Source organism: Clostridium sp. UBA7791, from assembly GCF_002480755.1.
Lineage (GTDB): Bacteria > Bacillota > Clostridia > Clostridiales > Clostridiaceae > Clostridium_J > Clostridium_J sulfidigenes.
Genome location: NZ_DLCT01000005.1, coordinates 238,339 through 326,677 on the forward strand (window position 1 = coordinate 238,339; position 88,339 = coordinate 326,677).

Here is an 88,339-nt window from a genome sequence, read left to right on the forward strand (position 1 = left end):
CTATTTTCATACAGTTCTTTTAATAATGGTTCTGTTGAAAACTATAGTGATAGAATATACAATCTATAACATGTTGACGGATTATTTTTACATAGTCCAACTATATATTTAATCTATCCCCTAAATTAAACTAAACTGTTTTAATGTGAATATCCACAGGAATACTGTAAGTATACAAAAGGCTGAAGTAAATACTACTATTTGGGCAGCTAATTCACTATCACCATCCATTTTTTGAGCCATAGTGAAGGAAGAAATAGCAGTAGGGGATGCAAAGATAAGCATTAACGCTATAAGTTCTATATCTCTAAAACCTAACCATATACTTATAGGCATAAGAATACTAGGAACTACAATAAGTCTACCAGTTACACCTATAATAGTTTGTTTCAAGTGAGCTTTTACATCGGTGAAAGAAAAGGAACCACCAAGTAAAATAAGGGAAAGAGGTGTAGCAATTCGTGATATGTCACTTATGGATTTTTCAATAGCTGTTGGAAGTTTTATTCCAAAGATAAGAAATAATAGTCCAATTGCTGATGTTATAATTAAAGGATTAGTAATAATTCCTTTTAGAGTATTTTTAATATCTAGCTTTCCGCATCTAAAAATTTCTAAGGATATCACTGCTAACATATTAAAAAAAGGAACAACAGTGGCTATTAGTATAGCTACAACACCAACTTTGTCCTCACTAAATAGGGAACATGCTACAGGTAGACCAAATATTATAAAGTTGCTACGAAATATACCTTGTATCAAAACACCACGTTTTTTATTATCCTTTTCAATAAGGGGAATGAGAATGCATAGTACTATAAAGGTAAGGGTAACACTTATAAGTGCAAAGCAAATAAGTTTCGGATTTATAGCTCCTTTTAAATCTGTTTTATATATATTATAAAATAACAATAGAGGCAAAAAAGCCTTAAAGGTGATACTATTCATAACCTTTAGAGTATTGTCATCAAACATTTTCAATCGCTTTAATACATATCCTAAAGCCATGGTAAGAAACAGTGGTAAAACTACATTAATTGATAAAATCAAATTTCCCATAATTAATATCCTTTCTAGTATTTTGTTAATCTATTTCTCATATTTTATATGGTTGTCCCAATTAATTGTATACAAAGTTAAAGTGTTTTTCAATGTATAAGTAATAATTGATAATATTTGTAATAGGTGTTAAAATAAAAATGTAGTCTTACTCTAAGGAAGTATCCAAGGAGGAAGAGTAATAGATTTAAATCGTTCTGAATTACATGAGGGTTAGCCCAAATGATAAGGCGGTGTCATAGGATAGCGATATACTATCTCTGCTCTCTATTGGGACGCAGAGAGTATTTTTTTGAGGGGAGCTTAAGCTTTGGAAACAAGAATCGCATTGATTGGAATTATAGTAGAGGATACTACAGCTACAGAAAAATTAAATAATATTTTACATGACTATGGACAATATATTGTTGGGAGAATGGGGGTACCATATCGCGACAAGGAGGTGTGTGTTATCAGCGTAATTATAGATGCAACTAATGATATTATTAGTTCATTATCTGGTAAGTTGGGTATGCTCGATGGTATTACTGTAAAAACGATCTATTCAAAGAAGTAGAGTAAATATATAAAATCAGAACGAATTAGGTATATATTAGAATAAAGCACTTAAAATCTTATTAAGAAAGAAGAGTAGATGTATGTATAATGTAAAATCTAAGGTAGCAACTGAATTTATTGAAGATGGAGAAATATTATCAACCCTTGAATATGCTAAGAAAAATAAAAATAATAAAGAGTTAATAAATAGTATTATAGAGAAGGCTAGAGAATGTAAAGGTTTAAACCACCAAGAAGCAGCAGTGCTATTAGAATGTGATTTAGAAGAAGAAAATAAAAAGATAGAAGAGCTAGCTATGGAGATAAAGAATAAATTTTATGGTAATCGTATAGTTATGTTTGCTCCATTATACCTTTCTAATTACTGTGTTAATGGATGTATATATTGTCCGTATCACCATGGAAACAAACATATAGCTAGAAAGAAACTTACTCAAGAAGAGATTAAAAAGGAAGTAATTGCATTACAGGATCTTGGACATAAAAGACTTGCACTAGAAACAGGTGAAGATCCTATAAATTCTCCTATAGAATATGTATTAGAAAGTATAAAGACTATATATAGCATAAAACATAAAAATGGTGCTATAAGAAGAGTAAATGTAAATATTGCTGCTACTACTGTTGAGAATTATAGAAAATTAAAAGAGGCTGGAATAGGAACATATATATTATTCCAAGAAACTTATAATAAAAAATTATATGAAGAATTACATCCAACAGGACCAAAGCATGATTATAATTATCACACTGAAGCTATGGATAGAGCTATGGAGGGTGGTATAGATGACGTTGGTATAGGAGTTTTATTTGGATTAAACATGTATAAGTATGATTTTGTTGGATTACTTATGCATGCAGAGCATTTAGAAGCATCCATGGGAGTAGGACCACATACTATCAGTGTACCTAGAATTTGTCCTGCTGATGAAGTAAATCCAGAAGATTTTACTAATGGAATTTCTGATGATATATTTGCAAAGATTGTTGCAATCTTACGTATTTCAGTACCTTATACAGGAATTATTGTATCTACAAGGGAATCTCAAAAATCTAGAGAAAGAGTGCTTCATCTTGGAGTTTCTCAAATTAGTGGAGCTTCATGTACAAGTGTTGGAGGATATGCTCAGAAGGAAAAAGAAGAAGAAAATTCAGCACAATTTGATATCAGTGATACAAGAACTCTAGATGAAATTGTAAATTGGTTACTTGGCATGGGATATATTCCTAGTTTTTGTACTGCTTGTTATCGTGAAGGTAGAACAGGAGACAGATTTATGCAGTTAGTAAAATCAGGTCAAATTTCTAACTGTTGTTTACCTAACGCCCTAATGACTTTAAAAGAGTATCTAGAGGATTATGCATCTGAAGATACAAAAGCTAAAGGCGAAGAAGTCATAAAAAATGAAGCTATGAAAATTCCTAATCCTAAAGTTAAGGGTATTGTAGAGGAACACCTAAAAGAACTTAATGAAGGAAAACGTGATTTTAGATTCTAGATATAATAAAAATAGAGGGTTAGCCCTCTATTTTTTCATATCTTTAATTATACAAATTCCTTGAGTCATGGTACCCATTGGACAATAAACACACCAAGAACGTGGTTTATAAAGGGCCATGGTAATTATACCTAGGAAAGTTGAAGTTAACATTAAGCTATAGAAGCCAAAACTAAATTGAACTATCCAAGGAGAAACATAGGATAAATCTGTGAAGTTCCAAGGTAATTTAAAGGTCCAAAGTATAGTAAGAACTTCTTTTAGAGTATTTGTCCCTTGGAAAACTAAATATGTGTTAAATACCATACTAATGAACATAGTTAAAAAGAAAATTAAAAATCCGTATCTAAAATATTTAGATTTTAAAAATTTAGGCATAGGCTTATTTCTTGATAATTTTAATTTATTTCCTAATAAATCTAATAGTTGTCCTCTACCACAGTATTTATTGCAATAGCCTTTATTTCCTTTAACTATTGAAATTAATAAAGGTACGATAAAGCAAATTAATCCTAGCCAAGCAAAGAGTATATTAAATAACCCTAAAATTAAATATAGGGATGATAATATCCAAAGATATTCATAAAGATGCTTTTTCTTCTTTTTCATTAGTTGCCTCCTAGTTGTTTAATTTCTATAGTAGATGCAGGGCAAGCTTTAACACATTTTCCACATCCAACACACTTATCATAATCAACCTTTGAAAAAATACCCTTGTTAATAGCAATGGCTCCAAGGGGACAGACTTTTTCACAAGCACCACAGGCTACACAGTAGCTAGTATCCACATAAGCCCTCCTTTTAACAATTTTCTTTTCCATAAATTTATATCCTCCTGTTTTATAAATGTTGTAGTAAGCATATTATAACTGTATAATTAAAGAAAATATGTGATATAGTCACACAAGCAATTTTTTAGGAGGATAATATGTTAAATAGTTTAGATGTATTTAATAAAAGACTTGAAGCTTTGTATGATGCTTATCCTGTATTAAAAGAAATAGATGATAGCCATGAAATTATAAGAAAAAATGTAATTTTTAAAAGTCTATTAAGTGAGGAGTATTTAAAAACAGATAGTGGAAACTGTATAGGTATGTTATTTGTTATAAGTGGAATTATAAAGGTTCAAAAAGTAACAGAAGAGGGAAATGAAACTAATTTGTACAATGTAGAGCGTGGTGAGCTATGTCATGAAGCATTAAGCTGCTTTGTAAATTGTCAATCATTAAATATTGAAGGCATAGCCATGCAAGATTCTTTAATTGCTATTTTACCATCAGATATAGTGAAGGCCTATTTATTAAGTGATTTTAGATTTATGCAAGTTATATATAAAGATTTATATGCAAAATTTAGAGGGGTTATAGAAAACAAAGAAGCTAGAATTCATGAATCTTTAGAAAGTAGATTGGTTAAATTATTACTTAGTAAGAATACTAAAATAATTTATACAACCCATGGGGAACTTGCTTTTGAATTAGATTCTTCAAGAGAAGTAATAAGCAGAAAGCTTAAGGAACTAGAGAAAAAAGGGTATTTATTAATATCAAGAGGAAAAATTCAATTACTAAAAGATTTAGAAGAACTATATAATTAGTAAAGAAATTATAATACAAAGATAACTACATAAACAAAAGAAAGGGTGAATTTATATATGAAAGACAAAAGTTTAAGTAATGGTTTTTTAAATATAGTAAAAAAAATGAATAATGAAATAATAGGGCAAGGAGAATTTATTCATAAATTGTGCAATTATTTTAAAGAAAAGTTTGAAGAAGATAAGAAAGGCATATTACTTTTAGCCGGTAAACGAGGAACTTTTAAAAAAGCTAGTGTAAGGCTATTATTTGAAAAACTTAACGAGGAAGGAATAACTGAAGATTATCATATAGATGAAATAGATTTAGCCTCTTACAATTTTAATTTAGGATATAATGCTTTTTTAAGTGACTTATATGAAAAACTAAATAGTAGTTCACAGGTAATAATGTTCAAAAATACTGAAAAAGCTTCAGAAAATATTTTAAAGGTATTATCAGAAATATATCCTAATACTTGTTTAAAGTTAAAAGATAACTATATTATGAAAAATAAGTTTCTTATTGAAGCAAAGAGTAAGGATAAAGACAATATAGGAGAATTCATCTGTCATAATAAGTTTTTCATATTTATTTATAATAGTGATGATAATGTAATAGAAGATGGAATTTTAGATAATAGGGAAGAGGTATTATATACTGAAAGCCTTACAGAAGATGAACAAAATAAAGTAATTAGAAGAGAAGTGTTAAGGTCAATAGATGGTATACAAAAGCATATGCAAGGAAATATAGTTCTTGGAATAGAAAATAAAGATGAAGAGGAAGATAACTTTGGAATTTGTAGTTTTCTACAAGAAAACTTCATAGAAGATAGCAATTTTGGAATCAGTGAATATATATCCTATAAAATTTATAAACCAATTATGAACCTAATACAAAAGGAAGGACTTTATAGTGAAAGTCAGATTTTAATATATGTAGATAAGAATGAGATATATTGCAAATCAGATGATGAAATATACAAGTTAGAAAACTATCTAGTACCTACCCTTGAAGAAGTAAAATATAAATTGGATTCTATAATAGGTATAGAAGAACTGAAAAATTTTATAATAAATGTTGAAAATAATTGGAAAGTACAAAAAATAAGAAAAAGACTTGGACTAAAAACTTCAAAGATATCTATGAATATGATATTCACAGGAAATGCAGGTACAGGAAAGACTAATGCAGCTAGGGTTACCTTTGAATATTTAAACGCCTTGGGTATATTAACTAAAGGTGTATTTGTAGAGGTGAGTAAAGCAGATTTTGTTACAGAGAACATTAATGATACATCTAAGAGAACAAATGATGTAATTAATTCTGCCTTAGGAGGAGTACTATTTATAGATGAAGCATATTCCTTATGTGAAAGTGAAGAAGATAAGGTAGGTAGGGAAATAGTAGATGCATTACTTAAGGGCATTGAGGACAATAGAGATAATTTAATAGTCATATTAGCTGGTTATGAAAAGGATATGGAAAGATTTCTAACTATAAATCAAGGTCTAAAATCTAGATTTTCAAATACTATACACTTTAAAGATTACAACCCAGTAGAAATGTATGAAATAGCAGTTAACATAGCTAAATCAAAGGGGTATAGAATAGCCAAAAATGTAAAAGCAGGGTTAATAGATTTATTTACAAGAAACCAAATTATAGGCAAAAATGATTTAGGTAATGCTAGGTTTGTAAGAAATATAGTGGAAAATGCAATAATTGATGCTTCTAAAAAATATCTAACTAATAGTGATAAGGAAATTGATTTATTAGATAGAGATAACTTTAACTTTAGAGCAAATGCAAAGTTTGATTTAGAAGAAAAATTAAATGAAATAATAGGACTTGATGACGTTAAAAAACTATTAAGAAGTCAATATAAGCTTATAGTTGCTCAGGAAAAAAGGAAATCTGTTGGAGTAAATACTAAGATAGAGCAAAACTTAAATATGGTATTTACAGGGAATCCAGGTACAGGTAAAACAAGCATAGCAAGATTAGTAGCTGAAATGCTAAATAGTATGGGATTATTAAAGGTAGGTCAACTAGTAGAAACAGATAGATCAAGTTTTGTATCAGAAGTTCCAGGGGAAACCCCAAAGAAAACAGAAGAGAAGTTTAAAGAAGCTTTAGGCGGAGTATTATTTATAGATGAAGCATATACCCTTGCAAATGACTCATTAGGAATTGAGGCTATAGAAACTCTGTTAAAGTTAATTGAAGATTATTCTAAAGAAGTAATAGTGATATTAGCTGGTTATGAAGAAGAAATGGAAGAATTCTTTGATGTAAACATAGGTTTAAGGTCAAGATTTCCATTATGGACTAATTTTGCAGATTATAATCCTAATGAACTTTTTGAAATGGCTGTAAAACTTGTTGAAGCAAAGGGATTTAAGTTATCTAAGAATGGATATATAGCTTTAAAGAAAAGCTTTGTTGAAATCTACAATAACTCAGATGCACAATCAGGAAATGGAAGGATGGTTAGAAATTACGTAGAAAAACTAATTAGAAATCAAAGCATAAGAATTGTAGAAGAGGATATCAGCGTTTATGAGATGAATCTTATAACTGCTAAGGATGTAGAAAATATAAATGTTATTGACGATGATAACATCTTTAATCTAGATAGTAAATTAGAGCTATTAGTTGGTAATGAAGATGCAAAGGAATTTTTAAAAAATCAATATAAGCTTTTAAAGGTTAGAGAAAGAAGAAAAAAATTAGGATTAGGATCAGATATCAATAGATATATGAATATAATATTTACAGGGGAAAATGGAACAGGGAAGAAAACTGTAGCTAATATTCTCTCAGAAATGTATTATAGTATGGGAATAGTTAAAGCTAAAAACATTGTAGAAATGGATAAATATGAATTCATGGCAATGATTAATAAGGGAATAAAAATTGAAGATATATTTAGTAAATTTTCAGGGAAAATGCTATTTCTAAATAGGGTAGACCTTCTCCTAGAGGAACAGCAATATAATAAAATAGTATCAGATTTCATTAAATTCTTAGATAAAAATAATAAGGTTATATTAATCCTTTCAGGAGAAAAAGAAGGGATGAAAAAACTAGTATTATCTAATCCAGCCTTTAACTATAGATTTCCAACTTGGTTTGATTTTGAAGATTATGATTATATGGGACTATGTAATATAGCATTAAGTATATTAAGTAAAAAGGGATATTCTTTATCGAAGGATGCAGAAGAGGAAATTAATAAAACTATAATAGACATATACGGTAATCCAAATTTAGTAATAAAAAATGGATTAATGATAAAACAGTATTTAGATAATCTTATAAGAACTCAGAGTATTAGAATATGTGATGAAGAATTTAGTAGAGATAGTATAAATTTTATAACCTTAGATGATATTATAAACAGTAAGAAAGAATTTTTAAAAAGAAATATTGTAAAGTAGTAAAATAAAGTAGTAAAGAACTATATCAAGATATGTTTTGATATAGTTCTTTACTTTAGTATAAAATTTATAAGCTTGATATATAGAATTTGTATTAACAATTAATAAGTATTAACAGTATCTAAGTAGGCATTATTATTCCACAAGCTAATCGTTTCCCAGAATTACCAGCAGGTTGACTAGTAAAGTCATCAGCATTTTCATGGATTATGATAGCTTTTCCAACAATATCTTTTATAGAAAATCTGCTTAAATAAACATCCATTGCAGCAATACCATTTGATGACATTAGTGGTGGAAGATCTCCATAATGATAAGGGTGAGGTTCATTTGTTGGATTCCAATGTCCACCAGTAGTTTTAAAAGGATCACTTGGATCACCTATATTACAACTTTCAAACTCATGAATATGAAATCCATGGAAAAGTGAAGGTTTTCCTTCAGAGTTGTATCTTGGAATACCAGTAATATATACTCTAAGAATTATCCCATCATCTAAACAGCAAAATAATGCTCTGCCACGTAGTTCAGGAGCTAAAGGTCCACCTTCAATTACTGCATAAGCTGTTGGTTCAGGCATACCATGATTCATAATTATATCGTTAATACTAAATTTATCATTAGCCATTCTCATATTAATACACTCCATTTTATTGATACAATATAATTTATAATATGTTGTAGTAAGTTGGTGTGTGAACGCAAAATATAAATATTTTATGCACTTTGTTAAATTTAGTTTAATTAAATAAAATTTATGTAAATTTGATTTTAATCAACCGAAAATATATAATAGATATATAAGGAAGAGGAGGGATATAAATGGAAGTTCTTATATTTGTATTAAATGACCCAAGAGATTTAGAGGAAATAATGGTTGAATTCACTAACATAGGTATAAGTGGGTCTACAATTATTGATACTGTAGGGATGGCTAATATTTTATCTAGTTGTGAAGATGCAAGTATGTTTTCTTCACTTCAATTGTTATTAAACAAAGGAAGGTCATCTAATAAAACAGTATTTACCGTTTTAAAGAAAGAAAGAATAGAACAAGCACTAGAGATTATTAACAAAGTAACTGGAGGATTAAATGGTCCAGGTAATGGAATAGCATTTACAATTCCGGTTAATAGAGTAATTGGAGGTAGCTTTCAACAAAAATAGGAGGGACTGAAGTTAAAGATGAATTGGTTATATGTACTAGGGATAGTAATACTTGCAGGTATATTTTTAGGATTACTAGTAAGTTATATTAAACTACCAAAGGTAACAGGATACTTAGTAGCAGGGATAATAATAGGACCTTTTGTTTTAAAGATTGTACCTACTGAAGCTATCCATGGATTAACAGTTATTTCAGAGGCAGCCTTAGGGTTTATTGCTTATAGTATAGGTAGTTCTCTTAATTTTAAGGATTTAAAGAAAATTGGTTCTGGAATTATAATTATAGCTTTATTTGAAGCACTTATGGCAGTAGTAGTTGTAACTTTAGTTATGATAACAGTATTTAAGCAACCATTAGCTTTTAGTTTATCTTTAGGCGCAATAGCTTCAGCAACAGCACCTGCAGCTACAATTATGGTTCTAAAGCAATATAGAGCTAAGGGACCCTTAGTAAATACTCTTATACCAGTAGTTGCTATAGATGATGCCATTGCAGTTATAGCCTTTGGAATAGCTTTATCTATTGCAAAAGCTTTAACAAATGGTACAGGAGCTTTGACAGTGATGTCAATAATGAATCCTTTTATAGAGATTATAGGATCTGCTGTTTTAGGAATAATACTAGGATTTGTGTTAGCATTTATTAATAGGTTATCTAACAGTAGAGAGCAAACTATGAGCATGGCTATAGGTGTAATTTTATTAGCTATAGGCCTAGCTAACAAATTACATTTGTCTGGATTATTAACTTGTATGGTTATGGGTGGAACCATTAGTAACATTACCGATGGTAAAACTAAATTACTTACTGTATTAGATGAATTTACTAATCCAATATTTATAGCATTCTTTACCATATCAGGATTAGAACTAGATATGTCAGTTTTGAAGACTGTAGGTATAATTGGGGCAGGTTATATAATAGCTAGAGTTATTGGTAAAGTTTTAGGAGCTTATTTAGGAGCTAAGATAGCTAAATCAGAACCTATAGTTCAAAAATATTTAGGATTAACTTTAGTACCACAGGCAGGAGTAGCTATTGGACTAGCACTTATAGTTCAAAATGAATTACCAGCTTATGGTACCCAAATTAGAACTATAATATTGGCAGGAACTGTTATATATGAGTTAATAGGCCCACTATGTACTAAAATTGCAATATTTAAAGCAGGTGAAGCAAATAAAGCTTAATAATAAATATGGTTCATGTATAACATCATTGATTTGGCTTTAAATTCACTATAAACAATGATATAATGAATGTATAAAATTAAATATATTTTATGGTTTTAAAGTTTATTCTTTAAATTAAAAGGGAAGTTGGTGAAAATCCAACACGAACCCGTCACTGTAACAAGGAGTGTATTCTAGATAAGCCACTGTTAACTTAGTTAATGGGAAGGTTAGAATACATGTTGATATGAAGTCAGGAGACCTGCCATAGGATATAGACCAAAAAACCCACGGGGAAACTGGGAGGTGTCTAACATGAAAGATGTATTTAGTGCTTTTCATAAGAGAAACTACTTTTGTAAATCTTTTAATTGTTATACTAGACATCCCGTATAGGATGTCTTTTTTCATGTATAAAAACATAAGTTTATATACATGAAATGCAGGGGAGTGATTAATCTTAAGGTCATTAATAATATTAGCTAAGACAAGGAGATTACAATGAGTAGTATATATGTAACTAAACAATTTATCTCTGATAGTAATATCAAAGAAAAACTAGGTCAAGTATCATTAATTCTTTTAGGAAGTTTAATTTATTCTTTAAGTGTAAATATGTTTATAGTTCCACATAAGTTTTTAAGTGGGGGAGTAGCTGGGATAGCATTACTTTTACAATATGTAACAGATATTCCTTCAGGGTATTTTACATTGTTTATCAATATACCTATATTTTGTTTTGGAATTAAGGTAATTAATAAGGAATTTGGGTTTTTAAGTTTTATTGGTATGATATCAATGTCCATATTTTTAATATTAACTGAAGATATAACTAGATTTATTAAAGTAGATGATTTATTAATATCATGCATAAGTGGAGGAGTTTTATGTGGTTTTGGTATGGCCATAATATTTTTAAATAAGGCTTCAGAAGGTGGAACGGATATAATAGCTATTGCTTTAAAGAAAAAGTATGGTGTTAATTTAGCTTCTATGACATTTATATTAAATGGAGTCATTGTTTTTACAGGGTTAATTTTAAATGATCTAACTATAACTATCTATACGTTAATATCTCTATTTATAAGAGCCTATATTCTAGATAAGGCTATTACTATGACTAATGAGAGAAAATTAATTATAGTGATAAGTAATAATCCAGAGGAAATAAAAAATTCTATCTTGGAACTTTTGGGAAGAGGTGTTACCTTTCTTCATGGAGAAGGTGCTTTTACAGGAGAGAAAAAGAAAGTTATATATTCTATAATGAGTTCTAAACAAGTGGAAAAGGCCAAGAAAGCTATACTAGATATTGATGCTAATGCAGTGATATCCATAATGAATGTGAATGAAGCTCATGGAAAGGGATTTAAACAGTTATCTTTTTAAGACGTAATTTAAATAAATATAAGAAAAAAGTGCTAGTCTTTTATAAGATCAGCACTTTTTTAAATTTAAATTTCATTTTGCATTAGCCATTTACTACAGCTAAGATAGTGTCCTCAGGAGTAAGAAGGGTTACTTCACTTGGAATATTAATATCTTTAGCTAGTAGTTTATCATTAAATTGCATATTAGCTACATTAACTTCAATATATTCTGGAATCTTTTCTACATTTCCTTGAAAATCAAGATATGGTCTAAAGGTTTCTAAAACTAGTCTTTTAGATTCCAAATTTTCTTGACCAATATAATTTATAGGAATAGTTAGTTTAATTACTTCATTTGGTTTAACATATTGTAAATCAAAATGTATAATTTCGTGTAGATTGTTTTTTTGAATATCTTTAACTACACAGTTTAGAGTTTTTCCCTCTAAATCAATAGGTATGATAGAACCACTAAAACTGCCTTTTAACATTTTTAACAGTTCAGTTTTATTCATCTTAGCAGAGATAGGTTCTTCTAAAAATTCACCATAGATTACGCAAGGTACTTCTCCCAAATTTCTAAGCTTCTTTAAATTCTCCTTTGAGCTTCTTTCATATACTTTAAATGTTGTACTTTTCATAATAAATCCCTCACTTATTTTTAATAATTTTTTGTTGATTTATTAAGCTCAGTATATAAATGAATCTAAGCACTATTAATTACACACAGAGCTTATACAAAGCCCACATATGCATCAACCTCCTTAAATATACTTATACCATGATAACATATATTAAGGAAAAAGCAAAATTCATAAAATATTAGAATAGATAATACTTTACAATGTAAATATATACATATATAATTATACATAGATATACTATGTATAGTAAACCGAGGTAAGGGGTGGAATTATGAAAATAAATAAAGAACTTTTGAAAGGAAGCACGACAATACTTATATTAAGTCTACTTAATCGAAAAAATATGTACGGATATGAAATGATTAAGGAGATAGAAGAAAGGTCTAAGGGTATTTTCTCTTTTAAAGAGGGAACGCTATATCCTATTCTTCATAGTTTAGAAAATGAAAATTTTATAGAAGCTTACTGGGATGAAGGCGAAGGAAAGCGTAAGAGAAAATATTACAAGATAACGGAAAATGGTAACAAAATTCTCAAAGAAAAAGAAGCAGAATGGAAATTGTTTAGTTCTACAGTTAATGAAGTATTAGGGGAGGGAGATTTATGTCTACAGTAAACCATCCGAAGGTAGAAAAGTATATAGAAGAAGTATGTGGATTAGTTAAAAATAAAAGAGTTCATAAAAATATAAAAGAGGAACTTATAGATCACATAGAAGAGATTATACAAGAGTACAGAGATGTTGGAATAACGGAGGAGGAAGCTATAGATAAAGCTATTATGCAAATGGGTTCATACGAAGTTATAGGAAGGGATTTGAATATGGTTCATAAAGCATCTCCTGATTGGATGCTTTTAGGTATAACCGCTATATTTATATTAGTTAGCATATTTACTTTAGGCTTCATTCAGAAGAATAATGCATTGACACACAGTTCATATGCTAATTTTTTAGGTAAGACTATAATTTATGCATCAGGAGGAATTATATTAACAGCAGTTTTACTTAAAATTGATTATAGAAAATTAAAAAAGTACTCTAAATATGTTTATAGTGGAGTAATAATTCTGTTAATATCCCAAATCTTTATAAATACAGGCTATATAAATGGAGAAATGGGCTGGATAGTTATTGGGCCAATTAGTTTTAATGCTTTTAATATAGCACCTTTTTTTCTAATCATTGCTTTAGCTGGAATGCTTGATAAGTGGAATTGGAATGAGATTAAAAGTATATTAAAAGGGATTTTTATTGCTTTTGTACCAATAATATTTTTTATTATTGGAAATGCTTCAGTTAGCATTATTATATATGCCATATCAGCTATTACTTTGATGATTATATCAGGTGTGAAATTAAAACATATTATAACTTCCTTTGGAGCTATGGGGGTTATCTTTTTATCTTGTATGGTTAGTGAACCTTACAGAATAAAAAGATTTCATGTGATTTTTAATCCTTCATTAGATGTAGATGGAATGGGATGGATTTATAATCAACTAGTTAAATTAAGGGAATCGGCGGGATTGTTTGGACAGGGAGCAAATTTTATACCAAATATGTTGCCAGAAATTCATACAGACTTTATATTTACCTATATAGTTTATTCTTTTGGATGGATTGCTGGAATAATACTAATTTCTTTAATTTTAGCATTCATAATAAGAATGGGTATAATAGGAAAAAGTACTAAAGAAACCTATGGTAAATTACTAGTAAGTGGATTTTGTGCATTATTTATAGTGCAGTTTTTACTAAGTATTTCTGTTAGCTTGACATTAGCACCTACAGTTTCAGTAAGCATGCCATTTATTAGTTATGGTGGAAGCCAACTTTTAATTAATATTTTAGCTATAGGTTTAGTATCTAATGTATGCAAGTGGAGAAATACGCCATATGATGCAGAAGTTAATTAGGTTTTTAATAAAATAAAAATTATGATTTACTATTATTATATAATAAAAGTATTAAGAAAATTTGTTGACATACATATATAATGATGGTAGTATTTAATAAAATATAACACTTAGGAGAATTAAAATGAGTAGAGAAATTAACTTTAAATCAACAAAAGTTAATATGGCATATTATCTTAGCTATTATAGATAGGGTTTGTATTTATAAACAATTATAGATGCAAGCCAGTTTAACAAATTTGGTTTGTGTCTATGATGGTTAGGAAGATTTGCTATACTCAAATGTTTAGTGATTAGACCACATAGATATATCTATGTGGTTTTTATATTTGATGCCTTCTTATTTAAACCACATGGAATCAATCTATGTGGTTTTATTTATTTTAGGAAGGAGATTAGAACATGAAAAACAGAGAGAACTTTACAAGTAGAGCAGGATTTGTGATATCTTGTATTGGAGCAGCAGTAGGACTTGGAAATATATGGATGTTTCCTTACAGGTTAGGTCAAAATGGGGGAGCTGTATTTTTAATACCATACTTTATTTTTGTACTTATACTAGGATCAACAGGGTTAATTACAGAGTTTGCCTTTGGAAGAGGTGCTGAGGGAGGAGCTTTAACAGGAATTAAAAAAGGATTTAAGAATAAAGGTTTAAAGGGAGGAACTCTCTTTGGATTTATACCAGCCATAGGACTTGCAGGAGTGTTTATGTTTTATAATGTGGTAGTAGGTTGGATAATTAAGTATTTAGGACTTAGCCTTAGTGGAAATATAAAAAATATTGATATACCTAAGTACTTTGAAAGTTTTGCAGGAAGCACCCAAACTATACCATGGAATTTACTAGCAATAGTACTAGCCTTGATAATTGTATGTATGGGTATATCTAAGGGAATTGAAAAAATAAATAAAATTATAATGCCTATGCTTTTTGGAATTTTTATATTGTTAGCTATTAGATCATTAACTTTACCTGGGGCGATAGATGGGGTGAAGTACCTATTAACACCACAATGGTCATACCTATTTAAAATAAATACATGGGTAATGGCACTTGGTCAAGCCTTCTTCACAGTATCTTTAAATGGATGCGGAATGGTGGTATATGGTAGTTACATAGAGAAGGATTTAGACATTCCAAGGTCTGCAGTGAGTACTGCTGTACTTGATACTATTGCGGCATTATTAGCATCCTTTGTTATTATGCCAGCAGTATTTGCCTTTGGCTTAGATCCAGCAGCAGGTCCACCTCTATTATTTATAACAATACCAACTATATTTAAAGCTATCCCTGGTGGACAAATACTTATGATACTATTCTTTTTAAGTGTATTATTTGCAGCAATTAGTTCTTCAATAAATATGCTAGAAGGGCCAGTAGAATCTTTTATGGCACAAACAAAATTAAGCAGAAAAACAGCTACTATTTTAATAGCTGTAGTGTCATTTGTATTATCAATACCTTTAAATTTAAATATGAATTTGTTTAGCAACTTTGCAGATGTAATTACTATAGTAATATCACCATTAGCTGCACTGTTAGTATTTATAGTATTTTACTTTATGTACAACAAAGAACAGGTGTTAGAAGAAATAAATAGAGGTGCTAAGAGAAAGTTAGGAAATAAATTTTTTATGTTTTCAAAATATGGGTTTACCCTTATAACAGTATTGGTAATAATACTAGGAATAATTTATGGTGGGATATAAGTCTGTTTATACTAATTTTAGATGTGGATTTTCCTATTTTAAAGAGGGTAATAACTATATATTCTAAATAGTAAATTCTCTGAAACCCGCATGAACAGAAGAACTAGTTAACTATTTTCATAGTTAACTAGTTTTATATATTAATATTTATATAGTTTTATAGGTTTATAGGTAAATATTTAAATAGTTTTATTAATATACTTTTATGAAATGCTAAAGAATTTTTTTATTTCATCAATTCTTTCTAAAGCTATATTATATCCGTGGTTATAGGCGTGTTTAATTTTATTAAGATCTTTTTCAAAGCTATCAATACCATCTTCTGCAGTAGGTCTTAAAATTATAGCTTTGCCATCTCTTTCAAGTTGTTCACAATACTTAACTCTATCATTGTAAAGCTCATGACGTGTAAGAAGAGGCTTTACTAAATTAGGATATTTCTTTTTTAAAACTTTAGCAGCAAAAATATTGCCTTTACCTAATTCTTTAATATACCCCTTAGGTCTAGTTAGAATAATTAGATGCTTTTCATTTCCATCTTCCATGGCTTTTAATACAGGAATAGGATCACAGATGCCTCCATCAAAATATTCATTATCACTAATTATAGCTGGAGGAAAGAAAAGAGGTATAGCACAACTAGCTCTTAACATATTGCATTTTTCATCTAAATCTTTACCATTTAAATATTCGGTAACTCCAGTTTTAGCATTAGTCACACCAACTAAAATTTTACCTTCATAGCTTTTAAAGGTATCCATATCAAAAGGATAAATCTTATTAGGTAACTCATCAAAAGCAAAATCTAAACCAAATAAGCTTTTACATTTAAAAAAGTTTCTAAAGCCTATATATCTTTTATCATGTCTATGGTTAATTAGAATATCATAGTTTCTTTTCTTTTGTTTTGATATATATGAAAAGCCGTTGGTAATACCTGCTGAAACGCCAATGCAATAAGGAAACATAATATCATTATCTAAAAGGGCATCCATTATACCAGCGCTAAAAATAGGTCTAAAGGTTCCACCTTCAAGAATTAAACTACTCATGATGTCAACTCCTTAAAATTAAATTTGTTAGATTGTTTTCTTACATAATTAAATTAAGATATTATTTTAATTATGATTCTTTAGAATAAACTCCATATTTTATTATACCTATATCTCCATAGAAAGTTAAGATATATTAATTTGAAAATAAGCTATGATATAATTATATCTATAAATTACTAATAGGTATTGTAGTATAAGTTATAGATAAAAAACAAAGGAGGACTATATATGTATTTAGTAAGTTCATGTTTAGCAGGAGTCAATTGTAGATATAATGGAAGTAATAGTGAGAATAAATATGTAGCCGAATTAGTAAAAGCAGGAAAAGCTATAGCGATATGTCCAGAACAATTAGCTGGTTTGCCCACTCCAAGGGCGTGTTGTGAGATTTTTATAGATGAAAATTCTAATAAAAGAGTAATTAGTAAGGACGGTATAGATTTAACCGAAAGTTTTTTAAAGGGAGCAGAGAAAACTTTAGGAATTATTAAAGCTGCTGGTATAAAGAAGGCAATACTACAGTCTAGAAGTCCTTCATGTGGGTACGGTATGGTATATGATGGAACATTTTCAGGAAAACTAATAGAAGGCAATGGATTAGTAGCAGAATTATTAATGAAAAATGGGATTGAAGTCTATACAGAAAATGATTTAGATAAAATATAATGTTATTATTTTAATTATTGATATGAAAGGTATGAAGATAAACTTTATTTTAAAAGTTTATATTTAAGTTAGGGGGTGATTAGCATAGAATACATAAAAGCAAAAAAATTAATATCTCAATATATACCTAATAATTCATGGTTTGATATCAATTATAATATGAATATCTATAAAGGATGTTGCCATGGATGTATTTATTGTGACTCCAGAAGTGAATGTTATCAAATAGAAGATTTTGATAGAGTTAGAGCAAAAGAAAAAGCTGTAGAAGCTATAGGAAAAGAACTTAAAGGGAAAAGGAAAAAAGGTGTAATAGGAACAGGCGCTATGAGTGATCCTTACAATCCATTTGAAAAAGAATATGAGCTAACAAGGGAAGCTTTGAAGGAGATTACTAGGTATAATTTTGGAGTTTCCATTGCCACCAAGAGCCCTTTAATTACTAGAGATATTGATATATTAAAGGAGATTTCAAGGCGCTCTCCTGTGTTAATAAAAATAACTGTAACTACCTTTGATGATGATTTATGTAAAAGGATAGAACCTAATGTGGCACCTAGTAGCCAAAGGTTTAAGGCTATAAAACAGCTTAGTGATAGTGGGATATATACAGGAATATTGCTTATGCCAATTCTTCCTTTTATTAATGATTCAGAAGATAATATAAGAAATATAGTTAGAGAAGCTCATAATTCAGGAGCTAAATTTATATTTGCTTATGGAATGGGGCTTACCCTTAGAGGGAATCAAAGGGCTTATTACTATGAACAATTAAGTAGACTATTTCAAAGGGAGAACTTAGTTAGAAAATATATTCATACCTATGGTGATAGATATGAATGTGAATCTTCTAATGGAAAGAAGCTTTGGAAGACCTTCACTGAAGAATGTAATAAATATGGAATTATATACAAAATGAAGGATATAATCAAGGATTATAGAAAGAATTATGAAGAGGAACAGCTGAGCTTATTTTAAGACTATTAAGATAAAATATTAGATTTACCTTACTTAATCTATGTTTCAATATATGATAAAATGTATATAGTATTTAATTAAAAGGGGGAAATGGTTTGTCTTATGTATGTTAAGGCAAAATCTATATAGTTAAAATGAAGGATATTAAATCAATATTCTATTGGATAATAGGATTTTTACTTGCGGATGGCTTTAGATATTTACTTAGGGATGTAGATATTCCAGAGATTTTTAAATGGGCATTAGGAATAGTTATAATTCTTGGAGGCTATATCCTTATAAATAAATTATTTATAAAAGATAGAAGCAAAGAAGAAATATAAACTAAAGGAAAAAATTTATTTTAAGGGGATGAAGATATGCACTTTGATGAGGAGTCAAAAAAATGGGATACAGAATGTAGGGTTCAAAGAGCAAAGAAAATTAGTACTGAAATAGAAAACTATTTGGATAAAGATAACAATTTAAGAGCCTTAGAATTTGGATGTGGTACAGGGCTTATATCAGAAAATTTAACTTATAGATTTTCTGATATATTGATGATGGATTTATCTGAAGGAATGATAGAACAGTTAAAATTAAAAATAGAAAAAAACAAAATAAAAAATATGAAAACTTGGTGTGGGGATTTATTTCAATTTAACGATAATAAAAAGTTTGATGTGATTTATACATCTATGGTTTTTCACCATATAGAAGATCTACCAAAGGTAATAAAGAAGCTATATGATTTGCTAAATAAAGAGGGCAAATTAATAGTTGTAGATCTATGTCCTGATAATGGTGGTTTCCATGATGAAGTACAGGATTTTAGTGGACATAATGGATTTAAGCTTACAGAAATGGAAGGCTTAATAGAAGAAGCTGGGCTTGAAGTCATAGGTTCAAAAATATTTTATTCAGGAATGAAGAAAAGTGAAGGTAAGGAGCAACCATATCAGTTATTTAGTATGTGTGGTATAAGAAAGTAAATATATGTTACGAAGTTTTCTCAATTATAGATTAGATTTTAGAGTATATGCAATATTTCTTTTCTGTTGAAACTACATTATTATTTATTGACTTAATTTCAAATATTTGCTATAGTGATTTTATCAAATATAGGAGGTACAACAATGAAATTGTGTAATTGCTAATTAATTTTCATAATTGAAAATTGATGAAAGAAAGAATAAAATGCCTAATCATTAGGTTTTTTTGTGTACTTCTTTTAAATTGGCAATTAAAAGACATACCTCTTATAGAACTAAAATTGTATTTATGTTTTATATAGACGTTAAGTTTATTAGGACAGGAGCTATAGTAATTGGAGATTGTATATATTTATTTTTATTGCATTAAATATATAGTTCTTATTAGATAAACTTATTTAAGTATAAAATTGATTACAGATTTTTAGGCTACAAGAAAGCAGTGCTTTTTTGTAGCCTTTTGTTTTATATTTAATAAATCAATGGTTAGGCCTCAAAACTTATTTTAAGGAGGCTATATCAATGGATAAAACATTGAAGTTTGCACATGAAGAAGATGTAATTTGTGCAATGGAGTTAGTTTATGAACATGAAATCAGAAATATGTTAATTTCAAATATATTTGGGTTAAATAAAGCCTTATCATTTATTAATTTTGCTTGTATTAATGATACTGATAATGTAATTACAATAGGCTCACATTTAGAGATTACCACATTACTAATATCATATATCTATGCACCACAAAAGTTAGTGACACAGATTTCAGATATAAGTTGTGGTATTGATAATGGAGTATTTAAAAATATCAATGAACTTTTATCAGGTTATAAATATACAGAAATTATTAGCTCTAATTTTGATATAGGACTTGTAGAATATGAGAAGGAATCTTTTGACGTAGCAATTTGGGGTTTTGCTAATTTAATTAATATCTCAGAAGAAGTACAGATAAACAGGTTTAGTCTTGAAACTGGAATAGAATATGAGATGTTTGAAAGGTTATTAGCAAAGTCCAGTAAGTTGTTAAAAAAAGATGGAAGATTAGTAGTACTTACGAAACCAGGATGGATATTAAAGTTATGGAGTTTAATTCATGACCTTGGTTTACAATTAGAATATGATAGCTATAGTCTATACGTTGATAGTAATAGACATCCTAATGGATTTATTTGGTTAAGGTTCATTAAAAGAGATATAAATTTTAATCTGGAATTGCATAAGAGGAATATACTATCTTTAATGCATGATAACAACATTGATAGACTGTATGCTCATAGGAATAATTTAATATTTCCATATGTGGAGCTCTCCTATAGTAATTCTGAAGCCTATGTTAAATTAAATCAGAATTTAGAGTATATGCAATATTTCTTTTCCGTTGAAACTACAGCAAATCTAGCGGAATTGTGTGAAGGATATACAGCATGTCTGGTTACTCCATCCGTAGCACAGTATGCATATAAGATAAATAAAAACATAGTCCTTTTTGAACGAGATAACAGATTTAGAGAAAATGGTGGTCTAAAATTTGTAAAATTTGATTTGAATATTGGTTTAACAAAATTTTTACAGAATAAATATTTAAAAAAATTTGATAGAGTTATATGTGATCCACCATTCGATATCAAATTGGATGTTTTAGCAAATGATATTGTTGAATTGTTAAAGCAAGATAGAAAAAGTGTTGCTTATATAATATTTCCTAATAACAGAAAGAGTAGTTTAATCAATGCTATGAAGGTTAGAGGGTTATTATTAGAAGAGGAAACTCAAAAAATAAGTATAGAGTATTCTAGGCCACCTAAGATAGTTAGGGTTAATGGTAAAGATGCCATTCAATTATATAAGTTTATTTATGTAATTTAAAACATTTTTATGGAAGATGGAGCAGTTAAGGTTAAAAATAGATAAGAATAAATGTCTATTAATAATTATCAGTAAATTTAAACTTAAAATTTAATTGAAGGTCTTTAAAAAATTTAATAATTTATATTATTGACCACGTGGTTTGTTTTTGATAATATATAATAGACCGTGTGGTCAATATTTATATTTGGAGGGTATTATGAATCAAAAAGAGAAAAGTCAGATAAGTAAAGATAAAATATTAAATGCTGCCATAGCGGAGTTTGGAACAAAGACATATGAAAATGCTTCGCTGAATAATATATGCAACGATAACAAAATTTCAAAGGGACTTATCTATCACTATTTTAAAAATAAAGATGAGTTATTTTTAAAATGTGTTAAGGTTTGCTTTGATGAGCTTGTAGATTATCTTAGTAAAGAAGAATTTGACCAATTGGATTTTCAGAAGTACATGCAAAATTATTTTGATTTAAGGTATCGTTTTTTTAAAGAGAATAATTATTACAGTCATATATTCTTTCATGCAATTTTACAACCACCTGTACATTTGAAAGAACAAATCAAAGACTTAAGAGCTAATTTTGACACACTTAATATAAGTCACTATCGCATGGCCTTAAGTAATGTAACACTACGAGATAATATTACAGAAGAAGAAGCAATGGAATACTTCTTTGTTTTTCAAGAAATGTTCAATGGTTATTTTCAAAGTAAAGCTTATGAAAATCTGGACTTTAATTCACTAATAGAAATGCACGAACTGAAACTGTCAAAAATACTAAATATTATGCTTTATGGTATTTCAAAGGAGGAGTAGAAATAATGATATTATTAATTTTAAGGATTTTAGTGGCAATTGCAATTGCTTTTATTGTAGGTAAGCTTGTTTCAAAGATAAAGTTGCCTGCTATTCTAGGATGGTTACTTACAGGTATGATACTTGGACCACATGCATTTGGAGTTGTAAATGATGCAGTTTTAAATGCTCATTGGTATGAACCAATTATGCATATTTTAGAATGTGTAGTGGGACTTTTAATAGGCACGGAGCTTGTTTGGAAGAAAATTAAAAAATCGGGCAAGCAAATTATCATAACAACATTAACCCAATCATTAGGAACATTTTTTGTTGTGAGCTTGGTATTTGGGGTTGTATTTTATTTTGTAGGATTTCCTATTTATCTTGCATTTATATTTGGAGGTATTGCTCTTGCAACTGCACCAGCACCAGCACTTTCTATTGTGCGTGAGTTTAAAACAGACGGACCTGTAACTAAAACATTAATTCCTATGGCAGCCCTTGACGATATGGTAGGAGTAATTGTATTTTTTTCAACTATTTCTATTATATCTGCCAATCTATCTGAGCAAAAACTACCGGCTTATATGATATTACTTGTAGTTTTATTACCAATTATTATTGGGATTGTTGTAGGATTGCTTGCAGGAGTTGTACTGAAAAGAGAACGTTCAACAAAAGTAACTGTATTGCTACTGAGTGCAACCATACTAATATCAGCAGGTGTTGGTTTTATATTTAATGATTTAGTTTTACCAAAGCCTGTACTTAACTTTATGCTTATTGGTATGGCTTTCTCGGCAACGTTTTCTAATATGATTTCAGAAGAACGTCTAGAGCGGATTATGAACTCATTTAATCCTATTCTTGGTATTTCTATGATTGTAGTTATCTTAAATCTGGGAACACCGCTTGACTATCATCTGATTTTAGGTGCCGGACTATTTACTGCAATTTATATCATCTCAAGAGCTGTAGGTAAATATGGTGGAGCATTATTCGGAGCTGTTATAACAGATTCACCAGAAACCGTAAAAAAATATTTAGGACTCACATTGCTTCCTCATTCAGGTGTATCTCTCGTATTTACAGGTATAGCTGTTTCTGTTCTATCAGGACCAGCACCAGAATACGCTAAGGTCATCCAAGGAACAATTGCGGCGGCAGCGGTTATTAACGAGGTTATCGCAGTTATAGCATCTAAAAAGGCTTTTGAGTGGGCAGGAGAATTTAATAAAAAAGAGGAAATTAGCAATGAATGAGATAATATATAGAGAAATCAAAAAAGATGATTATGAAACCGTTAAATCTATAATAAATGAGAGTTTTGGACTTTATAGGTATATTGATAATGAAAAGGTATTAAAAAATCTTTTAAAATTATACTTACAAAGCTGTTTAGCAGAGAAAACCTTTAGCTGTGTTGCAGAAAAAGACGGAAATATTGTTGGTGTGATTTTAGGAAAGTCTAAAAATGATTATAAAATATTGACTCATTTAAAAAATATTTTAGGAGTAGTATTGTATAATTCAATAACGACATTAAAAGCTATACAATATAAAAGTAATATAAGTGATTATAGAAATATGCATCACATTTATCATAAGCTTCTTGCTGGTAGAGAGGCGGAGTTTGATGGAGTATTGACACTATTTGCCGTTACAGAAGACTGTAGAGGATTGGGTGTAGGTAAGAAACTACTTTCAAATCTTTGTGATTATTTACGAAATCACAACACAAAACATATTTATTTATACACAGACTCAACCTGTAATTATGGTTTTTATGATAGTCAAGGGTTTGAACGTTTAGCTGAAAAAAGTTTTGAAACAACCTGTGAGAGTAAACTTGTTACAATGAATGTTTTTTTATATGGATACAAAGTTGAATAAATAAATTAAGCCACTTAATATGAAGAAATTCAAATTGAGTGATTTTTTGTAATAGGGATTTTAATTATTATAACAATATTAGATTGTTATAATATATCTACTAGTAAAAAGTTATTTATATAAATAAAGTTTTAGGGGAAGTTGCATTTATAACTGAAACATAAAAGAATATTGTGGTAAAATAAATCTAATGATATTGTACAATAAAGGGGAAGTTTATAGTGAAAAAAACCATAGGGATTTTTGCTCATGTTGATGCAGGTAAAACTACATTTTCTGAGCAATTACTTTATCATACAAAGAGTATAAAAACTAGAGGAAGAGTTGACCACAAAGAAGCTTTTCTAGATAGTCATAATATAGAAAGAGAAAGGGGTATTACAGTTTTTTCTGATATTGGAATTTTTAATTATGAAGATTCAGAATATTATTTAATAGATACTCCAGGACATATAGATTTTTCGCCAGAGATGGAGAGAGCTATGGGGGTTCTAGATTATGCTATCCTTTTAATAAGTGCAGTAGAGGGAGTGCAAGGTCACACAGAGACAGTATGGCAGCTACTAAGAAAAAATAATATACCTACTTTTATATTTATAAATAAAACAGATAGAGAAGGTGCTGACTTACAAAAGGTTATCCATGAGATAAGAAATAACTTAAGTAGTGAAGTTTGTTTAGTTGAAGAAGATTTATATAATTTAAGTAATGAAAATATAGAATTTATAGCTGAAAGAAATGAGGAATTACTGGAAACCTATCTAGGTAAAGGCTATGACAACTACTTATGGGTAGATAAATTAAAGGAGCTTATTAAGTCAGAAAAAATATTTATAGTTTTAAAAGGGTCAGCTTTATTAGATGAAGGTGTAAAAGAGTTTTTAGAGAACTTTAATAGTCTTAGTTATACTAACTATGAAGAGATAAAAGATAATAAATGCTTCAAAGGTAGAGTATTCAAGATTAAATATGATGAAAAGGTAATAGAATTACCTTTATAAAAGCATTACAGGGTGAGTTAAAGGTAAAGGATGAAATTATATATAGTACAAATGGAGAAGAGATAAGAGAAAAAATAAATGAAATTAGAAGTTATAATGGAAATAAATTTGAGAGTAAAGATAAAATTGTTTCAGGTGAAATTTTTGGAATTATAGGCATAAGCTCTTTAAGAGCTGGTATGGGCATAGGAGTTTTAGATTTAAATGAGTTTTTTATGATTCCAACCTTAAGAGCAAAGGTAGAGTTTGATAAAAGTATAAACCCTAGAGAAGTGTTAGGATGCTTTAAAATTTTAGAAAGTGAAGAAAATAGTCTGAATGTAGTGTGGAGCGAGGAGTTACAAGAGCTTCATATTAGTATAATGGGAAAAATACAACTAGAAGTCTTAAAGGAAATATTAAAAGATAGATTTAACTTATTAGTGGATTTTGGAACCCCAGAAATATTATATAAGGAAACCATGGAAGGGGAAGTGGACGGCTTTGGACATTTTGAGCCTCTTCGTCACTATGCAGAGGTTTATTTAAAGTTAAAAGAAGGGCCTAGAGGATCAGGGATTACTTTTAAAAATAAATGTCACAGTGATTTTTTAACTACAGGAAATCAAAATCTTATAAGAACTCACATATTTGAAAGAGATCACAAGGGAATACTTACAGGAAGTACAATTACAGATATAGAAATAACCCTTATGAATGGAAGAGCACATTTAAAGCATACTGAAGGTGGAGATTTTAGAGAAGCAACTAAAAGAGCCCTTAGACAAGGATTAGAAAGTGCTAAAAATCTATTACTAGAACCCTATTACAAATTTAAAATAGATGTAGAGATAAACTTAATGGGTAGAGTTATCAGTGATATTCAAAAAATGAGTGGTAGCATTAATGAGCCTAAAAGTTATGGAGAAAGAGTTATAATTGAAGGAAGAGGTCCTGTAGCTACCTTTATGAATTATGCTTTGGACTTTCAAGCATTCACAAAGGGTAAGGGCAGCTTAAGTCTAGTATTTCATGGGTATGATATATGTCATAATCCAGAAGAGGTTATAGAAGCTAAAAGCTATAACAAGGACGTAGATCCTGAATACACATCATCTTCAATTTTTTGTGCTAAGGGTGTAGGTTATGCAGTTCCTTGGTATGAAGTTAAGGAACATATTCATTGTCTTAAATAAATATTATTAGAAATTTAATATATTAGGAGTGATTAATTATGGAAAAAGAAATTAATGTAGTTGTGTTAATGCCTATGGACGATAGCCATAAAATTGATTTAATGTCAGTGGCACCTGGATCTAATTTTATATTTACTTCAGCTAAAGAGATAAATAGGGAGACTCTTCAAGATGCTCACATAATTATAGGTAATCCTCCATTAGATATGGTTAAAGGATGTAAAAACTTAAAGTGGTTACAACTTGATAGTGCAGGAGCTGATTTATTTGTAAAAGAAGGGGTGCTTCCAAGGGGAGTAAAACTAACTAATTCAACTGGAGCCTATGGACTCGCTATATCAGAACATATGATAGGTGTACTACTTTCTATATATAAAAAGTTATACCTTTATAGGGATAATCAAAATAATAGTCTTTGGAAGAATGAGGGTGAAGTTAAATCTATTTGTGAATGTACTGCTTTAGTTATTGGACTTGGTGATATTGGAGGAGACTTTGCCAAGAGAATAAAAGCTCTAGGTGGATATACTATAGGAGTAAGAAGAAGTGATACTAATAAACCTGAATATTTAGATGAATTATATCTTATGGATAAGGTTGATGAGTTATTGCCTAAAGCAGATGTGGTAGCATTAAGTTTACCAGAAACTAAGGAAACCTATAAATTATTCTCTAAAGATAAAATTTCTAAGATGAAAAAGGATTCTGTACTTATAAATGTAGGTAGAGGTACAGCTATAGATACTGAAGCGCTTTGTGATGATTTAGAAAGTGGGAAACTTTTAGGAGCAGCTTTAGATGTGACAGACCCTGAGCCATTGCCAAAGGATCATAGGATTTGGGGAATAAAAAATGCAATAATTACACCTCATGTTTCTGGAAATTATAATCTAAAGGAAACCCACCATCGTATAGTTAAAATTGCTGTTAATAATTTAGAACGCTTTATAAAGGGAGAGGAACTCAGGAATGTAGTTAACTTATCTACAGGATATAGAGATTTAAAGACAAAGTAATATTTAAATTAAGGCTAAAGTTAGAACTTTAGTTATACATTGGTTAAAGGAGAGAGATACAATGGAGAAGCTTTATTATAAAGATCAATATATTAAAGAATTTGTAGCTGAATTAGAGAAGGTAGAAGAGAAAGATGGGAAGTTTCATGTGGTTTTAGATAAAACAGCTTTTTTCCCAGGAGGTGGAGGTCAATTTTGTGATCTAGGATTTATAGAAAATGAACCAGTAATAGATGTTTACGAAGAAGAAGGAATTATATATCATGTTCTTAATAAAAAGCCTATAAAGCTTCATAAATTAAAGTGCTCTATAGATTGGGAAAGAAGAAGGGATGGCATGGATCAACACCTCGGACAGCACGTTTTATCAGGGTGTTTTTATAAAATATTTAATGCAAATACAGTGGGTTTTCATATGGGAAGAGAAATATGTACTGTAGATATAGAGGGAATATTAGAAGAAGAAAAGATAAGAGAAGCTGAAAAGGCTGCAAATCTAATTATAGGAGATGATCTTCAAGTAGAATTTTTAGTGCCAGATAAAAAAGAGTTAAAGAAGATGGGATTAAGAAGAGCATTACCTAATACTAATGAAGAAATAAGAGTTGTTAAGATTTCAGATTTAGATATTAATGCATGTTGTGGAGTACATCCAAAGTCAACCTTAGAACTAAGAATGATTAAGGTAAGAAGATGGGAAAAACATAAAGGAGCAACGAGAATAGAATATGTAGCAGGGAAAAGAGCAATAGAAGATTCCTTTAGAAAAGATAAATTTACTACAAGGGTATGTAGATATTTAAATGCCAGTGAAGATGAGGCTATAAATGGCATAAAAAATATGAACGAAAATCTTAAAGCTGCTCTAGATAAAAATAAAAAGCTAAGTGAAGAAGTGGCTGCTTATGAAGTAAAGGACATGGTTGAAAAAGGGGAGAAAGTAGAAAATATAACTATAGTTAAAAAAGTTTATGATAATGAAGATATTAAATATGTAAATAAGGTAACTTCAAAGATTATTGAAAATAACAATACTATAGCATTAATGGCAATTAAAAATGGAGAAAGAGCAAACCTTATCTTTGCAGCATCAAAGGATTTTAAAGGAATATCTATGAATGAACTATTAAAAGATGCAATCACTTTAATTGATGGTAAAGGTGGAGGAAGTAGTCATCAAGCTCAAGGTGGTGGAAAGAATAATAACAACTTAGAGGGAGCTTTAGATTATGCTATAAATAAGATAAAAGGTAAATAGTATAAAATAGAAATTAGAATTAATGTTAATTCGCATTGGCATTTTATAATTGAGTACATAATATATGATTATATAGTATTATGGTGGAGTAATTATGAAATATGTAAAAGGTACATTAAGTTTAGTTAAATGTAAAGTAAACTCTATAAGAATGAGAATACAGGGGGTATATAGGAGTGACTATAATACAACAGCTACACAACTAGTAAATTCAAAAGAATTGAAAAGTGATACTGAATATTTAATATATGTAGAGCTTAATAAATTTAGGACTAATGTATTTAAAAAGAAGGGTAATCAGTGGTCTTTAGTAAAGTCTTATATATGTTCAATAGGAAAATCATCTACACCAACTATAAAAGGTACCTTTAAGGTCGGTATAAAAGGACCATACTTTGGAGTAGAGCATGGTTATAAATGCTATTATTATACACAAATCAAGGGAAATTACCTTTTTCATTCTATAATATATAATTTAAATGGAACAGTGAGAGATGGAAGATTAGGAATGAGGATTTCTGATGGATGTATAAGGCTTGCAAAGGAAAATGCAAAATGGATATATGATAATGTTCCAAAGGGAAGCACTATTTATATAGAATAGGTTAGGCATCTTCAAAAAATAAATAAGTCAGAATGATCGTCTATTTTATATTATCTGATGACTACCCGATCTAATACTCACATCTACTTCAAAGTGAGAGACGCCCCTAGCTAACGATTTCCCCTAAAGGACAACGAATTCTAAGTATCGAAAATACTGATACTAGGAGTTCAGTTAATAAGCTTCAGTGGGAGTAAAAACCCCCTCTGAAGCAAAGAAATCTGTTTATACTGCGTCAACAGAATGCTTAGATAGTGCTACTATATGCGGAACTTATTTCCTTGTCTAACTCAAAATATACTGCGCATCTTTGACTTATTATTTATTTTTAGATGCCTTAATTAAAAGGGATTTTCACAAAATGAACTAAATCTTATATAAATGCGAAGCACTTTATAAAGATTAGCAATATTTTGTGAAAGCCCTTTTTTATTTAGAAAAACTATTAAAAGTAAGTTATGAAAAGATCTATTAGGCACTTGAATATTTGTTACATATGTTATATATTATATATAACAGATATAACAAATAAGGTGGTATGTAAAATGTTAAAGATAAATAATTTTTCAAAGTCTTATAGTGGTAGTAAAAAAGCTGTAGATAGTATATCTCTTGAAGTGAAACCAGGAGATATATTTGGATTTATTGGTCATAATGGTGCTGGAAAAACTACTACCATTAAAGCTGCAGTAGGAATTTTAGATTTTGAAGAAGGAGAAATTTTAATAAATGGTAATTCTATAAAGACTAGTCCAATAGAGTGTAAGAAGGATATAGCATATATTCCGGATAACCCGGATTTATATGATTCATTAACAGGTATACAATATTTGAATTTCATAGGAGATATTTTTAAGGTATCAAAGGAAGAAAGGGAGACACTTATAAAAAAGTATAGTGAAGCCTTTGAACTTACAAAATCTCTAGGAGATCTAATTTCATCCTATTCTCATGGGATGAAGCAAAAGTTAGCCCTTATATCAGCACTTATTCATAAGCCTAAATTACTAATTCTAGATGAACCTTTTGTTGGACTTGATCCTAAAGCAGCACATATTTTAAAAGGATTCATGAGAGAATTATGTAATGAAGGTGGAGCTATATTTTTCTCTACCCACGTACTGGAAGTTGCTGAAAAATTATGTGATAAGATAGCTATCATTAAAGGTGGAAAGATAGTAGCTTCAGGAGACACCAATAAAGTTAAAGGTGATGGTAGTCTAGAAGAAATATTTATGGAGTTGATTGACAATGAGTAATTTAAAAGTTCTATTAAAAAATAACATTAGGAATACTTGGGGAATAAATAAATTCCTAAAGGAAGAATCAAAGAGTGAAAAAGTAAAAAACATATCCATATTTTTAGCAATACTACTAGGCATATTTTCTATAGGTATGTTAATTGTAATGTATTCCTTGGCTATAGTAGAGCAATTGGGTCAGTATGGATATTTAAGTCTTATTTTGATGAGTGCAATGCTTCTTAGTACTATGTTTTCATTGTTTACATCTGTATACAAGGCTCAGGGTGTTCTTTTTTCATCAAGGGATTTTGAAACCTTAATGAGTTTACCTATAAAACCAGGTATAATCTTAGCTAGTAAGATGATTGAATTATTATTATTGAATTATTTATTTGTAGCACTAGTAACAATTCCACCAGCTATAGTTTATTTTATGAAATCAGGTACAAGTATTATATTTTTTATTTATTTATTCATAGGAATAATTTTTATTCCGCTTATACCTATAGTTATGGCAGCTATTATAGCCTTTGCTCTTAGCTATGTATCTTCAAGAATGAAACGTAAAACTTTAATTTTAAATATAGGAACCTTGATAGTTGTAGTTGTAGTAATGATAGGTTCATTTAAAATGGATAAGATTATAAATATAGTTATAGAGAACAGTACATCTATAATCCAAGGGATAAAAACTATTTATCCACCTTCTTATTACTTTACGGATGCTTTAGCTAATTTAAGCTTATTATCTATGACAAAATTTATTTTATGGTCTATAATTCCTTTCATAATATTTTTAATAATCTTTGCTAGAAGCTTTAAGTCAATAAATTTAAGGTTAGGAGAAACTTTTAAAAGATCTAATTATAAATTAACATCCTTAAAAACAAATACTTTAAGGGGAGCCTTAATAAAGAAAGAATTTAAGAGATATTTTTCATCTTCTGTATATGTTACAAATACAATAATAGGTATAGTTTTAGTAACGGTAGCAGCTGTATCATCTCTAGTTATGGGAGGAGATTTTCTCATAGATCAGATGGCACAATCTAGTGATTCAGACCTTCAGGTACTAGCACCACTATTAAAACAGGTAATGCAATTTGCACCACTTATAATATTATCCTTTGGTATAGGATTAACTTGCACTACAGGTTCATCTATATCAATTGAAGGAAGAAATTTGTGGATTTTAAAATCATCTCCACTAGAAGTTAAAGATATATTCATTGGTAAGATAGGAGTTAATATTCTTTTACTAATACCAACTATAGTAGTGGATTCAATTATGTTTGCCATAGCCTTTAAGTTAACCCTAATAAATTTTATGTGGACTATATTAATTCCTACACTATTAGCTATTTTAGTATCAGTTGGGGGCCTTTTGATTAACTTGTTTTTCCCTAAGTTAGACTGGACTTCAGAAGTACAGGTTGTAAAGCAAAGTTTAAGTTCTATGATAAGTATTCTTATGGGAGCAGTGCTTGTAGTTGTAGTGATTTTTATAACTATTGGAATTAACAAGGTATTTGCGATTACAAATATAAATTTATATCTAGGGGTTATAGCATTACTACTAGTACTTTTGATATTATTAGTATGTACAATATTGAAAACTAAGGGAGAAAAGTTGTTTAATAAACTAAGGAGTTAAATAGGAGATGAGATTTTGATTTTAAAAATAGACTTTGACTCAGATATACCTATATATGTCCAGATAAAGAATCAGGTAGTTGAAGGTATAGCAAGAGGGGAACTAGAAGAAGGCGAAGAACTTCCATCCGTTAGAGGGTTAGCTGATGATATTGGAGTGAATATGCATACAGTTAATAAAGCATATTCACTTTTAAAGGATGAAGGTTATATTAAAATAGATAGAAGAAAAGGAGCTTTTGTATCTCTTAGCTTAAAAAGCTCTAATGAGGAGTTTAGAGAAAGTTTAAATTATGAACTAGAGTATTATATGGCTGAATGCTTTAATAGAGGCATAAGTAAAGAAGATATAAAGAGCTATATTGACGCTATTTTTAGTGGATTTAAGAAGGAGGATAGCTAATATGGATAAATGGTTATTCTTAGTATTTATGAATTTTATGTTATTATTTATATTTTTAACTAGTTTTTTTGTGAACAAAACATCTAATAGTGGCATTTTCTTTGGAGTGAGATTTCCTAAGGAATATCAAGAAGAAAAGGAGCTAAAAGATATAGAAAAATCTTATAGAATAATTATTTCAATCATATTTTTTATTATGCTTTTAGGAGTAAATATTTTATTCTTTAATCTTGATAACTATAGTGAAAATACTTTAGGATTTATAATGGCAATACTTATTATAGGTAGTTTAATAATAAGCTTTATAGTATATATTCCATATTATAAAAAGGTTAAAACCTTAAAAAAGCATAGAGACTGGACTTATACTAAAAGAAATGTAGTAGTGGTAGAGACTACTCTAAGAAAGCCTAAAAAGGATGAAAAGATAAAACCTATAGACTCAAAATGGTTTTTATTATTATTTATCTTTCCTTTAGTAAGTATTTTAGTAACTATGTATAGATATGATGCATTACCTAAGGTGATGGAGATTCCTTATACTAGCTTTGGGGTGTTTAAAAAGGAGACTTTAAGAGGTCATTTTATAATATATCAATTTCCAATTGTTCAAATTTTTTTAACAGCATTATTATATGGAATAAACAAAGTGATTATTAATTCTAAGGTGGATTTAAATAGTGGAAGTATTGAGAAGGCCATTATTCGAAAGAGGAAGTTTAAAAAAATAGGGTCAATATTAATGATGGTAATGATACTACAAATGCTTATTATGTTTTCGTTAATTCAAGCATCTATATTATTTAACTTTGATCCTATGATAATTAACTATGTATTTATGGTAATTTTCATGATAACTATGATTATATTTATCATTATTTTTATCAAAATTGGTCAAGGTGGAAGAAATATCGAAACAAAAGGTGAAAAAGATGAGTTATATAAAGATGATGATGATAAATGGATACTAGGAAGCATTTATTATAATAAAAATGATCCAGCTTGGATGGTAGAGAAAAGATTGGGTGTAGGTTGGACAGTAAACTTTGCTCATCCAAAGTCTTGGATAGCTGTGGGAGGACTTATAGTATTTATAATAAGTAATATAATTATGTCTATATTGCTTACTTGATTGTATTGTGTATAAAAATTAAATCAGAATTAAAGGAGTTACTAAAATGTTAGAACTAAGTTTAATTTCAGTATAATGAAATTAAAACCTTAGTTGACTTAGTAACTCCTTAATTTTTATACTTCTTAAGTATCATAACGTAAATATAGATTATCTATATCTTCTTTTTTCATAAGCCCTTCAACTAAATAACCCATTATGATGACTCCAGGTATATCAATTACTAATCTAGATAGGGTAAAGGCATAACCTATAGCGGAAATTTCGAAGAGTAATGTAGAAATTTTAGTAACACACCAAGCATTCATAAAAATAATAATATTACTAAATTTAACTCCTTTTTTTAAAAGCACTGCAGTAAAAGGAAATGCAGCATACATGGGGCCAGCAGCTATAGAGCCAATAAGAATAGCAATTAAAACACCAGTAAATCCGGAGTTCTTCCCCATATATTTCATTAATACTTCTTTTGGAACCCACACATCAATAAGGCCAAGAAGAATCATAATAGGTGGAAGTACAGATAACATCTGAATAAAGCTAGATTGAGCATTAATAAAGCTTTTAGTTCCTAAGTCCCAATTAAAGACGAATACTAAGATAAGTATTAATAAACTTAAAAGGAAAAAGGAATACCTTTTTAGAAAGTTAAGTAGTCTAATCAAAATAAAGTCACCACCTTTCCAATAAAGAAAGCTACTACAAAGGAAAAGACAAAGGCTATAAAATTTCTAAGAAAGGCAGCTTTTTTACCTATATATTTTGACTCTAAGCTATATGTCATGATACCAACCATGGTTAGAGTAGAAATTAAAGCTCCCACTTGTGGATAACCCGCTCCACTTTCAAGTAGTGTATTACCTAATGAAAAGGCTACAAAAGTTGGCATCATAGTTATGGAACCAGTAATAGAAGAAATAATAACTCCTAAAAATCCAGAATTAGAACCCATTAATTTTGATATGGTAGCTGCATCTACTATAGCAAGGAGAATTCCTACAGTGATAATGATACCTAAAAATTGAGGCATTATGTTTTCAAAGGATTTAAGGGAAATTTTTAGAGCCTTAATAGTTTTCTTCTTATCTTTGATTAAAGAAATAAGAAGTAGCACTAAAGCTAAAGTGTATAGAATAACACCTGTCATAACATCACTTCCAATAACTCTATAAAATCATATTATGCTCATAAATTTGTGAGGTTACATAATTATAGTATAATAAGTATTATCAAGGGTATGAAAAGAGAGGAGTGATGAATAATATAGATTATACTAATAAAGGAAGAAAAGATTATGCAAATATTTACAATAGGACATTCTAATTATACTGTAGAGAAGTTAATTCATATGCTAAGACATTATAACATTGACTGTGTAGTAGATATTAGAGGAACTCCTTATTCAAAGTATAATATTCAATTTGACAAGGAAACAATAAGGGAAACTTTGAAGAAGGAAGGCTTTATTTATATCTATATGGCTAAAGAGTTAGCTGCTAAGAGAGAAAATAGGATATCCTATTATGATGAAGGGTATTCAGATTTCGAGAAGGTAGTATATGAAGAGGATTTTATAAAAGGTATTCAAAGGCTAAAGGATGGCTGTGAAAAAGGATATAGAATAGCATTATTAGGTGCGATGCAAGATCCTATAAGATGTCATAGAAGCATCTTAGTGGGAAGAGCTTTAAGAGATCATGGATTCACTGTAGGACATATATTAGACGATTATTCTCTAGCTTCTCAGGAAGATATGGAAAGAAATCTATTAGATAAATATTTTAGTGATAGAGATCAAGTTACTATAGATACTATCCTTGGAACTGCACCTACAGAGAAAGAATTAATAGAAGAAGGATATCGATTAGCCAATAAAGAAATCGGATATCGGATTGAGCATTTAAAATAAAAGTATATCTATAAAATAATTCAAGTCCAGGCGTAAGTAATCTTTATTTTAATTACTTATACTTGGACTTATTATTATTGATGAATAATTTGAATGTATTCATTTGACTATGCTTTGAGAATTTCACTTTCATCACAAGTAGTGTCATTTTTATCTACTATAAGATTATAGGCCAACCCTATAAGAACTAAAATACCTCCAATAATTTTTCCTGTAGATGCTTTACCTAAGGTGATATAGTCAATTACTATACCCATAAATAATTGCCCAATAAATATAAAGAGAGTTAGATAAAAAGAAGATATTCTCGGAGTCATGTAATTTGAAATAACTATGGTTATAACTCCTAGGAGTCCTCCTAAATATGCTAAGAAGGGTATTGTGCTAAAGCTACTAAAGGTTGAAGGAAAGGTTTCTTTGCTGAATAAAAGAAATACTACTGAGAAAAACAGTCCAACTACATAGTTAAAAAAGGTTCCTTGAAATATACCGATTTTCTCTGCTAATTTAGAATTTATAGTTCTACCTATAACAATAGTTACACCAGCTAAAATAGAAATTATAATATATATCATTATTTATCTTTAATAAGGTTATAGAATAAATAATCTTATTAAAGTTCACCTCCTATCATTATTTAAAAATAGTCATAATTACGATACCTATAATCATAATTGATAAACCTATGAACTTCTTACCGTTAAATTTAATCTTTTTCATTCCAAGTAATCCATAGTTATCAATGATAATAGAAGAAATTGCTTGACCAAGTAATCCTAGAGAAATGCTTAAAGAAGCACCAAGAGCCATAAAACTTATATTACTAAAAAGCACTGTAAATACTCCAACGGCTCCAGCACTGTACCATAAAATAGGAATACCTTTTTGAATTTTTAATTTTGACTTAGTAGCAAATAATACAGTAATAATAGTAATTAAACCTACTATGTGAATGAGTACACTGGAAGAATAATTACCAATAGTCCCTGATAAGGTTCCATTAAACACAAGCATTACTGAAATTAATGCACCTATAAATATAGAAATAAAAATATTCATGACAATCCCCCTTTTAGTTACATATTGAATTTATCATAAAGCAGTTGAGAAGTATTATGACATATGTCATAGTTGTATTAAGAAAGTATTTAAGATGAGAAATAATTTTAATAAGTAATTTATATGATTTAGGAGATAAATATGAAGAAAATAAATAACTCAGAACTTATGAACACATATATAAATAAATACAATATTAATGATATCTTTACCAGTGATATGAGAGAATATATGGAATTATTTCACTTTAAGAGAAATGAATTTTTATGTAAAGAAGATGAGCCTATAGATTATTTATTCTTTTTTGTAGAAGGGAAGGCTAAAGTATATATTAGTTTAAAAAATGGTAAATCGCTTTTAATATGTTTTTATTATCCACTTATGGTACTAGGGGATTTAGAGCTAGTTAATTTTACAATGGCAACTACAAATATGGAAGTTATAGAAGAGGCCTATTGTATTGGCTTATCTTTTAAAAAGGTAAGAGAAAAACTACTTAATGATGCTAAATTTCTAAGATTTATTTGTAGTTCATTAGGCAATAAAATGGACACAGTTTCTAGGAATGGATCAATTAATTTACTATATCCACTGGAAAACAGATTAGCTAGCTATATAATGGCAACAAGGGAAGAAGGAAATAGAGTTGTATTTAATGAAACATTAACAGAAATTGCTGAGTTGCTAGGAACTAGCTATAGACATCTATTAAGGACTATAAATAATTTAATAAATAGGGAAGTATTAAAAAAAGACAATTACGGATATGAAATTATTAATGAAGAAATACTTAGAAGTTTAGCCGTGGATTTATATAAATAGATAATAAAGATGGACATATAAGCATTTTAAATTATATAAAATCCTAAAAATGAAAAATATTTATAGAAATTTGTCATTTAATTATTTACAAATATGTATATTTGATGTATGCTTAATATATGTATTGATATTATAAATATATAAATCGAATTTGAAAGGAGTTGTTGTATTATGATGAACAGAGAAAGATTAATATTAGATGAAGTATATACAGCCGCTCCAAATTTAAGATTTAAATGTTAGTTTCAGTGGATTAATATTAACAATTATATTCAGTTTAAAACCTTAGAAGTATAATAATATTATAATCCTAATTTTATAACTATATTTAATTTGAACTTATGCCTTGGAGTAGCCTAATCCAAGGTTTTTTTGTATGCAAAAATAAAGTTTTTTAACCAATAAGGTTATTATAAAAAAGCTAAAGGGCATAAGTTCAACGTCTTATTAAATGAAAATAAATTAAAGTATAAAGTTAGAAAGAGGGATTATATAGTTGAGAGAAAATAATATAAATGAATATTCAATAGGAAGAGTGTATGCTCAGCATAGAAATTTATACAAGATAATAACTGAAAAGGGAGAAATATCAGCTACCCTATCGGGGAAGTTACAATATGAATTAATTAATAAAAAGGACTATCCAGTTGTAGGGGATTGGGTTAATTATGAAGAGCTTGGTTATGGAGAAGGAATAATACATCAGATTCAAGAAAGAAAAACGCTTATTTGTAGAAAGGTAGCAGGAGTAAAAAGTGAAGAACAGGCTTTAGCTGCAAATATAGATAAGATTTTTATAACAATGTCTTTAAATAATAATTTTAACCTAAGAAGATTAGAAAGATATATTAATATAGCATGGGATAGTGGTGCTACACCTGTTATCTTATTAACTAAATTAGATTTATGTGAGGATTTAGAAGATAAATTATTATCCTTAGATCAGGTGGCATTAGGTATAGATAAGATAAGTGTAAGTTCTTTAACTGGTGAAGGTGTAGAGGTAGTAAGGAATGTTATAAAAAGCGATGATACTGTAGTTTTTATTGGATCTTCAGGGGTTGGAAAATCTACTATAATAAATAAATTATTAGAAAAAGAAGTACAAATTACTAAGGAAGTTGATGAATATGACAAAGGAAGGCATACTACAACCCATAGAGAGTTGTTTGTGTTGCCAACAGGGGGAGCTATAATAGACACTCCAGGAATGAGAGAACTTCAGCTAAGTCAGGGAGACGTAGAAGTCACCTTTAAGGATATAGAAGATCTTGCATTGAAGTGTCACTTTTCAGATTGTAAGCATAAAAGTGAACCTAAATGTGCTGTTCAACAAGCCATTGAAAGAGGAGAATTATCTAAGGAGAGATTTATAAGTTATGAAAAAATAAAAAAAGAAATAGCTAATGAAGAAAAACGTAGAAAGGCTAAAGAGAGAATAAATGAAAGAAAAGCTAGAATAAGAAGATAGATGAAAATATGTATTTTGGAAGTTGATGAAATTTTCTAAGAGCATAAATAATTTTATTAATATATTCATAATAAAGAAATTTGCATTAATATATTTATTATTCTAAAATAACCATACATACCATGCACATTTGTAGAAATATGTATGGTTATTTTATATGTGAAATATGGTATAATTATTTTATTAAATTGGATTAATACGGAGAATATTTATATGAAAATAACTACAGATAAGAAATTTTACAGATTACTTTTTAGTATATCAGTACCCATAGCTATACAGAACTTAATTACTTTTGCAGTAAGTATGATAGATACCTTAATGGTAGGATCTTTAGGCGAAGTCCAATTATCATCAGTAGCTTTAGCAAATAATTTATTTTTTATTTTGATGATTCTACTTTTTGGACTAGCTAGTGGATCAAATATTATGATATCTCAATATTGGGGGAAGAAAGATGTAAATTCTATTCATAAGATACTTGCAATTATGTATAGAGTTTGTACTGTTATAATAATTATATTTATAGCCATAGCAGCACTATTACCAACACAGTTCATGAGTATATTTTCTAATGATATAGCTGTTATACAAGGTGGGGCTAGCTATCTTAGAATAGTCTGCATAGGATACATATTCTATGGTTTAACAAACTGTACAATAATGATGCTTCGTTCTGTAAAAACGGTAAAAATTTCAATGTTAGTATATAGTGTGTCATTGTTGGTAAATGCTTTTTTTAACTGGATATTTATTTTTGGAAAATTTGGATTCCCAGCATTAGGCATAAGAGGAGCAGCTATTGCTACCGTTATGGCAAGAATCACAGAATTTATAATAGTTATAATATTTATGATTTATTTTGAGAAGAAGATAAAATTACGACCTAAGCATCTATTAAAGGTGGATAAGGTTATATTAAAGGATTATGTATCTACATGTACACCAGTATTATTTAATGAATTGCTTTGGTCTACAGGCTCCTCTATGATTTCAGTTATTGTAGCAAAAATGGGAACAAGTACAGTAGCAGCTAATAGTATAAATGGAGTTGCACAACAATTTGTAACAGTGTTTATATTTGGATTATCTAATGCTGCAGCTGTTATTATTGGTAATACCATAGGTGAAGGTAAAAAGAATAAAGCCATGGAATATGCCTTTACAATAGGTGTATTTAGTGTAATTACAGGGCTTATTGCCAGCGGAATAATATATGTTATTAAGCCCGTAATAGTAAACTTCTACAATGTTCCACAAAGCACAAAATTAATTGCTATGGAAATCATGAGTGTAACCTCTATTATTGTTATATTCCAAGCTTTAGGAAGTAATATGATGATGGGAGTTCTAAGAGGTGGAGGAGACGCAAGATTTGTATTATTAAATGATATTATATTTATGTGGTGTGTAGCTATTCCAGGAGGATTCATAGCAGTAGATATATTAGGGTTACCAATAGTAGCTGTATTTTTTATAATTAGGTGTGATGAGATAATAAAATCTTTGGTTAGTATAGTAAGAGTAAGTAGTGGGAAATGGGTAAGAGATGTTACTAGAGATTTTGCCATAGAAGAAGAATAATAATTAATACCTTATAACATAATAAAAATAGGGGGTTATGAAATCTATGTATAAAGATTCAAAAGAAGATGTACTAAATAGACTTAGGGAAGATTCAGATTACATAGACCAATTTATAGATTATATTAACGAACAGCTAGTAATTAACCTAGACAACGCTAAAAGTATATTAGATGAAGGTTTAAAAATATGTACTGAAAATGAAAATATCAAAGGAATAGCTTGGTGTAGTGGAACTATAGGGTGGTATTTTAATTATTCAGGTACATATGAAAAGGGAGTACAGTGGCTATTAAAAGCTAATACATTATTTCAAAGCATAAGTGATGAAAAAGGGAAATTATATGTATCAAATGGTCTTATGAGTGCCTACTTTCAATTAGGATTATGTGAATTGAGTACAAAATGGGGAAAGATTGCTTTGAAAATAGCAAAAGAAATAAAAAATGATAAGTTTTTTTTAATAATATTAAATAATATTTGTGTTAATTATCTAAATCTGGAAAAATATAATGAAGCTAAAAAAATTATAGATTCATTGCAAGACATACCTTATGGTTATAATGATAATTTGAAAATAAATATGTATCAAGTTATTGCTGAAATTGAATGTGAACTTGGCAATTTAGAAAATGCCATGAATTTTATTAATGAATCTATTGAAATTGGAGAAAAGCTGAATTATGAAATTATAAGAAGTGAAGCTTTAAGGATAAGGGGAAAAATTAATTTTAAGGCTGGCAATCAAAAGGAAGCAGAAGAAGAGTATTCAGCTGCATTAGAGCATGCCACAAAGAGGGATTATTATGAAGTTCAAGCTAGCATATTAGAGTCTTGGGCTCAGAGTGATTTAATTAATAATAAATATGATGAAGCTATTAATAAGCTAGTAAAGGCATTAGAAATATCTGAAAAAAATAAATACGTACTAATTAGTAGAAATATATATAAACGACTGTATTTATCTAACAAGGAGATTAATAAATATAAGGAAGCATTAGTGTATTATGAGAAGTATGTTGAAATAAATAATGAATTGAACTGTATAACTAGTGAATTAAGTCTTGCTGATTTAGAAAATGAAAAGAATAAGCAAGAAGCAGCTATATTCAAGTCATTATATGATGACATTAAAGTAATATCAACTATAGGGCAAAAAATAACTTCAGATCTTAATTTTGATAATATATTAGAAAATATACATAAAGAAATATCAATGATTATTGATGCAGAAGTGGTTGGTGTTTCTACCCTTAAGGAATCAGAAGGGATTTTAGATTATGCACTATTTATAGATAGAGGAAATAAGCTGAATTTAAAGAATGTTCATATAGAAGATGAAACAAGCATAGGAGCTTACTGTGTTAGAAATAGAAGCACTATTTTAATTAATGATCTGTATAAAGAATATAAAAAGTATGTACCAACCCTTAAGGTAAAAGTAAGTGATAATAATACTCAATCAGCAATGTATTGTCCTTTAATTCTAGAGGATAAGGTTAGAGGATTTTTAAATGTACAAAGTTATAAGAAAAATGCATATACAGAAAATGATTTAAACAAATTAAAGATATTAGCATCCTATGTTGCTATAGCTTTAGAGAATTCCTGTCTTTATAATAGAACTAAATATTTTTCTTCTCATGATTTTTTAACGGGATTACTGTCTAGGATGGAAATATTTGAAAAGGGAGAAAAAATATTTAAGGATTGTCAAAGAGAACGAAAGAAATTAGCTGTCATAATGATAGATATTGATGATTTTAAATTAATCAATGATAAGTATGGACATAGTTATGGAGACGGTGTATTAAAAATGGTTGGAGGCATAATTAAAAATAATGTTAAAAATCATGGAGTTGCAGGGAGATATGGTGGGGAAGAATTTTTAGTGATTTTACAAGGTATAAGTGAAAGAAAGATTTATTCAATCTGTGACAATATAAGAACATCAATTGAAAGAGCTAATATATATTATAGAGAAAAATCTAAATTAAAAGTAACATCTAGCCTAGGTGTATTTATGTATTCAGGTAAAGAGAAGAGCATTGATCAATGTATTAATTTTGCAGATGAAGCATTATATATAGCTAAAGCTGAAGGGAAAAATAAACTTGTAAAATATGAAAATTATTCTTAGTTATATAAAGTTAGTTAATTAGAAAATGTACATAAAAATAAAAAAGTTATTCTATAATGATAAAAGGAATTATTATAGAATAACTTTTTATATTAAATTAATTCTGTACTAATGTAAAAAATTATTTTCTATAAATTTAAAGGTATCGGAAAGATCTAGATTGTCCACAGCATCTTTAAGTAATGGAACTTTTGAATAGTCATCAAGAGGAATTTTATATTTTAGTATAGGATTTATTCTAAAGTAGTTTGGACCGATAAGCTCTTTGCAATATAAGTCTTCTAGAGGTGTATCATTTAGTAGAATTGAAACCAAAGGTGTTTTAACATTACATTTTGGTCTGAGCATCCACTGGAGAGCACCCCAAGAAGATGTATCTGATTTTATTTGGTTAAGTGTTGAGCCGGTACCAATAGATAATATACGAAAATCAGATAGTGAATGTTTAGGCTTAAGGAGCTTCATTACGGAAATCATAGAGGCGGCTGTAGGATTATTTACAATTACACCTCCATCTATAAAGTTCTTGTATGAAGGGAAATAAGTAGGAGCGGCAGAGCTAGCTAAAGCCACATCTACAACCTTAGATGTGTATGTTGAACCACGAGAAAGGTTATTAAAAAATACAGATTGCCAGTTATCGGATGAAAAACCTTTTACATTAAAGGATGGGATGAATACATATTTTTCAAGATCCCCAAGGGTAAGGTCTTCTGTAAATACAGATAATATGACTTCTCTTAAGTTTTTATTATTAAATTTAGGTCTGAAAAGGTTAAGATGAGAAGGATAAAATATACTTTTTACAGTCTCATAGTTGTACAAGTTATCAACATAATTTCCATCCTTTCCAGAAGCTAGAGCTAAGGCTATTAAAGCACCTGTAGAAGTACCAGCAAATAAGTTTGTATACTTTAAGATATCAGGATATTTATTATAAATGCGTTTTAATATACGTGTGGATAGGGCACCACGAATTCCTCCACCATCAAATACAATAATTCTGAATGTAGACATTAGACACCTCCGTTGTAGCTTATATGATTATTGTATTAATGATTATGTAGGTATGTGAATATATTATTATCTGTTTTAAAATATCTTTGACTTATAAAGAAGCTAAGAACTCTGTTTATGAAGGTTTTTGAGATTACCTGGGGAATATTTAAATATGATAGATAATAATTAGATTAAATGAAAACAGTGAAGGAGGGTGAAGATTAGCTATGTTAAGTATATATAGTACATAGCTAGAAGAAATATGGAAGAAAGAAAAGTAAAAAATGTATTATTACCTAAAATTACAGCAATAAATGAAGAGGTATATTCTTTAGAGAAGAATATAGATGATGAAGATTATTTTAATAATGTAATGATGCTTAATTGTGACATAAGTAATGAGTGTGCATCACATGTTGAATTTTCGGAAGTTATATTTAAAAATGTAGATTTTAGAAATGTAAAATTTCCTCATATTGAATTTATAGATGTAAAGTTTGAAAACTGTGATTTATCAAATTCTAATTTAAATAATGGAATTCTGCATAGGGTAGAAATGAAAAACTGTAAGCTTATAGGTATAGATTTGGCAGATACAAATATTCAAAATGTCACATTAAATCAGTGTAGCGGTGACTATAGTAACATATCTTTCTCTACTCTTAAAAATGTAAATTTTATAGATTCGTCATTTAATAATGTAATATTTGAAAATAGTAAATTTAATAAAGTAAACTTTGAAAATGTAAGTATGAGGCAAATTGATATATCTAAGGCTATGGTGAAAGGAATTGATTTTAGAAATAGTGATATAGAAGGACTTATTGGAGATGTAAGAGATTTATATGGAATAGTAGTTACTCCAATGCAAGCACTATCGCTTTCGAGAATTTTAGGGATTGTAATTAAGGAATAGATGTATTAAAGAGACTGCCAGAGTAATGAATTTTAATTAGGATATTTAAAGTTAGGAGAAAACATATGATAACAATAATATCATCAGCTAAATCTTTAGATTTTGAAAAAGAAATATTTATAGATGAAAGTACCGAACCTGTATTTATGAATGAAGTAAGAGAATTAGTAGATATAATTAAAAATTACAATTTACAAGAAATAGCTAAGATAATGAAAATTAGTAATAAGTTATCAAAGGTAAATTATAATAGATTTCAATGCTTTTATGACCAACAAGTAAATACTAGGCAGGCTATTTTTGGATTTAGTGGGGAAGTATATAGAGCTATAAATCCTTTTGAATATGACAGATCAAACATAGAGTTTGCACAAAAGCACATTAGGATTTTATCAGGTTTATTTGGGGTTTTAAGACCTTTAGATAATATAAAAGAATATCGGCTAGAAATGGCTACAAAGTTAAGAGGTATACCTGAAGAGAATTTATATAAATTTTGGACAAAAAAGATTACTCAAAATATAGTTCATGATTTAAATCTTAAAGAAGATAAGACAATTTTGAATTTGGCCTCTCTAGAGTACTCTAAATCCATAGATAAAAGTAAGCTAGATACTATTAATGTCTATGATGTTGAATTTAAAGAAAACATAGAGGGAAAATATAAGATTATAGGAACATATACTAAGAGGGCTAGGGGGCTTATGGTAACTTATATTGTTAAAAATAATATAGATAATATAGAAGATTTAAAGAATTTTAAAGAAGAAGGTTATTGCTATAATAAAGAATTAAGTAGCAATACTAAATTAGTTTTTACTAGAGAAAAAATGATTTAGGTCTATGACTTTAGTATTAAATAATGTGACATTATAAAAGAAATTAAAGGTGCATTAATTATAAAAAGTAGGGGATTACTAAAATATATAAAATAAAAACTTGTATTTTAAATACAAGTTTTTTTATTTTAAAACATTATAAGATGATAATAGGAGCAAATTATGATAATAGTTAATATATTAATTGTAATGACAGTACTTTTTATAATATTTATCAAAACTATAAATTGTTTATTTTATTATGCTACTCTTGGTAAAAAGCGTGATAAGATAGAAACCTTTAATAGTCTTTACACCATGGGATTATATTCTCTTGATGAGTATGAAAAGTTAAAATTGGAAGAGCTAATTGTACAAAGTAAAGATGGATATAAGTTAAAAGGATATTATCTAAACTGTAATTTACCTTCAAAAAAAATAATAATATTATTGCATGGATACTTGGTTGGCCACTACAGGTCTTGCCAATATATAAAGTTTTTTATAAAAGAAGGATTTAATATTCTTTTAGTAGATCAAAGAGGTCATGGTAATAGTGAAGGAACTTATGCTACCTATGGAAGATATGAGTGTGAAGATTTAGATTTATGGGTAAGCTGTATAAGACAAAAAGTTGGGGAGAAATGCTTTATAGGTGTACATGGACATTCTATGGGAGCTGCTACTGGTCTTATGTATTCAGTTTTAGGAAAGAATAAAATAGATTTTATAATATCGGAATCAGCTTATGCAAATGCAATAGAGGTTATAAAAAGAAAGTTAAATAAATACAAAATTCCATTTTTCCCTTTCTATAATCTCGCTAATCATAAAATAAAAAAAGTATGTGGCTTTTCTTTAGGAGAAATAAGTCCAATGGATATGGTAAAGGAAAGCAAAGTACCAATTATGTTCATTCATGGAGATGAAGATGAATTAATACCATGTTATATGTCTATGGAAATGTATGAAATTAAAAAGGGAATAAAAAGCTTATGTATAATTCCAAGAGCTAAGCATAATACTTGTTATGCCACTAACCAAGAGAAATATGAAAATGAAGTAAAAAACTTTCTTAAAATGATATAATAATAAAAAGTCGCTAATAAATATTTTAAAATCAAGATAATATTTTAATGGGGGATGAAGGGGAATGAGAGTAGGATTAGTATTATCTGGTGGAGGCGGAAAAGGAGCTTATGAGATAGGAGTATGGAAAGCTATAAAAGAGTTAAATATAGATAAATACATAAAAGTAGTTTCAGGTACTTCTATAGGTGCTATAAATGCAGCTTTATTTGCTCAAGATGATTTTGAAGAAGCTAAGAAAATGTGGCAAGAGGTTACTATAGAGAAGTTGTTACCAGTAAATAGTAAAGTTTTAATAAGGAAAGGCGTAACCCTCGCTATTGGTAGTAGAAACATGAATTTAGTAAAAAAATATATGACAAAGAAATTAGAGCAGGGTGATATTCCTAGGGATGGAGCTAAGGATATTATAGAGAAATATATAAATATTGATAAATTAAAAAAGTCAAATAAAATATGTTATGTATCATGTACTGAAATGCCGGAGTTCTCTGCTAAATATTTTAAAATAAATGACTATGAAGAAGAAAAGGCTAGAAGTATATTATTAGCAACGGCTTGTCTTCCTATGATATATGAAAGTGAAGAAATTGGTGGAAAGACATATTTAGATGGGGGACTAGTAGATAATACTCCTATAAAACCAGTATATGAAGAAGGGTGTGATATAATAATAGCTGTACTATTATCTAAAGAAGCTAAAATAAAAAGAGAAGATTTTCCAGATGCAAAAATCATAGAACTAATTCCTTCAGATATAGAAACAAAAATATTAGATGGATTATTAAATCTAGATGAAGAGTCTAAAAACAAGAGAATTCAAAGAGGTTACTATGATACAAAAAATCTTTTAGAACCTATTTTTGAAATGGCAAGATATCAATTAATCGAAGAATTAGAAAGACAGGCTATGGACAGTGAATTACAAGAATTTGAAGAAAAAAATAAGGAAAGTTGGATAGCTAGAAATACAAGAAGAATAAAGAGAAAACTTGGAATAAAAAAACTTTAATAAATATTATGTAAAGTAAAAATATATAGATAAAAAGATAGATTCCTATAGGAGTCTATTTATTTTTAGTGGAAATAATATATAAATAAGTGTTATTATATATTAGTAAAATTTAATTAATGTATATAGATAATTTAGAAAAGGGTGAATTGCAGTGAATGAATTAGAGCAATGTAGAAAAGAAATCGATGAGATTGATAAAGAACTTATAAATCTATTTGAGAGAAGAATGGATGTTGCTATAAGAGTAGCTAATTGTAAAAAAGAAAATGATTTACCGATATATGATGAGGAGAGAGAATCAAAGGTTATTAAAAAAAATGTAGACAATTTAAAAAATAAGAACTATGATTTATTAGCAAGAAGATTTTTCTTAAGCATAATGGAGTTAAGTAGAAGTTTGCAAGAGAGCATTATAAAAAAGCATAAGTAAAGTTATTTAAATTAATCATATATAAAGGAGTAATGTTATGGAGTTTTACGGCATACTAGGTGAGAAATTAGGACATAGCTTATCACCAAGAATACATAAGATAATATTTCAGGCTATGGAAGTAGAAGGTGCATATAAACTATTTGAAATACCTAAAGGAAATTTAGAAAAATTCATAGATGCACTTAAACTTTTAAAAATTAAAGGAGCCAGTGTAACTATTCCTTACAAGGAAGAAATTATTAAGTATTTAGATGAGATATCACCAGAAGCACAAAGGATAGGTGCTGTTAATACAATATCACTAGAGGATAATAAACTATATGGTTATAACACAGATTACTATGGCTTTGGATATATGTTAAAGGTATATAATGTTAAGATACAAGACTCAATAGCTGTAATTTTGGGAAATGGTGGAGCTACAAAGGCTGCTGTGTGTTATTTATTAGACAATGGAGCTAAAAATGTTTATATAGTAAGTAGGACACCAGAAAAAAATAAGGGAATAAATCATGAAAAAGTTCAACTAATAAGTTATGAGCAGTTAAAAGAAATTCAAGGAGATATGATAATTAATACAACTCCAGTAGGTATGTTTCCTAATGAAGATGCCACTCCTGTTAATGATACTATCATAAATAATTTTCAAACAGTTGTAGATATAGTATATAATCCATCAGAAACAAAATTTTTATTAAAGGGAAAAGAGTTAGGAAAAAAAGTTGTAGGGGGATTATCTATGCTCATAGGACAAGGCGTAAAAGCACAGGAAATATGGCAAAAGAATTCTATTGATGACCAAGTAATTAAAGATATATATGAAATTTTAAATAGAGAGTTTAGTTAATTATAAGAGGTGATTGCTATGAAAATTATGGTTATAAATGGACCTAACCTGAATTTTTTGGGCATAAGGGAAAAACATATATATGGCTCAAAAAGCTTTGAGAAGATTGAAAATTACATAAAGGAATGCTCTAAATCCTTAGGACATGACATAGAGATGTTACAAAGCAATATAGAGGGAGAAATTATTAACTTCATCCAAAGGGCATACTATGAAAAATATGATGGAATAATAATTAATCCAGGTGCCTTTACCCATTATAGTTATGCAATCTATGATGCTATAAAAAGTGTAAACATAGATACTGTGGAAGTTCATTTATCACAGATTTATGATAGAGAAGATTTTAGACAAAAATCAGTTACTGCTCCAGCATGTATAGGTCAGATATGTGGTTTTGGAGAATATGGATATATAATGGCTATGAATGCTCTAGAAAATAAAATGAAGATTTCTAGCTAAAGTAGGTTATAATACTAATTAAACATTTGTAACCTAGGAGGAAGGGAAACTTATGGATGAGCTTAATAATAGGATAATAGACATCTATACAAGTCTTGCTGAAAGTGGAGTTAGATTTTATTATGAGGATGATATTAACCCTTTTAGCGAAATAAAAGAATTGAATTCTTGTAATGAAAAATACCTATGGTTCACGACTGATGGAGAAAATGAAGTTAAAGTATCCATAGAAGATTTCAGAGTATATCATTCAAAGGAAAACATTAATCTTTATGATTGGGTTGAAATAAGAGAATTTGATAGGCTTTTGGAAGAATTAAGTGAGAACTAGTAGAATCAAATGAAAAATAAACAACTAAGGTGTTAATTACTTAGTTGTTTATTATTTTTTTAAAATTTATAAATTGTGGATAAAATAAAGTAAATTTTCAGAAAAAAGGTTGATAATCTAAGATTTATCCACTTAGTGTTAATTATATTGTGGATAGAGTTGTGGAAAATGTTAATAATTACATTATTTTACAATGAAAAATATATAGCATTTATTGTGATTATAAAGTATTTTTTTAAAATAGTTAAAGTAAATTGTCTTTCTAGTATTTGGTAGAAGGTTAGTACAATTAATACTAGGAAGTTTTTATTATGGAATATACTTAGTATTACTAAACATGAAGAATATTAATATAAACATATTTTCATAAACATAAGGTATATTCAAAGGTTCATTATGAAAAAAAAATCATGAAAATATAAAAAAAATTTAATAAATCTATTGATTTATTAATAAAAAAAATATAGAATAATATTGTTTGTTTAGTAAATGTAAACTTAAGGTTTAGTATAATACATAAGATTGAGGTGGAATCGTGCAAATTGGAGAGAAGATAAAAAGTCTTAGAATCGAAAAACAGTTAACACAAGAAGAACTTGCAAACAGATGTGAATTATCCAAGGGGTTCATATCTCAAATTGAGAATGATCTCACATCTCCATCTATTGCAACACTTATGGATATTCTTCAGATACTAGGCACAAATTTAAATGAATTCTTTAGTGAGAAAATTAATGAAAGAGTTAAGTTTACAAATGATGATATGTTTGAAACTGAGGATGAAGATCTAAAGTATAGATTAAAGTGGCTCGTACCAGATGCTCAAAAAAATCAGATGGAGCCTATAATGCTCACATTAGAACCAAATGGAAAATACAAAGAAGAAACTCCTCATGAGGGAGAGGAATTTGGACTTGTGCTTCATGGTATTGTGAACCTGCATTTAGGAGATAAGGTATATAAAATACGTAAGGGAGAAAGCTTTTATTTTAAGCCAAAGTCTAATCATTATATTTCAAATACAGGAAAAACTGAGGCAACAGTAATATGGGTAAGTACACCACCGTCATTTTAAGTAGACAAATTTAATAAGGTGACACAAAAGTATAATTAGCATTATGTTATAAAAGAGGTGTTTATGTTGGGTGATAATATAATTGAAATTAAAGGTATATCTAAAACCTTTGAAGACAACAAAGTTTTAGACAATATAACTTTAGGGATAAAAAAGAATGAGTTTATAACATTACTTGGTCCAAGTGGCTGTGGTAAAACTACTACATTAAAAATTTTAGCAGGTTTTGAAACTTGCGATGAAGGTGAAGTTATATTTGAAGATAAGAAAATCAATGACTTACCTCCATATGAAAGACAGATTAATACAGTGTTTCAAAAATATGCACTATTTCCTCACATGAATGTATATGAAAACATAGCTTTTGGATTAAAAATAAAAAAACTTTCTAAAAGCGAAATTGATAAAAAAGTAAATGAAGTTTTAAAATTAGTAGATCTTAAGGGCTTTGAAAAAAGAAAAATTGAATCTCTAAGCGGTGGTCAGCAACAAAGAGTAGCTATAGCAAGAGCTATTGTTAATGAGCCAAAGGTATTACTTCTTGATGAGCCTTTAGGTGCTCTTGACTTAAAGCTTAGAAAAGAAATGCAAATAGAGCTTAAAAGAATACAAAAACAATTGGGAATTACTTTTGTATTTGTAACCCACGATCAAGAAGAAGCACTAACTATGTCTGATACTGTGGTAGTAATGAACAAGGGAGTGATTCAACAAATGGGTACTCCGGAAGATATATATAATGAACCTGAGAATAAGTTTGTAGCTAGGTTTATAGGAGAAAGTAATATTACAGACGGAATAATGTTAGAAGACTTTAAGGTTAAATTCTGTGGACGTATATTTGAATGTGTTGATAAAGGCTTTGATAAAGATGAATATATAGATGTGGTAATAAGACCAGAGGATATAAAAATAGTAAATAAAGAAGAAGGAAACTTAAAAGGGATAGTAAAATCTTCTGTATTTAAAGGAGTTCACTATGAATTAGAAGTAGAGGAAGAGAGTATGAACTTTATTCTTCATAATACTAAAAACTTTTCTATAGGTACAGAAATCGGAATGGATATTTATCCAGAAGACATTCACATAATGAAAAAGTCAGGAGAAGCGTAGAATGAAAAAGAAATCATATTTAGCTTATCCTTATGTATTGTGGAGTTCATTGTTTATAATAGTACCTCTTCTTCTAATAGTATTTTTTAGCTTTACAGAAAAAGTGAGCGGAAGCTACCAATTCTCTATAAATAATTTTAAAAGATTAATGGATCCTTTATATATAAAGGTATTTACTAGATCTATTAGCTTAGCCTTACAATCAACAATTTTATGTTTAGTAATGGGATATCCCATTGCGTATATGATATCAAGAAAACCAGAGAATAAACGTGGAATGCTTATAATGTTATTTATTCTTCCAATGTGGATGAATTTCTTGCTTAGAACCTATGCATGGCTTGCAATTCTAGGAAAGAATGGTTTGCTTAATAACTTACTTAATATCATTGGGTTAAACTCAGTAGATATACTATATACAAATGGTGCAGTGCTTCTTGGAATGGTGTATAACTTTCTTCCATTTATGGTACTACCAATATATACATCGCTATTAAAGATGGATCAAGATTTAGTTAATGCTGCTTATGATTTGGGAGCCGGAAAAATTACAGCTTTTATGAAGATAATTTTTCCTTTAAGTATACCAGGAGTTATCTCAGGAATAACTATGGTATTTATGCCAGCGGTATCTACCTTTGTAATCTCGCAACTTTTAGGTGGTGGAAAGCACATGCTCATAGGAAATTTAATTGAGCAGCAGTTTACTTCTGTTGGAGATTGGAACTTTGGTTCTGCAATATCTATTCTTATGATGATATTAATTTTATTAGCTATGGGATTAACCTCTAAGTTTTCAGATGATGATGAAAAAGGAGGAGGTAGAGTATTATGGTAAAAGCAAAAAAAATATTTTCAAATATATATTTGATTTTAATATTTATATTTTTATATGCTCCTATTTTTGCCCTAGCACTATTTTCTTTTAATGATTCAAAATCCATGGCAAGATGGCAAGGGTTTACTTTTAAGTGGTATCAGCAATTGTTTCATAATGATAGAATAATTTCAGCTTTAATAACCACTGTAGTAGTAGCAATATTGGCATCAGCAATAGCTACAGTCATAGGAACAATAAGTGCTATAGGGATAGATAGAATGAGGGGGCCTAAAAAGGCAATGCTTCTCAATATAAACTATCTACCTGTATTAAATCCTGATATAGTAACAGCAATAGGTCTTATGATACTTTTTATATTTTTTAATATGAAGTTAGGATTTTTAACTATGTTACTTGCACACATAACTTTTAATATACCATATGTAGTTTTATCTGTATTGCCAAAGTTAAAACAACTTCCAGACAATGTAGAAGAAGCTGCTATGGATTTAGGCGCAAAACCTATGTATACCCTTAGAAAGGTAATACTTCCACAGATAAAACCAGGTATAATTTCAGGATTTTTAATTGCTTTTACTATGTCTATAGATGACTTTATTATAAGCTTTTTTAACACTGGAAATGGAGTAACTAACTTATCAATCGAGGTTTATTCTATGGCAAAGAGAGGTATTAAACCAGAGATTAATGCACTGACTACATTAATGTTTATAACAGTATTAATACTATTATTATTATCTAACAGAAAGCAAGCAATGGTAGGGAAGGAGTAATAAGATGAAAAAATTAAAAAAAATTATAGCTCTAGTATGTACAGGGGTAATGGTGACAGCTATGCTTACAGGTTGTGGGACAAAATCCTCTAGTGATGTTTTAAATATTTATAACGTTGGGGATTATATAGATGAATCTCTAATAGAAAAGTTTGAAGAAGAAACTGGTATAAAGGTAGTATATGAAACCTACGATACCAATGAAATCATGTATCAAAAGATAAAGAGTGGTGGATCAAAATATGATTTAATAGTTCCATCAGATTATATGATTGAAAAGATGAAGGATGAGAAATTAATCCAGAAGATAGATTATTCTAATATTCCTAACTATAAAAATATAGATGAAAGCTTTAAAAAGCCTAGCTATGATGAAAATGATGAATATAGTGTACCTTATTTCTGGGGAACTTTTGGTATTCTTTATAACAAAAATATGGTAAGTGATCCTGTAGATAGTTGGGACATTTTATGGAATGAGAAATACTCTGGAGAAATCCTAATGCTTGATTCAGTTAGAGATACTATGGCTATTGCCTTAATGAAGTTAGGATATTCTCAAAATAGCATAAATGAAAAAGAACTAGATAAAGCTAAGGCTGAATTAATAGCTCAAAGACCTTTAGTTCGTGCTTATGTTAATGATGAAGGTAAAGATAGACTTTTAGGAGAAGAAGCTGCTATGGGAATAGTTTATTCTGGAGATGCAATAACTCTTATGGAACAAAATGAAAATCTAGATTATGGAATCCCTAAAACGGGTACCAATAAGTGGGTAGACGCATTATGCATACCAACAGATGCAGAAAATAAAGATTATGCAGAGAAATTTATAAACTTTATGTTAGAGCCGGGAAATGCTGTCCAAAACATAGATTATATAGGATATTCTACACCAAATAAAGCAGCTCTTGAAATGCTTTCACAAGATGTTAAATCTAATCCAGTAGCTTATCCAGATAAGACTCTTCTTGATAAATGTGAATCATTCATAGACCTTGGTGACAACATTAAGCTTTATGATGAAAGATGGATTGAAATAAAATCTAAATAGTATAAAAATAGTATAAAAATAGTAGCTAACCTATTTATGGTGAGCTACTATTTTTTATATCATAATGAAAATTCATTAAAATTTTTGTTAAATTTAATAGACTTTACACAAATATAATTTGATTAGGGAGGAATTTTTATGTATTGAATTCAATTTTATTGTATAATATATATATGAGAATATCTAAAATTAAAAAAATTAATTATAATAAATAATATAAATTAAGGAGGTAATATGCTTGAGTTAATGATTATATGTGGATTAGTATTACTAATTTGCATAACATCCAGTAAAGTATTATATAAGTTTGGTGTACCAATGTTACTTATATTCATCATTTTAGGAATGTTATTTGGCTCAGATGGTGTAGTAGGAATATATTTTGATAATTATGAGCTTACAAGAGAATTATGTTCCTTTGGGTTGGTATTTATAATGTTCTATGGTGGGTTTGGTACCAATTGGAAAGAAGCTAAACCTGTTGCAAGAGAATCCATTTTAATGTCTACATTTGGGGTAATAATCACATCAGGATTGACAGGATTATTCTGTTATTTTGTCCTTAAAACAAGTCTTTTAGAAGGGTTGCTAATAGGCTCCATAGTTGGGTCTACAGATGCAGCATCAGTATTTTCTATACTACGTTCACAGAAATTAAACTTAAAAGGAGAAATTGCATCTATACTAGAGGTTGAAAGTGGAAGTAATGACCCTATTGCATATATGCTAACATTAATAGTTTTAACATTAATGAATAATGGGGGTATCAGCTCAATAGTACCTACAGTAATTGGACAAATTATTTTTGGTATATTAATTGGGGTGATATTATCTAAGCTAACGGTCTATATAATGAGAAATGCAAATTTTGAAGTAGATGGATTTTATACAATATTCATAACGGCAATTGCCATTTTATCTTATGCATTAAGTGAATGGGTAGGCGGTAATGGATATTTAAGTGTTTATATAGCTGGTATTATCATTGGAAATAGCAAAATTCCACACAAGAGAAGCTTAGTTCATTTCTTTGATGGAGTATCGTGGATAATGCAAATTATGCTATTTTTTGTATTAGGTTTATTAGCATTTCCTTCTGAATTACCAAGTGTTATAGGGAGCTCTATATTAATATCAATATTTATGATAATAATTGCACGTCCAATCGCAACCTTTAGCGTTTTAAGTTGGTTTAAGATACCATTTAAACAACAGTTGTTTGTTTCTTGGGTAGGATTAAGAGGGGCAGCTTCAATTGTTTTTGCAATATATGCAATAACATCAGGGATACCATTAGAAAATGATATATTTCATATAATATTTTTTATAGCTTTATTATCAGTAGCTATTCAAGGCACATTAATCCCTAAAGTAGCTAGAAAGTTAGATTTAGTAGATGATACAAAAACAGTATTAAAAACATTTACCGACTATCAAGAAGATAGGTCTACAACATTAATAGAGTATAATGTTGACTCGAACAGTAGTTGGAAAGAAAAGACTATAATGGAAGCGGATATTCCAGAGGAGATACTTATTGTAATGATAAAAAGAGATAGTGAAATAATAGTTCCAAAAGGCTCTACACTAATTAATCAAGGTGATATATTAGTTTTAAGTGGAAATAATATAGAATATTTATTAGAAAAAAATGTTGGATCGTAGATTTTGTACAAAGTGGCTATAGAACTTATAGCCACTTTAGTTTTGAAATTTATATGAGGATTAATATAGTTATGAATTATTTTATTCTTAAATATTGTATTTTGAGTAAAATATTGCATATAAATAAATTAGCGTTATAATAGACTTATATACATTATTTTTAATTTAAGGAGGGAGTTAATTGGACAATTTAAAAGTTACTCCTTTAAGAGGAGAATATGAGAAGAATGGTGGAAAAATTGTAGAGTTTGCTGGGTATGAATTACCTACTCAATTTAAGGGAATTCTACATGAACATGAAACCGTAAGAGAAAGAGCAGGTTTGTTTGATGTTTCTCATATGGGTGAAGTGCTAGTAAAGGGAAAGGATGCTGAAAAATTTGTTAACTATCTTTTAACAAATGATGTGAAAACACTAAAAAATGGAGATGTCATATACAGTTTCATGTGTTATCCAAATGGTGGTGTTGTAGATGACTTACTAGTGTATAAATTTTCAGAAGATTATTATTATTTAGTTGTAAATGCAAGCAATAAAGAAAAAGACTTTAAATGGATGTTAGATAACAAAGATAATTTTGAGGTAACCATTGAAGATATTTCTGATAGTGTTGCTCAATTGGCACTTCAAGGGCCAAAAGCTCAAGAAGTATTACAAAAATTAACACAACTTAATTTATCAGATATAGGATTTTTCCAGTTTAAAGATGATATAGACATATGTAATAAAAAAGTTTTAATTTCAAGAACAGGATACACTGGTGAAGATGGCTTTGAAATATATGCAAAACCTGAGGATGTAGTAGTCTTATGGAGAGAAATACTTAAAGCTGGAGAAAATGAAGGTGTTGAACCTATTGGACTTGGCGCTAGAGATACACTAAGATTTGAAGCTACCCTTCCATTGTATGGGAATGAAATGGATGAAACTATAACTCCATTAGAAATGGGTTTTGGATTTTTTGTGAAACTTAATAAAGAAAATTTTATTGGTAAAAATGTTTTGATAAAACAAAAGGAAAATGGAGTAACCAGAAAATTAGTAGGATATGAATTGATAGATAGAGGTATAGGAAGACATGGCTATATAGTAATTAAGGATAATGAAGAAATAGGACATGTAACCACTGGATATATGTCTCCTACCTTAAACAAAACAATAGGATTTGCGTTAATTGATGCTAAGTACGCAGCATTAGGTACAGAAATTTTTATAAAAGTTAGAAATAAAGAATTAAAGGCAATGGTTGTCAATAAGAAGTTTTATAGTAAAAAAACTCAAAAATAAGGGGGATTAATCATGTTAGTATTGGAAAATTTATTGTATACAAAGAATCATGAATGGATAAGAGTAGAGGAAGATAAAGCTTATATAGGAGTTACAGATTGTGCACAAAAATTATTAGGTGATATAGTTTTTGTAGATTTACCATCAGAAGGTGATGAGTTTTCTAAGGGAGAAGCTTTTTCAACAATTGAATCTGTTAAAGCTGCTGAAGATATTTTCATGCCTGCAAGTGGTAATGTACTACAAGTTAATGAAGAGTTAACTGATAATCCTATTCTAGTAAATGAAAATGCATATGACGCTTGGATGATTTGTGTAGAATTATCAAATAAAGATGATTTAAAAGATTTATTAAAAGCTGAAGAGTATGAAGAATTATGTAAAGACCTATGTAAAGAAGGTGAATAATATGTTTCCTTATATTCCTATTACAGAAAGAGAAAAAAAACAAATGCTTGATTTTATTTCTGTAAAATCAATAGAGGATTTATTTAAAGATATTCCGGATAATTTAAAATTAAATAGAGAATTAAACATTGATAAAGGTTTATCTGAGTTAGAAGTTGAGAAAATAATGACTAACTTAGCTAATAAAAATAAATCTATAGAAGATTTTATTTGTTTTTTAGGTGCAGGCATGTATGATCATTATGTTCCTTCTATATGTAAACATTTAACTGGAAGAACAGAATTTTATACAGCTTATACTCCATATCAACCTGAAATTAGCCAAGGAACTTTACAAGCAGTTTTTGAGTATCAAACTATGATTTGTAACTTAACAGGTATGGAAGTTTCAAACTCATCTATGTATGATGGGGCTACAGCAGCAGTAGAAGCTTCTGTAATGGCTATAGAAAATACAAAGCGAAATACCATAATAGTTTCTAAAACAGTACATCCGGACACAAGACAAGTTTTAAAAACTTATCTAAAATATAAAGGGTACGATTTATTAGAAGTTGATGAAAGTAATGGAGTTACAGATATTGAGAAGGTAAAATCATTATTAAATAAAGATGTAGCAGGAGTTATTATACAAAGTCCAAACTTCTTTGGAATTATAGAAGAGGTAGAGGAATTAGAGAAGGATATCCATTTAAATAAATCTTTACTTATTATGAGTGTGGATCCATTATCTTTAGGTGTTTTAAAAAGCCCTGGTGAACTAGGGGCAGATATAGCTATAGGGGATGGTCAAAGTCTTGGTGCTAATATTAACTTTGGAGGACCGGGTCTAGGATTTCTAAATACTACTAAAAAGCTTATGAGAAAAATGCCAGGTAGAATTGTTGGAGAAACTGACGACAGTCATGGTAATAAAGGATATGTATTAACACTTCAAGCAAGAGAACAACATATAAGAAGAGAAAAAGCTACCTCTAATATATGTTCTGATCAAACATTGATGGCAATAGGTGCTGCTGTATATATGGCTACAATAGGAAAAGAAGGTATAAAAGAAATAGGAGCTCAATGCATCAAAAAGTCTCACTATGCTTTTAATCAATTAATAGAGAGTGGTAAATATAAGCCACTATTCAATAAACCATTTTTTAAAGAGTTTGCAGTGAAATCTGATACTTGCTTATGTGAAATAAATAACAAATTACTAGATAATAATATTTTAGGTGGATATATTTTAGAAGAAGATTACCCTCAATATAAGAATTCTATGTTACTTTGTGTAACAGAAAAAAGATCGAAGGATGAAATAGACAAATTAGTTAAAGTGATGGAGGAGATATAATGAAAAGTTATAATAAAGTTATCTTTGAACTATCATGTGAGGGTAAAGTAGGTTATACGCTTCCACAAATAGATGTGGAGGATATAAATATAGAGTCTGTTATACCTAAAAATATGTTAAGAGAAGAGGATGCATATCTTCCACAAGTAAGTGAAGTTGATGTAGTTAGACATTACACTGCTCTTTCTAATAAAAACTATTGTGTAGATAAGGGGTTCTATCCTCTAGGTTCTTGTACTATGAAATATAATCCTAAAATTAATGAAGATGTGGCTATGTTTTCTGGTTTTAGTAAAATTCATCCTAAAGAATCAGCAGAAAATGTACAAGGTGCATTAGAACTTATCCACGACCTTTCCTTAAAGTTATGTGAAATTACAGGTATGGATGATTTTACATTGCAACCCGCTGCTGGAGCTCATGGTGAATTCACAGGACTTTTATTAATAAAAGCATATCATGAAAGTAGAAATGATTTTAAACGTAAAAAAATAATAGTTCCTGACTCAGCTCATGGTACAAATCCTGCAAGTGCAAAAGTGGCAGGTTTTGAAATAGTTGAAATTAAATCTGATAAGGATGGATTGGTTTCAATAGAAGAACTAAAAAAAGTTTTAAATGATGAAATAGCGGGACTGATGCTTACAAATCCAAATACTTTAGGTTTGTTTGAGAAAAATATAGAGGATATAAGTAAGTTGGTTCATGAAGCAGGCGGACTTTTATACTATGATGGAGCAAACTTAAATGCTATTATGGGAAAAGCTCGTCCTGGTGATATGGGATTTGATGTGTGTCATTTAAATCTTCATAAAACATTTTCAACACCACATGGTGGTGGTGGTCCAGGAGCAGGTCCAGTAGGCGTATGTGGTAAACTTTCTAAGTTTCTTCCGGTTCCAATTATAAAAAAGGAAGAAGAGAAGTTTGTATTTGATTATGATAGACCTGATTCTATTGGAAAAGTAAGAAGTTTTTATGGGAATTTTGGAGTGTTAGTTAGAGCCTATACCTATATACTAACTATGGGAAGTGAAGGACTGAAAGCTGCTTCAGAGAATGCTGTATTAAATGCAAATTATATAAAAGAAGCTTTGAAAGATTATTATAAGGTAGCTATAGATGAGGTATGTAAGCATGAAGTTATCTTTGCTGGTTTAAAAGATAACCCAAATCATATATCAACTTTAGATGTAGCTAAAAGATTGATTGACTATGGTGTACATCCACCAACAGTTTATTTTCCTCTAATAGTTGAAGATGCTCTTATGATAGAACCAACTGAAAGTGAAAGCTTAGAGTCCATCAATGAGTTTGTTGAAGTTATGAAGATAATAGCTATAGAAGCTAAGGAGAATCCAGAAGTTTTACATGAAGCTCCTCAAAATGCTTTAGTAAGAAGGTTAGATCAAGTTAAAGCAGCAAGAACACCAATCTTAAAGTGGAGTAAGTAACTTTTTAAGAATTAAAATTTATAGGCATTAATATAATAATGTCAAAGATTATATTAATGCCTTTTTATAAATATTTGTTAAAGTTTTAACTAAAATAAGCTTGCATATAAAGTTAATATAGTAATTCATACAGAACATATTAATACGAGGAGTGTAGTTATGAAAGATATAATTGTAATAGGCGGAGGACCTGGTGGTTATGTGGCTGCCATTAGAGCAGCGCAATTAGGAGCAAAAGTGTGCCTTATAGAAAAAGAAAATTTAGGTGGGACATGTTTAAATTATGGGTGTATTCCAACTAAAACCATATATAGAACTGCAGAACTTTTTAATAACTTAAGTCATATTGAAGACTTTGGTATTAAAGCAAATAATTTTGAAATAGATGTAGATAAAATTCAAGAAAGAAAAGGAAGCATTATAAAAACCTTAGTAACTGGAATAGAAGCTCTTTTAAAGGGAAATAATGTAGAACTTATAAGGGGTAAAGCTACATTAATTGATAAAAATACTGTAACAGTATGCAGTGAAGAAGAAATAACTATTAAAGGAAAAAATATAATTATAGCTACTGGATCTCAAGCTGAAATCCCATCCATTGAAGGAATATATGATAGTAAACATATTATAACAAGCACTGAACTTTTAGATTTTAATCATATACCAAAATCCTTAGTAGTTATAGGTGGTGGAGTAATTGGAATGGAGTTTGCCAGCATTTTTAATGCTATGGGAAGTAAAGTTACAGTGATAGTTGCGAGAAATTCTATACTATACGATATAGATAAAGATATTTCAAAGAGATATTCAGCTATGGCAAAAAAGTCTGGAATAGAGATTCTTACTTCAACTAAAGTTATAAGTTTTAGAGAGACTGAAGAAATAATTATACAATGTCAGGGTAAGAAAGGTGACTTTGAAGTAAGAGGGGAAAAAGTACTTCTTGCAAAGGGAAGAAAACCTAATTTTGAAGGTATTGATGTAGATAGATTAGGAATAAACACATATAAAAAAGGCATAGTGGTTGACGAAAATTATGAAACTTCTTTAAAGGGTGTATATGCTGTTGGAGATGTTAATGGGATTTCACTTCTTGCTCATGCAGCTTCTCACCAAGGTGTGGAAACTGTGGAACATATATTATTAAATAAACCTTGTCATAAAGCAGTGATTCCTTCTTGTATTTTTACTTTCCCTGAAATAGCAGTAGTAGGAATTACAGAAGAAGAAGCTAAAGAAAAGGGAATAAACTATAAAAAAAATAAATTTATGTTTGGTGCCAATGGAAAAGCTTTAGCTTTAGGTGAAGGTGAAGGTTTGGTAAAAGTTATAAGTGATGAAAACAATGTGATTTTAGGTGTGCACATTCTTGGACCCCATGGGTCAGATTTAATACTAGAAGGCACTATCATGGTTGAAAAGGAAATGACGGTGTCAGAGCTGAAAGAAGTGGTTCATAGTCATCCAACGTTAGGTGAGGCACTACATGAAGCTGTCTTAGGATTAAATAAAGAAGCTATACACAGTATAAGTAGGTAACTACTATTTTTAAAATATGCATTATATTATATTCAAAATAAAAAGGAGAAAAAATGAGATATATTGATAATAATTGCACAGATCCTTATTTCAATTTAGCTCTAGAGGAGTATTTATTAAGAGAAAAGAATGGTGAATATTTTGTACTTTGGAGAGATGAACCTTGTATAGTAGTTGGAAAAAATCAAAATACTTTATCAGAGATTAATGAGGAATACATTAAAAAGCATGATATAAAAGTTGTAAGGAGACAAAGTGGAGGTGGAGCTGTTTTTCATGACCTTGGGAATTTAAACTTTACATTTATAGTTGAGGATGATGGAAAAAAATTCAATGATTTTAAGACCTTTGTTATTCCAATCATAGGTGTATTAAATGAATTAGGAGTAAAGGCAGAGTTTTCAGGGAGAAATGATCTTTTAATAGATGGTAAAAAGTTTTCTGGAAATGCTCAATGTAAATATAAAAATAGAGTAATGCATCATGGGACTTTATTATTTTCTTCTGACATAGTTAACTTAAGTGATGCTTTAATTTCTAAACCCATAAAATTTTCAGATAAAGCAGTTAAATCTGTATCTAGTAGAATTACAAATATTAGTGAACATTTACAGGAATCCTTTAGTGTTATAGATTTTAAAAATAAAATATTCGAGTATATCGGTAGAGAAGAAAAAGATAAGGTTATAACTACTTTAGATAATGAGGAAATTGAAGAGATTAAAAATCTAGTTAAAACTAAATATGAAACTTGGCAGTGGAATTTTGGACAGTCGCCCAAATATAATTTTTATAATGAGAAAAAATTATCTGCTGGTACTATAGAATTAAGTATTGATGTTGAAAAGGGTATAATGAAGCACATAAGAATTTTTGGAGATTTCTTTGGAGAAGGAAATATTGAAGATATTGAAAAAGCTCTTATAGGTAAAAAGCATAATACTGAAGAAATTCATAGAGTAATAGATAATATTAATATAAAGAATTATTTTGGAAATGTAAGTAAACAAGAGCTTTTAAGCTTATTTTTTGTATAAGATTATTTAAATTAGGCGATAGAATTTAATTACAGTATATACAAAGGAAATATAGGGACACAAAAAACACATTTAAGGTAAGATAAACTATATAAAAATATTTACTAATATTTGTTATTTAGGGTATAATTAAATTAATTTTATAAAGGGAGTGATGGTAATGGGATTATTTAGTAGTGTAATAGGAAATGCGTCAGAGGTGGATATCAATAAAATCAAGGAAGACTATATGAAATTATTAGGTTCTAATGAACAAATAGAAAAAGCATACAAGTTAGTAAGAGATATGATTATATTTACAAATAAAAGATTAATTATTATTGATAAGCAAGGGGTTACTGGTAAAAAAGTAGAGTATCATTCAATACCATATAGAGCAATTACTAATTTCAAAGTGGAAACATCAGGACATTTTGATTTAGATGCAGAACTTAAAATATTTGTTTCAGGGATGAGCATGCCTATAGAAAAGACCTTTAGCAGTAGTTGTAACATTTATGAAGTACAATCAATATTAGCAGAATATTGTAGCAGATAGTATAAACATAAGAGTGCATGATAATGAGTATTAGAAGCTAAGATTAAAATTAAAGAAAAAATAGTTTGCATATGTAAAAGTGGATTCTTGGTGAATCCACTTTTACATCCATTGTTAAGATAAATATATAAACTTTATATTGCTAGTTATGAATTAATATTATCTATTTTTCAACTATACTCTTAAGCTCCATAAGATTGGAAATCTCATATGTAGGGTTTATAGCACTTTTGTTTATAATCTTATTAGAATTAAACCAGCAGGTATCTATACCAAAATTTATTCCCCCTTGTATATCTGAAGTTAAGCTATCGCCTACCATTAATACTTTGGTTTTATCAGTATGATTTATATTTTTTAAAGTATGTTCAAATATTCTAGGATCTGGCTTAGATACTTCAATTTCATCAGATACTACTATATCATCAAAGTATCCTCCTATGACAGATTTTCTTATTCTATTATCTTGTACATCCTTAAGACCGTTAGTGATTATAATAAGCCTATAATTTTTATGTAGACTTTCTATAAGAGCTATACTATCATCATATAAAAATGATGCACTGGATAAATGTTTTACATATGATTTTGCAAAATTAACTTCATCAAATTTAGCATTTAATTTATATAATAGTCTTCTAAATCTTTCAATATTCAAATCACTCTGAATGATAAGTCCATCTTCAAACTCTTTCCATATAATTGTATTTATATCCTTATATACTTTTAAATGATAATTTTCATCATAATCTATGCCAAACTCAATCATAGTATTTTTAAGAGCGTATCTCTCAGATTTTTTAAAATCAAATAAAGTTTCATCTGCATCAAAAATTATAACTTCGTAATTCATAATAAACCTCCATCTATACTTTACATCCTCTATTGCATAAGTTACCATATTGATGTATATATCTATAGGACATATGTCATGATAAGGAGAATTTATGAAAAAAATATTGAATCAGCAACTCTTAAACAAGTATTTTACTAAGTATAATATAGAAAATCTATTTGATGAGGATATAATAAACTATGCTCAACTCCATTTTTATGAAAAAGATGAAATTATATTAGAAGCGGAGGATGAACTTGAATATTACTATTTGCTTGTAGATGGGAAAATTAAAATATCATATCTTTTTGAAAATGGTAAATCAATGCTATTAAAGTTTTATAAAGACTTTAATACTATAGGAGATTTAGAGTTTTTAAAAAATAAGCCCATACAATGTAATGTTGAAGCTATAGAAAATACTTTTTTAATTGCCATACCATCAACTATACTTAGAGCAAATTATATTGATAATGTGAACTTTTTACATCATTTAGTAGGTTCTTTAAGTGAAAAACTTCATGAAACCATTAATAATAGTTCATATAACTTTGTATATCCTCTTGTAAATAGGCTAGCTAGCTACCTAGTTGAGCATTTAGAAGATGATAGAAATTATATTCTTTTAAACTCATCATTTAAAGAGATTGCTGAATTTTTAGGAACAACTTATAGGCATTTAGTGAGAACATTTAAAGAGCTTGAATCAAAATCAATTATAAAATGTGATAATAAAAAAATATATATATTAGATGAGGATAGACTTAATGAGTTATCTAAAAATGTGTATATGAAATCCCTTTAGATATAGAAGCAATACGTCTAAATGTAGAAGAAGCATTCATAAGATAAAATTATTTATAATATATATAACATAGATAAATAATTAAGGGGGCTATTATGAGTTATACTACTGAAAGACAACCACAAGGTATTGCCAAAAGTGCAGAAGGATTTTTAAGAGAAGGGCTTGTTGCAGAAGTTGTAGCAATAAATGATTATAGTCATTTTATAACAATTACAGAAAATAAAGAACTTAAGGAACTATTTCACCATATTATGGAAGATGAAAAGAGACATTATGCAATGTTTTTAAATGCTCTAAGATGTATTGATCCAGAGCAAGCTGCTTTAGAAGAAGAAGCTAGGGAACATGTAAATATATTATCTAAGGAAAAGTATAAAGATTATACTAATAAATATGATAAGGATGTTAATCTACTTGTAACTATTAGAGAGGGAATAAAGGGAGAGTTAGAGGCTATTTTGCTTTATGAACAATTTGTTAGAAACTTAGATAACAGTACTTTAGTTAAAATAATAAATGAAATAACTAGAGATGAAAAGGAACATGTGGAAGAATTAACTAGAGCTTTAGTTATTTTAGATAAAGATAATTATGGAACATTATAAGAAAGTATAAAATAATCTGTGTAAACCCAATAAGAAGAATATGATTATTCTTATATAATTTGGGGAGCACAGATTATATTTTTAATGTAATAGAGACTTTAAGTGTACTGAGTTAATTCCTCAAAAATATCAATACCTCTGTCGTCATATAAGAAAAACACAGTTCCTGTTTCAAGGTCTATGATGTAAACAGAACAATCAAGCTCTGTGTTATCCCCTAAATCAGAGGTAATTATTTTACGAAAAAGTGTTTCAATATCAATTTTATTGGTTTTCCATATATATCTTATACCATGAAAGGTTTCTTCTTCGTCAGTCCAATGAAAGGGAATGGTTTGGTTTTCGGCCGCTGCAAGGCATGACTCAACAAATTCTTTTTCGTTCTTTACCGCACGATTGTATTTATCTTCATAAATAACGGCTAAATTATTAGTAAAATGTTTCTGTATATAGAGCTTTATGGCAAGCTGAGAGCAAGTATCAATATATTCCGTTCTTGCATTTAGAGCATCATCATAGGGATTATCACACTCTAATGGAAACCCTTTACAGAAGTGGGTAGTTAATAATGATTGGTTTAACAATTGGTTTCTAAACATTCCAATTGCTTCATACGTATGATGTGACCATTCGCTCCAAAAGGCAAAATATCCATCTCTTTCATAAGGTTCGTCTGGTAAAATTTTAGGTGAACACTGGTTATAAAACTTCTCAACAGCCCTAGAAAATCGTAAAACCTCATTTCGATATTTTAGCAATGAAACCGTGTAAGTGGTTCCTTCTTCCGTTTGGATAACAACCACATCTGTCTTGTGCGTAACAGAATAATCAATACCATTATCGCATCCAATTATTGTTACTTCACTCAAAGTGTCAGATGCAAATAAACTGTTACCACAACAAGGAAGCATCTGTTCATAAGGAGTAATCGCATGATCATGTGTTAAGGTTCTAAGCATCTGTAGTGCAGAAGCACTTGTACAGCATGAGTAATTTAACCGTGTATCTCCGATTGTGACTGTAACATCTCCGTGTAGGCATAAATCTTTTGGAGCGTCTTCAGAATCATCAATCCAGCAGAGATTTGACCAAGAAATTACAAATGGTGTGTCTTTCATTATCATAAGCCATCCTCCTAAAAAAGAGTTTCTAATGTAGTGTCATGGAATATATGCATAAACTGTTGATTGCAGAACACAGCATTTTCAATTAGGGATTCTATGCTATCAAATGCCTGCTCATCCTCGGATATCCACAAAGAAACCGTCTTGGCAGAGCCGTTTTTTGAAATAAAGCATTTTATCTCCTTGTATGAAAACTCAAGCTCACGCCCTGCATTTATCAAATATAACAATGCAGCTAAGGAATGATACTGAAACAACTCATTTGCTAGGTTATCATACAAGTTTTCGGACATATCCTCAAGTACATATTTTCCTTTTGTGCCATCAGCATTAATATAAAATCCATCAATGATTTCATTGATACCTCCACCAAATGACCAGTTGTTGGATTCAATAAAACCAATAAATTTATTGAAAAATTCATCTTCAGATAGATTCATTGGCACTTCTACGCAGCCTTGTATCTCAAACTCTTTGCTCAAAATAATCACCACCTATCATATAAATTCAATTTATAAGCGTAAATCTCATCAACTACCTTTTAGTAAATATTTGCATGGTTGTATTTTTTATCATTTTACCATGACCAGACAAATACATCAACGGCTTAAATATGAGCAGCAAAGAAGAAGAAATTGTAAAGAAACAAGAATAATGCTATGATTATATAAAACCTTAAAAATTGATAAATATAAGAATGAATAATTAACATGAAAGAACATAATTGGGAGCGATATTATGAATATAAAAATAGAAAAAAACTGTGATAATGTAGATTGGAGCTTGATACCAGAAATATTAAAGCTGGGAGGTATGGGGTATTTTGATGAAGCAACCCATAAGAAAGCCTTTGAAAACAGCTATATTGCTATATTTGTATATGATAATGATAATCTTATTGGATTTGGAAGAGCATTATCAGATGGAGTTTATCAAGGTGCAATTTATGATGTAGCCATATTGCCACAGTATCAAGGTAAAGGAATAGGAAAGTTAATTGTAAGCACTATACTTGAGTCATTGCCAGGATGCAATGTGATTTTATATGCTGCTATGGGAAAAGAAGGATTCTATAATAGCTTTAATTTTAGAAAGATGAAAACTGGTATGGCTTTATTTAATAATGCTGAAAATATGAAAGAAAAGGGATTTATTGAATAGAAAACTTTATAAAAAATATTATTATAAACCCTTTAATAATTTATAGATGAATATTATAATATTTAGAGAGACTAAATTATATGACTATTATAATTATTTAGATATTTTAAAAATTAATTACTTTTATATCTAAGATTAAAGAATAATAGGAATATAAAATTTATATTATCGGGAGGGCGAAAAATGATAACAGTAAACAAAGAAAAGGTTCTAAATACAGCAAAAGAAATATTGCTTATTGATAGCCCAAGTGGATTTTGTTATGACGTTATGGACAAAATCCAATCAATGACAGAAGAACTAGGTTATGCTTTTGAAAAGACTGTTAAAGGCTGTGGAGTTATAACTGTTCCAGGAAAAAGTAGTGATAAAGTAATAGGGTTATCTGCACATGTAGATACATTAGGAGCTATGGTAAGATCTATTTCTAGCGAAGGTACTTTAAAGTTTACTTTAATTGGAGGACCAATAGTTCCTACTTTAGATGCTGAATATTGTAAGGTTAGAACTAGAGAAGGAAAAATATATAATGGAACATTCCTAAGTACAAGTCCAGCAGCTCACGTATTTGAAGATGCAAAATCTAAAGCTCGTGATCCAAAGAATATGGAAGTAAGACTTGATGAAGTTGTAAAATCTAAAGAAGATGTAGAAAAACTAGGAATATGCCCTGGAGATTTTATATTTATAGATCCTAAAACTACTATAACAGAAAGTGGATTTTTGAAATCTAGATTTATAGATGATAAAGGTAGCGTTGCATGTTTAATGAATCTTCTTCATATATTAAGTAGCGAAAAGATAGTTCCTACCTATACTACTAAAGTATTTATATCTGTTTATGAAGAAGTTGGACATGGTTCAGCTTATATACCATCAGATATAACAGAAATGATAGCTGTAGATATGGGATGTATTGGAGAAGATTTATCTTGTACAGAATATGATGTTTCTATCTGTGCTAAGGATTCTAATGGGCCATATGATTTTAATATGACTACAGACCTAGTAAATCTTGCTAAAAGCAACGAAATAAAATATGCTGTAGACATTTATCCAATGTATGGTTCAGATGTTGGAGCAGCACTTAGTGGTGGAAATAATATTAAAGGTGCACTAATAGGACCTGGAGTTCATGCTTCCCATGGAATGGAAAGAACTCACTACACAGCTTTAGAAGGAACAATAAAATTATTATATGCTTACTTAACAAGATAGTTATTAAGACTCAATTTATCATTAGATATGGTAGGTTGAGTCTTATTTCTACAAGAAATTTTCCCCATGATTAAAGATATTGAAAAATCTATAACAACATATAAGCAAAGTATAATTAGGTTTACATATAATTCAATATTAAGTATAATTTAGATATATTATGGATATGAATTTTACGATAAAAAGGGGGAGACATATTGAATTATAAAATAAAAAAAGAAATTATTATTACCCTTGCCTTTGTGATAGGATTTATCCTTTTAATAGGAGGAATGTACATATCATTGCCAGCTAATGAGAAAAGCTATATAGGCAAAAATTCTTCTAATATAGATTTCACTAATTATGAGGATTATTCTGCATTAGAAATTTTTGATGATAGTGTAAAGGATAAAAAGATAGTTTTGACTAATGAAGAAATTGGAATAAAGGAGAATGCGCAAATTCAATATAAATTTATATCTTACTTAATGGATACATGGAAGTTAAAATATTTTTTAGTTGATGTAGGGTATGCAGAAGCTGCAATTATAAATGAATACTTACAGACTGGAGATGAATCCTTATTAGAATCATATAATAATAGTTCTATGGGATATGCATTTATTGGAGATTCAAAGCAGGAAATGCTAAAAAAATTATACCTAAAAAATAGCCAACTTCCCGATAATAAAAAATTAAATATAATGGGAATAGGAATAAATGAGTCCGTTCAATCTGTTGACTTATATTTTAAAAGGATAATTAGTAGAAATCCTGATTTAACAGATAAGCAGATAGAAAATATAAATAATATTTTGGAAAACTTAAAAAGTGAAGAGATTATAACAAATATAAGTAATGATGAGGAATTAGAAAAAAGAAATGAAATAATTTTAAAGCATATTGATAATTTTTATAGTGATATTAATGCCAATGAAGAAGAATATAAAGAAGCTTTAAATGATGATTTAAATAACATAAAAATTGTTTTAGATAATATAAGAAATTTGCAAGAAATTATGAAAACATATCATCAAGATGATTCAAATAATACAAATGGAAATGAAAAGTATTCTCAATATTTATATGATAATTTGAATAGTTTCTATAAAGATATGAATATGAAAAGATGTTATATCCATGTATACCAGATATATAGCTATCAACATAAAATTTTAGATGTAGATTTTTTAGGAGCAAAAATTGCAAAGGATAAGAAATTTAAGGATAAGGTTTTAGGGATTAATGTTATATACCAAAAAGGTAAATTTAATTTTGATAATACACATATGCAAATAAATGCAGCAAGAGAAGATTTAAATACGCTCCTCGAAGAAATAAAGTTAGATAAAGAGGATATGGTAATAGATTTAAACAACTCAAGAAGTCCATATAAAAGAAAATTTACTCCTATATATTTTCCATTTCCAGATGATATCTTATATTCACAAGAAGATGTAGCTGGGGAAGAAGTTGGAGGAATTATAGGGAAAAAACCAGGGGTAACTACTGATTATTTTCAAGGAGTAATTATTATAAAGAATCCTTCTATAGACGAAACTTATTATAATAGATTATATAATAATCAATAAATAATTGGTTTATTCAAGTCACTGCAATAAATGGCTTGAATTTATTATAATAAAGTATTATTCTAAAGATGGAATACTAAATTTAAATTTTCATAAAAATAAATGTAAAGGTTTAAAAATCTAACGGAAAAGATAAAACAATCTAATCTGAAAGAAAACTATAAAACCAGAACCATAGTTATTGTTATATATTATGGGTCTAGCTTTCTTTCTATATTAAGATGGCTAGACTTTTATTTTAGGTTAAGTATATTATAAAATTATATTGTAAAGGGGAAAATTATGATAAGAGATTTAATAGATAAGTTAGCTTTAACTAATAATTTATCTTCAGAGGAGTTATTGTACATATTAGATAATTTGGATGAAGAAAGTAAAAAATATTTAATAGAAAAAGCTCATGAAACTAGGATGAAAGTATATGGAGATAAAGTATATATAAGAGGTCTCATTGAATTCACTAATTACTGTAGCATGAATTGTGTTTATTGTGGAATTAGAGCAGAAAATAAAAATGCTGATAGATATAGACTTACTCTAGAAGAGATATTAGAATGTGCAGACCTAGGAGATGAACTAGGATATAAAACTTTTGTATTACAAGGAGGGGAAGATCCATATTATACAGATGAAAGATTAGTACAGGTTATTAAAGCTATAAAACAAAGATATCTTGAAAATGCTATAACAATTTCTTTAGGAGAGAGAAGTTATGAATCCTATAAGAAACTTTATGATGCAGGTGCAGATAGATACTTATTAAGACACGAAACTGCTACAAAAGAACTTTATGATAGATTTCATCCAGGTGCTACCTTTGAGAATAGAAGACAATGCCTATACAACCTAAAGGAAATAGGATATCAAATAGGGGCAGGATTTATGGTGGGGTTACCTGGACAAGAAAATAAGGATTTAGTTAATGACTTAAGATTTATAAAAGAACTATCTCCTCATATGTGTGGATTGGGTCCTTTTATACCCCATAAGGACACAGTATTAAAGGATTGTAAATCAGGAACTTTAGAAAAAACTATTACTATGCTAGCTTTAGTAAGACTTTTAGTCCCAAATATTTTATTACCTGCTACTACAGCACTAGGTAGTATTAATCCTTTGGGAAGGGAGATGGGAATTAAAGCTGGAGCAAATGTTGTTATGCCTAACCTATCACCAAGAAGTGTGAGAGAGAAATATTCTCTTTATGATGGAAAGATATGCACTGGAGATGAAGCAGCAGAATGTAGATATTGTATTGAAAATAGAATAAAAAGTGCAGGATTCCAGTTAGATATTACTAGAGGAGATAATTTAGACTGGATACGTAAGCAATAGATTAGAAGGAGAGAGAGAATGAATACTACACCTAATTCTAATAGAACGCATATAGCTATATATGGTAAAACTAATGTAGGAAAATCATCATTATTAAATAAAATTCTTAAACAAGAAATTTCTATAGTTTCAGATGTAAGAGGAACTACTACAGACCCAGTTTCAAAGGCAATGGAGTTAATTCCAATTGGTCCAGTTCTATTTATTGATACAGCAGGACTTTGGGATGATACCAAGCTTGGAGCTGTAAGGAGTGAGAAAACTCTTGAAATAGTTAAGAGGACAGATTTAGCTCTATATGTTATGGATTCTGATGATATAGACATAAAAGCTTACGAAGAAGTAAAGTTAAATTTTAAAAAGTATAATGTGCCACATATCCTTGTCATTAATAAGATAGATGTTTTAAATAATAATAAAATAATAGATTTGAAAAATGAGTTTTCTGAAGGTGTATTTGTATCTTCCATAACTGGTGAAGGAATTGAAACTTTAAAGGGAAAAATTATAGCTATGGTACAAGAGAATCAAGAGGAACTTCCCATAATAGGTGATTTATTACCTTATAATAGTAAGGTTGTTCTTGTAGTACCTATAGATTCAGAAGCACCGAAAGGAAGGTTAATATTACCTCAGGTTCAATGCATAAGAGATTGTTTAGATTATGGAATAAAAAGTTATGTAGTAAGAGATACAGAATTGGAATCTGCTCTGGTAGATATTAAGGATATAGACTTAGTAATAACAGATTCCCAAGCTTTTAAGAAGGTAGATAAAATAGTTCCATCTAATATTAAATTAACTAGTTTCTCTATGCTCTTTGCAAGACATAAAGGAGACCTATCTGTATTTGTAGAGGGGGCTAATAAAATCAAAGACCTTAATGAAAATTCACGAATACTTATATCAGAAAGCTGCTCTCATAATGTGTCTCATGAAGATATAGGAAAAGTTAAGATTCCAAAGCTTTTAAATAAGCATGTAGGATTTGATCTTAATTATGAATATAGAGTTGGTCATGATTTCCCAGAGGACATTGAAAAATATGATTTGATAATTCATTGTGGAGCATGTATGATAAATAGAAAAACTGTTATTAACAGAATAAATCAGTGCAAAGATAAGAAGGTTTCTATAACTAACTATGGAGTTATACTTGCATATTTAACAGGTATTTTAGATCGAACCTTATCAATTTATAAAATGTAAATTATTCCATATAGAATATAAATTTGACAATTCAAATAGCAAGGTATAAAATATCTATGGGTGTAAAGCTTATTTTGCACCCATAAATAATAGCATAAGCATTAGGCTTCAGAGGACGATAATCTTCCCCTGAGGCTATGTTCGTTGCCACGATACTCTACTTTAGTACTTAGTGGTAGAAATAAGTATTAAAATAGAATATTGTTGAGTGACTAAAGCTAAAGTAAAGGATGGAGAAAAGATGTCACCAAAGATTTTTACTCTTATTAAAGAGAAAAAGATTACTAAAGAGCAAGTAATGAAGGATGTTATGGCTGGAATTATAGTAGCTATAATAGCATTACCACTTTCAATTGCACTAGGTATATCTTCTGGAGTATCTCCGGAAAAAGGCCTCATCACTGCTATAGTTGCTGGATTTATAATTTCTTTTTTAGGTGGAAGTAGAGTGCAAATAGGAGGTCCCACCGGAGCTTTTGTAGTTATAGTTTATACTATAGTACAAATGTATGGTATTAATGGTCTTATAATAGCAACCCTTATGGCTGGAATTATGCTTGTTATAATGGGAGTATTAAAATTAGGAGATCTTATAAAGTATGTTCCACATACTATAACTGTAGGTTTTACTAGTGGGATAGCCATAACTTTATTATCTACACAAGTTAAAGATTTTTTAGGACTTAATATTAAAAATGTACCAGCAGAGTTTATACCTAAGTGGCAAAGCTACTTTTCTAATATGGGCACTTTAAATATTACTGCACTTTTAGTTGGAATTGGATGTATACTGATAATGGTGTTTTGGCCAAAGGTAAATAAAACTATTCCGGGTTCCGTTATAGCACTTATTGTATCTACTCTAGCAGTTCAGTTATTTAATTTACCAGTAGAAACAATAGGTAGTAGATATGCACAAATATCATCTAGTATACCAGTGCCTTCAATTCCCATGTTTGAAATAGAAACAATAAAAGTTTTATTTAAGCCAGCTATGACTATTGCAATATTAGCAGCTATAGAATCATTACTATCAGCAGTTGTAGCTGATGGAATGATAGATGATAGTCATGATTCAAATATGGAGCTCATTGCTCAAGGTATTGGAAATATAGGTTCAGCTTTATTTGGAGGAATTCCAGCTACAGGAGCCATTGCAAGAACAGCAGCTAATGTTAAAAATGGTGGTAGAAGTCCAATTTCAGGAATGGTACATGCTATAACCTTATTATTAATAATGCTATTATTTATGCCTTTAGCTAAAATGATACCTATGACAACTTTGGCAGCAGTATTAATTGTAGTTTCTTATAATATGGGTGAGTGGTCAACCTTTAAATCCCTTCTTAAAGCACCAAAAAGTGATATTATAATTTTACTTTTAACTTTTATATTTACTATAGTATTTGATTTAGTAGTAGCTATAGAGATAGGAATGATTCTAGCTATGTTCTTATGGATAAGAAGATTAGCTGAAACTACAGATATTAAAAAAGTTCAAGGAATAAAAAGCAAAAGAAATAAAGATGGAGAAGTAATACAGATTGATAATAATAAAATTTTAATATATGAAGTAAACGGACCTTTCTTCTTTGGAGTAGTTCAAGATTTTATTAAGATGATAAGTAAAATTGAGACTGCAGCAGAAGTATTATTATTAGACATGAGGCATACTCAAGCATTAGATGCCAGTGCAATTTCAGCGCTAGAAAGGTTACACAATCATTGTAATAAGCACAATATAAAACTGATAATATCCAATCTACAACTACAACCTAAAAAAGCACTTACTAAAATGGAGTTTGTAAAATCCTTAGGTGAAGAAGCGGTGTTTAATACGAGAGAAGAAGGATTAAAGGCTGCACATGAGTATATAAATATAGAAGGAAAGCTTTTGGGATAAAATTAAAGGTTCTGTATAAATAGTTTACTATTTGCATACAGAACCTATTTTTCTTATATAAGAGGACTTATATAAGAGGTTCTTTTACCTTTATTTATAAGCATTGATAGGCAGTCAGCGATTATACTCATGCCAACTTGAATTTCTTCTAAATTAGTGGCAGCATAACTAAGTCTTAAAGTGTTATCTATATTTTTATCTTTATTTACATAGAATACATTGCAAGGAACAATTAATACATCTTTTTTTGAACATTGAACATATAGCTCACTAGCAGAAACGCCCTTAGGAAGTTTTACCCAAAAGTTAAGACCACCTTTAGGATCTATAAAATCTATGCCATATATTTTAAGCTTTTTTAGTTCTGATTTCATGGCATCATATTTTATTTTATACATCTCTATCATATATTTTAGATGTTTTTCCCAGTAACCATTTTTAAAATAAAGTTGCAGTGCTCTTTGAATTAATCCAGAAGAAGAAATGTCAGTAGTATGTTTTGCTGCTAAAAGTTCATCTTTTATAGCTTTAGGAGAAATTATAAATCCTATTCTAAGTCCAGGCATTAAAAGCTTTGAGAAGCTTTTGATATAGATAACCCTATTTTTACTATCCATAGATTTAAGGGTTTTGCTCTTAAAAGAACTATCATAGGAAAGTCCAGATAAAGAATCATCCTCCACCAAATATAAATCGTATTTATCAGCTAAAGCTAATAGCTGATTAAGTTTTTCTTCAGAATAAGAGGCTGTAGTAGGATTTTGAAATTGAGTCATTACATATATTAATTTAGGTTTATATATTTTAATATTTGCTTCTAATAACTTTAAGTTTATGCCATCAGCTTCCATGGGTACACCGATGATATTAGCTCCTCTAGATTTAAATACAGCAACAGCTCCTGTATAAGTAGGATTTTCTGTAATAACATAATCACCAGGACTTAGTAGAGCTTTACCAATTATATCGATACCCTGTTGAGCACCAGAAACTATTTGAATGCTATCTGAAGTAGCATTTATTCCATACTCTTGAAGAAAATAATCACATAAAGAAGACCTAAGAGGTTCATAACCATTGCTTTCTTGGTATCCAAATGCGTAACCTTTATCTCTATCTAGGACTTCATTTAAAGCAGATTTAAAGGCTTCAAAAGGGAAGATACCTGGATCAGGAGTAGCACTAGCAAAGTTAATAGTAGTTGAAGACATAGCAATTTGACCATTAGACATAAGCTTAAAGTCTTCCTGGTAGTTAGGAGAAGCTACATAGGTATTATGTGAATCTAGATTTTCAGAATTTATACCTCTACTATTGGATGGGGAGGATGAAATATCATAACTCATATAGATATTATCTTGCTCTGCTACATAATATCCACTTCCCTTTATAGCGTTAACGTATCCGTTTATCTCAAGTTGTTTATATGCATTAACTATAGTTACATTATTAACTTCTAATTCATTAGCTAATTTACGAATAGGGGGAAGCTTATCACCAATTTTTAAAGTGTTAGATTTTATTAATGCTTCAATTTTATTAGCTACTTGAAGGTACATAGGTATTGTAGATGATTTATCTAATTCTATTGAAATAGAGTTCATTATTAATACTCCTTTCATTATTCTAAATATAATTATTGTAACGATACAATAATTATATATTTAAGTAATGACATTGTAAAGAAAAGATTGAAGATAATTATAAGAAAAGAGCATTAATACTGCTTACAAATGTATTAATACTCCTTTTCTTGCTTATTATATTTTAGGAAGAATGTATTTTGAAAATATTTTAAGAGCATCTTTAAAGTAATATATTTTATAATCTACTGGAATAGTTGAAATTCATAGCCTTGTGCTTTGGCTTCTTTTAGTATAGAATCAAGGATTTCTGTGTTGGTCTTAGAAACTGCATGAACAAGAAGAATTGCGCCATTGTGTAAGCCGTTCATTATAGTATCTTTTGCTCTAACTGGATCAGGTTGTTTGTTTATATCCCAATCATGATATGCAAAACTCCAAAATAATGTTTTATAACCTAGATTTTTTGTCATAGCTAAAGATTTCTCGGAGTATTCACCCATTGGTGGTCTGAAATAAAGTGGCATATTTTCACCAGTAATTTCTTTAAACTTTGATTCTACATCTGAAAATTCATTATTAAATTTCTCCTCTGATCTAGTAACATCTGGCATAGAAGGATGATGATTTGTGTGATTACCAACAATATGACCTTCTTCTACCATTCTTTTTATAATATCTGGATTATCTTTTACATAAGGTGAAGTTACAAAGAATATAGCCTTAACATCATTTGCTTTTAGTATATCTAAAATTTTAGGGGTATATCCATTTTCATAACCTTCATCAAAGGTTAAATAAAGTACCTTTTTACTAGTATCTCCTACGTAATGAGCATCATATTTATTTAAATCAAACTTTAAATTTAAATTTACTTCTGGTGTCACATGTTGTTTATTTGGTTTAAACCACCATGCTATTTTTTCATTGCTAAGATTAGTAGTATCTATTTTTGAAGCTATTGGAGCAGGATCTTCATTAGATGGGTTATTAGAGCTATCATTGGATATATTTTCATCTACCTCTGACGGCTTAACTGCTAAATCATCTTTTGAGGATGAAGGATTTCTCTGATCATTTTGAGAAGCTCCCTTAATTATTTCATCATCAATTTCTTTCACAGTATTAAATACACTTTTATTTTCATCCTTGTCTGTAGTTGAGTTTGAGGTAGACCCTGTGTTAGAAGTACATCCAACAAACATAAAAGAACTTATAATTACAAGGACTAAACTTAAATTACATATAAATTTTTTACTCATATTAATCCTCCTTTTTAGAATATCATTAGTGACTTTAGTAATTAATATACGAATAGCATGTGTTTATAGTTAATAAAAAATACAAAAAGTTTTTCTACTATAGTAATAAAAATATGTTTAACCTTTAGTAAGATTATCTTATAATGAAATGTAGAATATCGTACTATTTCCATAGTTCACTATTTAGATAGGTAAATAGCCAAATAGCTAAATAGCTATATAGGAAACTATTTAACTATTTGTTCTATTCATGCGGGTTTCAAGGTTTTTTCATTTAAATAGTAAGATTGGAAATATATTTAATATGAATATTAATAATTGCTTTGTTAATGAGAAATAAAGATTTAAGGGGCAGTGGGAATGATAAAGGTATTAACAGATACAACAATATATATTAAAGATGGAAAAATTGCAGACCATGGAGAGTCTTTAGTTATAGAAAAAGGATGTTATGCAGTACCTGGCTTTATAGATGAGCATACCCATGGTGGATACGGAATAGATGTCATGGACACTGATTATGAAGGTTTAAGAAATCTAACTAATAAATTGCCAGGAGAAGGAGTTACAGCTTTTCTTCCAACCACCATGACTGCAAGTTTGAAAAAAATAAGAGAAGCTATTGATAATACTTTAAAGGTTAAAAACCATAATGATAATAATGAAGTAGATGGAGCAGAAATAATTGGACTTCATTTGGAAGGTCCCTTTATAAATAAAAAGTATAAGGGAGCTCAGGTTGAGAATTATATTTTAACCCCAGATAGTGAGATAATGAAGGAGCTTATAAAACATTCTCACAATAACATTAAAAAGGTTACTTATGCTCCTGAATTAGACAATAAGTTCGAATTTATAAAATGTCTTACAAATAATAACATTATTCCATCAGTAGGGCATAGTGATGGAACTTTTTCTCAAATAGAAATAGCAGTAGAAAAGGGTCTTTCCAGTGTTACACATTTTCACAATGGACAAAGCTCTCATCATCATAGAGAACCTGGAGTAGTTACTGCTGGTTTTACTTTTGATGAATTAGGTGTAGAAATAATATGTGATGGAATACATCTTCACAAAGACACTATAAAAGCTGTTTATAAAATAAAGGGAAGGGAAAAAATAATATTAATAACAGATTCTATGGAAGCTAAAGGGTTAAAAGATGGTGAGTACAAACTTGGTGGACAAAATGTTATTAAAGTTGGAAATGAAGCTAGACTTAAAGATACAACCTTAGCTGGAAGTTGTTTAACTATGATAGATGCTGTAAAGAATATAATAAAATTCACTGGATGTACCTTAGAAGACGCTGTCACTATGGCAAGTACAAATCCAGCTAGAAATTTAAATATACTTCATAGGAAGGGTAGTCTAGATAAAGGCAAGGACTGTGATATAGTAATATTAGATAATAAGTATAATATTGTAAAGACTCTATGTAAAGGAAAAGTTGTGTTTGAAAATAGATAAAAATTTTAGGATTAAGAAGGGAGAAATTATATTATGGCAAAGAAAAATAGTAAAAATAATGACTTTTTAAATACTCATAGAAATAGCTCATCCCCTAAGATATATTCTCTTTTATTGGATTTAGTAAATGATGATAGAGAAGACTTAGCCAAAATTGTATTAAAAGTAGATTATTTGCTTCAATATACCAGTAATGCTATAAAACAAAGGGATTATGCAGAAGCAAAAGAGGCTATAGAAAAGGCTAGAGAAAGAATTGATAGTTTAAAGGCTGAAAATGTGGATGTAGAGTATTTAGAATACCTCTACCAAGGGATAATTAAAAATTGCAAGACAGTTAAATAATATAACTACATAATTTTATAGCTTTATTTTAGTAAAGAGTATATACTTAATTGGAATGAGCTAAGAGTTAGAACTCTGTTTATTCTATAGAGAATTTAACTAGTAGAGATAATAAAGGAGATTTTATGAGAAATTTAAAAATGGTAATAGAATATGATGGAACTAGATATAAAGGATGGCAAAAGCAAAAGGATCATGTTGCTACTATACAAGATAAAATTGAAAATGTATTAAGTAAGATGACTAATGAAGATATTCAAGTTATAGGTTGTGGTAGAACAGACACAGGAGTACATGCTAAAAACTATATAGCTAATTTTCATACTAAATCTACCCTTACCAATGAAGATATTTTGAACTATCTTTATGAATTTTTACCAGAGGATATAGTTGTAAAATCAGTAACTGATGTTCACGAAAGATTTCACTCTAGATATAATGCAAAGGCAAAAACCTATGAGTATACTATAAACAATGGAAAATATAGAAATGTATTTAATAGAAAATTTACATACCACATTGAAGAAGAAATAAATTTAAATGCTATGATGGCAGCTGCAGATATTTTGGTTGGTACCCATGATTTTAAGAGTTTCACAAGCTTAAAATCAGATAATAAATCCACTGTTAGAACTATAAATTATATTGATATAACAAAGGATGATGAGATTATTAAAATAGAAGTCAATGGAGATGGATTCCTTTTAAATATGGTTAGAATAATAGTTGGAACTCTTTTAGAAGTTGGGAAAAATCAGTTAAAGCCAAGTGATGTTGCTAAAATTTTAGAGGCAAAAGAGAGAGCACAAGCTGGACCAATGGCTCAGGCTAAAGGATTATGCTTAAAAGAAGTTGAATATAATTAATTTTAAGAGAGCAATAATGCTCTCTTTTTGTATAAGTATTGAAATTTTGTTTACCCTAAATAGAGAATGATTATTTAAGGTGGACATAAAATGGGTAAATTAAAGACGTTACAAATAATAAAGACATTTCCTAGAAATATACATATAATGGTAGCGAGTGAAGCTCTATGTGCTCTGGGCATGGGAATGTTTTTCTTTTTGCAAATTTTATATTATGATTTTATAGGTTTATCAGCTGAAGCTATAGGAACAATATTTTCTCTAGGCTCTCTATTTACTTTGACAGGCTTTTTTGTAGGACCATTTATTAAAATACTTGGAAGAAAGAGAATTTTATGTATAGGATTATTAATTTGTGCCATAGGAGTTGGGTTTCATATGGGGTTTAGAGCAATGATAATTCTTATGTTTGGTCAAATTCTTATAAATATAGGTACGTGTCTTATAAATGTTACAGAGTTACAATTGTTGTATTCATATACTATAGGTAAAAAGGAATGTTGTGCCTATAGCTATAAGTATTCCGTAAATTTAATAGCCGGAGCTGTAGGAGCACTAATAGCTGGAAATATAACAGGAATAGAATATTTTGCGAGAATAGGGTATAAAAAGTTATTTCTACTAGCAGCTATAATTCTAATAGTGACTTCAACTATTAGATGCTTATTGCTACCTAAGGATATAACTAATGTAGCAGAGAATGAAGAAGTAAAGAAAAGTATGAGGAAAACAATAGAATGCTTAAAGTCTGATAAGCAAATTAGACTTTTTTCTATGCTTTTATTTATTAACGCCATAGGATTTAGTGGTGTAGCACCTTATAATAATTTAATATTAAAGAATTATTTTGGTTTAGGAAATAATATAATATCTTATATAACTTTTTCATTAACTATTTTAAGTATGTTTGGGCTTATTTTAATGCCAGGGATTATAGAACGGATGGGGGTAAAGAAATTTAACCTGACTGTATTTATAATTGCAATTATCAGTTGTTTTATGTTAGCAGTGGTTTCTAGCAGTGAATTGTTTATACTTTTCTTAGTTATTAGAGGTATATCTGTTGGTCTTATAATTTACTCTTTAGATAGTCTGATGATGAGTAATATAGCCATAGAGCATCGAGATATATTTGCATCATTAAAGATGCTAGCTAATGGATTCTCATTAGCTATAGGGAATTTTCTTGGTGGAACTATTTTGAATAACTTGGGATATAGATATAATTATTTATACGGTTTTATTATACTTATTTGTGCTACTATATTTTTCTATCTTAAGGTTAGAAGATATATGACAAGTACTACGATAAATAGATCTTGTTCCTGTAATTTTAAGGCTAGACATATTGAATATAAGAAATAGTAGAAGTTGATAAAATAATTAACATAGACCATGTGCTTACTTGATAAATGTGGGGGAGCATATGGTCTATTGTAGTTTAATAGAGTATCATATATAATATATTTATAGCTTAATAAATGACATAAAGTAGGAGGAATCTGTATGGGGGTTACAATAAAGGACATTGCGAAGATTGCCCAAGTGTCGGCAACTACGGTTTCTAATGTTATTAATGGAAAGACAGCAAAAACTACAGAGGAGACAAAACAGAGAATACTAAATTTAATTAAGGAGCTTGACTATAAACCGAATGCCATGGCTAGGAGTTTGGTTAATGGAGAAACTAAGCTTATTGGGGTTATTTTGCCGGATATTTCTAGTTTTTATTTTTCACGAATAATTAAGGGTATTGAGGAAACGGCAGAGGAGCATGGATACAGCATATTAGTTTGCAGTACATATAATGATGCAGAAAATGAACATAAGTATATTAACCTAATGAGAGAGCACTGTGTAGATGGCATTATAATTGCGCCTAGTTTAATAAAGGAGAGTTGGCAATTTGAAGATTTATTAAGAATTAAGTATCCTATGGTGGCTATTCATCGTAGCATTAGTAGTAGTGAAGACGTTTGCAATGTATATCTAGATAGTTATAGGGATGGTTATGAAGCAACTAAATATCTTATTGAATTAGGACATAAAAATATAGGGTGTATTAATGGAACACCTTGGTTAGCAAATTGTGGAGATGGCATGGAAGGGTATAGACAAGCTATGAAAGATCATAGCTTAGAAATAGATGATGAATGGACACACTCTTCTATGCATGATGTAGAAACTGGTATTAAGGGAGCGGAAAAACTTTTAAATTGTAAAAGTAAGGTTACAGCTATAGTAGCTTGTTCTGATGTTATTGCTTATGGAGTTTATAAAGTTGCTAATAAGGTTAAGATATCTATACCATATGATTTATCTGTTATAGGTATTGATGATTTGGTTTTTTCTGAAATTATAACGCCAGCACTTACAACGTTTAAACAACCTATAAAAGAAATGGCTAGAAAAGCCACTGAAGAGTTAATATCTATAATTTTACGACAACCAAGAGAACAATCAGAGTATAGGTATACATCTGAATTAGTTATAAGAGAAAGTGTAGAAAGAATATAGTTTTAATCCCTATCTAATATAGATGGGGATTTTTTATTTGAGACAGTTACTTCATATATTTGCCATATATAATATGAAGCTGTATATTATAATTAGTGGATAATTTTTAATTTGGGAGAGAGATATGGGTATAAAGATTTTAATAGTAGAAGATGAAATATCTATAAGTGATATATTATATACTGCATTAAAAAGTGAAGGATATAATGTAAGATGTGGATTTACGGCTAAAGAAGGCAGAGAATTAGTAAAAAATTATAAACCTGATTTAGCTTTGTTAGATTTAAATTTACCAGATGAAAGTGGCTTCGAGTTATGTAAAGAAATTAATAGTAAGTATTTAATTCCAATTGTAATATTAACTGCAAGAAATGATATAGTAGATAAAATTTTAGGATTAGAGCTAGGAGCTGATGATTATATAACTAAGCCATTTCATATAAAGGAAGTCCTTGCAAGGGTTAAAACTGCTCTTAGATGTGTAGAAAAGTACAAAGTGAAGAGCCAAAGTGAATTTTTAGAAGTTTCAAATCATATAAAAATAAATATAGATAGTAGAATTGTATTAAAGGATGAAGAAGAAGTCAGATTGAAACCACAGGAATATGATTTGTTTGAATTCTTAGTGAAGAATAGGAATAGAGTATTTTCAAGAGAAGAACTTCTTAATAAAGTTTGGGGATATGATTATGATGGAGATATTAGAACTGTAGATGTTCATGTAAGAAGAATTCGAAGTAAATTAGATAATGAAAATGAGAGATATCTTATAGATACAGTATTTGGGGTAGGATATGTGATGAGGTAATAATATGAAAATAAGAGTAAAATTTATATTTTCTATACTATCTATAATTATAACTTTTGGAGTAATATTGAATTTATCCATAAGGAATATATTAATTATTAGAATGGAGACATCCATAGGTAATTCACTAAATGAAATTATGTATAGTACTAGAGAAGCTATAAAATATAGACTGCTAGCTACAGAGTTAGAGTATGAAAAAGATAGCTTAGTTAAAGAAAGCAATTACTTAAATAGATATATATCATCTAATTTCCAGTGCACTGTAGAAATAAGTGATACAGATGGCAAGATATTAAGTGAGAACGTAGATGAATCTTTTAGGGAAATATTAAATAGTGGAAATAAAAATGCTGGATCTGGAACTGCTATTGTTAATCTTAAATATGAAGATAAAAAACTCTATGGAATTCTGTCCTATCCTATTTTTGTGAATGAAGATAATCTAGGGGTTCTTAGTATTATAAAAGATTATAGTGAGGTTTATGGTGAAAATAATAGGATGCTTTTATTTATAACTGTTGTAGAAGGTATTATATTATTCTTTATATTTAGCTTATGCTTTTTCATAATAACTAAAGTTACTAAGCCTATAATAACATTGACAGAAGGCGTAAAAAAAGTTGGACGAGGAGACTATAGTTTTTATATAGATGCTCATGGAAATGATGAAATAGCTATATTGTCAAGAGAATTTAATAGTATGAAAGAAAAAATAAAAGAACAAATAAATACAATAAAAGAAGAAAAACAAAAGGTAGAGAAATTAGAGAAAAGTAGAAAAGCTTTTTTTGATAATGTGACTCATGAAATGAAGACACCGTTAACTGCTATTTCTGGATATGCAGAGATGATAAATGATGGGATGGTAAAGGATGAGGCTTTTAAGAAAAGAGCTATAGAAAGAATATATCTAGAGAGTGAAAGATTACATCACTTAATTATAGAGTTAATAGAAATATCCAAGGGATTATCTTATACTACAGAAGAATTTAAGGATATTAGAATAGATAAACTTATAGATGAGATAAGTGATGACATGAGTATAAAAGCTAAAAAATACTCTATGAAAATTATAAGAAATTTAGAAAGTGGTATAGTATCAGCACAGTGTAACAGGATTAGGGAACTTATTATAAATTTAATTGATAATGGTATAAAATATTCTAAATCACAAGAGTATCTTTATATAAATGGGAAAATAGAAGGGAAGAAATATATTATAGAAGTAGAGAGTATGTCAGGAGTTATTCCTAAGGAAATATATGATCATATTTTTGAAGCTTTTATAAAATCTAATAAGTATTCAGAATCTGAAAGTAGAGGACTCGGATTATACCTATGCAGTGAAATTATAAAAGATCATGGAGGTTCTATAGATATTATAAATGGAGAAAAGGTTACTGTAAGAGTAGATATGCCATTAAGTATAAAATAACCTTGTTAATAACTTGGAAATAACTTTACTATAGTTGTTAAAATTTTCATCATATACTTATATTAAAGTTATTAAGTAAGGGGTGCTTGAAAATGAAAATAAATAAATTTCTATTGTGTTCTGTAGCTTTTGTTATGGTCACTGGTACAGTTATAATGGGAGGATGCAAAAATAAAGATAAAGAGATTGTTTTATCTGAAAATGTAGCCAAAGATATTCAAGTTGAGGAAAATGAAATAGAAAAGTATATAAAGGAGGGCAATAAGTTTCTAGAAGAAAAAAAATATGCAGAGGCTAGAAAGTCCTATGAAGCTGCAATAACAAAAGGAAAGAATGATAAGCAGATATATACAGATATAAAGGATGAGTATATAAAGAAAAAGAGGTACGATGATGCTTACTATATTATAAAATTAGCTATTGATAATAAGGTTGATACAGAAAATATGGAAAAGATTCTTACTAGTATAAGGGTAAAAATGGAAGGAGTTGAGTTATCTTATGATATATATGAAGATGACCTTTCATTTGTTTTACCAGAAGAGGTAGAAGTAATTGTAGATAACAATAAGATAAAGGATTATGTTCTTTGGGAAAAATCAAAGATAGATATATTAAATCAACCTGGACAATATTCATACAATGGGGTGACAAAGGAATATGGAAGAAATGTTCATGCTACCTTAAATATAAAAGAGAATATGTATGATAGTAGAATTGGATATGTAAAAGATATTTACACAGATAATAATGTTATTTATATATCCTTCGATGAAGTAGAATTTTATACTGGAGAAGATGCCTTAGTAGAAGCTAAAAAGGATAATAAAGCTATAAAAGAAGAGGATGGAACTTATATAGTTTATGATGACTATTATATTAGAAATTCTGTAGTTGAAACAAAGGTTTATGAAGTATCTAAGGATGTAGCTATGAACTTATTAGCCTATGAAGTAAACCCAGATAATAATAAGATTGATTTTCAAACAGTTAATTATGATACTTTTAAAAAGCATATAGATAAGTATAAGAAGGACATCTCTGCAGAAAGAGCTTTACTATGTAAAGTGGATATGAAAAATAGTATAGTTGCATCAATTAGTAGACAATTTACTCCATAGTAGTGTAAATAAATATATACTATATGTTACAATAATTAGTAAGGTAATAGAATCACATTAAACTTATAGTGATAAGCTATAGCTAATAATAAAATAAGTTTTAAGTTATAAGTTATTATAACTTAAAATTTATTTTGGAAATGAGGTAGTATATATGAAGTTGATTTCGTGGAATGTTAATGGCATTAGAGCTTGCGTTCAAAAAGGATTTTTAGATTTCTTTAAAGAAGTAGATGCAGATATGTTTTGTATTCAAGAAAGTAAAGTTCAAGGTGGGCAGATAGAACTTGCTTTAGAAGGATATCATCAATACTGGAATTATGCTGAAAAAAAAGGATATTCAGGAACTGCTATATTTACAAAGATAGAACCTATGAATGTATCCTATGGTATTGGAATAGAAGAACATGATAAAGAAGGTAGAGTAATTACTTTAGAGTTTGAAAAGTTTTATCTTGTAACAGTATATACTCCAAACTCTAAGTCGGAGTTAGAAAGACTTGATTATAGAATGGTTTGGGAAGATGAATTTAGAAAACATCTTAAAAATTTAGATGAAAATAAACCAGTGATAGTCTGTGGAGATTTAAATGTAGCTCATAAGGAGATAGATCTTAAAAATCCTAAAAATAATAGAAGAAATGCAGGATTTACTGATGAAGAAAGAAATAAATTCACTGAATTATTAGATTCTGGATTTATAGATACCTTTAGAAATTTCTATCCTGATTTAGAAGGAACATATTCTTGGTGGTCTTATAGATTTAAAGCTAGAGAGAAAAATGCAGGATGGAGAATTGATTATTTCTGTACCTCAGAAAGATTAAAGGAAAATTTAATTTCAGCTAAGATACATACAGAGATATTAGGTTCAGACCATTGTCCAGTAGAAGTTGAAATTAATATTTAACATTTAAAGTAATATTATTCCATAAACTTAAATATAATATATAAAATTATACTTAAGTAAATATGGAGGGGTTACTATGATAATAGATGCTAGTTTAAGAGATTTAAAAATTAAGGGAAGAAAATTTAGAAATGAAGGAAGAACTGTGGGAATGATACTTAGAAGTAATGGAGATACTTTGCCAATTAGTATTAAACGTTCAGATATGGATAAATTTCTAAAAAGATATGGAGACCATAGTGATGTAACTTTAAGGGTTCATGGAGAAAATATTAATACATCCATAATAGAAGTACAAAGAGATCTACTACTTCATTATGCACATAATGTGCAGTTTAAAGAAATTTAAATTATAGTTTGAAAAATCCCCAGTTAAATT

The 88,339-nt window shown here is 29.0% G+C and carries 85 protein-coding genes, 1 pseudogene and 1 riboswitch; of the genes and pseudogenes, 70 read left to right on the forward strand and 16 right to left on the reverse strand.

What is annotated here, in order from left to right; genetic code table 11:
* Positions 1 to 120: 120 nt before the first annotated feature.
* The gene (locus tag B3Z56_RS06580) at positions 121 to 1,059 is read right to left on the reverse strand and encodes an AEC family transporter (RefSeq protein WP_346877244.1); all 939 of its coding nucleotides are present in this window, start codon (positions 1,057 to 1,059) and stop codon (positions 121 to 123) included.
* A 310-nt stretch (positions 1,060 to 1,369) separates the two neighbouring features.
* On the opposite strand from B3Z56_RS06580, the gene B3Z56_RS06585 reads away from it, so the two are divergent.
* Complete coding sequence (locus tag B3Z56_RS06585) at positions 1,370 to 1,615, forward strand: TM1266 family iron-only hydrogenase system putative regulator (RefSeq protein ID WP_150845249.1); 246 nt, start codon at positions 1,370 to 1,372, stop codon at positions 1,613 to 1,615.
* 82 nt (positions 1,616 to 1,697) lie between these two features.
* Positions 1,698 to 3,116, forward strand: a complete 1,419-nt coding sequence (gene hydG, locus B3Z56_RS06590) for a [FeFe] hydrogenase H-cluster radical SAM maturase HydG (RefSeq protein WP_346877245.1) — start codon at positions 1,698 to 1,700, stop codon at positions 3,114 to 3,116.
* A 27-nt stretch (positions 3,117 to 3,143) separates the two neighbouring features.
* Here hydG and B3Z56_RS06595 read toward each other — a convergent pair whose 3' ends face one another.
* Positions 3,144 to 3,725: a 4Fe-4S binding protein gene (locus B3Z56_RS06595; protein WP_346877246.1), complete on the reverse strand. Its 582-nt coding sequence runs from the start codon at positions 3,723 to 3,725 to the stop codon at positions 3,144 to 3,146.
* Positions 3,725 to 3,937: a DUF362 domain-containing protein gene (locus B3Z56_RS06600; RefSeq protein ID WP_346877247.1), complete on the reverse strand. Its 213-nt coding sequence runs from the start codon at positions 3,935 to 3,937 to the stop codon at positions 3,725 to 3,727. The genes B3Z56_RS06595 and B3Z56_RS06600 overlap by 1 nt, the downstream gene beginning before the upstream one ends.
* A gap of 107 nt (positions 3,938 to 4,044) precedes the next feature.
* Here B3Z56_RS06600 and B3Z56_RS06605 point away from each other — a divergent pair, with 107 nt between their 5' ends.
* Positions 4,045 to 4,716: a Crp/Fnr family transcriptional regulator gene (locus tag B3Z56_RS06605; protein WP_346866995.1), complete on the forward strand. Its 672-nt coding sequence runs from the start codon at positions 4,045 to 4,047 to the stop codon at positions 4,714 to 4,716.
* A 57-nt stretch (positions 4,717 to 4,773) separates the two neighbouring features.
* On the forward strand, positions 4,774 to 8,142 hold the full coding sequence (locus B3Z56_RS06610) for an AAA family ATPase (RefSeq protein WP_346878499.1): 3,369 nt from the start codon (positions 4,774 to 4,776) through the stop codon (positions 8,140 to 8,142).
* A 121-nt stretch (positions 8,143 to 8,263) separates the two neighbouring features.
* Here the strand turns inward: B3Z56_RS06610 and B3Z56_RS06615 are convergent, their stop codons facing one another.
* Positions 8,264 to 8,776: a superoxide dismutase family protein gene (locus B3Z56_RS06615; protein ID WP_346877249.1), complete on the reverse strand. Its 513-nt coding sequence runs from the start codon at positions 8,774 to 8,776 to the stop codon at positions 8,264 to 8,266.
* 188 nt (positions 8,777 to 8,964) lie between these two features.
* Here B3Z56_RS06615 and B3Z56_RS06620 point away from each other — a divergent pair, with 188 nt between their 5' ends.
* The 3 genes from B3Z56_RS06620 to B3Z56_RS06630 all read left to right on the forward strand — a co-directional run bounded on the left by B3Z56_RS06620 (position 8,965) and on the right by B3Z56_RS06630 (position 11,871).
* Positions 8,965 to 9,309 (forward strand): hypothetical protein, encoded by a 345-nt coding sequence (locus B3Z56_RS06620; RefSeq protein ID WP_346847329.1) that lies wholly within the window; start codon positions 8,965 to 8,967, stop codon positions 9,307 to 9,309.
* Positions 9,310 to 9,327: 18 nt separating this feature from the next.
* Positions 9,328 to 10,500 (forward strand): cation:proton antiporter, encoded by a 1,173-nt coding sequence (locus tag B3Z56_RS06625; RefSeq protein ID WP_346878500.1) that lies wholly within the window; start codon positions 9,328 to 9,330, stop codon positions 10,498 to 10,500.
* A gap of 76 nt (positions 10,501 to 10,576) precedes the next feature.
* Positions 10,577 to 10,766, forward strand: a riboswitch (cobalamin riboswitch).
* Between the two features lie 217 nt (positions 10,767 to 10,983).
* Entirely contained in the window at positions 10,984 to 11,871 is an 888-nt protein-coding gene (locus B3Z56_RS06630) for a YitT family protein (protein WP_346877250.1), read from the forward strand.
* Between the two features lie 82 nt (positions 11,872 to 11,953).
* On the opposite strand, the gene B3Z56_RS06635 is transcribed toward B3Z56_RS06630, so the two are convergent.
* The gene (locus B3Z56_RS06635) at positions 11,954 to 12,493 is read right to left on the reverse strand and encodes a 50S ribosomal protein L25 (RefSeq protein ID WP_035133935.1); all 540 of its coding nucleotides are present in this window, start codon (positions 12,491 to 12,493) and stop codon (positions 11,954 to 11,956) included.
* A 274-nt stretch (positions 12,494 to 12,767) separates the two neighbouring features.
* On the opposite strand from B3Z56_RS06635, the gene B3Z56_RS06640 reads away from it, so the two are divergent.
* The 3 genes from B3Z56_RS06640 to B3Z56_RS06650 all read left to right on the forward strand — a co-directional run bounded on the left by B3Z56_RS06640 (position 12,768) and on the right by B3Z56_RS06650 (position 16,126).
* On the forward strand, positions 12,768 to 13,112 hold the full coding sequence (locus tag B3Z56_RS06640; RefSeq protein WP_035133937.1) for a PadR family transcriptional regulator: 345 nt from the start codon (positions 12,768 to 12,770) through the stop codon (positions 13,110 to 13,112).
* Complete coding sequence (locus B3Z56_RS06645) at positions 13,100 to 14,413, forward strand: FtsW/RodA/SpoVE family cell cycle protein (protein ID WP_346878501.1); 1,314 nt, start codon at positions 13,100 to 13,102, stop codon at positions 14,411 to 14,413. Before B3Z56_RS06640 ends, B3Z56_RS06645 begins: the two co-directional genes overlap by 13 nt.
* Before the next feature lie 402 nt (positions 14,414 to 14,815).
* Positions 14,816 to 16,126: a sodium-dependent transporter gene (locus B3Z56_RS06650; protein ID WP_346877252.1), complete on the forward strand. Its 1,311-nt coding sequence runs from the start codon at positions 14,816 to 14,818 to the stop codon at positions 16,124 to 16,126.
* A gap of 203 nt (positions 16,127 to 16,329) precedes the next feature.
* Here the strand turns inward: B3Z56_RS06650 and B3Z56_RS06655 are convergent, their stop codons facing one another.
* Positions 16,330 to 17,178: a patatin family protein gene (locus tag B3Z56_RS06655; protein WP_346878502.1), complete on the reverse strand. Its 849-nt coding sequence runs from the start codon at positions 17,176 to 17,178 to the stop codon at positions 16,330 to 16,332.
* A 231-nt stretch (positions 17,179 to 17,409) separates the two neighbouring features.
* Here B3Z56_RS06655 and B3Z56_RS06660 point away from each other — a divergent pair, with 231 nt between their 5' ends.
* The 16 genes and pseudogenes from B3Z56_RS06660 (at position 17,410) to B3Z56_RS06735 (ending at position 33,846) form a co-directional block, all read left to right on the forward strand.
* On the forward strand, positions 17,410 to 17,847 hold the full coding sequence (locus tag B3Z56_RS06660) for a DUF523 domain-containing protein (protein WP_346847334.1): 438 nt from the start codon (positions 17,410 to 17,412) through the stop codon (positions 17,845 to 17,847).
* 78 nt (positions 17,848 to 17,925) lie between these two features.
* Entirely contained in the window at positions 17,926 to 18,825 is a 900-nt protein-coding gene (locus tag B3Z56_RS06665; RefSeq protein ID WP_346847431.1) for an SPL family radical SAM protein, read from the forward strand.
* A gap of 134 nt (positions 18,826 to 18,959) precedes the next feature.
* Entirely contained in the window at positions 18,960 to 19,148 is a 189-nt protein-coding gene (locus B3Z56_RS06670) for a hypothetical protein (protein ID WP_035130112.1), read from the forward strand.
* A gap of 36 nt (positions 19,149 to 19,184) precedes the next feature.
* Positions 19,185 to 19,796 carry a class I SAM-dependent methyltransferase gene (locus B3Z56_RS06675; RefSeq protein WP_346878503.1) on the forward strand — a complete coding sequence of 204 codons (612 nt, stop codon included), beginning with the start codon at positions 19,185 to 19,187 and terminating at the stop codon, positions 19,794 to 19,796.
* Positions 19,797 to 20,318: 522 nt separating this feature from the next.
* On the forward strand, positions 20,319 to 21,665 hold the full coding sequence (locus B3Z56_RS06680) for a hypothetical protein (protein WP_346878504.1): 1,347 nt from the start codon (positions 20,319 to 20,321) through the stop codon (positions 21,663 to 21,665).
* Positions 21,666 to 21,864: 199 nt separating this feature from the next.
* The gene (locus tag B3Z56_RS06685; protein WP_346847337.1) at positions 21,865 to 22,485 is read left to right on the forward strand and encodes a TetR/AcrR family transcriptional regulator; all 621 of its coding nucleotides are present in this window, start codon (positions 21,865 to 21,867) and stop codon (positions 22,483 to 22,485) included.
* Between the two features lie 5 nt (positions 22,486 to 22,490).
* On the forward strand, positions 22,491 to 23,729 hold the full coding sequence (locus B3Z56_RS06690) for a cation:proton antiporter (protein ID WP_346877255.1): 1,239 nt from the start codon (positions 22,491 to 22,493) through the stop codon (positions 23,727 to 23,729).
* Complete coding sequence (locus B3Z56_RS06695) at positions 23,722 to 24,360, forward strand: GNAT family N-acetyltransferase (RefSeq protein ID WP_346877256.1); 639 nt, start codon at positions 23,722 to 23,724, stop codon at positions 24,358 to 24,360. The genes B3Z56_RS06690 and B3Z56_RS06695 overlap by 8 nt, the downstream gene beginning before the upstream one ends.
* Positions 24,361 to 24,581: 221 nt before the next feature.
* A pseudogene (locus B3Z56_RS06700) lies at positions 24,582 to 26,536 on the forward strand (GTP-binding protein).
* Between the two features lie 38 nt (positions 26,537 to 26,574).
* The gene (locus B3Z56_RS06705; RefSeq protein ID WP_346878505.1) at positions 26,575 to 27,552 is read left to right on the forward strand and encodes a D-2-hydroxyacid dehydrogenase; all 978 of its coding nucleotides are present in this window, start codon (positions 26,575 to 26,577) and stop codon (positions 27,550 to 27,552) included.
* A 61-nt stretch (positions 27,553 to 27,613) separates the two neighbouring features.
* Positions 27,614 to 28,810: an alanyl-tRNA editing protein gene (locus B3Z56_RS06710; protein WP_346847342.1), complete on the forward strand. Its 1,197-nt coding sequence runs from the start codon at positions 27,614 to 27,616 to the stop codon at positions 28,808 to 28,810.
* Between the two features lie 151 nt (positions 28,811 to 28,961).
* On the forward strand, positions 28,962 to 29,414 hold the full coding sequence (locus B3Z56_RS06715; RefSeq protein ID WP_346847432.1) for a L,D-transpeptidase: 453 nt from the start codon (positions 28,962 to 28,964) through the stop codon (positions 29,412 to 29,414).
* Positions 29,415 to 29,959: 545 nt separating this feature from the next.
* Positions 29,960 to 30,673 (forward strand): ABC transporter ATP-binding protein, encoded by a 714-nt coding sequence (locus B3Z56_RS06720; protein ID WP_346847343.1) that lies wholly within the window; start codon positions 29,960 to 29,962, stop codon positions 30,671 to 30,673.
* Entirely contained in the window at positions 30,666 to 32,312 is a 1,647-nt protein-coding gene (locus B3Z56_RS06725) for an ABC transporter permease (RefSeq protein ID WP_346847344.1), read from the forward strand. The genes B3Z56_RS06720 and B3Z56_RS06725 overlap by 8 nt, the downstream gene beginning before the upstream one ends.
* Positions 32,313 to 32,327: 15 nt before the next feature.
* The gene (locus B3Z56_RS06730) at positions 32,328 to 32,714 is read left to right on the forward strand and encodes a GntR family transcriptional regulator (protein ID WP_346847345.1); all 387 of its coding nucleotides are present in this window, start codon (positions 32,328 to 32,330) and stop codon (positions 32,712 to 32,714) included.
* 1 nt (position 32,715) lies between these two features.
* A complete protein-coding gene (locus B3Z56_RS06735) occupies positions 32,716 to 33,846 on the forward strand; it encodes a DUF5808 domain-containing protein (protein WP_346877261.1) in 1,131 nt (376 codons plus the stop codon).
* 125 nt (positions 33,847 to 33,971) lie between these two features.
* Here the strand turns inward: B3Z56_RS06735 and B3Z56_RS06740 are convergent, their stop codons facing one another.
* Together B3Z56_RS06740 and B3Z56_RS06745 are read right to left on the reverse strand one after the other, a co-directional pair.
* Positions 33,972 to 34,454 (reverse strand): permease, encoded by a 483-nt coding sequence (locus B3Z56_RS06740; RefSeq protein ID WP_414632302.1) that lies wholly within the window; start codon positions 34,452 to 34,454, stop codon positions 33,972 to 33,974.
* 53 nt (positions 34,455 to 34,507) lie between these two features.
* On the reverse strand, positions 34,508 to 34,993 hold the full coding sequence (locus B3Z56_RS06745) for a permease (protein WP_346847348.1): 486 nt from the start codon (positions 34,991 to 34,993) through the stop codon (positions 34,508 to 34,510).
* Positions 34,994 to 35,140: 147 nt separating this feature from the next.
* Here B3Z56_RS06745 and B3Z56_RS06750 point away from each other — a divergent pair, with 147 nt between their 5' ends.
* Positions 35,141 to 35,755, forward strand: coding sequence for a DUF488 domain-containing protein (locus B3Z56_RS06750; RefSeq protein ID WP_346847349.1), 615 nt, complete (start codon positions 35,141 to 35,143; stop codon positions 35,753 to 35,755).
* 107 nt (positions 35,756 to 35,862) lie between these two features.
* On the opposite strand, the gene B3Z56_RS06755 is transcribed toward B3Z56_RS06750, so the two are convergent.
* Together B3Z56_RS06755 and B3Z56_RS06760 are read right to left on the reverse strand one after the other, a co-directional pair.
* Positions 35,863 to 36,330 carry a DMT family transporter gene (locus B3Z56_RS06755; RefSeq protein WP_346847350.1) on the reverse strand — a complete coding sequence of 156 codons (468 nt, stop codon included), beginning with the start codon at positions 36,328 to 36,330 and terminating at the stop codon, positions 35,863 to 35,865.
* A 58-nt stretch (positions 36,331 to 36,388) separates the two neighbouring features.
* Positions 36,389 to 36,814 (reverse strand): DMT family transporter, encoded by a 426-nt coding sequence (locus tag B3Z56_RS06760; RefSeq protein ID WP_346847351.1) that lies wholly within the window; start codon positions 36,812 to 36,814, stop codon positions 36,389 to 36,391.
* Between the two features lie 141 nt (positions 36,815 to 36,955).
* Here B3Z56_RS06760 and yeiL point away from each other — a divergent pair, with 141 nt between their 5' ends.
* The 4 genes from yeiL to B3Z56_RS06780 all read left to right on the forward strand — a co-directional run bounded on the left by yeiL (position 36,956) and on the right by B3Z56_RS06780 (position 42,831).
* Positions 36,956 to 37,636, forward strand: a complete 681-nt coding sequence (yeiL, locus tag B3Z56_RS06765; protein WP_346847352.1) for a transcriptional regulator YeiL — start codon at positions 36,956 to 36,958, stop codon at positions 37,634 to 37,636.
* A 496-nt stretch (positions 37,637 to 38,132) separates the two neighbouring features.
* Complete coding sequence (gene rsgA, locus B3Z56_RS06770; protein WP_346878506.1) at positions 38,133 to 39,107, forward strand: ribosome small subunit-dependent GTPase A; 975 nt, start codon at positions 38,133 to 38,135, stop codon at positions 39,105 to 39,107.
* A gap of 213 nt (positions 39,108 to 39,320) precedes the next feature.
* A complete protein-coding gene (locus B3Z56_RS06775) occupies positions 39,321 to 40,691 on the forward strand; it encodes an MATE family efflux transporter (protein ID WP_346878507.1) in 1,371 nt (456 codons plus the stop codon).
* A gap of 46 nt (positions 40,692 to 40,737) precedes the next feature.
* A complete protein-coding gene (locus B3Z56_RS06780; protein WP_346878508.1) occupies positions 40,738 to 42,831 on the forward strand; it encodes a GGDEF domain-containing protein in 2,094 nt (697 codons plus the stop codon).
* 108 nt (positions 42,832 to 42,939) lie between these two features.
* On the opposite strand, the gene B3Z56_RS06785 is transcribed toward B3Z56_RS06780, so the two are convergent.
* Positions 42,940 to 43,848 carry a patatin-like phospholipase family protein gene (locus B3Z56_RS06785; protein WP_346877264.1) on the reverse strand — a complete coding sequence of 303 codons (909 nt, stop codon included), beginning with the start codon at positions 43,846 to 43,848 and terminating at the stop codon, positions 42,940 to 42,942.
* Positions 43,849 to 44,092: 244 nt separating this feature from the next.
* On the opposite strand from B3Z56_RS06785, the gene B3Z56_RS06790 reads away from it, so the two are divergent.
* From B3Z56_RS06790 to B3Z56_RS06890, 21 genes are all read left to right on the forward strand, one after another.
* Entirely contained in the window at positions 44,093 to 44,746 is a 654-nt protein-coding gene (locus B3Z56_RS06790) for a pentapeptide repeat-containing protein (RefSeq protein WP_346877265.1), read from the forward strand.
* A 65-nt stretch (positions 44,747 to 44,811) separates the two neighbouring features.
* Complete coding sequence (yaaA, locus tag B3Z56_RS06795; protein WP_346847358.1) at positions 44,812 to 45,585, forward strand: peroxide stress protein YaaA; 774 nt, start codon at positions 44,812 to 44,814, stop codon at positions 45,583 to 45,585.
* A gap of 162 nt (positions 45,586 to 45,747) precedes the next feature.
* Complete coding sequence (locus tag B3Z56_RS06800) at positions 45,748 to 46,653, forward strand: alpha/beta hydrolase (RefSeq protein ID WP_346847359.1); 906 nt, start codon at positions 45,748 to 45,750, stop codon at positions 46,651 to 46,653.
* Positions 46,654 to 46,717: 64 nt separating this feature from the next.
* Complete coding sequence (locus B3Z56_RS06805; RefSeq protein WP_346847360.1) at positions 46,718 to 47,665, forward strand: patatin-like phospholipase family protein; 948 nt, start codon at positions 46,718 to 46,720, stop codon at positions 47,663 to 47,665.
* Between the two features lie 154 nt (positions 47,666 to 47,819).
* Positions 47,820 to 48,098 carry a chorismate mutase gene (locus tag B3Z56_RS06810; RefSeq protein WP_346847361.1) on the forward strand — a complete coding sequence of 93 codons (279 nt, stop codon included), beginning with the start codon at positions 47,820 to 47,822 and terminating at the stop codon, positions 48,096 to 48,098.
* Positions 48,099 to 48,135: 37 nt separating this feature from the next.
* The gene (gene aroE / locus B3Z56_RS06815; RefSeq protein ID WP_346847362.1) at positions 48,136 to 48,948 is read left to right on the forward strand and encodes a shikimate dehydrogenase; all 813 of its coding nucleotides are present in this window, start codon (positions 48,136 to 48,138) and stop codon (positions 48,946 to 48,948) included.
* A gap of 18 nt (positions 48,949 to 48,966) precedes the next feature.
* A complete protein-coding gene (gene aroQ / locus B3Z56_RS06820; protein WP_150846162.1) occupies positions 48,967 to 49,410 on the forward strand; it encodes a type II 3-dehydroquinate dehydratase in 444 nt (147 codons plus the stop codon).
* Positions 49,411 to 49,462: 52 nt separating this feature from the next.
* Entirely contained in the window at positions 49,463 to 49,741 is a 279-nt protein-coding gene (locus B3Z56_RS06825; RefSeq protein ID WP_346847363.1) for a hypothetical protein, read from the forward strand.
* A gap of 535 nt (positions 49,742 to 50,276) precedes the next feature.
* A complete protein-coding gene (locus B3Z56_RS06830) occupies positions 50,277 to 50,816 on the forward strand; it encodes a helix-turn-helix domain-containing protein (protein ID WP_035130168.1) in 540 nt (179 codons plus the stop codon).
* Between the two features lie 63 nt (positions 50,817 to 50,879).
* Positions 50,880 to 51,929: a spermidine/putrescine ABC transporter ATP-binding protein gene (gene potA / locus B3Z56_RS06835; RefSeq protein WP_346877266.1), complete on the forward strand. Its 1,050-nt coding sequence runs from the start codon at positions 50,880 to 50,882 to the stop codon at positions 51,927 to 51,929.
* 1 nt (position 51,930) lies between these two features.
* Positions 51,931 to 52,767: an ABC transporter permease gene (locus B3Z56_RS06840; RefSeq protein ID WP_035130173.1), complete on the forward strand. Its 837-nt coding sequence runs from the start codon at positions 51,931 to 51,933 to the stop codon at positions 52,765 to 52,767.
* A complete protein-coding gene (locus B3Z56_RS06845; RefSeq protein ID WP_346847365.1) occupies positions 52,761 to 53,543 on the forward strand; it encodes an ABC transporter permease in 783 nt (260 codons plus the stop codon). The genes B3Z56_RS06840 and B3Z56_RS06845 overlap by 7 nt, the downstream gene beginning before the upstream one ends.
* A 4-nt stretch (positions 53,544 to 53,547) precedes the next feature.
* On the forward strand, positions 53,548 to 54,597 hold the full coding sequence (locus B3Z56_RS06850; RefSeq protein ID WP_346878509.1) for an ABC transporter substrate-binding protein: 1,050 nt from the start codon (positions 53,548 to 53,550) through the stop codon (positions 54,595 to 54,597).
* Positions 54,598 to 54,831: 234 nt separating this feature from the next.
* Complete coding sequence (locus B3Z56_RS06855; protein ID WP_346847367.1) at positions 54,832 to 56,262, forward strand: potassium/proton antiporter; 1,431 nt, start codon at positions 54,832 to 54,834, stop codon at positions 56,260 to 56,262.
* Positions 56,263 to 56,443: 181 nt separating this feature from the next.
* A complete protein-coding gene (gene gcvT / locus B3Z56_RS06860) occupies positions 56,444 to 57,550 on the forward strand; it encodes a glycine cleavage system aminomethyltransferase GcvT (protein WP_346847368.1) in 1,107 nt (368 codons plus the stop codon).
* A 12-nt stretch (positions 57,551 to 57,562) separates the two neighbouring features.
* On the forward strand, positions 57,563 to 57,958 hold the full coding sequence (gene gcvH, locus B3Z56_RS06865) for a glycine cleavage system protein GcvH (RefSeq protein WP_346878510.1): 396 nt from the start codon (positions 57,563 to 57,565) through the stop codon (positions 57,956 to 57,958).
* Position 57,959: 1 nt separating this feature from the next.
* Positions 57,960 to 59,300 carry an aminomethyl-transferring glycine dehydrogenase subunit GcvPA gene (gene gcvPA, locus B3Z56_RS06870; protein ID WP_346847369.1) on the forward strand — a complete coding sequence of 447 codons (1,341 nt, stop codon included), beginning with the start codon at positions 57,960 to 57,962 and terminating at the stop codon, positions 59,298 to 59,300.
* Positions 59,300 to 60,754 (forward strand): aminomethyl-transferring glycine dehydrogenase subunit GcvPB, encoded by a 1,455-nt coding sequence (gene gcvPB, locus B3Z56_RS06875; RefSeq protein WP_346877267.1) that lies wholly within the window; start codon positions 59,300 to 59,302, stop codon positions 60,752 to 60,754. The genes gcvPA and gcvPB overlap by 1 nt, the downstream gene beginning before the upstream one ends.
* Before the next feature lie 159 nt (positions 60,755 to 60,913).
* Positions 60,914 to 62,293: a dihydrolipoyl dehydrogenase gene (gene lpdA, locus B3Z56_RS06880; RefSeq protein WP_346878511.1), complete on the forward strand. Its 1,380-nt coding sequence runs from the start codon at positions 60,914 to 60,916 to the stop codon at positions 62,291 to 62,293.
* Between the two features lie 53 nt (positions 62,294 to 62,346).
* A complete protein-coding gene (locus B3Z56_RS06885) occupies positions 62,347 to 63,330 on the forward strand; it encodes a lipoate--protein ligase (RefSeq protein WP_346847372.1) in 984 nt (327 codons plus the stop codon).
* 160 nt (positions 63,331 to 63,490) lie between these two features.
* Positions 63,491 to 63,868 (forward strand): PH domain-containing protein, encoded by a 378-nt coding sequence (locus tag B3Z56_RS06890; RefSeq protein WP_346847373.1) that lies wholly within the window; start codon positions 63,491 to 63,493, stop codon positions 63,866 to 63,868.
* A gap of 163 nt (positions 63,869 to 64,031) precedes the next feature.
* Here B3Z56_RS06890 and B3Z56_RS06895 read toward each other — a convergent pair whose 3' ends face one another.
* Positions 64,032 to 64,721, reverse strand: coding sequence for a YjjG family noncanonical pyrimidine nucleotidase (locus B3Z56_RS06895; RefSeq protein WP_346847374.1), 690 nt, complete (start codon positions 64,719 to 64,721; stop codon positions 64,032 to 64,034).
* A 94-nt stretch (positions 64,722 to 64,815) separates the two neighbouring features.
* On the opposite strand from B3Z56_RS06895, the gene B3Z56_RS06900 reads away from it, so the two are divergent.
* Both B3Z56_RS06900 and B3Z56_RS06905 read left to right on the forward strand, forming a co-directional pair.
* On the forward strand, positions 64,816 to 65,508 hold the full coding sequence (locus B3Z56_RS06900; protein ID WP_346847375.1) for a Crp/Fnr family transcriptional regulator: 693 nt from the start codon (positions 64,816 to 64,818) through the stop codon (positions 65,506 to 65,508).
* Between the two features lie 95 nt (positions 65,509 to 65,603).
* Entirely contained in the window at positions 65,604 to 66,116 is a 513-nt protein-coding gene (locus B3Z56_RS06905) for a ferritin-like domain-containing protein (RefSeq protein ID WP_346847376.1), read from the forward strand.
* A gap of 98 nt (positions 66,117 to 66,214) precedes the next feature.
* Here B3Z56_RS06905 and B3Z56_RS06910 read toward each other — a convergent pair whose 3' ends face one another.
* Positions 66,215 to 67,240 (reverse strand): DUF3885 domain-containing protein, encoded by a 1,026-nt coding sequence (locus B3Z56_RS06910; protein WP_346878512.1) that lies wholly within the window; start codon positions 67,238 to 67,240, stop codon positions 66,215 to 66,217.
* Positions 67,241 to 67,251: 11 nt separating this feature from the next.
* A complete protein-coding gene (locus B3Z56_RS06915; protein ID WP_346877276.1) occupies positions 67,252 to 67,722 on the reverse strand; it encodes a hypothetical protein in 471 nt (156 codons plus the stop codon).
* Positions 67,723 to 67,978: 256 nt separating this feature from the next.
* Between B3Z56_RS06915 and B3Z56_RS06920 the strand changes: the two genes are divergently transcribed.
* From B3Z56_RS06920 to B3Z56_RS06945, 6 genes are all read left to right on the forward strand, one after another.
* Positions 67,979 to 68,401, forward strand: coding sequence for a GNAT family N-acetyltransferase (locus tag B3Z56_RS06920; protein ID WP_346847379.1), 423 nt, complete (start codon positions 67,979 to 67,981; stop codon positions 68,399 to 68,401).
* Between the two features lie 183 nt (positions 68,402 to 68,584).
* Positions 68,585 to 69,619 carry a M42 family metallopeptidase gene (locus B3Z56_RS06925; protein WP_346847380.1) on the forward strand — a complete coding sequence of 345 codons (1,035 nt, stop codon included), beginning with the start codon at positions 68,585 to 68,587 and terminating at the stop codon, positions 69,617 to 69,619.
* A 197-nt stretch (positions 69,620 to 69,816) separates the two neighbouring features.
* On the forward strand, positions 69,817 to 71,193 hold the full coding sequence (locus B3Z56_RS06930) for a hypothetical protein (RefSeq protein WP_346878513.1): 1,377 nt from the start codon (positions 69,817 to 69,819) through the stop codon (positions 71,191 to 71,193).
* 282 nt (positions 71,194 to 71,475) lie between these two features.
* Positions 71,476 to 72,528, forward strand: a complete 1,053-nt coding sequence (hydE, locus tag B3Z56_RS06935) for a [FeFe] hydrogenase H-cluster radical SAM maturase HydE (RefSeq protein ID WP_346878514.1) — start codon at positions 71,476 to 71,478, stop codon at positions 72,526 to 72,528.
* An 18-nt stretch (positions 72,529 to 72,546) separates the two neighbouring features.
* Positions 72,547 to 73,737: a [FeFe] hydrogenase H-cluster maturation GTPase HydF gene (hydF, locus tag B3Z56_RS06940; RefSeq protein ID WP_346877280.1), complete on the forward strand. Its 1,191-nt coding sequence runs from the start codon at positions 72,547 to 72,549 to the stop codon at positions 73,735 to 73,737.
* 241 nt (positions 73,738 to 73,978) lie between these two features.
* Entirely contained in the window at positions 73,979 to 75,640 is a 1,662-nt protein-coding gene (locus B3Z56_RS06945; RefSeq protein WP_346847433.1) for a SulP family inorganic anion transporter, read from the forward strand.
* A 53-nt stretch (positions 75,641 to 75,693) separates the two neighbouring features.
* On the opposite strand, the gene B3Z56_RS06950 is transcribed toward B3Z56_RS06945, so the two are convergent.
* Together B3Z56_RS06950 and pdaA are read right to left on the reverse strand one after the other, a co-directional pair.
* The gene (locus B3Z56_RS06950; RefSeq protein WP_346847384.1) at positions 75,694 to 77,244 is read right to left on the reverse strand and encodes a PLP-dependent aminotransferase family protein; all 1,551 of its coding nucleotides are present in this window, start codon (positions 77,242 to 77,244) and stop codon (positions 75,694 to 75,696) included.
* A gap of 224 nt (positions 77,245 to 77,468) precedes the next feature.
* Positions 77,469 to 78,485, reverse strand: a complete 1,017-nt coding sequence (pdaA, locus tag B3Z56_RS06955) for a delta-lactam-biosynthetic de-N-acetylase (RefSeq protein ID WP_346847385.1) — start codon at positions 78,483 to 78,485, stop codon at positions 77,469 to 77,471.
* A 360-nt stretch (positions 78,486 to 78,845) separates the two neighbouring features.
* Between pdaA and nagA the strand changes: the two genes are divergently transcribed.
* The 10 genes from nagA to B3Z56_RS07005 all read left to right on the forward strand — a co-directional run bounded on the left by nagA (position 78,846) and on the right by B3Z56_RS07005 (position 88,309).
* On the forward strand, positions 78,846 to 79,955 hold the full coding sequence (gene nagA / locus B3Z56_RS06960) for an N-acetylglucosamine-6-phosphate deacetylase (protein ID WP_346878515.1): 1,110 nt from the start codon (positions 78,846 to 78,848) through the stop codon (positions 79,953 to 79,955).
* A 33-nt stretch (positions 79,956 to 79,988) separates the two neighbouring features.
* The gene (locus tag B3Z56_RS06965) at positions 79,989 to 80,300 is read left to right on the forward strand and encodes a hypothetical protein (protein WP_035130235.1); all 312 of its coding nucleotides are present in this window, start codon (positions 79,989 to 79,991) and stop codon (positions 80,298 to 80,300) included.
* A gap of 125 nt (positions 80,301 to 80,425) precedes the next feature.
* On the forward strand, positions 80,426 to 81,166 hold the full coding sequence (gene truA / locus B3Z56_RS06970; protein ID WP_346878516.1) for a tRNA pseudouridine(38-40) synthase TruA: 741 nt from the start codon (positions 80,426 to 80,428) through the stop codon (positions 81,164 to 81,166).
* A 90-nt stretch (positions 81,167 to 81,256) separates the two neighbouring features.
* A complete protein-coding gene (locus tag B3Z56_RS06975; RefSeq protein WP_346847388.1) occupies positions 81,257 to 82,531 on the forward strand; it encodes an MFS transporter in 1,275 nt (424 codons plus the stop codon).
* Positions 82,532 to 82,672: 141 nt separating this feature from the next.
* Positions 82,673 to 83,683: a substrate-binding domain-containing protein gene (locus tag B3Z56_RS06980; RefSeq protein ID WP_346847389.1), complete on the forward strand. Its 1,011-nt coding sequence runs from the start codon at positions 82,673 to 82,675 to the stop codon at positions 83,681 to 83,683.
* 124 nt (positions 83,684 to 83,807) lie between these two features.
* A complete protein-coding gene (locus B3Z56_RS06985; protein ID WP_346847390.1) occupies positions 83,808 to 84,491 on the forward strand; it encodes a response regulator transcription factor in 684 nt (227 codons plus the stop codon).
* A gap of 4 nt (positions 84,492 to 84,495) precedes the next feature.
* The gene (locus B3Z56_RS06990; protein WP_346877285.1) at positions 84,496 to 85,929 is read left to right on the forward strand and encodes a HAMP domain-containing sensor histidine kinase; all 1,434 of its coding nucleotides are present in this window, start codon (positions 84,496 to 84,498) and stop codon (positions 85,927 to 85,929) included.
* Positions 85,930 to 86,021: 92 nt separating this feature from the next.
* Entirely contained in the window at positions 86,022 to 87,050 is a 1,029-nt protein-coding gene (locus B3Z56_RS06995) for a hypothetical protein (RefSeq protein WP_346847392.1), read from the forward strand.
* 154 nt (positions 87,051 to 87,204) lie between these two features.
* Positions 87,205 to 87,960, forward strand: a complete 756-nt coding sequence (locus B3Z56_RS07000; protein WP_346847393.1) for an exodeoxyribonuclease III — start codon at positions 87,205 to 87,207, stop codon at positions 87,958 to 87,960.
* 76 nt (positions 87,961 to 88,036) lie between these two features.
* Positions 88,037 to 88,309, forward strand: coding sequence for a hypothetical protein (locus B3Z56_RS07005; protein WP_346847394.1), 273 nt, complete (start codon positions 88,037 to 88,039; stop codon positions 88,307 to 88,309).
* Positions 88,310 to 88,339: the final 30 nt, after the last annotated feature.

Coding starts and splice junctions, on each gene's coding strand:
- B3Z56_RS06925 (WP_346847380.1), top strand. CDS start 68,585: ATGATAACAGTAAACAAAGAAAAGGTTCTAAATACAGCAAAAGAAATA.
- B3Z56_RS06805 (WP_346847360.1), top strand. CDS start 46,718: ATGAGAGTAGGATTAGTATTATCTGGTGGAGGCGGAAAAGGAGCTTAT.
- pdaA (WP_346847385.1), bottom strand. CDS start 78,485: ATGAGTAAAAAATTTATATGTAATTTAAGTTTAGTCCTTGTAATTATA.
- B3Z56_RS06615 (WP_346877249.1), bottom strand. CDS start 8,776: ATGAGAATGGCTAATGATAAATTTAGTATTAACGATATAATTATGAAT.
- B3Z56_RS06680 (WP_346878504.1), top strand. CDS start 20,319: ATGGATAAAACATTGAAGTTTGCACATGAAGAAGATGTAATTTGTGCA.
- hydG (WP_346877245.1), top strand. CDS start 1,698: ATGTATAATGTAAAATCTAAGGTAGCAACTGAATTTATTGAAGATGGA.
- B3Z56_RS06840 (WP_035130173.1), top strand. CDS start 51,931: ATGAAAAAGAAATCATATTTAGCTTATCCTTATGTATTGTGGAGTTCA.
- B3Z56_RS06825 (WP_346847363.1), top strand. CDS start 49,463: ATGGATGAGCTTAATAATAGGATAATAGACATCTATACAAGTCTTGCT.
- B3Z56_RS06725 (WP_346847344.1), top strand. CDS start 30,666: ATGAGTAATTTAAAAGTTCTATTAAAAAATAACATTAGGAATACTTGG.
- B3Z56_RS06710 (WP_346847342.1), top strand. CDS start 27,614: ATGGAGAAGCTTTATTATAAAGATCAATATATTAAAGAATTTGTAGCT.
- B3Z56_RS06945 (WP_346847433.1), top strand. CDS start 73,979: ATGTCACCAAAGATTTTTACTCTTATTAAAGAGAAAAAGATTACTAAA.
- B3Z56_RS06965 (WP_035130235.1), top strand. CDS start 79,989: ATGGCAAAGAAAAATAGTAAAAATAATGACTTTTTAAATACTCATAGA.
- B3Z56_RS06790 (WP_346877265.1), top strand. CDS start 44,093: ATGGAAGAAAGAAAAGTAAAAAATGTATTATTACCTAAAATTACAGCA.
- hydF (WP_346877280.1), top strand. CDS start 72,547: ATGAATACTACACCTAATTCTAATAGAACGCATATAGCTATATATGGT.
- aroQ (WP_150846162.1), top strand. CDS start 48,967: ATGAAAATTATGGTTATAAATGGACCTAACCTGAATTTTTTGGGCATA.
- B3Z56_RS06990 (WP_346877285.1), top strand. CDS start 84,496: ATGAAAATAAGAGTAAAATTTATATTTTCTATACTATCTATAATTATA.
- B3Z56_RS06980 (WP_346847389.1), top strand. CDS start 82,673: ATGGGGGTTACAATAAAGGACATTGCGAAGATTGCCCAAGTGTCGGCA.
- B3Z56_RS06625 (WP_346878500.1), top strand. CDS start 9,328: ATGAATTGGTTATATGTACTAGGGATAGTAATACTTGCAGGTATATTT.
- B3Z56_RS06635 (WP_035133935.1), bottom strand. CDS start 12,493: ATGAAAAGTACAACATTTAAAGTATATGAAAGAAGCTCAAAGGAGAAT.
- B3Z56_RS06620 (WP_346847329.1), top strand. CDS start 8,965: ATGGAAGTTCTTATATTTGTATTAAATGACCCAAGAGATTTAGAGGAA.
- B3Z56_RS06910 (WP_346878512.1), bottom strand. CDS start 67,240: ATGATAATGAAAGACACACCATTTGTAATTTCTTGGTCAAATCTCTGC.
- B3Z56_RS06705 (WP_346878505.1), top strand. CDS start 26,575: ATGGAAAAAGAAATTAATGTAGTTGTGTTAATGCCTATGGACGATAGC.
- B3Z56_RS06640 (WP_035133937.1), top strand. CDS start 12,768: ATGAAAATAAATAAAGAACTTTTGAAAGGAAGCACGACAATACTTATA.
- B3Z56_RS07000 (WP_346847393.1), top strand. CDS start 87,205: ATGAAGTTGATTTCGTGGAATGTTAATGGCATTAGAGCTTGCGTTCAA.
- B3Z56_RS06580 (WP_346877244.1), bottom strand. CDS start 1,059: ATGGGAAATTTGATTTTATCAATTAATGTAGTTTTACCACTGTTTCTT.
- B3Z56_RS06610 (WP_346878499.1), top strand. CDS start 4,774: ATGAAAGACAAAAGTTTAAGTAATGGTTTTTTAAATATAGTAAAAAAA.
- B3Z56_RS06595 (WP_346877246.1), bottom strand. CDS start 3,725: ATGAAAAAGAAGAAAAAGCATCTTTATGAATATCTTTGGATATTATCA.
- B3Z56_RS06760 (WP_346847351.1), bottom strand. CDS start 36,814: ATGAATATTTTTATTTCTATATTTATAGGTGCATTAATTTCAGTAATG.
- B3Z56_RS06895 (WP_346847374.1), bottom strand. CDS start 64,721: ATGAATTACGAAGTTATAATTTTTGATGCAGATGAAACTTTATTTGAT.
- B3Z56_RS06985 (WP_346847390.1), top strand. CDS start 83,808: ATGGGTATAAAGATTTTAATAGTAGAAGATGAAATATCTATAAGTGAT.
- B3Z56_RS06750 (WP_346847349.1), top strand. CDS start 35,141: ATGCAAATATTTACAATAGGACATTCTAATTATACTGTAGAGAAGTTA.
- B3Z56_RS06720 (WP_346847343.1), top strand. CDS start 29,960: ATGTTAAAGATAAATAATTTTTCAAAGTCTTATAGTGGTAGTAAAAAA.
- aroE (WP_346847362.1), top strand. CDS start 48,136: ATGGAGTTTTACGGCATACTAGGTGAGAAATTAGGACATAGCTTATCA.
- B3Z56_RS06715 (WP_346847432.1), top strand. CDS start 28,962: ATGAGAATACAGGGGGTATATAGGAGTGACTATAATACAACAGCTACA.
- yeiL (WP_346847352.1), top strand. CDS start 36,956: ATGAAGAAAATAAATAACTCAGAACTTATGAACACATATATAAATAAA.
- yaaA (WP_346847358.1), top strand. CDS start 44,812: ATGATAACAATAATATCATCAGCTAAATCTTTAGATTTTGAAAAAGAA.
- B3Z56_RS06855 (WP_346847367.1), top strand. CDS start 54,832: ATGCTTGAGTTAATGATTATATGTGGATTAGTATTACTAATTTGCATA.
- B3Z56_RS06800 (WP_346847359.1), top strand. CDS start 45,748: ATGATAATAGTTAATATATTAATTGTAATGACAGTACTTTTTATAATA.
- B3Z56_RS06845 (WP_346847365.1), top strand. CDS start 52,761: ATGGTAAAAGCAAAAAAAATATTTTCAAATATATATTTGATTTTAATA.
- B3Z56_RS06655 (WP_346878502.1), bottom strand. CDS start 17,178: ATGAGTAGTTTAATTCTTGAAGGTGGAACCTTTAGACCTATTTTTAGC.
- B3Z56_RS06885 (WP_346847372.1), top strand. CDS start 62,347: ATGAGATATATTGATAATAATTGCACAGATCCTTATTTCAATTTAGCT.
- B3Z56_RS06695 (WP_346877256.1), top strand. CDS start 23,722: ATGAATGAGATAATATATAGAGAAATCAAAAAAGATGATTATGAAACC.
- B3Z56_RS06600 (WP_346877247.1), bottom strand. CDS start 3,937: ATGGAAAAGAAAATTGTTAAAAGGAGGGCTTATGTGGATACTAGCTAC.
- B3Z56_RS06605 (WP_346866995.1), top strand. CDS start 4,045: ATGTTAAATAGTTTAGATGTATTTAATAAAAGACTTGAAGCTTTGTAT.
- B3Z56_RS06755 (WP_346847350.1), bottom strand. CDS start 36,330: ATGATATATATTATAATTTCTATTTTAGCTGGTGTAACTATTGTTATA.
- B3Z56_RS06685 (WP_346847337.1), top strand. CDS start 21,865: ATGAATCAAAAAGAGAAAAGTCAGATAAGTAAAGATAAAATATTAAAT.
- B3Z56_RS06650 (WP_346877252.1), top strand. CDS start 14,816: ATGAAAAACAGAGAGAACTTTACAAGTAGAGCAGGATTTGTGATATCT.
- B3Z56_RS06905 (WP_346847376.1), top strand. CDS start 65,604: ATGAGTTATACTACTGAAAGACAACCACAAGGTATTGCCAAAAGTGCA.
- nagA (WP_346878515.1), top strand. CDS start 78,846: ATGATAAAGGTATTAACAGATACAACAATATATATTAAAGATGGAAAA.
- gcvPB (WP_346877267.1), top strand. CDS start 59,300: ATGAAAAGTTATAATAAAGTTATCTTTGAACTATCATGTGAGGGTAAA.
- B3Z56_RS06690 (WP_346877255.1), top strand. CDS start 22,491: ATGATATTATTAATTTTAAGGATTTTAGTGGCAATTGCAATTGCTTTT.
- B3Z56_RS06645 (WP_346878501.1), top strand. CDS start 13,100: ATGTCTACAGTAAACCATCCGAAGGTAGAAAAGTATATAGAAGAAGTA.
- B3Z56_RS06630 (WP_346877250.1), top strand. CDS start 10,984: ATGAGTAGTATATATGTAACTAAACAATTTATCTCTGATAGTAATATC.
- B3Z56_RS06900 (WP_346847375.1), top strand. CDS start 64,816: ATGAAAAAAATATTGAATCAGCAACTCTTAAACAAGTATTTTACTAAG.
- B3Z56_RS06920 (WP_346847379.1), top strand. CDS start 67,979: ATGAATATAAAAATAGAAAAAAACTGTGATAATGTAGATTGGAGCTTG.
- B3Z56_RS06975 (WP_346847388.1), top strand. CDS start 81,257: ATGGGTAAATTAAAGACGTTACAAATAATAAAGACATTTCCTAGAAAT.
- B3Z56_RS06890 (WP_346847373.1), top strand. CDS start 63,491: ATGGGATTATTTAGTAGTGTAATAGGAAATGCGTCAGAGGTGGATATC.
- B3Z56_RS06850 (WP_346878509.1), top strand. CDS start 53,548: ATGAAAAAATTAAAAAAAATTATAGCTCTAGTATGTACAGGGGTAATG.
- B3Z56_RS06660 (WP_346847334.1), top strand. CDS start 17,410: ATGTATTTAGTAAGTTCATGTTTAGCAGGAGTCAATTGTAGATATAAT.
- B3Z56_RS06745 (WP_346847348.1), bottom strand. CDS start 34,993: ATGACAGGTGTTATTCTATACACTTTAGCTTTAGTGCTACTTCTTATT.
- B3Z56_RS06675 (WP_346878503.1), top strand. CDS start 19,185: ATGCACTTTGATGAGGAGTCAAAAAAATGGGATACAGAATGTAGGGTT.
- B3Z56_RS06735 (WP_346877261.1), top strand. CDS start 32,716: ATGGATAAATGGTTATTCTTAGTATTTATGAATTTTATGTTATTATTT.
- B3Z56_RS07005 (WP_346847394.1), top strand. CDS start 88,037: ATGATAATAGATGCTAGTTTAAGAGATTTAAAAATTAAGGGAAGAAAA.
- hydE (WP_346878514.1), top strand. CDS start 71,476: ATGATAAGAGATTTAATAGATAAGTTAGCTTTAACTAATAATTTATCT.
- B3Z56_RS06670 (WP_035130112.1), top strand. CDS start 18,960: ATGAAGGATATTAAATCAATATTCTATTGGATAATAGGATTTTTACTT.
- B3Z56_RS06775 (WP_346878507.1), top strand. CDS start 39,321: ATGAAAATAACTACAGATAAGAAATTTTACAGATTACTTTTTAGTATA.
- gcvH (WP_346878510.1), top strand. CDS start 57,563: ATGTTAGTATTGGAAAATTTATTGTATACAAAGAATCATGAATGGATA.
- B3Z56_RS06780 (WP_346878508.1), top strand. CDS start 40,738: ATGTATAAAGATTCAAAAGAAGATGTACTAAATAGACTTAGGGAAGAT.
- lpdA (WP_346878511.1), top strand. CDS start 60,914: ATGAAAGATATAATTGTAATAGGCGGAGGACCTGGTGGTTATGTGGCT.
- B3Z56_RS06950 (WP_346847384.1), bottom strand. CDS start 77,244: ATGAACTCTATTTCAATAGAATTAGATAAATCATCTACAATACCTATG.
- potA (WP_346877266.1), top strand. CDS start 50,880: ATGTTGGGTGATAATATAATTGAAATTAAAGGTATATCTAAAACCTTT.
- gcvPA (WP_346847369.1), top strand. CDS start 57,960: ATGTTTCCTTATATTCCTATTACAGAAAGAGAAAAAAAACAAATGCTT.
- truA (WP_346878516.1), top strand. CDS start 80,426: ATGAGAAATTTAAAAATGGTAATAGAATATGATGGAACTAGATATAAA.
- B3Z56_RS06995 (WP_346847392.1), top strand. CDS start 86,022: ATGAAAATAAATAAATTTCTATTGTGTTCTGTAGCTTTTGTTATGGTC.
- B3Z56_RS06785 (WP_346877264.1), bottom strand. CDS start 43,848: ATGTCTACATTCAGAATTATTGTATTTGATGGTGGAGGAATTCGTGGT.